Genomic DNA, 114,083 nt, shown 5'->3' with positions numbered 1-114,083 from the left:
ATGAAGAAAAAGCGGTACTGATGCTGCGCAGCACCGTCTCAGCGCTGGAAACACACCATCGGGTGCTGCTGTTAGATGAAGCGGTGGTCGCGGCGGTGAAGCTCTCCCATCGTTATATTCCGGCGCGCCAGTTGCCCGATAAAGCCGTGGCGCTGCTCGATACCGCCTGTGCGCGTGTCGCGGTGAGCCTCAGCGCGCCGCCGCCGCAACTGGAAGATTGCCTGCACCGCATTGCCGGGCTGGATGTGGAGATAGAGATCGCCGGGCGCGAGGCGCGAATGGCGGCCGGTGACGAAAGCCGCGTGGCAACGCTACAGGCCGAACGCGAGCGTCTTGGTGAGACGCGTGATGCCCTGACCCGGCGCTGGCAGCAGGAGCAGGGGCACGTGGATGAAATTATCCGCCTGCGTCGTGCGCTCAGCCAGGCGGCGGAGGAGGAACACCCGGCGCTGCGCAATGAACTGGAACAGCAGCAGCAGGCGCTGCGCGAGGTTCAGGGGGATGCGCCGCTGTTGTTTGCCGCTGTTGATGCCAATATCGTTGCGGCGGTGGTCTCCGACTGGACCGGCATCCCGCTGGGCCGGATGGTGAAAAATGAAATCGATGCGGTACTGAAACTGGCGGATACCCTCAATGAGCGGGTCATTGGTCAACGCCACGGTCTGGAGGCCATAGCCCGCCGGGTGCGCACCTCCCGCGCGCGGCTGGATGATCCGAATAAACCGGTTGGCGTGTTTATGTTGTGCGGTCCCTCTGGTGTCGGGAAAACCGAAACCGCTCTGGCGCTGGCGGAGTCGCTTTACGGTGGTGAACAGAATGTCATCACCATTAATATGAGTGAATTCCAGGAGGCGCATACCGTCTCCACCCTGAAAGGCGCGCCTCCGGGCTACGTGGGTTACGGTGAAGGGGGCGTGCTAACCGAAGCGGTGCGCCGTCGTCCGTATAGCGTGGTGCTGCTTGATGAAATCGAAAAAGCGCACCCGGATGTCCATGAAATCTTCTTCCAGGTATTTGATAAAGGCTGGATGGAAGATGGCGAAGGGCGACATATCGATTTTCGTAACACTATTATTATCCTGACGTCGAATGTGGGGACTGAACTGATCAGCGGTATGTGCGCCGACCCGGAACTGTTGCCGGATCCCGACGCGCTGCGTGATGCGCTGCGTCCTCCGTTACTTAAAGTTTTTCCCCCTGCGCTATTGGGCCGTCTGCTGGTGGTGCCGTATTACCCCTTAAGCGAAGCGATGCTCGCGTTGATCGTGCGTCTGCAAATCAAGCGCATTCAGCGTCGTCTTGAGGAGAACCATGGCATTGTCTCTGAGGTGGATGAAAGCGTCATCACGCAAATCGTCCAGCGCTGTACGGAGGTGGAATCGGGCGGCCGAATGGTCGATGCGATTCTGACCAATACGCTGTTGCCTCAAATGAGTCAGCTTTTGCTTGACGCCAGCGCGCGCGACGAGAAGTACCGACGTTTACACGTTACCTTTGCACAGGGCGAGTTTCACTGTCAGTTTGCGGCGTAATGCCATTATCAAGAGAGTTTTCCATTATGACGGATCACGAAAACAACCGGACTGTACCGAACGCACTGCCGACGGGATACCGCTTTAATGAGTTCGAAATCAAAGAGGTGATTGGCGGTGGCGGTTTCGGCATTGTCTACCGTGCCTGGGATCATCAGCTCGAACGCACTATAGCCATTAAAGAGTTCATGCCCTCAACGCTTGCGGTACGCAATGACGACATGACGCTGGTGTTGCGTAGCGAGCGCTTTGGTAAGGCCTTTTCCGCCGGACTGAACAGCTTTATTCAGGAAGCGCGTCTGCTGGCGCGTTTTAATCACCCGAACCTGCTACACGTGTTGCGTTTCTGGGTGCAAAACGACACCGCCTATATGGGGACGGTCTTTTACAGCGGCACTACGCTCTCCCGTTTGCGCGAAAAGAACCCGCAGATGATCAACGAAGCGTGGATCCGCCGCACGCTGCCGATGCTGCTTGGGGCAATTAAAACCATCCACGACGAAGGCTATCTGCACCGCGATATCTCGCTGGATAACATCCAGATACAGGATAACGGCCTGCCCGTCCTGCTGGATTTCGGCTCTGCCCGCCGCAGTATTGGCTCGGTCTCCGACGAGACCGAAACCATGCTGCGCCCAGGCTATGCGCCGATTGAGCAATACACTGACGATAATGAAAGCGAGCAGGGACCGTGGACAGATATCTACGCTCTGGGTGCCGTACTCCATACGCTGATCGTGGGCTCACCGCCGCCGGTGAGTGTGGTGCGCAGCATTCAGGATGGTTATCAGCCGCTGGCCCATCGCCATCTGCCCGGTTACTCCCCGTCCTTGTTACAGGCGGTGGACAAGGCGCTGGCGCTGAAAATGGAAGACCGTCCGCAAACTATCGATGAATTTGCGGCGCTGATCGAAATGCCGGTCGCCGGACTCGACGATGTGCTGAACGTGAAAAAGCCGGGCACCATGCTGGTTCCCATTGAAGAGGTTGAAACCAAACCTGGCGTCCTGGACTGGCGGCGTTACAAAGTGCCAGGCCTGGTGGCGGCTGGCGTGCTGGTTGGCCTGATCGCCGGCGGCGTGCTGTTCCATCAGGGCAATGCGCCGCAGGAGAATGCGAATCAGACGGCAAGCACCGGTCCTGCCGATACCCCCGTCGCGCCAGCCACACCGGCCGCTCCGCCTGCGCAAAACAGTGCGCCGGTTTCGACGCCGCCAGCAGCTACGTCCACCACCGCAGCGCCAGCACGTGATACGGCGTCGACTGCCCCGGCACAAACCGCACCTGTGGCGGCGGATAAACCCGCTGCAACCACGCCGCCTGCGGCGATTGCACAGGTCTATGTGCGCATGAATGAGGGAGAAAAACTGACCCTCAACGGGGAATCGCAGTCGATAACACCGGCCAGCAATGGTTTCGCGACCCTGAAACTGCAGCCGGGCCAGTATGCGCTGGTGTTGCAGGGTAACGGTCAGACCCGTCACCAGACGTTAAATATCACCAGTGCCGGTACCTGGCTGGTAAATCCGCAACCGTAATCTCTTCGCTGCCGGTGCGCAATATCGCTCCGGCAGTCTATCGGTTGCATAAAAATAAATGTGGCAATGCCCTATACAGCCAAAGACCGAACTATGAATGCATTTACACACACTGTTGATGGTGGCAATGAATTTACGTTTGTCGTGTCTCGCGCCAGTGCAAATGCCGACGATAAAGTACATGCTGTCGCCGCCAGAACGCTTCGCGAACTAAAAGATACGCTGACCGATTTTTACCTTGAGTCGACGCAAATGTTGACGGTTGATGGCTACCCGGCCGTTGAGCTTTTCTATCAGTTCAAAAATGATAATCGCGTTATCTTCCAGCGTCAGACCATTATTTTACTGGACGCAGCGCCAGCCGGAAAAAAACTGGTGAGCTATGTGGCGACCTGTCCGGGGGAATTTAACGAACGTCATCAGCAGCAATATCAGGAAATTATTCAGAGTATTAAGTTTCATCGTGGGAAGTAGATCATTCTGCACTTTACCGTGCTTTTTTGCGCCAAAGCAGGGGAACACGGGGTGTGGCTTAGCCAGAATATTTGAACGGCAAAGTAACCTGATAATGAAAATTACCGGCACGAGCGCTTATATTATTTTGGATATTGATGGCTGGAAAATTAAAGCACAAGGTGAGAGGGTTATCGGCGGTTTTTACGCTGTGATGAAAAGTATGCAGCAGTTTGAACCGCCGCATGAAAAAACACCGCTCACGGATGAAATAAAACAGAAGTATATCGATGAGGCGATGGCAAAAACAGCACGTTCACATATGGTGATCCATTTCGTTTAATTGCTGTTTCGCTAAACTGCACATTGCCAGGAATTTTCTGAAAAGAAATGGCTGGCACCCTTCCTCGATATCAATGAATAGATAAAACGGACGTTATTGCCCGTTTTTGTAATATCCTCACTGACTGCTGGTTGATTATATTTGTCGTTCGGGCACGATAATTTAATGATTGCACCTGGTTCTTCATGATTTTTGTAACGGAATTAACCTTATGCTCAATCGTATTACCGTACAGCTTCCCGTAGACGGGCTATTGTTCTGGAAACTGTCAGGGCGTGAAGCGCTGTCAGAACCTTATGCACTTGGCCTGACGTTGCTGGGCACCGATGCGCGCATAGACCGCAGCCAGTTGCTGGGCAAATCCGTCACTGTGACTGTCCCGACGCAGGATATGACATCACCGCGCTACTTTAACGGCAAAGTGACCCGTGTGGCGGTGAGCGCCGTGGAACTGTCCGGCACACGCTACGCGGTCTATCAGCTCAGCGTTGAATCCGACTTATGGCCAATGCAGCGTGACCGTAACCTGCGTATTTTCCAGGGGCAGACGGTACCGCAAATCGTCAAAACGCTGCTCTCTGAAAGCAAGGTTAACGTTGAAGACAAACTGAGCGAGAGTTACCGCGTCTGGGATTACTGCGTACAGTATCAGGAGAGCAGCTTCGACTTTATCAGCCGCCTGATGGAACTGGAGGGCATCAGCTATTTCTTCCGCCACGAATCCGGGCGCCACGTCATGGTGCTGACCGATGCCGCCAGCCAGCATCAGCCGTTTGCCGGTTATGAATCCATTCCTTATCACGTGACACCGTCCGGCGGCAGTACCGACGAAGAGGGGATCAGCCAGTGGGCGTTAACGGACAGCGTGACGCCGGGGATCTACAGCCTGGACGATTATGATTTCCGTAAGCCGAATGCCTGGCTGTTTCAGGCGCGCCAGAATCCAAACTCGCCAGAGCCCGGCAGCATTAACGTTTATGACTGGCCGGGGCGCTTTGTTGATCATGGACACGGTGAATTCTATGCCCGCATTCATCAGGAACGCTGGCAGGTTGAGCACCAGCAGATACAGGGCAGCGCCACCGCGCTGGGCATCACCCCTGGGCATACTTTTACCCTCTATAACGCCCCCTTTTTCAGTGATAACGCGGAATACCTGACCACCGAAGCTAACTACTGGCTGGAAGAGAATGCCTACGCCAGCGGCGGGAGCTCGCAAACGATGCACCGCATTGATTTCACCGTCATTCCTTCTTCGGTCACATACCGTCCGGCGCAAAAAACGGCCTGGCCGCGTACCTATGGGCCACAGACCGCGAAAGTCGTCGGTCCGCAGGGAGAGAGCATCTGGACCGATCGCTATGGCCGGGTGAAAGTGAAGTTTCACTGGGACAGGCAGGCAAAAGGCGACGATACCAGCTCTTGCTGGGTGCGTGTTTCCAGCGCCTGGGCAGGGCAAGGTTTTGGCGGTGTGCAGATCCCGCGTGTTGGTGATGAAGTGGTGGTCGACTTTATTAACGGTGACCCCGACAGGCCGATTATCACCGGGCGTGTTTATAACGAAGCCAGTATGCCGCCGTGGGACCTGCCTGGTGATGCCACCCGGATGGGCTTTATGACCCGTAGTAAAGATGGCAGCGTCGATAATGCCAGCTTCCTGTTTTTTGAAGACAGTCCGGGTAATGAATCGGTGCAGATGCATTCCGAGAAAGACATGATGGTGTCGGTCGAGAATGATCAGACGGTCAATATCGACGGTAACCGGACGACGACGATCAAAAAGACACTGACGGACACTGTTACAGGGGCTGTAAGCCTTACGTATCAGGATATCTGGAATACAACAGTGACCAACGCTGTGACCAGTACGTTTAATGGTGGTGAGACCACGACAATACAGAAAGGGCGCAAACTTGATATCACCAGCGGTGGTGATGCAGTAACGGTGAAAGGTGGACGTACCACTGAGATTACTGGTGATGAATTGCAGCATGTGACAGGGAAATTCATGCAGCGAATTGATAATGGCCTTGAAACGGTTATTCAGGGAGGGCAAACGGAGACCATTACCGGTGGGGTGATCATCAATGTGAACTCCGGTAATTGGGAGCAGAACGTTAATTCTGGTACGATTACCATTACTAGCCCACATGATATTACGTTAAAAAGTGCGACTAATATTAATCTTGATGCACCAAAGTCGTCTTATACGATAGCCGGCTTTAAAGAAACGCTAACAGGAAATAGTGCAAGCGTCACTGGTGCATCGGAAAGCTTGACTGGGTTTGCAATGGATATTAAAACCGCTTCTGTTGGTTGGACCCATACAGCAGTAAGTCGCAACGTTATTTCTTTTAGTCACAAAACATTTGAAAGTAAAAACTCTCCGATGGAGGTTACACAAATAAAAGCATTGGTTACATCAGGTGCGTTACACTGGAGTTCCAAATTATTAACCATGTTTGTTTAAAATCGGGAGATTGAAGTGGAATTTAGTTCAAAGTGGTTTTATGTTTTATTTGCCGCTTGCATATTTGTGATTATTGTCGTTGTTCGTGACTTGCGAGAGAGTTTTATACCACTCATAAAGAATGGGGCAATGCAAGACTCGGTAATGAAAAAAGGAATCGCAGTTAATGCGGATATTGTTGCGGCCCAACAAACTTCCATGTGGGATGGTGGGAAGCCTGTCTATCGGATAACGGTTAAATTCAAAACTCGGGAAGGGGATGAGTTTGAAGCCAGTATTTTGAGACCGCTTACTTTTGAAGAGATTGATCGTTTTAAGGCAGGAAATGGCACGACCATAAAATACGATCCAAAAAATCCGAAACGCATCGCCATCTATGACAGACCATTGATTTTGGGTGATAACTAGGGCGACAGTGATATTCTGAATTTCTGCTTTTAATTTTGCATATTTCTTTATGCATTTACATGGTCTATATATTCAATGAATAAAACAAATTGGCATAGATAGCTAATGCTTATCGAGTCCAGATGATGACGACTTTTTCAGAACATTCAAATTTAATAGCGCTGGGCGTTATACTGGTTTTTATTTTTATCTGCCTTAAGGGATTGAAGGGGCAAAAAGAAGATGTTACAGAAATAAGATACTGGTTATCGAGAGATAAATGGCAGGGCGAGGTGACGACGGCAACATTGCGCGAGTGGAAACAGACTTCCACTACGCATAATTTTGATTATTTCTTTATTGTTACCTTTGATGCAAATCTGGAGGGTGGGGTGAAACAATATAAAGCGGCTGCCGCTCTAAAAGTATCTGAAATCCCCCAGCTTAAAAAAGGGATGCCCATTGTGATTAAATATCAGGGTGTTCCGCCACAGAAAATAGCAGTACTGAGCATGCAAGCTGAGCATTGATGATAAATATGAGATATGTTACAGATGTCATTGTATTCGCCGTCCTGGCTTTTTTTGCCTATGTTATTGTGTCTTTGCTTATCAGGGATATCAGGAATGCAAAATTAAAATCGCATATCCGCAAGAATGGCGTGCTTGCACAGGCTGAAATTTTGAATGTTGAAGCCTACACTGGAAAAATTTCAGATTATACAAATATTAAACTACATTATAAATTTACCACTGATGAGGGTGTTGATATCGTTGGAACAGGAAGTGCGGTTATTTATACTTCTGATTTAAGACAATATCAAATAGGGAAGTTTTTTGATGTTACGTACAATAAAGATAATCCGTCTCAAGTTATTATGGAAATAGAGAATGCATCTTTAAAACGTCGGCGGCGATGATTTTAATAAAATTATTGGTTGCAAAGGCACTGAAAGGGTTCCTGGCGTACAGCCTGGCCCTTGAGATGAAAATAAAGAAAACATCTGGCTGCATGCGATTGTAAATCAATAAAATGGTAAATTGGTTGGCCATTAAAATAAAATTCATATGAACATTCTTATCAATGTTATGAGTGACCCTTTCTTTATTTCTGGATTGATTATCACCCTTGCGGGACTGTGGTCTGCCGTTGTTTTTTTTAAGCAGTATGGGGTACAAACGCGGTTATTGCGCGACTGGATATCACGCGAAGAATGGGCCGGGAAAACCATTCATGTTCCTCTGGAGTCCTGGCAGCGTACCGGTACGAAGCGTGGCGAGTATTATCTTTATTAATGCTATTTCTTTGCGGATTTCGCTAAAAAGAGAAAGAAATACCGTGCCAGGGCCGCTGTTAAACCCAATGATATTCATAAACTGAAAAAAGGGTTAACCCTGACGGTAAAATACAGTGATGACAAACTGCCACAGATTGCAGTAATGAACGTGTTTGACTAAGCTTTTCTGGCTGCGTTTTTTCTGGAAATAACTCTGCGTATACACGAAAGGTCCAAATTAATGGAATTTTTTGACACTTACTGGTATCTGCTGCCCATTGGGATATTTTCAGCCGTCTTTTATATTATCTACCTTAGCTTGCGCGATAACCTTATTGTTTATATTAAAGACTCCTTTAGGCAAGCATCAGTGCTTAAAACCGGTATTGGTGCCAATGCGGATATTATTGTCGCCAGGCAAACGGGGATGTGGGATGCAGAAAACCCTGTCTATTTACTGACGGTGAACTTTAAAACCCGTGAGGGCCAAGAAGTACAGGCAAGCTTCTATACATCTATGAACTTTGAAGAGAGAGAACGCTTTAAAGCCGGTAATGGCACCACCATCAAATATGACCCCAAAGACCCGAAAAGAATTGCGTTATACGATCGGCCACTCATATTAGGCGAATAAGGTATTACGGATGAAGATTATTAAACCTTTGCGCCTGAGCGTGCTCCATCGCCCTTTCCGCTGGCAGGGTAAAAACCATCTTGGCGTGTCGGTGATGGCGCTGACCGATATGGGGGAGGCCCCAACACTGCGTCCGGAGATGGAGCTCTGGCAGCTTGCCGCCAGTGAACTACAAACCAGCGGCGGCGTTATTGATATGGCGATGCCGAAAACCCGTGCAGAATTCCTGGCCACCGGCTATGCCTATACTCACCACCAGCAGGAAAAAACGGCGGTGATGGCGCGGGTGGATATCGACAATCTCAGTAAATCACTGGTGGTGTTTGGCGACCGTTTCTGGTCGGGCAGCAAAATGACCCCACCGCAGCCTTTTGGCGACATGCGTCTGGACTGGACGCGCGCCTGGGGTGGTGCAGGCTGTGAAGAAAACCCGCATGGGGTGGGGTTTTGCCCGGAAAATCATCAGGGACAAAGCCTCCACCGCCTGCCGAACATTGAGCCCCTCCTCGGGCGCATGACCTCGCCAAAACAGAGGCCGGAGCCTGCGAGCTTTGGGCCGCTTGATCTCTCCTGGCCGCGTCGCTTTCGCCGGATGGGCAAAAACTATGACGCCGGTTGGTTGCAGAACGATTTTCCCGGCTTTGCCCGCGACATCGACTGGACGGTGTTTAATGCCGCCAGCCCCGATCAGTGGTGGGACAGAGACACCCTGCCGGAACAGGCGTCGTGGCGTATCTGGAACATGCACCCGCAAAAACCTGTGCAGGAAGGCACCTTGCCACCCTGGCATGCGCGCTGCTTTATCAGCCGGTTGCGTCAGGAAGAGACCCTGTTTGAAGAGATAAGCCTGCGCGCAACCACCGTCTGGTTTTTCCCGCATCTGGAGCAGATGGTACTTATCTGGCAGGGGCATATCCGCATTAATGAAGACGACGCGGCGGATGTTTTGCACTTAATGCCCGCGCTCGAAAAAAACGGTGCCGGGCGTTCGCTCAACCACTATCGCAAAGTCCTCAGCCAGCGCCTGGATAAAGAAAAAGGGGCGTTGTTCGCGTTTCGCGAAAAGGATCTGCTGCCGGAATCGCTAATCGGCCCGTGGCTTGACAGTGAGGTGCAGCAGACGCCGAGCCCGATGCGCGACAACATAAAGAATCGCGAAAAGCTGCTGCGCGAACAGTACCGGGAAAGGCTGGAAGCAAACGGGCGCGACATCGGCGACCTGCTCGACAACATCGAAGAGCCTGAGATGCCTGCCCTCGATGAATTGCCTGAGTTTATGGAAAAAATGGAACGTCAGGCGCAGCAGATACAGGCCGATGCGGAGCAGCGCAAACGCGAAATGGAAGCGAAGTACCCGCACAGGGATGACCAAATGCCGCGCGGGCCGGAATCACTGCATCGGATGCAGGAAATGCTCCACAGCAACAGCGACCTGATGAGTGAGAAAAAGCGCGAGCAGGCGAGCGAGGCGCTGCATCAGATGTATCTGGCGGCTGTGGCCCAACAGCCTCCCGCCGTACGCCTGACGGGTGACCTTGCACAGATCATTCGCCAGCGTGCCGGGCGTACATTCGCGCAAGGGGGCGATTTTAGCGGTATGGATCTTACCGGCGCTGACTTTTCCGGTATGGATCTCAGTGGTGCGAATTTCACAAAGGCGCTGCTGGAATGTGCTGATTTCCGCAACAGTAAGCTGGATGGCGCCTGTTTTGCCGGGGCGATGCTTGCCCGTACGCAATTTGGGCGCGCCTCATTACAACGATGTGATTTTACCGGGGCAAGCCTGGCGCTTGCTCAGTGCCAGGAGAGCGATTTTAGCGGTGCACGCTTTAAAGAGACGCAGACACAAAATGCCTTATTCGAGGCGTGCATCTTCGATAACGCCAGCCTGGATGGATTGCTGTTACGCGAAACCGGGCTGAGCCGCTGTCGTTTCCACCACGCCTCGCTGGACGGCTGCATCTTTATGGAACTCACCCTGGCAGAACCCGATTTTCACGGTGCGCGGCTGCATAAATGCGCGTTTATGCAATCGGTGCTGGTGGCCGCAGTGTTTAGCGGCGCGCGGCTGGATAGCTGCTCCTTTGTCCAGACTCAGGCGGAACAGGCGAGTTTTGCCGGGGCCACTTTAATCGCTACCGCGATAGCGGCCGAAAGTACTTTAGCGGGCGCCGACTTCCGCCAGGCTTCGCTCATCCAGTGCAACCTGCGTCAGTCGCCGCTCGCCGGCGCGCAATTCACCCTGGCGAAGCTGGAGAATTGCGACCTCAGCGAAGCGGATTGCCGCGCCAGCCACTTTGGTCAGGCAAACCTGGTGGGGAGCCTGTTTGTGCGCACTGATTTTCGCGATACCGATTTCACCGATGCCAACCTGATGGGGGCGTTGCTGCAAAAAAGTCAGCTTGGCGGGGCCAATTTTAGCGGGGCGAATCTTTTTCGCGCCGATCTCTCGCAGGCGTTCATTAGCGATACCACCCGCCTTGATGGGGCATGGACGAAACGCATCAAAACGCTGCCGAAGCGCGATGGAGAAGTAATATGACGATGCTCACCGCAGCACAGTTGCAACAGCGGGTGAAAGGCGGCGAGCCGGTCAGCGAAGTCTCCCTCGACGGGCTGGATTTGCAGGGCTGCGATCTCTCCGGCGGTATTTTTCAGGAGGTCTCGCTGGAGGGCGTGAACCTGCAAGGGGCCAATTTGCAGGAAACGGCGTTCACCGAATGTGCGTTAAACGGAGTAAACCTGCGGGGAGCCCGGTTAACCCAGACGGTGTTTAATCAGTGCGAAATGGCGAACCTGCGGGTGGAGGAAACGCCACTTGATGGATGTATCTTCAACGACTGCACGCTGACGGGTAGCCATTTTACGGGCTGCTCGCTACAGACCGTGCAATTTATGCACTGCGCGCTGGCGGACAGTCACTTTGATCGGGCAATACCTGAACGCAGCGTCTTTTTTGAATCACCGCTGGCTCATGCCCGCTTTGCCGGGTGCCGTTTTCTGCTGACCACCTTTTATGGCATTGATTTGCGTACAACGGTGCTTGAGGGCAGTCAGTTTGAACGGGTGGTCTTTTTCGACTGCGATCAGCGCGGGAAAGATTACACCCGGCACGGCTTTACCGGCTGCCAGTTTACCGACAACCAGTTAGACGGCGCGGATTTTAGCGGCGCGCAGCTTACCCAGTGCAATTTTAAGGGGGCGTCGTTACAGACCGCGCAATTAAACCAGGTCAATGCAACCCAGGCGCTGTTTATGGAAGCGAATCTGCGCGGCGCGCAGTGTCGTGGCAGCCTCTTTGATCAGGCTATTTTTGTCGGCGCCACGCTTGAGCAGGCCGATTTCAGCGAGAGCCGCCTGTTTCAAAGTATCCTGCAGCAGGTGAATGCTGTCGGTGTGCGTTTTACCCTTTGTGACCTGACCTACAGCGATTTTACCGGTGCCGACCTGCGTCTGGCCGACCTGCGCGGCGCGACCTTTTCCCGCACCCGGATGCACCGGGCGAATCAGGAGAATGCCCAGTTCACCGGGCGTCAGGGCATTCTCGAATATGACGAAGAATTATTGGCTGCTGAGGCCTGGAGCCTGCAGCGCCAGAGCCGCCGTTGAGGAGAGATAATGAGTAAAGTCAACCATCTGATGGCCCAACCCATACTGCCGCCCGTACAGGCATCGGCGGTGGTGACCCACTGCTTTGCTGACGGCAGCCTGACGGTAGAAAGCGAAGGGCGTGGCTGGCATTGTCGCCGGGCTGCGAGTTGTGTTATCGCACCGCAGACCGGCGATACGGTGTTAATTGCCAGCGTAGAGCGCCAAATCTGGCTGCTGGCGGTACTGGAACGGGCCAACCCGCAGGTTGCGGAGCTCAGCGTGCCGGGCGATCTGCATATTCGTAGCGCGGGGGAGCTAAGCCTGAGTAGCGAGGCGCTCCGTGTCACCGCCGGGCGGGGTGACTGCCATATCGACGAGATGAAATACAGCGGCGAGAAACTCTCGGCGTGGGTCAGCCTGTCGCGCGTTGTCGGCAAGCGGGCAGAATCTGTCTGGCAGACCGTCACCCAAATCAGCCACAGCCTGTTTCGCACGACCAGACAGACCGAGCAGGTTCGCGCCGGGCAACTGGACATGAAGGCTGAGGATTATGCGCGCCTGCATGCCCACAACACGGTGATCACGTCCAAAGCGATCACCAAAGTCGATTCTGAACAGATTCATATGGGATAAGGAACCGCCATGTTTGCGAATTGCCAGCTTTTCGGGGTTGATTTGGCCTTTCCGGATGTCTGCCTGACGCCCATGCCCGCCCCCACGCCCATTCCCTATCCGGATATTGCGCTGGGGCCGACGGCAATCCCTAATGCGATGAATATCCTGTTTATGGGGATGCCAGCCCACAATATGGCGACCATCACGCCACTGACCAACGGCGATAACCCCGGCGTGGCAACAGGCGTGGCCTCTGGGACCGTGATGGGGCCATCCCGGCATTTAACCGGTGCGTTTACCGTGCTGTTAAAAGGCACTCCCGCCACGCGATTGACCAGCGTGAGCCTGCAAAACTCCACCAATGCGATTGGTATGCGTATCGTGCCGAGCCAGTTCAAAGTGCTGATGCTGGCGCCGTAATAACGGGACAGGATGGTATTAAGGGATGAATATCTCGACATTTGAAATTGTGAATGTTGTTGTAACGATAGTGCTGATATGTCTCTTTTTCGGGCTGGCAAAAAGAGTAGCGCGTAACCTTGAGTGCAAAGAGCAGGACATTCTGACTAATGGCAGCGATGTCAATATCACCATTTTATCCATGAAGCAAAGTGGGTTGTTTATTAATAACAACCCGGTGATTGAAATGTCATTACGGGTAGAACAACCGCAGTTTAATAAAAGCTGGCTGGTCGAAAAGCATAATGAAACGGCGTGGTTAATCGCCGTTGCAGCTTATCAGGTGGGGAATGTTTATCAGGGTAAGCTAGGGCAAAATGACAAGAGCCTGGTCTTTGTAAAAGACGGTAGCGGCAAACCGCTGCCTGCGATACAGCAGTAAAGAAAGACAGGAAAGGGACAATCGTGATCGATTTACATTCTGATATTCGGGAAATAGAGCGTTATGCAAAACAGTATGAGCACTATATTCCGTTTACTAACGCGCGGACGCAGCACCGCATGCTGTATGACTACATTGCACATCCACTGGTAGATGACCCGCAAGAAGCCGCGTCGACAAAATGGTATGACACGCCTGATCAGGTCAAGCCGCTGAATATCTGTCGCGACAGGGCCATAGGCGCGCTTGTCGGGCTCGCCGTGGGCGATGCCGTGGGCACCACGCTGGAATTTATGCCTCGTGACCATCGCGCCGTGACGGATATGGTGGGTGGTGGGCCATTTCGCCTGAAACCCGGCGAGTGGACCGACGACACCTCTATGGCCCTGTGTCTGGCTGAAACAATGCTGGAGTGCAAATATGCCAGCAGGCAATGTTTCAGGGACAAGCTGGTGAAGTGGTATCGCGAGGGCTATAACAGCGTTAACGGTGTCTGTTTTGATATTGGCAATGCGACCCGTTATGCCCTGGAACAATATGAGATTAACGGAGCGGACTGGTTTGGTAATACGGCCCCGGAAACAGCGGGAAATGCATCCATTATTCGATTAGCGCCTGTACCGATCTATTTTCGTCGCAATTTCGCTCAGACATTCTATAACGCGAAAATTCAAAGTCAGGCCACCCATTGTGCGACCGAGGCTGTAAGTTCCGCACATTATCTGAGTTGCTTACTGCTTCTGCTGATTAATGGGTACAACAAAGAACGTGTATTTTCCCCGCAAATGATGCCGTTAGAGCCGCGGGTGCTGATCATCAACGCCGGTGAATATAAAGAAAAAAGCCGCGACCAGATCCGCTCCAGTGGCTATGTTATCGATACGCTGGAAGCGGCCATGTGGGCGGTATGGCACACCGACAGTTTCCGTGATGCCATCTTGCTGGCGGCGAACCTTGCCGATGATGCCGACAGCGTGGCGGCGACGGCCGGACAACTTGCCGGTGCTTTATATGGCTGGTCGGGGATTCCGCAGGAATGGAAAGAGAAGCTGGTTCAGCATGACCGCATTGCCTCAATGGCCGCGGCGTTATTTGACCAGGCGCCGGATGAGGATACGCCGACGGAATAAAATAGTGGCATGACTGAGGTTGATAATAACCTCGGCAGACAGCCAGGAACACGGTCTTATATTGTGCCCGATACAGAGCGATAAATATAACGGCCAGTACAGAGTGGCAAATACAATTTACCTCACCAGACATCAAAATTTAGTAAAAATACCGCAATCTTAGCGGGTGGATTTTCTCTATCGAATGGCATTTGCGCTGACGATTTCAGCGCGTTGCTACTTTTAACGGAATGAACCTTATGCTCAACCGTATTACCGTGCAGCTTCCGGTCGAAGGGCTGCTGTTCTGGAAACTGTCAGGGCGTGAAGCGCTGTCAGAACCTTATGCACTTGGCCTGACGCTGCTGGGCACCGATGCGCGCATGGATCGCAGCCAGCTACTGGGAAAGGCCGTCACTGTGACTGTCCCGACGCAGGATATAACATCGCCGCGCTACTTTAACGGCAAAGTGACCCGCGTTGCGGTGAGCGCCGTGGAGCTGTCCGGCACCCGCTACGCGGTCTATCAACTCAGCGTTGAATCCGACTTATGGCCAATGCAACGTGACCGTAACCTGCGTATTTTCCAGGGGCAGACGGTACCGCAAATTGTCAAAACGCTGCTTTCTGAAAACCAGGTCAATGTCGAAGACAAGCTGACCGGCAGCTATCGCGTCTGGGACTACTGCGTACAGTATCAGGAGAGCAGCTTCGACTTTATCAGCCGCCTGATGGAACTGGAGGGCATCAGCTACTTCTTCCGCCACGAGGCGGAGCGGCATGTTCTGGTGCTAACCGATGCGGCGACCCAGCATCAGCCGTTTGCCGGTTACGAAACCATTCCTTATCACGTGACACCGTCCGGTGGCAGTACGGATGAAGAGGGGATCAGCCAGTGGGCGCTGACCGACAGCGTGACGCCGGGGATCTACAGCCTGGACGATTATGATTTCCGCAAGCCGAATGCCTGGCTGTTTCAGGCCCGGCAGAACCCGGTCTCACCACAACCGGGCAGTATTGATGTGTACGACTGGCCGGGGCGCTTTGTTGAACATGATCATGCGGATTTCTATGCCCGCATCCGCCAGGAGCGCTGGCAGGTGGAACATCAACAGATTCATGGTAGCGCCACGGCACTCGGCATCGCGCCGGGTAACACGTTTACCCTCTATAACGCCCCCTTTTTCAGCGATAACGCGGAATACCTGACCACCGAGGCCAACTACTGGCTGGAAGAGAACAATTACGCCAGCGGTAGTGGCTCGCAAACGATGCACCGCATTGATTTCACGGTGATCCCCTCCACCGTTACATACCGCCCGGCGCAAAAATCGGCCTGGCCGCGTACCTATGGGCCACAGACCGCAAGAGTCGTCGGCCCGCAGGGAGAGAGCATCTGGACCGATCGCTATGGCCGGGTGAAGGTGAAGTTCCACTGGGACAGACTGGCGAAGGGCGACGATACCAGCTCCTGCTGGGTGCGTGTCTCCAGCGCCTGGGCGGGGCAGGGTTTCGGTGGCGTACAGGTGCCACGCGTCGGTGATGAAGTGGTGGTCGATTTTATTAACGGTGACCCGGACAGGCCGATCATCACCGGGCGCGTCTATAACGAAGCCAGCATGCCGCCGTGGGCGCTCCCCGCCGCCGCCACCCAGATGGGGTTCCTCAGCCGTTCGAAAGATGGTTCTTCTGACACCGCCAACGCCCTGCGTTTTGAAGATAAAGCGGGGGAGGAGCAGGTGTGGATCCAGGCCGAACGGAATATGGACACCAACGTTAAGAATGACGAAACGCATACTATTGAGAAGAATCACACCCAGTTCGTTGGTGAGAATGAAACTTTGCGGGTAGTGAAGGATCAGAATACAGGCGTTAAGGGAAATCTCACGAGTCTGACGGGTAATAACCGCGATGATAAGGTCGTGAACACTTTTACGCTTGCCGCAGGTGAAATGTTGCGTATTGAATGCGGACAAAGCGCAATTGAACTGCTCAAGGACGGTACGGTCAGCATAATCGGCAATAACTTTAATTTCACGGCGGCAGAGAGTGCACAAATTAATACGCTTAGTGGCGACCTGCACCTGAATCCCGCCGATGGCAGTGCCGGAACCCTGGCGGTTGGCTCGAATCAACAAACTATCATACAGCAAGAAATAGATAGCTTTTTTACCGTAAAGGCAAATAAATAAAGGGATGCACGATGGCTGATTATATTCTCCAGGAGGCGACACTCGCTTTACCTGATGTATTCAAAGACCGTACGATGAATCTTTTTACCCTCAATGATACAGGTGCCAGTGAATTTACCTTTGTTGTATCTCGTGCGGGGGCGAAAAACGGGGAGACTGTACAGGCTGTTGCGGCGCGTATTGCCCGCGAGCTGGAAGTCACAGTGCCAGAATTTCACATGGAATCGACGCAGCAGAAGTTAATAGATGGCGAGCCAGCCGTTGAGCTTTTTTACCGATTTAAAAATGGCAACGTGTTAATTTTCCAGCGCCAGACCGTTATTATCCTGGATGAACCTTCGGGTGGGAAAAAAGTTGTTTGCTACATTGGCACCTGCCCTGGTGAATTTAGTGAGCTATATCAGAAACAATATCAGGATATTATTGCGAGTATCCGTTTTCACCATAATCAACATGAGGCGACGCTGGGGGAAATGATCCGCCCGGATAATCCGGATCTCTTTTTCGCGCTAGATACAGAAAGTTGTAATCTGGACGTTTTTTCCGGTGTGCAAGCGTTATATAGAAGCCTACCTTTGCAGCGTGCCCGTGAAGGCATCTATTTGCTCTACGCCCAGGACGGTTCGCCGCTGCGTATTGCCCCTGTCCCCGACACGCAGCCGATACGCTACGCCTTATGGTCTGTTGCCACAGTGCCCGGGCATCATCTGGAACAACAGCTCAGTATCTGTCGCACCGTTAACGGGCCGCAGGGACTCGCTTCCCCTGAACAGATATTGGCGTTTCTTACCCGGCAACGGACATCGTCGTAATGACTGCGCTACAGGCTGCAAGGGTCGATGATCCTATAGCCCATACGGCATCGAAATCCTGGATGGTTGTTGGGCTTATCGGTGGTGCCATACTGGGGGCTGCGACAGTCGCAACCGGCGGGCTGGCGCTGGTTGTGGCGTCAGCTGCTGTAGGTGCCTGCGCCGCAGGCGGGTTGGGAGAGGTGCTTGGAAGTATGTCCTGGGCGCCCCGGCATGTCACTGGCACGCTCACTGAGGGATCGCCAAATGTCTATGTGAATAGCCGTAAGGCGATACGCGCGCATCTGTCATTGGGCAAATGTGATGAGCATAGTGGTTCGCCAAAGCGGGTCGCCGAAGGTTCCATTAAGATCTATATCAATAATTATCCGGCAGCGCGGCTAGGAGACAAGCTTACCTGTAGTGCCGAGATTTTTGCCGGGTCGCCCAATGTTTTTTTTGGTGGCGCGAAAGTACAAACAGACGAGATAAGCCCTGAGATTCCGGGTTGGGTGAACTGGGTCATGTTAGGGGTAGGAACCGCGGCACTCGCTGTGGTCGCCACTCCAGCCATCGCTTTACTCAGTACCGCTGGTGCCTTATTGGGGGGGACTGCAGGAAACTGGGCAGGGGGATGGTTGTTTGGTGAGGGCAGTGATGGGCAAAAATGGAGCATGCTGTTCGGCAGCCTGATAGGTGGCGGTGCTGGCATGAAAGGTGGCGCGAAATTTGATGCTGTGCGTGCTGCGCGACTCAGCGCAGAGCCAGTGGCTCCGGACGCTGCTGTGACAGCAATAAACCCGGTAAAACCGGCCATGCCACTCGAAGAAGCGATGCCCGGTTGGGGAGAGACATGGATTGAGAATGGCAGAAAATATGCCGAATTACGCGATCCTTATTTGTCATCTAAACTCACGGATGATCAGGTTGGCGCGCTCTATGGCTATACAACTAACGAAGGCTATACCATGCTTAACCCTGCGTTACGTGGAACGGAGCCTATGACGCCGGGATTGGAGGCATATTCGCAGCATCTATCGGAGGCGATGGATGTGCTTCCGCCAACATCCGGTACGTTCTTACGCGGCGTACGGAGTTTGCCGCCTGAGGTCCTTGATCAGCATGTGCCGGGAAATATTGTCTCCGATCCGGGTTATTTCAGCACGGATATGGTAAAACCTTTTAAAGGCAAAATTCAAATGCAGGTGGAGGGGTATTCTGGTAAACAAATTGACTTTGTATCTGAGTTTAAAGATATTAATTTGGAGACTGAAGTGCTGTTTAAGCCTAACACCAAATTTGAAGTTATCGACAGGGTAGAAAGTCATGGGTTTATCCATATCAAGCTTAAGGAAGTTCAATGATCGATTTACATGCCGATGATTCAGAGATTAATAATTATGTCACCCGTTATATGGAATACCTTCCTTACTCTACGCGTGGACTAACACAAGAAGAGCTGGATAGTCTCGAACCAAAATATAAATATTGGGATCGTACACTTGAGCTTGACGTTAGCGAGAATGTGTCCCGTGATAAAGCGATAGGCGCTTTGGTCGGACTCGCTGTAGGCGATGCAGTGGGTGCAACGCTTGAGTTTAAGCCTCGTGACGTAAACCATGTTCACGATATGATCGGTGGAGGACCGTTTCGTTTGCGTCCTGGTGAATGGACTGATGATACCTCCATGGCATTATGCCTGGCGCAGACCTATCTGCAGGCTAATCGCTTAGATGCTGATCTGTTTTGCCACTTAATGCTTCGATGGTATAGATTTGGTGAAAATAGCAGCAATGGCCGATGTTTTGATATTGGTAATGCTACGCGTTATGCGCTGGAGCAATATTCCCTGCATGGTCTGAAATGGGACACAAAAGCAGCTAATAATTCGGCAGGCAATGCACCCATTATTCGTATTGCGCCTGTCTCAATATTCAGACGAAAGTCTCATCGGGCGATTTATTTTGATTCTAAAGCGCAATGCCATGCGACACATTTTGCACGTGATGCGTTAGACGCCAGTCAGTTTATGGCCCTTATGCTCCATTATCTCATTAGTGGTTACGATAAGGAGATGTCTTTTTCACCACATATATATCCATTACTTTCACGCGTGCTAATCATCAATGCCGGTGAATATAAAGAAAAAAGCCGCGATCAAATTCGCTCCAGTGGTTATGTCATCGATACGCTGGAAGCTGCCATGTGGGCGGTGTGGAACACCGATAATTTCCGTGATGCCATCTTGCTGGCGGCGAACTTGGCCGATGATGCCGACAGCGTGGCGGCGACGGCCGGGCAACTTGCCGGCGCTTTATATGGCTGGTCGGGTATTCCACAAGAATGGAAAGATAAGCTGGTACAGCATGACAGAATTGCATCACTGGCAGCTCAATTGTTTGATCGTGCACCGGATGACTATCCGGGATAATACGTTACTGGGTTATCACTTTTTACAGGCAACCTGATACGACTATGACGATATAGCGCAGCTAACAAGCTGCGCTGGTAATACAATAATTGTACAATTCTGAGCATTCTTTGCACGTTGGTGGCCTTGATGGCGGATCAACATGGCCCCGGCAGTCAGATGATTAAGCTCATCATTGCTCTCAAATGAAAAGGAAATGTTCGGATCCAGTCAATGAGTAAAGAGTACTACACCGCGATTGATTATATCAATGATGTGTTTGATGTTATTAATATTACGGCTTGTAAAGCGCCTGGGTTTTCTCTCTATGTAATAGAAGAAATCAGTTTTAATATAATTCATTTTTTTCTGGAACCGAAAAAGATAAATGCGCAATACATAATGATTTGGGGCCGTTAGCCTTAAAACAATTTGATACGGTTGATCCTGGGCTGTCAAAGAATTTATCCAACGCTAACCGTATCTCTTCGAAAATTGCTTGTAAATTAAAAACGATTTTTCCACACCAGGAGGGAGTTGGTTGTGTGAAAAGAAATGAATGCTAAAAATAAAATATGTCAGGTGAATAAAGCAATGATATCATTTTCTTGTATGTGAGAGAATTATTCAGGATAATGCTATGACTGATGTGTTTTTACTGTTAAGGGAGTCATGGGATTACGACATATATTCCCAAGGCTCAACGTTGGTGATTACTGTTGTTTTTTCAGAATACAATTTGCATTCGCAAATGGATGTGTTTCGTTCTTTTACTATATCGAAAGAGACACTTATCCAATATGAAGAGAGTGGTAATTTTAAAGCATTAGCCAATAAAATTAGAGAGACCTGTCATCGTCACATCTGGAATGAATTAAAACCTCATATTTTTATATCAGGGAAAGATACAGTGGCTAAGTATAAAGATTCAATGACATTGATTGCATCTGTTTGTTAGCCTGATATGCTATTACGTAGCATTATGAATGTGAATCCGCAGTATTTTTGAACAGGGACAATGACCGAACACATGGTAAAACACCTCCGGAAGCAAAAACTCAGCATATGTATTGCGGTTGTGTTACTGATAACAGCCCCTGCTGTGGCGAAAACACCCACAAACAATCTCTGGGATTTTATCGTTTACATTAAGGCTGCAACCCAACATCTGAGGGTGGATACCATTTCGCAGTATCCGTTGTCATTAACCCTGCATGATCAAAATGAGTATGTTAATTTCTATCAGTCGGATGCGGTGGTATTGGATGATGGTAGCCAAATTGACGATATCGACGTGCGCCTGAGGCGAATTCCGAAAGAGCAATCCGCCTTTATCAGCTTTTCACTCAAGGGACAATGCATCACGCTTGCACAGGTCCGTCAGCATTATTCACCGCTAAAGATTACCGATACACCGCGCGGGCATTCGGTTTATGAAGTCACCAGCTATACCGCTATGCTAAATGACGATCAGGACGTGTCGTTCAGTTTTGCTGAAATAAATCCTAAGTGTCTAAGTGGTGTCGTGATCGACCATCGCGAATAACACCTGCCCCAGGGCTATTATCCCTGGAGCGAGGCATCCGCGTTTAACCCTGAGTCTGTAATCTCTTCCCTGCGCTTTCACAAAATATACTTCTGCGAAGTACCGTCCCCCATTCACATATGGTCATTGACAAGCTTTTTCCCCTGTACAAGGTTGTTGCTCACGTGCGTATTTTACTCAGATGAAGGGACCGTCATGAAGACAGGCTTTGTATTTCGTCATGTGCTTTTTGAAGATTTTGATTCGCTTGGCGAATCCTTACTGGAGAAGGGATATCGCTGGCAACATATCGATACCCCGTTCATTGCCTCTCAATGTTTGGCCCATTGGCCGACGATTTACTTATCGTTCTGGACGGGCCGATGAGTATACATGAACAGTCTGTTTACCCTTTCTTCGAGACTGAGATGTCGATCATCCTTGAGCGTCTTACTCACGGTAAATCGGTTATGGGTATCTACTTGGGCGCTCAAGTGATGGTTGCTGCGCTGGGGGCGAAGGTTGCATCAACTACAGGTGCTGCACTGACACGGTGACCGCGTTCATATATCCCAGGTGGCAGGCAACTGGCTGAATAATCTCTCCGCCTGATAGTTTGCCTAGGCGAGTCGGGACAGTTGCGGATACATAAGTGCAATTCAGACTCTGCCGACGTTTTGTCATTTTTCCAGTCGCCGGTAAAGCGTATTGCGTGAAATCACCAGTTTTTTGCCGTCAGGCTGATATTGGCCTGGGCCTCACGGATGGCGATTTGCTCATAGGCAGGGGCAGACAACAGAACGAGCACCACGGGCTGGCGCGCATCGTCGATCCATTGGGGCAGAGTACATTGCTTAAGCGCGACGCTTTTGGCCAGGTGGTGGAAGAGATGGATGCTGTTCGGGGCGTATCACCCGCTATCACTATGATGCCGCAGGTCGCCCACTGCAACTGGAGCGGGCGGAGGGCTGGCAGGAGTCTATCGGCTGGAACTCACGTGGACTACCGGAATACCATATTACCCCGGACGGTAAGCGCCACGAGTTTAGCTGGGATGACGCAGGCCGGCTGGTGGCAACCCGTAACGCGCTAGGGGAAGAGGTGCGCCGTCGCTGGGACAGCCGCGACAGATTAACGGCATTGCAAAATGAAAACGGGGAAGCGTATCACTTTGAGTGGGGTGCGGATTCGCTGCTGCTTGCTGAAACAGGGCTGGACGGTGTCGCAACACAGTATGAATATGATGCCTGCCGACGCACTGTGCGTCGTACTTTCGCCGCCGGGCATTCACAGGCTTTAACGCATGCGTTTCGCTGGGGCAAGGCGGGTCAACTGCTTGCCCGCAGCACGCCGGAAGGGCAGACCCGTTATCACTACTCTGCGAATGGGCAGGTTACGCGAGTGGCGTTACATCCCCCACTGGGTGATGACGTATGGAGTCAGGAAGCTGAACAGGAGCTGATCTTTACCTATGACGCGTTGGGACGTGTTATCAGTGAAGAGGGTGAAAACGGCAGGCTGGGCTGGACTTATGATGCGCTGAACAACCGTACATCGGTGGAGTTACCCGACGGGCGTCATCTGAAATATTTCTATTACGGAAGCGGGCATCTGCTGAGCCTGGCTCTCGATAATCTGCCGATAAGTGACTTTACCCGCGATGAGTTACACCGGGAAGTTGGCCGTACGCAGGGCTTGCTGACAAGCCGCAATGAATACGATCGTCTCGGACGCATCCATCGCCGGGATGTGTTCACCGGCAATGCGCAGCGTCCGGCACCCGCACGCTGGTCACGCCGCTGGGATTACGACTACCGCAACAACCCGGTGCGCGAAGAGCGTGATGATGATCCGTTCAACTGGTGTAACTGGAAATATGACAGCGCCGGGCGTCTGCTGGAACAGGACGGCACGTCCCCCGGAAAAGAGCAGTGGTGCTGGGATGCGGCGGGCAACCCGCTGGATAACAGCCTGCAGCAGTCTGTTCGTCATAACCGTCTCACCCGTTTAAATGGCATTCAGTGGAGCTATGACATTCATGGGCGGACCACCGAAAAAGACAACGGTCAGACGCGCTGGCATTATCGTTACGACGGCGAGCACCGGTTAACCGATGTGGTGGCCGTCCCGAGGGATCGCAACAAACCACAAACGCAGGTCAGTTTCCGCTATGACCCGCTCGGCCGGCGTATCAGCAAAACACGCCAGCAGACGCTGGGGGGCAGGCCGGTAGGAAAGCAGGTGACGACACGTTTTCTGTGGGAAGGTTTTCGCCTGTTGCAGGAAATTCACGACGATGTGCCCCTGACTTATGTCTATAGCGACGCGGAAAGTTATGAACCGCTGGCGCGTATCGATGGCACAGAGGATCCGGATATCTTCTGGTTCCACTGTCAGCCAAACGGTACGCCGGAACGGATGACGGACCGCGAAGGACATATCCGCTGGGAAGGGCAGAACAGCGCGTGGGGGAAACTGCTGCACGAGTCGATACCGCAGGAGACGGGCTATGCGCAGAACCTGCGTATGCAGGGGCAATACCTGGATCGGGAGACCGGGTTGCACCACAATTTGTTCCGTTATTACGACCCGGATAGCGGCAGGTTTACCCGGCAGGACCCGATAGGGGGCTGGCGGGGGGGATAATCCTTTATGCGCATGCGCCGAATCCGTTGGGGGGGATCGATCCTCTTGGATTGAGAAAATGTTCATCATCACGTAAACCTGAAAAGGTAAAATCAAAAGCGACAGGCAGAACGAGGCCCAGGAACAAAAATGAAGAATTTGCTTTAGATCATGTAATAAAACATCCTGAAAACGGTACGGTGATTATTAAAGCGGATCAAATTGGAGAAACTTACTTTAAAGGTAAAGGATGGTCTAAAGTGGAGCAAAAAATGAATGGCGTAATTGTTCATTATATGGCGAAATTTGATAAGCATGGAAGAATGACTCATGTGACTGATTATAAGATTAAGGATTAAACATGAAATTCATCTATAAAGATAGTAATCAAAAAACTTATCACTGGAAGCAGTGCGAGAAATTGAATGCTCCTTTTATAGAGATTAGTCAAGTTGATCGGGAGTATACGAATATATTTTATGATGTTACAACCTCCCAGGTTAATTTGGAAAAACTATCCGAGGATATTAGAGGTATATATATAAGTTATGCCAAATTCTTTATGTGCGAACATCAAATTATTGATGATTTATATGAGCAATATTATTTTTTTAATTTGATAGTAAAGAGTGAGCATGCTGAATTTATTGCTGAAGCATTATATGATTATCTATTTGTAAAATTAAATCCTTAAGGAACATAGACAATTAGAAAACACTAACTCTAAATAACTGCGCGGAATAGGGTTACACTTTTTGCAAGCCCTTGCAGGACAAGGGATTAGAGCTTTTCTCTCCGCTAAGAGGAGCTACGCCGGGCTTGCTATGTTTTGCTCTTGCGTAGCTGCCACATGTTAATAAATGGCAAGTGTAACGGTATTAGACGCAGCTATTTAGTATTTTCATGGGGGGGATCTTGACTGTGAAATGGAGTAACATTATAACCTGTTCAGGTCCTACGACCCGGACAGCGGACGGTTTACGCAGCATGATCCAATAGGGTTGGCGGGGGGATAAACCCTTATCAGTTGCGCCTAACCTTCTTCGTTGGATAGATCCGCTGGGGTTAATGAATTGTGGTATCAAATATGGTGAACTGGATAGCTTAGTCGGCCAACAGGTGTGAAGGCTCGATTAAATGTAAGCCATATAAATACTGAAACGCACGCAAATACCAATATTCAACCTCCCGGATTTATTACCGGAGCTGGTTGTAATCGGGCAAGAGGGCACTTGCTTGGTCGTCAATTAGGTGGCTCTGGTGATGATGTTCGCAATCTAATTACTATTCAACAACGACCGGCCAATACACCAGTGATGAGTGGAATAGAAGGTCGAATAAGGAAGGCTTTGGAACAAGGGGAAGTTGTTGATCTAAACATAACTCCTATTTATCATGGCCCTTCCAGAATACCGGCTGGTATTACAATAAAAGCAGAAGGATCAGGAGGATTCTTCGAACACGTTACAGTACTTAATCCACCGGGAATGTAAATATGCCAATAAATAATCTAATTTCGATACTAACACCACCAGTTTCCCCTTCAGAATCGGGCAAGGTGATGAAATGGCCTTTGATTGAGGATAATTTATCTTTTCCGTCTGATTATGTTGATTTTATAAATACATATGGCTCGGGTCGTATTGCAGAATTTATTGTTATATTTAACCCATTTAGCCAAAATGAAGATGTGAATTTTTTCGAACAATATAAATTTATTTTAGAGGATCTTAATTATCTGATCGAGTCAGATAGCGATTATTATAAATATCAATTATATCCAAAAGATAATGGATTGATTCCAGTGGGAGTTACTGATAATGGTGATTATATTTTTTGGGTTGTAAATTCTAAAGGGAATAGTGATTTATGGGGGACCGCTATTATTCCATCAAGATCACCTGAAGTTGAGTATTCTGACAATGGGCTGACTACTTTTTTAGAAAGTTTATTAGCAAACAGGGTTAAATATAAATCATTTCCCGATAGCTTCCCTCCTGATGTTGTCAAGTTCGAAACTATTTAAAACGAAAGCCGGGAAAGAAATAAATTCTTCCCGGCTTTTTTTATTATCTAATACCCGTTTTGTACACTAAACAAGCACATCCTTAATTCCCTTAACCACCTGTTTATCCTGATAAAGCTGCTCGCGCAGTTCTTGTATTTTGAGAGCCGTGCACTATCATTGGATACACTGAATAAACTATATAAAGTCTATGAAGTTCTCGCTCCTATCCATGCTGATGCGAGGTCAGCAATACCCTGGGTTAACCAACCAGGTAAGTGAACACAGTTAGAGCTTTCTAAATCGATTAGTCAGCTTCTTGCCGAAGGTAAGTTAAGAGAGAAATAAGGTTGAAATGATGAGAGAGTTTTATAATTTTAAACCAAACAAAATTTTATATGATGGGACGGAGGAGAGATTTTATAAATTTAACATGGGAATAATCATTCCCAAAATTGGCAAGTATATAATATTTAATAATATAATGGCGAGGCCTATATGGGAATATGATTCAGTCTTCCAAAAACAAATTTCCGATGAAATCAGCGGTGTTAAAACAATTTCTTATGAAAATGATAATATGCCTTCATATAAATATATGAACTTAGATGTGTATGTATATAGTGATAACATTGATGGTTGTGCTGTAAATATTATTGTCGCTGCAGGTGAAAGCCAACCATCCAGGTTTAAAATAATCTTATTAGGCTATGCGATCGAAAAATAATTCTTTAAAGAAAAGTGTACATTTTCTGTATCTATAAAAATGATTGGGTAACTGTTAGAGGATCCGATATTTTCTGATTCCACTATCGGCCGAACGGTACGCCAGAACGGATGACGGAACGTGGAGGGCATATCCGCTGGGAAGGGCAGAACAGTGCGTGGGGTAAACTGCTGCACGAGTCGATACCGCAGGAGACGGGCTATGCGCAGAACCTGTGTATGCAAGGGCAATACCTGGATCGGGAGACCGGGTTGCACTACAATTTGTTCCGTTATTACGACCCGGATAGCGCCAGGCTTACCCAGCAGGACCCGATAGGGCTGGCGGGGGGATAAATCTTTATCAGTATGGCGTAAATGGGCTCTCTAGAAGAGACCCCCTCGGATTAAAACAAGAAGAAGTTATACGTTATATGAGTAAAGACGAAGCTATTGCATCAGCCTCGGAACGCGGTGGTAAAGGTGGATTAGTTCCTAATAATCGTGGTGATAAAGCCATATGGGTTAACCATGATAGTCGACCTGGATTTAACCCCGGAAATGTAAAATATCGAGCAGTTATAACGGTTAATGACTCTGGAGTAGAACTTCTTAATCAGCATAGTGATATATCTAAAGTTGATTATAAAGAAACAGGATTAAAAGACGGCGTTCTCTCGAAGAGAAATGAACCTGGAGCAAAGGGTATTGGTAAAAATATTCTGGCCAAATTTAATGATAAAATTACTTCATTCCAGATTGAAAGCAAAGATGCTAAAGGAAATTGGAAGAAATGCGGTAAGAGGATTATTTAATGAATTTTGAAATGTATTTGCATAAGATTGAACATTTTATCAATGCGAGAGCCGAGATGAAAAGCTTTGGCGAGTATGTTTATGTACAGGACGAGCCAAATTTGTTTCCTGTTTTTTTAAAAAAAGAAAATGGAAAACTCGCAGAATTGAGCCATTGGCAAACTTGTTTTCCCAAAGGAATGCCCCTGCGTGCGTTGAAGGGATTAGGTTTAAGTGAAGATGAAAGTTACGCGTTCGAAGTTTTCCTCTCGCGACTAGGTTATCTGTTTCAAATTGATAACCGACAGCGTATAGATAAAGATATTTTTATCTTGTTTTATATATACCAACTCGTTTCTTTAAAAAATAACAATGAAGATTACGCAATAAAAGCAAAAAATTTCTTTTTGAGATTTTTATGTTTTGAAATGGGGATGGATTATGATGCTTATGACAAACTATGCGTTACCAGTGACGGGTTCTGTATAAATACTACTCGCAATGATAATGTACCAGTATTGCCTTTGATAGAGCACTTTTATGAACTGGTTGCAAAAGAGAAAAACTACGGCGATATTAAATTAATAAAGAATTATCAAATATCGGTATTGAATTTCTTGTTCATTGAGGATGGTCGGGATAATTATCTACATTTCAATGATACAAATTGCTATCTTAGCGACCCTAATGGCTTTGTATATACTTATAAAAAATCTCAGAAAACCATATATAAAGCCCTGGGGCAGTGCTTTGATAAATATCAGTCTACAGGGAATTTATTAATATCAAATTTTATACTGATGAACTACTCATATTACATCATTAGGAATAATCCTGCCGATCTTAAGTTTTTAAGAAAAAACGTTCCTTCGGAAGTCTTCCAAAAAATTATTTCGGCCATAATATATAGAGGCTTTTTTGTTGATGAGGATGAAATATTTAAATTAATTGGTGAGGAATATAGGGTTATTCCTAAAAGAGATAAAGGGATGTTGTTTAATTTAATCTATTCGATTTAACATACTCGCTTTAATATATTAATATTCGACAGCAATAAGGGGTGACATCATTTCAACGTTGAAGCAGGTGAAGAGGCCTTGCTGTTCAAAGGGGAAGGCATGGTTAATAAAGAACTTTACGGTATTCAATATTGAAAAAAGTCATGGAAAACTCATGCAGAGCATGAATGGATGCCTGTATTAATCGTGCGGATCTTTCGCTTAACCAAAGTGCCATGTGACCTTTCGTTGATGCCCGGCGTCGGAGGTTATGCCAATAAACGCTTAGTGAACCGGAGCGGCATCCGCTGGCGTTACGACATTCACGACCGCACCGTGTAGAAGAATAATGGTCAGACGCGCTGGCACTATCGTTACGACGGCGAGCACCGGTTAACCGATGTGGTGGCAGGCCTGTAAGAAAGCAGGTGACGACACGTTTCTGTGGGAAGGTTTTCGCCTGTTGCAAGAAGTTCACGACGATGTGCCCCTGACTTATGTCTATAGCGACGCGGAAAGTTATGAACCGCTGGCGCGTATCGATGGCACGAAGGATCCGGATATCTTCTGGTTCCACTGTCAGCCAAACGGTACGCCGGAACGGATGACGGACCGTGAAGGAGATATCCGCTGGGAAGGGCAGAACAGCGCGTGGGGTAAACTGCTGCACGAGTCGATACCGCAGGAGACGGGCTATGCGCAGAACCTGCGTATGCAGGGGCAATACCTGGATCGTGAGACCGGGTTGCACTACAATTTGTTCCGTTATTACGACCCGGATAGCGGCAGGTTCACCCAGCAGGACCCGATAGGGCTGGCGGGGGGATTAAACCTCTACCAATATGCTCCGAATCCGTTAGGTTGGATCGATCCGTTAGGTCTCACGTGTATACCAAATAAAGTAAGTGGGGATGCCCGAGAAGCGAAGCTGTTAAAACGATTGCAAAATATGTTTGGCAAAGAAAATGTTATTAGTCAGCGACATTTACGTAATGCTGACGGGAAAATGGTTGGCCTTGTTGATGATATAGTTCAGGAAGGTAGAAAAGGTTCTCGTATTCTTGATTTTGTAGTTAAAACGAAAGATGGCTGGAAAGGGATAGAAGTAACAAGTAAAACAGCTCCCAAAATAGTTCAATCTGCAAAAGAAGAAATTATTCGGGCCTCTGGTGGTAATTTTGTTCGCCATCCTGTGGCTAAAGAGTTAATTGAACTTTCTGATGATATATCTCGAATAATACGCCTTGACTAGTGGAGATGAATATGAGTGTATTAAGGTTTAACTATTCAACCTTGTTGAAAAGAAATAAGAGCTTATCTTATCGTGAGCAAATCACTAAGATAACTAAAGTATTGATGACTTTTCTTAAGGAAAATAACTTGATTTATTTAGAACCATTTAAGGATGACGGGGAAGTAAAGGACGACCTAGTGTTATACAGTTCTGATCTAACTGATTTGGGTAATCTTTTATTTAAAGAATACTATCCTAAATGGTCTGCATATATAGATCGTGGTGGGGATGTAAGTAATACAAAAATATTAAATGATGGTTTGAATATACTGAAAAGCAAATAAAATATAAAGCCGGGTAAGAAATCAAATCTTCCCGGCTTTTTTATTACTTAAATGTCGTTCAATTCACTAAACAAGCGCTTCTTTAATTTCCTTAACCACCTGTTTAGCCTGATAAAGCTGCTCACGCAGTTCCTGCACTTCGTTATTGTCAGCGATGATGGTCAGGCACCCCTCCAAAATCTTCACCGTCACGCCGCGTCCGATCTCAAATCCCGCCTCTTTTAACCAGTCGCCTTTGAGGGTCCGGCTGGGGTGGGATGAATAGTAGGTTTTAGTAATATTCCGGCGGTTTTCGTGGCGGACTCTGACATAGCTGACTTTGTAGCGGCGCTGTGTTTTGGAAATGGTGACTTCTGGCTTAAAATAGCCTAATGCAGATAAGGGACTATCAGGGTGTGGTGGTAGCGTGTCTGTATGATGCAGGTGTTTTTAGCATGTTACGGTGAAAACTGGCGGTACGATTGGCGCAAGGGATAGAATTGTTCCGATGACCCGATAGGGCTAAATGGAGGTATCAACCTTTATGGTTACGCGCCTAACCCATTAAGCTGGATCGATCCACTTGGACTGTTTTGCGGTGTAGCCAAAAATGCTAAATGGAATAAGTCTAGGCAGGGAGTTGAAGGACATGGATTGAGAGATCATTATGCTAAGCATGGTGATCAAGTTGGAGCTGGTTCAGTTAGAGAATATGATTTCAGTGCCAGAACTACTATCCAAGATGGTAGGAAATTTACTTATAGAGATAGATATACTAATAAACCGAGAGTCGGTTATTACGACCCCAATACTGGTTTATTTACAGCAACAAGTCAAACAGGTAAAACACCTACTATACTTACTCACTTTCCTGAAAGCTGGGATAATCTGAGAAAATCACCTGGTTTTTCAGTGCCGAATTAGCGAGGTTGATCCATGCCAGATAAAATGAGCAATATTGTTCAGTTAATAAACAAAGGGTATCGGCTACCCCATGATATTGAAGTCGTGGCTGGGGAGATATACTCAGCATTACAGCACAAAGAATTAACGAGTGACGATGTGATTAATGAATTTATTAATAGCGTTGTGACGTCTAAATACAAGGATATTGTTGAAATTACATATAATTATATGAATAGGTTGATTTATTCTGGTAATAATTTACTGCATGAGGAATTTTTGAAAGTGTTACATTTATTTGACTCAATAAATACATTGCCTTTTTTAGGCCTGAATGTATCTGCTGAAATTACAGAGAAATCTGATGCCGATATGATTTTCTTTCTAAAAAAATATGATAAATGGGCCAGAAGAATTATTTCTAAATATATTTTAGGTAAGCAATGGTGGCAAAGGATTGTTTATTAAAAATAATGCAAATAAGTATAGGTAAGCAATTGGTTTATTAATGCTCCATAATCACATGCTGCGCATGATAAAGCTGTTTGTGCGACTCTTGTATTACCATTATTGTCTACTCATATATCCGTCGAAGATCCACTGCGTGGCGATAAGGTCTTCTTCCGGTCAGCATTTCTTAAGATACTACGTTGTTAGGGCGGCATGAATAGTACATGGTTATACGGTTTGCGTAACAGATTCTGATATAGCCAACTTTATAATTCTATTATGTTTTTGAATTTATTTTTACTTGCTAACACACTGATTAAAAATAAAATAATCTAAGTTATCTGAATATGTCGATTGCGGATGTACTATGACGTAGTAGTCCCAGAATGGTACGAACGAAACTGGTAGTATCAATTGACGGGAGGGTAGATTCGTCGCCTTGATCCGACCGGGCCGACGGGGGATAAACCTTTACCGGTATGCGCCGGATGCGCCTAATCCGCTTAGTTGGATCGAACCGCTGGGGTTAAGTTGTTCTTTTGATAGTAAATCAAATCGTTAGCGAAATTATGAGACTGGACGTTTTACTAAACGACCAAACGATCCTTCTGAATTAGTAAATAATGGTAGAATTAACAAAACCGATATTGATGCCTGGGCAAGTCAAGGCGGTATTCCTAATACATGGGGACATGATCCAGTAAAATTCCCTGGAGGTGGATTCAAATATGATGCAGGTAGTTATACCGTACATGGTCGTGGCGCTAATCCATTAGCGGCAGCCAAATTCCCTAACTCCAATGCTGCAAATGGCCCAACAGTAAGTATGAAAAATACTTCGACTGGAGAGGTCTTTAGAACTGATGGTACATTGGGAACGTTCAAATTAGATCCAATGGTGCCCATATCCCTCTTGATGGTTCATCTTATTAAGATATTAATATGAAATTACGAGAAATAAAGGATAAAGTCTCATCTCTTCCTACGGTAATGGATATGTCTGATGAGCTATTGATAATTAGTATTTTAATGACCGTTGAATCAGATGACTTAATCGAAAACAAAGATGTTTTTAAATGCATAATAAGGTCATTAGAGTTGTCATATACTGATTATGGTTTTATGGAGTTGACAGAGGAAAATGAGAGTATATTTATTGGGTTTTATTATTGGTTGAAAAAAATAGATAATAAATTTAATTTGGGATTAAATGAAAATACTATAGATAATTTTAGTTTGACTGTTGAAGATATTAAAAAACTGATGCCATAAGTAACCAAAGCAGTTATGCTGATGCTGTACTTCATGTTCATATTGAAACAGTCCCAACATCCAGTGTTTCTAATGGGAATTATCGCCCACGAGACGTGACTGGCAGACATACAGCCACTGGTGGGATTTCTGACCGAGGAACTAATCCGCATCATAACGCTGATGTTCACATTCCAATGGCTCCGGGACGCTTCCCGTATAATTAATGTGAGGTTTTATGGATATCCGACATCAATATAATGAAGCTTTAAATAAGTTAGAAGAACATGTTAATGATGGGTTGAGAGATTTAATAAACATATATTGTGTGGCTATTGATTCGTTTGAAAATGACATTGTTGATTCTATCGCTTTATACGTGATTGATATGGGTAATAAAGACACTTGTCGATATCTAGAAGAGATATTATCAGTAAAAGAAGATCCTTATTTAGTAAAAGAATTTAATGAGTGGATAAAAGAAATTAAGAAAAAAAATTAAAATAAAAAGCCGGGCAAGGAACTAAATCTTCCCGACTTTTTATATTATCGTTCAGTCCACTAAACAAGCACGTCCTTAATCCCCTTAACTACCTATTTAGCTTGATAAAGCTGCTCGCGCAGTTCTTGTATCTTGCTGTTATCCTCCAGGGGATAGTACCTTTCTCAGAAACTACTATGATGACGGTCCACCCGGTCTCAAGTCCTGCCGCTTTTGGCCAGTGTGTTAGAGAAGCTGGCTGTGGCTGAATGAATAACCGACGGGGACTCCGTTATTACGACCCGGATAGCGCCAGGTTTACCCAGCAGGACCCGATAGGGCTGGCGGGGGGGTTAATCTTTATCAGTATGCGCCTAATACGCTGGGGTGGATCGATCCTCTTGGTCTTAAATGTTCTCATTCAGCAAAGAATCCGAAGGAATTCCACGCAGCTATAAATGATAAGTGGGGTCATAAAATGACACCCGCTGATATGAGAGAAGTACAAAAGACAATTGACAATATTAAATTAAATAGACCTGCTTATTCTCGGGATGGCATACCATTTGAGAATAATTTTAAGATATCACCTGATAGTCAACGCCTTAATACTGGAAGTTGCCCCTATAGAGAATGGACTGTAAAAACCCCTGGTGTTGGAAACCGAGGGGCCTGGCGCATTGTTGTTGATACAAAAACAGGTCAAGCATACTATAGTCATGATCATTACAACTCGTTCATAGAGATAGATCTTGGAGGATGGAAGTAATGAAAATAATTACTTTATCTATTGATTTTAAAGAAATAAATAATGCTGCTGAATTTCATGATAAATTTAAGCAGCTGTTTGGTTTTCCTGATTTTTATGGTAACAATTTTCATGCGTTTATTGATTGCCTTACCAGCTTGAGAATCCCGGAAGAAGGAATGACATCTATAAATATAAAGCAGAATGAATATATATTACTTGAAGTTAATAATATCAATCAGTTGCCTGATAATCTTAAACACGATTTTCTCTTGTCAATACAAGAAGTAAATAGTAGAAGTATTTTATTTGGTGAGAAGGCCTCTATATTATTACTGCTTTGTAAGTCTTAAAAGTAACAACAAAAAAACCGGGTAGAAAATTAAATCTTCCCGGCTTTTTTATTATTTAATCCCTAGTCAATCCACTAAATAAGCACGTCTTTAATTCCCTTAACCACCTGTTCAGCCTGGTAAAGTAGTTCCCTCAACTCCTGCACCTCGTTACCCTTTGCCATCAGCACAATACATCCCTCCGAGATCCTGACCGTCACGCCCCGCCCGGTCTCAAATCCCGCCTCTTTTAACCAGTTGCCCTTGAGGGTCAGGCTGGGGTGGGATGAATAGTAGGTTTGGTAATGTTCCGTCGGTTTTCGTGGCGGACTCTGACATCGCTGGCTTTGTAGCGACGCTGTGTCTTGGAAAGGGTGACTTCTGGCTTAGAATAGCTCGGTGCAGATAAGGGAATATCAGGGTGTGGCGGTAGCGTGTCTGTAGGATGCAGGCCTTTTTAGCATGTTACGGTGAAAACTGACGGTACGATTGGCGCAGGGGAAAGAACTGTTCCGATGACCCGATAGGGCTGGCGGGGGGGATAAACCTTTATCAGTATGCGCCGAATCCTCTGTCATGGACCGACCCGCTTGGTCTTTAATGTGGTTTAGCCAAACAAGGCGAAGATTTATATGTTGGTACATATGGTCAGGTACGAGGAGGCAATCTTAGATATGGTCTTAATCCAACACATACTCCTCATCATGCAGTTCCAAATGCTGCCAGCCCCTACAACATATAGTAGAGGCATTACTATTAACTTACGGAAAGATCTTCATGAGTTAATTCGTCCGAATAAAAAGTTATGGAAAAGGCTGGAGACTTAAAGATGACTAAAGATGAAGCGTTACAATTTTTGCTAGAACATCAGCCAATGCCATCGGAACAACTCCTGACACAGGAGCTTATTAATAAATATGATGATGTTAGGAAATATTTTATTGAAAATCCTGCTAAAGAGGCTATACCGCTATTTATGCAATCATATGGAGATGGGGATGGTAGGGGAGTATATCAAGTAGTTGAGGATGTTTTTTATGAATGTGATATTAACGATGTTGTAATATCTATTTCAAATATACTTGAAAACCCTCTTACAGCTAAAGGCGTCAGATATTGGGTAACTCAACTTGCAGCTTCATATCCTGATAAAAGGCTAATTCACGGATTGAATATATCATTAGCATCAGATGATGGTGATATCTCTGAGGCAGCAATAATTGCTTTAGATATTATTAAATAAAAATAAGCCGGGGAAATATTGTACCTTTCCGACTTTTTATTATTTATTCCCGTTCAGCTCACTAAACCAGTACATACTTAATCTCCTTAACTACCTGTTTACCCAGTAGTACCCGATAGGGCTGGCGGGGAGATAAACCGTTATGCGTATGCGCCGAATGCGTTAAGTTGGGTGGGTCCATGGGGGCTATCTAATAGTGGTATATTAGATAAAGTTATGGCTGGTAAAGTCGGAGACCGACCATCTGCCCACCATGTCATATCCGTTGAGGTGTGGAAAGAGAACAAATCATTCTTCAATAATATTGGTATTGGAAAAAACATGAACTCTGCATTTAATGGTATTCATGTTCCAGGTAGCGCATCAGCGATAAAACAAGATGCAGGGAAAGGTATGGATGTTTTCCACAGCAGTTATCATCATAATTATAGTGACATTGTCCGTCAGCGCATTGCTCGTGTTGAACAACAATATAATTCCGGAAGATTGGATGCCAAAGGGGCGGGAATAGCTATAAGGTGGAGCCAGATTGACATGAAAAATAAAATTTGGATGGGACATGTTCCCACAACAAAATGCAGGAGAATGAATTAATGTGCTATTATGTGATAATGAATGATTTTAAATCAACACTTATACCAAGAAACTTACAAGGCATTGTTGATGAGAAATTAAAAATCGATGTAAATTGGGAAATAGAAGGCTCTGATTTTTCGTTTCCTTATAGAATCAAAGATGATGCATGCCCAGAACATATTTTTTTGTTATGCAATAAGGATGTTGGGGCTTTAAAATTTGATTTTTATAAAAAAGACTTTGGGCATTTGATTGACAAGTCTCTGTTTTCAATTTTTGAAAACTATAATCACAATGTTTTTTTGAGAGAGATATAACACCAGTATCGATTGGAAATGGCCAGATTCTTCGTGATGATTTCAAATATGTATATTTTCCGGGCGATAATGTTATAGATGAAGAAAAATCTATTCTTGAAGAAGATAAGTTCGGGGATATCATACCTTTTAAAATTGAATTTAAGGATGATGCACTGGCATATGATATCCTCTCGTTCAGCGACACACTACTAGGCGGCTTTATTATTATTAAGCAAGAGGTTAAGGAAGCAATTGAAAAAAAAAGTTCCGGGGTTTGAAATTTGTGCGACTGGAAAATGCTTTAGACGTGTTCTGTGAGGATTATTTCTACGAGATAGATTCCAATCGTAAGAGAAAGCGTAATAAATTACCTTAATTGCCGGGATGTCTTCACCAGTAACGCTCAGCCCACTTCGCCCTGACGCTGGTCACGCCGCTGGGATTACGACTACCGCAACAACCCGGTGCGCGAAGAGCGTGATGATGATCCGTTCAACTGGTGTAACTGGAAATATGACAGCGCCGGGCGTCTGCTGGAACAGGACGGCACGTCCCCCGGAAAAGAGCAATGGCGCTGGGATGCGGCAGGCAATCCGCTGGATAACAGCCTGCAGCAGTCTGTTCGTCATAACCGTCTCACCCGTTTAAATGGCATTCAGTGGAGCTATGACATTCATGGGCGGACCACCGAAAAAGACAACGGTCAGACGCGCTGGCACTATCGTTACGACGGCGAGCACCGGTTAACCGATGTGGTGGCCGTCCCGAGGGATCGTAACAAACCACAAACGCAGGTCAGTTTCCGCTATGACCCGCTCGGCCGGCGTATCAGCAAAACACGCCAGCAGACGCTGGGGGGCAGGCCGGTAGGAAAGCAGGTGACGACACGTTTCCTGTGGGAAGGTTTTCGCCTGTTGCAGGAAATTCACAACGATGTGCCGCTGACTTATGTCTATAGCGACGCGGAAAGTTATGAACCGCTGGCGCGTATCGATGGCACGAAGGATCCGGATATCTTCTGGTTCCACTGTCAGCCAAACGGTACGCCGGAACAGATGACGGACCGTGAAGGACATATCCGCTGGGAAGGGCAGAACAGCGCGTGGGGTAAACTGTTGCACGAGTCGATACCGCAGGAGACGGGCTATGCGCAGAACCTGCGTATGCAGGGGCAATACCTGGATCGTGAGACCGGGTTGCACTACAATTTGTTCCGTTATTACGACCCGGATAGCGCCAGGTTCACCCGGCAGGACCCGATAGGGCTGGCGGGGGGAATAAACCTTTATCAGTATGCGCCGAATGCGTTGAGTTGGGTGGATCCCAGGGGGTTAACGGCCTGTGGTGCCGGAAGCGCTAAACAGTCCGCGAGAAATATGTCTTTCGTGGACTGGATTAAAGCGAAAGCAAAAGGTGGGAATAATACCCATGTGTATATGGGGTATAAAGATGGTAAACCCGTGTATGTGGGTATAAGTAAGGATGTGGATATTCGTGCTGGACAACATGGTGATAGATTCGATAAATTAGTTCGAATTACCGAAGAACCACTGAATCGAGGGCATGCTCGGAGTATAGAACAGGCAATTATTCATAATAATCCACACTTTGAAAATTCCATCAATAGTATTAGCCCGACGAGGAAGTTATATTCAGATGCTGTTTCGTGGGGCGAAAATTGGCTTAATAACAACGGAGTTACTATAAAATGGCCGACAAGTTAACTGTAATGTCAGGAAATAAAAAGCAAAAAAAATGGCCAGAGGCAGGTGATGTTTTTTATTTTCAATTGAGCGATGGTCGGTTTGGTTATGGCATGGTCGCTTTAGGGAAAATAGATGTCGGCCCATTTAAGAATGCTATTGTCATATATATATATGATAATTTCACATCATCTCTCGGTGAAGATATTGTATTGAATAAAGAAAGATTGTTATTGCCGCCAATTATTACTGATGCTTCATGCTGGAAGAATGGATATTTTGTAACATTAAAAAATATAGATCCAAATAGTATGGATATCTATCCTGAACATTATTTCAAAAACCCGATAAGAAATAAGATTTATGATCATCATGGTACAGTAACTAACTTGTTAATTGATGGAATACCCGTAGGTGAAGAGTCAATTCAATTCCATAGAAGTATTATAAAGTCTATAGAGTATGTATTAAATTAACACGAAAAGCTGGGACAGATTTTGAATCTTCCCGGCTTTTTATTATTTAACCCTCAAGCAAAACACTAAACTCCTCGCTCAGTTCTTGTATCTTGCTGTTATCCTCCGGGGGATAGTACATTTCTCAGAAACTACTATGATGACGGTCCACCCGGTCTCAAGTCCTGCCGCTTCTGGCCAGTTTGTTTGAGAAGCTGGCTGTGGCTGAATGAATAACCGACGGGGGCTCCGTTATTACGACCCGTATAGTGTCAGGTTTACACAGCAGGACCCGGGCTGGCAGGGGGGATAAACCTATACCGGTATGCGCCGAATGCGTTGAGTTGGGTGGATCCCTGGGGGTTATTATGTAAGTCCGCATATAGCGGAAGACGAGGCGTAATTAAAGCTAAGGCAGATTTGAAAAAAATGGTTTTACTGTAATTACTGAAGAAGTCACAATGAAAGTGAATGGTAAGAGGATAAGAGCTGATATTGTGGCGAAAGATGCAAATGGTAATTATCATGTCTTTGAAGTAAAAAATGGTAAAGGTAGGTTGACGAGGGGGCAGAAAGGTTCAGGTGTATACGATAAAGGGGCTGCGAATACGAATGATGGTTTAGGTGGTGGTGGAATCAGTCCATCAAAAGGTACTAAAGAGCAATTTGAAGTCTCTACAAATGGGCCTAATGGTATACCTGTAGATGGAAAGGTAAATATTGTCGATGCAACGTTCTGGCTTCTCCGATATTAAAATAAAGGTAACCCATGTCATTGAAAGAGTTAAGATATGAATTTGAGAGTCGACTTGATTTTTATCTGAAAAGTATGTTTGATGGACAAGAAGGCGTTAAGCTTGGGAAAAATAAGGTCACAATAAAAAAGGGTAAATCTACTGCTCATATTGATTTTGTTTTTCTTAATAATTTACATGCTTATGGAGCTATAATTGTAGTTAAATCACCGACTTTAAAATCAGAACTCGATACATTTCATCCACCATACAAATCAAATTTACCGAATGATGAATATATTTACTGTATGTCTACAATGGGTGAAAAAGATGGTTGTCCATTATTGCCATCGACAGAAGATGGGATTGAAAAAAACCTGTAGATTATTACTTGACAGATTAAAAAACGCTCAGCTTCCGGCTGTTTTTAATTTATTGGATGTGAATGAAGATTTGGTGGGGGATATAATTAGCCATCCTAAATATTATTCATATCCATTCTTACTCATATTGCTAGCAATTAAGAGAAATAATATATCTAAAAATGATATAGATGGTGATGTATTATTCAGCGAAAAAACATTAGGGTTTAATAGTGATAAGGATATTAAATTGGAATTTAATAAAAAAATCTTTCAAGAATATTTATAATAAAAGCCGGATAAGAAATTAAAATTTTCAACTTGAATGTACGAACGAAATTCATAGCCTGATCTGCCAACAAGGGGGATTCATAGCCCTGACCCGATAGAGTCGGAAAGGAGGATAAACCATTCGCTGGCGTTACGACATTCACGGCCGCACCGTGTAGAAGAATAAGGGTCAGACGCGCTGGCACTATCGTTACGACGGCGAGCACCGGTTAACCGATGTGGTGGCCGTCCCGAGGGATCGCAACAAACCACAAACGCAGGTCAGTTTCCGCTATGACCCGCTCGGCCGGCGTATCAGCAAAACACGCCAGCAGACGCTGGGGGGCAGGCCGGTAGGAAAGCAGGTGACGACACGTTTCCTGTGGGAAGGTTTTCGCCTGTTGCAGGAAATTCACGACGATGTGCCCCTGACTTATGTCTATAGCGACGCGGAAAGTTATGAACCGCTGGCGCGTATCGATGGCACGAAGGATCCGGATATCTTCTGGTTCCACTGTCAGCCAAACGGTACGCCGGAACGGATGACGGACCGCGAAGGACATATCCGCTGGGAAGGGCAGAACAGCGCGTGGGGTAAACTGCTGCACGAGTCGATACCGCAGGAGACGGGCTATGCGCAGGACCTGCGTATGCAGGGGCAATACCTGGATCGTGAGACCGGGTTGCACTACAATTTGTTCCGTTATTACGACCCGGATAGCGCCAGGTTTACCCGGCAGGACCCGACAGGGCTGGCGGGGGGGATAAACTTATATCAGTATGCACCGAATCCGTTATCGTGGATCGATCCGCTAGGTCTTAGCAAAATTCATATTGGATATGTTTTTCGTGCGTTGACTAAAGGACAGAAAAAATGTGCGCAGGGAGGGGGGAAGATTCCGCCAAAAGATCCTCATGCCGACTATTCTGTACAGGAGCATATTGAAAATGGAAAGCTATCAACTCAACTGATATCTACTACGAAAAAAGAAAGCACCGCAGATTTTTATAATTAAAATGACAGTAAAGTAAAAATAGATTTATCAAAAATATCAGATAATGAAATTATTGATGTTAGTAATGGACAAGGATTATCTGGTAAGGCTTCTCGATATGCCAGGAAAGATAAAGAAGTAATCCTGACTAACGGTATCCCATCTGGTTCGTATGAGATTATTAAATGAACGAAGAATTATTTTCTCAATTAAAAAACTTATCAAAAAAACTGAATGATTTTTATAGTGAAGAATATCTATCTGAAGAGGATGAATATCTTGCAAATAAAGAGATAAAATCTGAACTTATTGAGTTTATTATAAAATCAAATGACTCAAGTGAGTTTTTACTTGTGCAGAATGCGTTGCTTCTCCTTTTTGATAACACAGGTTGTCAGGAAGATTTTGAAATATTGGATGAAATAATTTCACCATTATTTGAAAAAAATATTCTTGATGATAAGTTACTGGAGAAATACTGTAATAACTCTCCTCTATCAAGATGGAGGTAATAACATAATAAAAACCGGGTAGAAAATTAAATCTTCCCGGCTTTTTTATTATTCAATCCCCGTTCAGTACACTAAACATCCCGTACTTAATTCCATTAACCACCTGTTTAGCCAGGTAAAGCTACTCGCGCAGATCCTGCACCTCGTTACTCTCCGCCATCAGCACAATACACCCCTCCGAGATCCTGACCGTCACGCTCCGCCCGGTCTCAAATCCCGCCTCTTTTAACCAGTTGCCCTTGAGGGTCAGGCTGGGGTGGGATGAATAGTAGGTTTGGTAATGTTCCGTCGGTTTTCGTGGCGGACTCTGACATCGCTGGCTTTGTAGCGACGCTGTGTCTTGGAAAGGGTGACTTCTGGCTTAGAATAGCTCGGTGCAGATAAGGGAATATCAGGGTGTGGCGGTAGCGTGTCTGTAGGATGCAGGCCTTTTTAGCATGTTACGGTGAAAACTGACGGTACGATTGGCGCAGGGGAAAGAACTGTTCCGATGACCCGGTAGGGCTGGCGGGGGGATAAACCTTTATCATTATGCGCCGAATCCTCTGTCATGGACCGACCCGCTTGGTCTTTAATGTGGTTTAGCCAAACAAGGCGAAGATTTATATGTTGGTACATATGGTCAGGTACGAGGAGGCAACCTTAGATCTGGTCTTAATCCAACACATACTCCTCATCATGCAGTTCCAAATGCTGCCAGCCCCTACAACATATAGTAGAGGCATTACTATTAACTTACGGAAAGATCTTCATGAGTTAATTCGTCCGAATAAAAAGTTATGGAAAAGGCTGGAGACTTAAAGATGACTAAAGATGAAGCGTTACAATTTTTGCTAGAACATCAGCCAATGCCATCGGAACAACTCCTGACACAGGAGCTTATTAATAAATATGATGATGTTAGGAAATATTTTATTGAAAATCCTGCTAAAGAGGCTATACCGCTATTTATGCAATCATATGGAGATGGGGATGGTAGGGGAGTATATCAAGTAGTTGAGGATGTTTTTTATGAATGTGATATTAACGATGTTGTAATATCTATTTCAAATATACTTGAAAACCCTCTTACAGCTAAAGGCGTCAGATATTGGGTAACTCAACTTGCAGCTTCATATCCTGATAAAAGGCTAATTAATGGATTGAATATATCATTAGCATCAGATGATGGTGATATCTCTGAGGCAGCAATAATTGCTTTAGATATTATTAAATAAAAATAAGCCGGAGAAATATTGTACCTTTCCGACTTTTTATTATTTATTCCCGTTCAGCTCACTAAACCAGTACATACTTAATCTCCTTAACTACCTGTTTACCCAGTAGTACCCGATAGGGCTGGCGGGGGATAAACCTTTACCGGTATGCGCCGGATGCGTTGAGTTGGGTGGGTCCATGGGGGTTATCTAATAGTGGTATATTAGATAAAGCTATGGCTGGTAAAGTCGGAGACCGACTATCTGCCCACCATGTCATACCCGTTGAGGTGTGGAAAGAGAACAAATCATTCTTCAATAATATTGGCTTTGGAAAAGACATGAACTCTGCATTTAATGGTATTCATGTTCCAGGTAGCGCATCAGCGATGAAACAAGATGCAGGGAAAGGTATGGATGTTTTCCACAGCAGCAATCATCATAATTATAGTGACACTGTCCGTCAGCGCATTGCTCGTGTTGAACAACAATATAATTCCGGAAGATTGGATGCCAAAGGGGCGGGAATAGCTATAAGGCGGATCCAGATTGACATGAAAAATAAAGTTTGGATGGGACATATTCCCACAACAAAATGCAGGAGAATGAATTAATGTGCTATTATGTGATAATGAATGACTTTAAATCAACACTTATGCCAAGAAACTTACAAGGCATTGTTGATGAGAAATTAAAAATCGATGTAAATTGGGAAGTAGAAGGTTCTGATTTTTCGTTTCCTTATAGAATCAAAGATGATGCATGCCCAGAACATATTTTTTGTTATGCAATAAAGATGTTGGGGCTTTAAAATTTGATTATTATAAAAAAGACTTTGGGCATTTGATTGACAAGTCTCTGTTTTCAATTTTTGAAAACTATAATCACAATATTTTTTTTGATAGAGATATAACACCAGTATCGATTGGAAATGGCCAGATTCTTCGTGATGATTTCAAATATGTATATTTTCCGGGCGATAATGTTATAGATGAAGAAAAATCTATTCTTGAAGAAGATAAGTTCGGGGATATTATACCTTTTAAAATTGAATTTAAGAATGATGCACTGGCATATGATATCCTCTCGTTCAGCGACACACTACTAGGCGGCTTTATTATTATTAAGCAAGAGGTTAAAGAAGCAATTGAAAAAAAAAGGTTCCGGGGATTGAAATTTGTGCGACTGGAAAATGCTTTAGACGTGTTCTGTGAGGATTATTTCTACGAGATAGATTCCAATCGTAAGAGAAAGCGTAATAAATTACCTTAATTGCCGGGATGTCTTCACCAGTAACGCTCAGCCCACTTCGCCCTGACGCTGGTCACGCCGCTGGGATTACGACTACCGCAACAATCCGGTGCGCGAAGAGCGTGATGATGATCCGTTCAACTGGTGTAACTGGAAATATGACAGCGCCGGGCGTCTGCTGGAACAGGACGGCACGTCCCCCGGAAAAGAGCAGTGGCGCTGGGATGCGGCGGGTAACCCGCTGGATAACAGCCTGCAGCAGTCTGTTCGTCATAACCGTCTCACCCGTTTAAATGGCATTCAGTGGAGCTATGACATTCATGGGCGGACCACCGAAAAAGACAACGGTCAGACGCGCTGGCATTATCGTTACGACGGCGAGCACCGGTTAACCGATGTGGTGGCCGTCCCGAGGGATCGCAACAAACCACAAACGCAGGCCAGTTTCCGCTATGACCCGCTCGGCCGGCGTATCAGCAAAACACGCCAGCAGACGCTGGGGGGCAGGCCGGTAGGAAAGCAGGTGACGACGCGTTTCCTGTGGGAAGGCTTTCGCCTGTTGCAGGAAATTCACGACGATATGCCCCTGACTTATGTTTATAGCGACGCGGAAAGTTATGAACCGCTGGCGCGTATCGATGGCACGAAGGATCCGGATATCTTCTGGTTCCACTGTCAGCCAAACGGTACGCCGGAACGGATGACGGACCGTGAAGGACATATCCGCTGGGAAGGGCAGAACAGCGCGTGGGGGAAACTGCTGCACGAGTCGATACCGCAGGAGACGGGCTATGCGCAGAACCTGCGTATGCAGGGGCAATACCTGGATCGTGAGACCGGGTTGCACTACAATTTGTTCCGTTATTACGATCCGGATAGCGGCAGGTTTACCCGGCAGGACTCGATAGGGCTAAGAGGTGGATTAAACTTATATGCTTATGCACCGAATACATTAAGTTGGATCGATCCGCTTGGTTTAACCTGCAAGTTAACAAACCAGTAGTTTAAGAATAAACTTAGATCAATTTGAAATCAGAACACCGTAGGTGGTAATCGGGGAATTACTGGCGTTGTATCACAGAATGATGCTTTCAGATTAGGTGAAGTATTTGTAGGTCCTAATTATAGAGTTATGTCCAGCGGTCAAGGGCTTGTGTCAGAACATGGTTTGAGAATATTCAGATTCCCTGCTGATAAAAAGGGATTTGATCGTGTTAACGGTCATCCATGGTCGAAGACAGGAAAACAAGTGAATTTTAAAACCAAAAATATGGATGGTGATGTTATTGCTAATGTTCACTTAGAAGTGGAGGATTTTCGGCCGTGAAAAAGAATAAACCTCAACTTATCTTATACGATATGTCTTCAACAATGTTCGATCCGCTTAGTGAGTGGGAGCCTGCTTCTCTTGAAGATACATATGCAGCTGTTGATTTATGCATTGGGATGAATGATGGTGAAAAAGGAAGCAACTATTTCTATGTGAAAATTGCCACCCCAGAAGCCTTGAGAAAGCGTTCAAGGAATTTTCTTATAACAGATAATAGAGTTATTGTAATTGATTATTTTGATTATTATTTACTTAGAAAGGTAATCGAAAATATTTTAAAAAAATGTACAAGAGAAAATTGGGATGAATCTTGTCTTGTATTACAACGCTATTTTTCATGGGAATATGAAGATTATCAGTATGAAAAATAGATAGTTAATTTTGTGAAAGATAAGTAATAATAGAAAGCTGGGAAAGAAATTAACTCTTCCCGGCCCTTATAGCGAAGCTGTGCTTTGGAAACTCTGTCTTTGGGCTTTGAATGGTGCGAAGGAGTATCGGGAGCGGTAGCATGTCTGTATGATTCGGGCGTTTTAGCAGATTATGGTGCAGATTGACGGTACGATTAGTGTTGGAGATGAGATTGTTCCGATGACCTAACAGGGCTGGCGGGGGGATAAACCTTTACCGGTATGCGCCGAATGCGTTGAGTTGGGTGGATCCCTGGGGGTTACAACGGCTTTGTGCATTTGGAAATAAGAGCGGGCCAAAAGGTATTCGTGAGCGAAATTTGGCACCCAATAAGCATGGCTTGCTTCCTTCACAAGCAGGTAAGGCTAGACCTCAAGGTAAATCAGTGACCAGAACACCTGAAGAATCTGGTTTACAGGGACATTATCATACTTTACGTGAAGATGTGAAAATGCCTGGTGGGTTAGGTATTAAACACGATGGGCGTGATATGCCGGGAGGGTATATGTCTCCTGGACACTCAACAGTGTATCCTACTAGAGATATGACGCCAGATGAGTTCAATGATTTGTCTAATTCATTACCATGGGAGTGTGGTGGTAAAATATGAAAGATTTAATAAAAAAATTTATTGCTATTGAAGGTTTTTATAATGAAGAAACACGTAATTTTATTGAGTTAGTCCAGCATAATGGAATTACATGGTCGAAATATGAGTTACAGGAAACCGCTCTAAATCAATACTATTATCTTGTCCGTTCCTTAATTCTTGAATATGATCCTGATTTAATGTTTATGCTGTGTTCACCCGATAGTGAACATAGAAGAGTATCTTTGAAATTAATAAAAGATGGCCTGCTTGATTTTTCTTTGTCTGATTTGTTTATCGAGAAACTTATAAATACATCGATCAATGGCAATGATGAAGAAAAGAAATTGTCGAGAAATATTATAATTTCACGTGGATGGCTGTTAACTCGGAATGAGTTAGTCGGGAATATCATATCTGATTTTTATAAAAAAGATTTAGACTATTATTTATATAAAGATATTGGTGAACTTTTGTACGTTATAAAAAATAATGCATTATTAAATGCACATATAAAATTAGGAATGCGTAGTCAAGATAAAGACATAGTTGAGTTGGCTAATGAACTGCAAATGAATTTAGTTGGCGGATAATTCTGCATTTGCATTCTCAATGGAAGATTTTAGTTATGAGGCGAGACTGCATTATACATTCCGCAGATACTATGACCCGGAGTATGGAAAATTTACATAACCTGGTCCGATAGCGCTGGCGAGGGGACTGAATACATATGCTTATGCGCCTAACCCGTTAAACTGGGTCGACCCGCTTGGTCTTAAATGCTGGAGTTCAGCCAGACGAGATTACTGGAAAGCAGAAGCTGAAGCTGCGCCAAAGGGCATGTATTCATCAGTGAATATGTTAAGAATGCGTTTTGGGTTAGCTCCAAAAATAAGAGTTAGAGAATTTCACTTTAAAAATCGAAAAGAAAGGGTAAGAAATGTGTCATTGGAGTTGAACCATCGTCATTGGCCTCAATGCGATGGTTAGCATGTGGATATTCCATATAACCTCGAGAAAGTTACGCCCCGGGAGCATGCCGCTAAGGATCCCTATAGATATCCGGGTAGTGAGTTACTTGAAATATTACAAGGTATTGGAAACTATAAAGGATTTTAAAATGAAACTAACTGAATTTATGCAGTCAGATTTTTATTTGAATTATCTTGATAATTTAGATAAGGAAATGCCAGTTAAAATAGATCGAGTATCAATAGTACATGATGTTATTCTAAAAATAGAGCTAGATTCTTTAAATTATGCATCGTTGACTTTAAATGATATAAAATGGCTAATTGAAAATCACAGGTTTAAAACAATACGTTATATATTGAAAAAACAAGAAACATATACTGAACCAGATGGCGGTAAGGATAATATTATCAATTTGGCGCCTCAGGTAAATTTCCCTGTCGGTCATCTGATTGAATGTTATTTATTATCGAGAAGACCAGGCGATTTACTTGAGTATGTAACGAAAATTCAGATCCCTGGCCCTAAAAAATACGTAAAGGAAATTGAAAAAATATTTTCAGAAATAAAGCCCTCATGACTTGAATAGCCGGGCGGAAAATCAAATCTTCCCGGTTTTTTATTATTTAATTCCTCTTAAATTCACTAACCAAGCACGTCTTTAACCCACTCTTTAGCCTGGTAAAGCTGCTCGCACAGTTCTTGTATTTTGAGAGACGTACATTACCATTGGATACGCTGAATAAACCATATAAAGTCAATGAAGTTCTCGTTTCTATCCATGCTGATACTGGGCCAGCAATACCCTGGTTTAACCAACCAGGCTGGAGGTACAGGCAAACATTATGATCCTATAAATGGACAGGGTTGTATATGCAACAGGATGGAAAGAATATTATCTATGCAGGACGTGGTGATGCACCAAAGCGGAGGCTAAATAGTTACAACAAAGGATTATGAATCTTAATGGTAGAGCTAAATCAACGAATTCCTTAATAAATCTCTTCAATAAAATTAGATCATTTAGACCTAATAACCCAAACGCTAGTGCATATGACATTGCGGGTCATAGCAGTGATTGGGTGGGAAAGTATCTAAAGATGCGTTATCAATTCTGAAAGGTAATTGTTTATGACAGTAAAATATAAAGAGGGCGACATTTTTGTCATTCCTATGAGTAATGGCAAATATGCGCTTTGTCAGATTGTCTTTGCTCCAAAGCAAAAGTTCAAACAAGCGATAGGGTTCTGTATTTTATCAATACAGAATACCAAAAAAGTTAGAGATAGCGGTGCACTAACACCATTATCTTTTGAAAAGTTTGGCAAAGAGATGAAAGTTATTTTTACTGGTAATCAAAATATTACTAAAGGCCTTTGGAAAATTATCGCTAACGCTGATCTCACAGAAGACAAAAAACAATTAAAAATATTTAATTATGCAGGTGGTTTATATGATGGTGAGGAGGAAATCAGGAGGTTGTCTGTTGCTGAATATCCTAATTACACAACGATGGGGATTTCCGGCTTTGAGCTTGTCGACAATGTTCTGACGAATATGTGAATATCAGAGGAAGGTTGTTTCTCCTGTTAACTATCCCGTACGATGTGGGAATTTTTCGTATGTTATTGTAAATCTGTTATTGTTGGGGTGCTTTGATGGTTTTTTTAATGAATATCATTGCTATTGTATTAATTACTGTATTTGATACAGAAATAATACCGCTAACCAGGCAGATATAAATTACTACAGTTACATTGCCGTGACTGTTCGGCATTCCTATTCTTATCAGGTTACTATTAAGCCGTTGTACGACCAGGAAAACCAGACGTACGACTACATCTCCTTCCTGAAAAAGAATAATCTGACTTTCGGTTACGGTGATTACTGGAAATTATCTAACAACGTTAACTGGCTATCGTTTGGTGAAATCCATATTTCCCCGGTGATGTTTGATAAAGTTGATTTCCATATTCAGTTTGACAGCACTCGTTCCCAGACACTGAGATCGTGGTTAACCGATGCTTACGTACAAACCTCGCCGGAGCGCCAGTTTGTGGCGATCCCCGCAGTCGAAACGGAAACGGCGCCCCATCCGCGCCTGGAGGCGGTGAGGGCGCAGTTGGGCAAACCTGACGAGACGCTGCTCTACGCCGACATGACGATTTTCGTTTATCACCACCGGATACCGCTACGCTAAGCACAACGGTGAGCCCTGAGGTATCAATTCACATCAGGGCTCACCGATTCATCCTCTCTAATAACCCGACAGGCAGGGAGAGCCAATCTCTGTTCTGAGCAAGGGAAACAAAACACCCCTGTAAGCGCAATTCAGACGCTGCCGACGCTCTGGCGTTTTTCCAGTCGCCGGTAAAGCGTACTGCGTGAAATTCCCAGTTTTTTTGCCGCCAGGCTCATATTGCCCTGGGCCTCACGGATGGCGATTTGCTCATCGGCAGGGGCAGACAGCATAACGGGCGCCGGTGCGGGAGTGGGATCGCCGGGCAGATCCGCCAGCCGGACCACCGAATGGTCATCCGCCAGCGCCAGTAATACCCGCAACTGGCTTAACAACTGACGCACATTGCCCGGCCAGGGGCGGGCGGCAAGGGCGTGGATAGCCTCTTCGCTAAGGGTAATATCACGCGCGCTGGCGCCCAGCTCCTGCCACAATTTTTGGATAAACTGGCGAGTGTCGGGCCATTCGCGCAGCGGCGGGATGCGCAGATGAAACTCCTGAATGCGGTACAGCAGGTCTTCACGAAATGCCTCAGCGGCCACCTGCGCGGTAAGATCCTGATGGGTGGCGCAGATCAGCGCAAAATTGACGCTGTAGGCGGTATTTGAGCCGAGCGGCGTCACTTTTTTCTCCTGCAATACCCGAAGCAACCGGGTTTGCAGACCCGGTGGCATATCGCCGATTTCATCAAGAAACAGAACGCCGCCATGGGCTTCGCGGAATTTCCCGCTATAACCTTTCGGGTTGGCCCCGGTAAATGCGCCTGGGGCATAGCCAAACAGCTCCGATTCAATCAGATTCTCGGGCAGGGCCGCGCAGTTAATGGCGACAAAATTACCCTCCCGCCACTGGCTGCGGCTGTGTAACTCGCGGGCGCAATGCTCTTTACCGCTTCCTGTCTCGCCGGTGATACACAGGGCAATCCCGGCATTGATAATCCGCAGCGCTTTCTCTTTTTCCGGGTCAACCGTAACCGGCGTGCGGGCGACGCCACGACCCATATAGCGGCGCGTGGGTGTGGTCTGGCGGGCGTAATAACGCTGACGATTGCTGGCTTCCAGGGTGGTTTCACCCGCATTAAGAGTGATGCCTGGAAACAGTGTCTCGATCGCTGTCTCACCAAAGTGTCCCGGTGTGAGACAAAACTCGTCTATCGCCAGCTTGTTTGCTCCCAGCAACGTGTTCTGCTCAAAAATCAGCAGCAGCTCCTGAGCGCTTCCCAGCACGCTGGCGTCACTGTGCAGGCTCAGCAACCAGCGATCGGCACTGACGGTGCTGGCGGCCCACGCATGCTCAATCTGGCAGACTGCCCGGCGAATCAGGGCGGCCGCATCGTGTTTCGGCAGTTGCGCCGGAGTGGAGATGTCCAGTACGCCGGCCACGGTGCCGTCCGGGCGAAATACCGGTGAAGCGGAACAGAACAGCCCGGCATTGCGGTTAAGGTAGTGCTCACCGCCGGAGACCTCGCAGTGGCGCTGCATAGCCAGCGCGGTGCCAATGGCGTTGGTTCCCCGTGCATGTTCACCCCACAAATTGCCCGGCGCCAGCGCATAACGCTGCGCTTTATGCAGGAAATCGGCATTGCCGTGGGTTTCCAGTACCAGGCCGGTGGCATCCGACATCACCATAATAGACGGATGGCTGGACAATTCCGGTTGCAGCCTGGCAAGAAGCGGCGCAACTAACTGGCTTATCCAGGCATTTTCCGCCCGCGCGTCTTTCAGCATCGACCTGGCCACCCACGGCTGGGTGTCGTCGTCGCGGTGAAGCCCGTAATTGAGGCTACGCTGCCAGGAGTCTTCCAGTTGGCAGGGAAGCCCGGTGGTCTGCGGGGCGAGAGTAAAAGACGGTACGCGATGCGGCATGGCACACTCCGGAGAACTGAGATGTTACAATTGTGTAGCATAAAAGTGTCCCGCGTGTAGCGATGGACGACACAGTTCGCGAAGGGCGGTGCGATTTTTTTATCCTGTCAGACAGCAATGATAAAAATTTTAATTTCGTAACCTGCTGTTTTAGAAAAAGATAAAAGATTTTCTCTGTTCGGCGCAGGTTTTGGCATAAGAGCTGCTTATGAAGAGATGTCCGCACAGGGCGCGACGCCTCACCTGTACCCATAAAAATAGAGGAACATCTTATGAAATACATTCACCCTGGCCAGACTGGCGCTAAAGTCTCCTTTAAAAAACGTTATGGCAACTACATTGGCGGTGAATTTGTCGATCCTGTAGAAGGGCGCTGGTTTACCAACACCACGCCGGTAACCGGGGAAGTGATTGCTGAGTTCCCGCGTTCAGGTGCCGCAGACATTGAAAAGGCGCTCGACGCCGCCCATGCCGCCGCAGACGCGTGGGGCAAAACCAGCGCGCAGGATCGTTCCAACGTGCTGCTGGCGATCGCCGATCGCATTGAGCAGAATCTGGAGCTGCTGGCGCTGACGGAAACCTGGGATAACGGTAAACCGATCCGCGAAACCCTGAATGCCGACTTGCCGCTGGCGGTGGATCACTTCCGCTACTTTGCGGGCTGTATCCGCGCACAGGAAGGGACCGCAGCAGAAATTGACAGCAATACCGTCGCCTACCACATTTATGAACCGCTGGGGGTGGTCGGTCAGATTATCCCGTGGAACTTTCCACTATTGATGGCCGCCTGGAAACTGGCGCCGGCGCTGGCGGCAGGTAACTGTATCGTACTGAAACCGGCAGAACAGACCCCGCTCGGCATTTGCGTGCTGATGGAGTTAATTGGTGATTTGCTGCCGAAAGGGGTGCTGAACGTGGTGCACGGCTACGGTACCGAAGCGGGTGAACCGCTGGCGCGCAGCAAGCGTATTGAAAAAATCGCCTTTACCGGATCAACGCCGATTGGCCGCCACATCCTCTCTTGTGCTGCAGACAACATCATTCCGAGCACCGTCGAACTGGGCGGTAAATCGCCAAATATCTACTTTGAAGATGTGCTCAATGGCGACGAAGAGTATATCGATAAAGCCATCGAAGGGGTGGTGCTGGGCTTCTTTAACCAGGGCGAAGTCTGTACCTGTCCGTCACGCGTGCTGGTACAAGAATCTATCTACCCGCAGTTTGTTGAAAAAGTCGTGGCGCGTATGGAAAACATCCGCAAAGGCGACCCCTTTGACACCGACACCATGATCGGCGCGCAGGCCTCCCGCGAGCAGTACGACAAGATCCTCTCTTATATCAATATCGCCAGAGAAGAAGGGGGCGAAATCATCACCGGCGGCGCGCACGTTGCGCACGATAACCATCTGCAAAACGGTTTCTATATTCAGCCGACATTGATCAAAGGCGAGAACCATATGCGCTGCTTCCAGGAGGAGATCTTCGGGCCGGTTATCGGGATCACCACCTTTAAAGATGAAGCGGAAGCGCTGCGTATCGCGAACGACACGGAATATGGACTGGGGGCCGGGCTGTGGACGCTGGATATTAATCGTGCATGGCGCATGGGGCGCAACATTAAAGCTGGTCGCGTGTGGACCAACTGCTACCATCTCTATCCGGCCCATGCGGCATTTGGTGGCTATAAAAACTCCGGCGTAGGGCGTGAGACCCATAAACTCGCGCTGAGCCACTATCAACAGATTAAAAACTTGCTGGTGAGCTACAGCGGTAAGGCGATGGGCTTCTACTAATACCGCGTTTATTGCGTCAACATCGGGGAAAAGCGGGGCAGCCATGCTCCGCTTTTCTCTTTTTAACGGCGAGGTACCCTGCGTAATGTATGGCCGCCTTGCACATATGCCTCTTTTTTCTGCGCATTGCCCGCCTGTTTTCGCACTAGAATGGCGTTGTGGCGAATAAAACATCAATTAGCAGACTAAGCTGCACACAATATGCAACTTCTTACAATCTGGCACTAATTAATTCGTCATTGTTGCCGATGAATAGTGTTACCTAACGGAAATATTGCGCAATCAGGGTGAGAATAAGCGGCACTGCGTGCAAAGACCGACACAGCTAGTCGGGTGATTTTTATGCCAGTTGAATAAATAAAAGAGAAAGTAAAATTATGTCCAGACATATTCTCATCGTGGATGACAGCCGGTTGTCACGCATGATCTCAAAGCAGTATGTGCTCAGCCAGCACCCTGAGTGGCAGATTGAAGAGGCGATGACGGGCGAGCAGGCTATTGAGATGGCGGCCATCAAAAAACCGTATCTGATCCTGTTGGATGTCAATATGCCAGGAATGGGCGGTCTTGCGGCGGCGGCTATCCTGCGTGAGACGCACCCGGATATGCACATCGTACTGCTGACGGCTAACGTGCAGAACTCCGTGCAGGCGCAGGCCGACCAGCTTGGTCTGGGCTTTTTATCCAAACCGATTAAAGAACCGCAAATTCGCGCCATGCTGCAAAACCTGGAGTCGAACTGATGATCGATTTGACGGATATGAGCGAAATCGAAGCAGACAGCCTGATGGAGATCTTCAATATCGGTGTGGGTCACGCGGCTGCCGCGATGAGTGACATCGTTAATGAAGAAGTCCGCATGTCTGTCCCGTCGGTGCGCATTACCACCCGTTCGGAAGCGGCCGATGAGCTCGGGGCCGGTCTCTCATTGTGTGGCATCAGCCAGCAATACAAAGGGGCTTACGCCACCGAAGCTATTCTGATGTTTCCGGAGACCGCCAGCTTTGAAATCGTCCGCATGATGGTAGGGGATCTCATCCCTGCCCATGAACTGGGTGAGATGGAGCGCGAAGCGATGAGCGAAATCGGCAACATTGTGCTCAATGCCTGCGTGGGCACGCTGGCGAATATGTTTCAAAAAGAGTTACAGGGTTCATTGCCCGTGTTTCGTGTGGGGACCAGTGAGCAGATCCTGAACCCGTCGCACGACCCCAGCGACCCATCGGTGCTGATGTTGCGCATCGATTTTTCGCTGGAACGTCAGGAAATTGAAGGGTATCTGGCTTTTATCCTGGACATGTCGGCGTTGCGTGATTTGCGCGAACAAATCAGCCTCTATATTGAACGCGTTGAATCTGGTTTTGCTTCCGACGGGCTCTGATAACCATGAATGACAAGCTGCTACTGGATGCATTTTCCGCCCTGAGTCTGGGCGTGATTGTTGTTGATGCGAACTACAAGATTACGTTGTGGAACGCGTGGTTAGAAGCACATACAGGTCGTGCGGCAAGCGCAGCCAAAGGTCAGGATTTTTTCGCGGTTTTTCCGGATTTGCGTAACCACCGGGTTGGCGTAGCGATTAAACAAGCGATATGCCACAACTTACCGGCTCTGTTGTCGCAATCGCTGCATCGTTCGCCTTTCCCGCTGTTTGCGGAACCCGCACAGCCCGGTGAGCGTTTAAGCCAGGCAATCACTATCGTCCCGCTGGGCGATGTGGAGCGTTACTGCCTTATTCAAATTGTCGATGTCAGCATGGCCGTTCGCCGGGAGTCGCTGTTACGCGAACAGGCACATGTGCTGCTCTCACAATCGTTATCCGACGGACTGACGGCGGTAGGTAACCGTCGCTATTTCGATCTGTGCATTGAGAAAGAGTGGCGTGCCAGTAAGCGTAATAACAAACCACTGGCGCTGTTGTTGATTGATGTGGATTACTTCAAGCGCTACAACGATCGCTACGGTCATCAGCAGGGCGATCTGTGCCTGCAACAGATAGCGGCGGCTATGCGAGGTTCACTGTTGCGCCCCTATGACATGCTTTTCCGTTACGGCGGGGAAGAGTTTTGTGCGCTATTGCCGGAAACGCGCTCGGCTGATGCCGTCGTCGTGGCGGAAAGATTGCGTGCGAGTGTTCAGGCGCTGGGGCTGCCGCATTCTGGCTCGCCGGGCGATGTCGTGAGCGTCAGCGTAGGTGTTGCCAGCCTCAACCAACGCGTGCATACAGACTATGGCAGCTTAATTCAGGCGGCGGATGACGCACTCTACGAGGCTAAGCGTTCCGGGCGTAACATTGTTCGCGCCAGCACCGCAGCCAGGAGCCAGGCGTAATCCCCGCCAAACCGTCGAGCCGGGTTAAGCGGGGATTTGAGCACAGCAAAGCGTTTTACCACCGGGGCCTGCAATGCAGGCCCTGCTCACTGGCAGCGTGTTTTACTACGTAGCCCCACGCTGCGTAAAAGTGTCACCACGACACGCAGCAACGTAAACCGACAAAACAGCGGTTGCTGATACTGGAGCAGTGTCAGAAACATCGCCATCCTCCATGCTACCGCCCGTCAGTGAAATACGGGAAGCAGGCCAAAAACTTCCAGAATAACGGTTAAATAGACAATCCCGCCGCAGACGATAACGGTGTTGAGCACGGCATTATTGCAGGGCGCACGGTAAGCGGCTGTGGCGAAGCGCTGGCGGGCGCTTTTGACCAGGAAAGGTGGCAGGATCACGCTCCAGATGGTAAACGCCAGCCCGGCATAGCCGATGGCGTGGACAAAGCCGTTGGGGAAGAACAGGCACACCGCCGCCGGGGGCAGGTAGGTCACAATGGCCGTTTTGCAGCGCCCGATGCCGTTATTGGCAAAATGGAACAGGTCGGCGATGTAATCAAACAGACCGAGCGTGGCAGCCAGTAGCGAACTGGCAACGGCAAAGTTACCGAAGAAGGTCAAAATCAATTCCATATAGCGGCTGGTAAAAATCCCGCCAATCGCCTCAACAAACACATCAATATTGCCGCCTTTGGCGATGATCGGCGAGAAGTCGGCACGACTGATATTGCCCATGGTCACCGCCAGCCAGAAGATATAGAGAATCAGCGCAAATAACGTTCCGACGATGATGGAATTTTTAATGTGGTGAATATTCTCTTTACCGTAGAGCTTCACCAGGCTTGGCACATTGCCATGAAAACCGAAAGAGATAATACAAAACGGCAGTGTCATTAACACATAGGGCAAATAGCGGGTTTGCGGCAAGGCGACGCTGGCGGTATCGAACAGATTATCAACGTTAATCGTGCCGATCATGCCGGAAAAAGTGGCGAAAAAAGCGATAAATTTACCGAAGATCAGAACGGTGGTGATGCGGCCAACCAGCAGCGAGCTGTACCATGCAATCAGGCTGACAATCACACTAACCAGAATAATCGACACAGGGGAAGGTAAGTGCATCCCGCTGTATTTGGCGATGGTGTTCGATAATACCGCCGATGAACCAGAAATATAAGCGTAGGTCAAAATATATAAAACAAAGCCGAAGGCGAGGCCGACCACGAAATTCCAGCGTTTGCCGAGCAGTTCCATGGTAAATGTATTAAAGCTGGCACCGACATCAAAATGCAGATTTACCTCAACCAGCATTAATCCGGTCATCAGCATCATCAGTGAAATAGCGATAAGGATCAGGGTGGCACCCGGAAACCAGACGCCCGCCATCGCGATAGGCAGTGAAAACATACCGCCACCCACCACGGTGGCAATAACAAGCATGGCGCCGCTGGTCAGCCCGGCGTCACGAATCGGTTCAGATAAAGAGAGGGCCATAATAGATATTCCTGAATAAGTATCCTACCCGTCGTTATTCAGGTTGCACACGCGTTGGCAGCAACGCGAATAGTCAGGGTAGCGTTATATAAGTTTGAACATCATTTTTTATCGGCGAGAAACAAAACTGCCCCAACAGGTCATGGGGCAGGAAAACACATTAAATGTATTCAAAGCGTGCGGTAAAGAAACGCAACTGTTTAGGTTCGTAAGTGAACCGTAACCCGCGAATATCCTCTTTGTGTTTATATAACTGAATAATCCCATCGGCGACGACATCCATATGCGCATAGGTGTATACGCGGCGCGGAATGGTCAGGCGTACAGTTTCCAGTTTCGGTTTATGGTGCTCGCCAGTCTCTTTATTACGCCCGGCGGAGATAATACCGCGCTCCATGCTGCGCACCCCGGTTTCCACGTAAATACTGGCCGCCAGGCTCTGCGCCGGGAACTGTTCCTGGCTCAGATGCGGGCAGAAACGGCGGGCATCCAGGAATACCGCGTGGCCGCCAACGGGTTCAACAATCGGCACGCCCGCCGCTTTCAGTTTGTCACCGAGATAGCGTACCTGCTTAATACGGTGCTCGATGTATTCAAACTGCATGGCTTCACGCAGGCCAATCGCCATGGCTTCCATGTCGCGTCCGGCCAGGCCGCCGTAAGAGGGCATCCCTTCGTAAACCACCACCAGCTCACGCGCCTGAGAGAACAGGTCGTCATCGTTCATGCACAGGAAACCGCCGATATTCACCAGACAGTCTTTTTTACCGCTCATGGTGCAGCCATCGGCATAGCTGAACATCTCATGCACGATCTCTTTAATGCTCTTATTCTCAAAGCCTTTTTCCTGCTCTTTGATGTAATAAGCATTCTCCACGCAGCGCGTCGCATCGTAATAAACCTTGATGCCATGTGCGCTGGTGAGCTCACGTACCGCACGCATGTTTTCCATTGAAACCGGCTGCCCACCTGCCAGGTTAACGGTCACCGCCAGGCAGATATAGGCAATGTTTTTGGCCCCTTTTTCATCGATCAATTTTTGCAGTTTATTCAGGTCGATATTGCCTTTAAAGGGAACGTTCAGCGTGGCGTCATGCGCTTCATCACGCACGATATCAACAAAGGAGGCGCCATTTTTTTCCTGATGATAACGGGTAGTGGTGAAGTACATATTGCCCGCCACATACTGTCCCGGTTTTATCGCCAGTTGTGATAACAGGTTTTCCGCGCCACGTCCCTGGTGGGTAGGCACAATATGTTTAAAGCCGAACAACTCACGTACGGTGGCTTCAAGGTGATAGAAGTTGGCGCTGCCTGCGTAGGCTTCATCACCCATCATCATACCCGCCCACTGTTTGTCGCTCATGGCGTTGGTGCCGCTATCCGTCAGCAGATCGATATACACATCTTTGGAATTCAATAAGAAGGTATTCAGTCCTGCTTCTTCCATTTTTTTAAGACGCTCGTCACGGGGAATCATTGAGACGGTTTCAACACTTTTAATACGGAATGGTTCTGCCGGATAGATCATTTTATATCTCCAGTGAGTTCTGTAATTTAAAAAGTTATAGCGAATCGAATTCCTCCAGTTAATTCTGGAGGCGTCTTATTGTCCTTTCCCTTTCCCGGGAATCATTTGGCAAACGCATCATGCGATAAAGAGATGGCAAAGGGAATAGCGGGAGGGTAATTCGATTTCGGCGCTTTTTTAAATAATGTAAAACGGGTGATAAAGTTCACGGTAATAATAAAATATATTGTATTTTCAATTGATTGTACGAGTGATAAGTCATGATGACATAAAAAAGAGCACAATAAACCCGTTTATTCTGGAACATTCGGTGAACGACGTTTTTTTGTCGCTGTTTTGAAATGTGAACCAGCGAAGCGAAATTGAGAAATAAATCCCGTTTTCGCTTTCATTCATTTCATTAAGACCACTTATTATCGTCAATATTACTTTACGGGTAGAGTGTGTTGTGATGTAAAAGCATTGTTTTTCAGTTAATTAAATGAACCGTAAAGAGTGGGGCGCCTGGTTTTCCGTTCACAAAGTACACGGGTACTGGCAGCGGGAGTGAAGGGAAAAATGAGCCGGGCGCAGCCATGATGGCCGCGCAAAGAAAGGTATTAAGCCTGGCGGGACTTACGTTCACGCAGATATTTGTAGATGGCGTAGCGGGTGATGCCAAGACGGGCGGCGACAATCTTCACAGCGTCTTTTAGCTCAAAAATGCCATTATTATACAGTTGGTTAACCACCGCTTTGTTTTTGAATTTGCTGGTTATCATGACGTCTCTTTGTACGCTGGCGATAACGTTGTCTGCCGCTTCCATCACAACCTCATGCGGGCTGGCACCGAAATGTTCGGCAAAAGGCATGGGTTCCTCACCGTCCGGGATCAGGGTTTCGAGCATCTGGTGAAAGGGAACAGAGAGATTGATATTGACGCAAAATAACCCAATCGCTTTGCCTTCTTCGCCAAAGAGCACCGACGTCGCTGATTTAAACAACTCGCCTTTTTTATTTCGCGTAAAATAGCTCAGCGTATTATTGATGCCGGTCTTGTTAAACAATTGCAGCGTCTTAAGTCCCATATCGGTAATGGGCGAGCCGATCGTTCTGCCGGTATGGTGGCCATTAATAATTTTATTCACCGACGCGTTGTGATCTTCAAATGAATGCAGCACCACTTCGCAGTGTGGCCCTATCAGGCCTGCGATCATTTCTGCAAGGTGTGAAAATGATTTCATGCACTCGATATCTGCGTCGGTAAATAAGCCAATATCCTTGATTGATTCATCTTTATTCATTGCGATCTCCATTGGGTATATTTTTGCATCATATCGGGCATCGGAAACGGCTTAATAGAGAACGCTAAACAATATGAAGCGGATCACTTTAATAGAATAATGTATTTTGAATCAAGATGTTGCATTAAATCCGGTAAATAAATATTTACTCTGTGCAGAATTATTGGCAGCGGTAGCTTTGGGAAGTGAAATAGCAATGATGATCAGGGATATTAAGGTGGCGGGGCGCTGTTTGTCTGACAATTATTCGATTATGCGCGAGCAACAAATATAAACTGCTCGCACATTTTTATGTTGGCTAGTCGCTTTTCTTTTCCAGATGCCCGAGATCTTTTTCCGGGAAGCAGTAATCTCGCACGCGGCGTTTTAGCTCTGCGGCATCCGGAAAACCGCCATCCACTTTACGGTCCCAGATAACCTTTCCGTCGATATCAATGACAAAAATACCGCCCGTACCCGGTATCAGGGTGACGGAAGCTAAGTCGGCACTAAAGCTGTGAAGCAGTTCTTGCGCCATCCAACTGGCGCGCAGCATCCAGTTGCACTGGGAGCAGTACTGTAAGGTGATGGCGGGTTTGTTTTGCATAATCATGTTAACCAGCAAGTGTAAACGTTGGCTTAGTGTAGACAAAAGAATGCGCAAAGCGTGAAGAAATTGTGAAGTTGTTGCAACTGATAATAGTTATCATTATGATTCCGATCAAGATAAAGAGCGGTGCAGTGTGTCTTGTGCTGACAGCACCCGCTCAATAAAAAAACTGGAAGCAACGGTGGGCCTGATACTAATAAATTCTAAGGCTTGCAACATTATGGGTACATCGCAACTTTCCCGGACACCGTTTCGCAAGAGCGTTCTGGTGACTTCACTGCTCGCAGCACTGTATCAGACCTCCGCCGTGGCGGCTGATGCTCACGTAAAACAGACCACCGCAACCGATACCCGGCAGGACAATGCCGATGAGATGGTTGTTACCGCACCTGCGCCGGTACTGAAAGCGGGCAGCAGCCATACGGTAAGTGCCGAGGATCTGCAAAACAAAGGCGCCAACGACTTTGGCTCAATCATGCGCTACGAGCCGCTTATTAGCGCCACCGGCGCAAGCGGGGGTTCCGGCAATGGCAAAAGCGGCTTTGACCGTGGTGGCTATACCGGATACAACATTCGTGGCCTGGAAAGTAACCGTGTCGGTATCGACGTTGACGGTATTGCGCAACCCGATGCCACCGGGCGTAGTTATGTCAGCCGCTCCGGCCTGAATACCTTTGGTATTGGTCGCGATTATATCGACCCTTATATGTACGGTGGGATTGATATTCAGTCTGGCGCCACCTCCACCGAAACCGCCAATACCTCTATCGGCGGCAACGTCTCGTTCCAGCCGAAATCGGCAGACAATTACCTGCACGCGGGTAAGCAGACCTACTCTGGTTACCAGTCGGATTATGATTCAGCGGATCGTAGCTGGCACAACGGCCTGACGGCGGCGGGCGGCGATGAAACCCTGCGCGGTATCTTTGTTTACAGTCGTCGTGACGGTCAGCAGACCCGTAATAACAGCGGCACAATTGACGCCTACCCGGCCAACTGGCACTCCGATGCGATGCTGGCTTCCGGTATCTGGCAGCCGAATGAGGCGCATAAATTTACCGGTACGCTGGATTACTACCACAAGACCAACCACACCCATTACGATGCGTGGAACAGCGCAGGCAGTTCCATTATCGGCAACGCCAACCAGACCAGCCAGACGCGTCGCTGGGGTGTCAGCCTGAAAGATGACTGGACGCCAGTGGATGCCTGGCTGGACAGCATGTCCACCAAAGTTTACTACCAGCATACGGAAGCCCACGACTGGACATACATGCCGGACAGCACCACGCTGTCGATGGAGACGGTAAATTCAAACTACGATACCGATACCTGGGGCATCACCAACGCGCTGACGAAAACCCTCGGGCGCCACGATTTAAGCGCCGGTTTCAACGCCAGCACCAGCAAAACACAGCGTCCGTTCAGCCAGTCGCCAATACCGAGTGTGTTTAGCGAGATTATGCAGCCGGAAGCCGATAGCCGTGGCTACACGCTGGGGGCGTTCGCCCAGGATCAGATTAATTTCGACCTTGCCGATCGTAACTTTGCGATTATCCCCGGCGTGCGCGTTGTGCATCAGTCAATGAAGCCGGACAACCTCGCCAGTCTGACCAGCAACAGCACGGTGCTGGATGAGTCCGACGTGTCCACGCTGTATGGCAAAAACTCAGACACCCAGTGGCTGCCGTCGCTGACCTTCCAGTACGATCTGACGCCGCGCCTGATGACCTACTTGCAATACAAACGCGGGGCGGAATTCCCCAACGCCAGCCAGTTGTACGGCTCCTGGAATCTGGGCTCAAACTATGCAGGGCGCGGGCAGTATGCGCTGGTGGGTAATACCGACCTTAAAACCGAAACCAGCGATAATCTCGAATGGGGGATGAAAGGCGAGGTGACGGAAGGCATTACCCTGCGCACCGCGCTGTTCTACAACAGTTATAAGAACTTTATCGCCTATACGCGTTACACCCGTACCGGCAACCCGGACAAGTTCACCCGCGTGCCGTCCAACATTTACACCATTTATCAGGCGGAAAACCGCGATAAAGCCTTTATCTATGGCGGTGAAATCAGCACTAAATTTAACTTCGGCACCTGGTTTGAAGAGGTTAATGGCCTGAGCGCGACCCTGGCGTACGGCTATACGCAGGGCCAGTCGAAATCGAGCTATATGGGCGACAAATACATCGACCTTGATAGCGTCGCACCGATGAAAGCCATTGCAGGCGTGGCCTGGGATGACCCGGCAAAACGGTATGGCACCGCGCTGACCGCCACCTTCGTCAAAGGCAAGCAGGCCACCGCGACCACCCGTGAATCCTACAGCAATACCGGTTCGTCCCTTGGCGAATCCAGCGCCGAATACATGCGCGTGCCGGGCTACGGCCTGCTGGACTGGACCGCGTACTGGCAGGTGGCGAAGAACGTCAAACTGCACGGCGGCGTTTATAACATCACCGATCGCAAATACTGGGATTACCTGAACAGCCGTACCCAGGAGGAGACCACCAATCAGGATGCTTACGACAAAGCGCTGGCCGTCATGCCTGGCCGTACATGGCAACTGGGCGTGAACGTCGATTTCTGATTTTTGTTCCATTTAACCTGCCCTCCGGCCTGTGCGCCGGAGGTTTAATCTCATAAAGGAAGCACACCCATGACCCATTCATCGCAAGATTACGCCGCACTCTGGCAGCAGTATCAGGAGATCAAAACCGCGACGCCGGGCAAATACGCGCGCGACATAGCCAGCGAACTGGGGGTAAGCGAAGCGGAACTCACGCACGCCCGCACAGGACATGACGCCACCGCGCTGATCAATGACGCACGCGCGATCCTGAGCGCACTTGAGTTGGTAGGGGAAACGAAGTGCATTTGTCGCAATGACTATGCGGTTCATGAACATCTGGGCAGTTTTACCAACCTGCATATCAGTGAGCGTGCCGGTCTGGTACTGAACCCACGGGCGCTGGATTTGCGCCTGTTTATCAGCCAGTGGGCCAGCGCCTTTTTTGTGCGTGAAGCAAGTGCGCACGGTGAACGCCAGAGCATACAGTTCTTTGATCATCAGGGGGACGCGGTGCTCAAGGTGTACGCCACGGAACAGACCGATCGCGCTGCGTGGGGTGAGGTGGTTGCCCGCTTTAGCGCCCCGCAAGTACAGCCGTTAACGCTGCAACCTATCGACGCACCTGACTACGCGCAGGATGCCGACGGCGCGGCGCTGGATAAAGCCTGGCGCGCAATGACCGATGTGCATCAGTTCTTTGGCCTGTTGAAACAACACAATATTTCCCGCCAGCAGGCCTTTCGGCTGGTCAGGGATGATCTCGCTATGCGGGTGGGTAACGATGCGCTGTCGCAACTGCTCAATACCGTGCTGCGGGAGGGTAACGAAATCATGATTTTCGTGGGCAACCGTGGCTGCGTGCAGATCTTTACCGGCGCGCTGGAAAAGGTGACGCCGATGAAAGGCTGGCTCAACATCTTCAACCCGGCCTTCACCCTGCATCTGCGCGAGGAGACCATTGCCGAAAGTTGGATCACCCGCAAGCCGACCGCCGACGGGCATGTCACCAGTCTTGAGCTGTTTGCCGCCGATGGCACGCAGATCGCCCAGTTGTACGGCCAGCGCAGCGAAGGCCAGCCGGAACAGAGCCAGTGGCGCTCACAGATTGACGCGCTGGCAGAGAAAGGAAAAGCGGCATGAAAAAACTCGTCCTGCTGCTGGCGGCACTGCCGCTGATGGCCAGCGCCGCCGCCGAACGGATTATCACGCTTGGCGGTGATGTCAGCGAAATTGCCTGGGCGCTGGGGGCGGGGCCGCAGATGGTCGCGCGCGACAGCACCAGCACCTGGCCTGGCGAGGTGCAAAAGCTTCCCGACGTGGGCTATGTGCGCCAGTTGAATGCCGAGGGCATCCTCTCGCTGCGCCCGACCCTTGTACTGGCAAGCGCCCAGGCGCAGCCCTCGCTGGTGCTGAAAAAAGTGGAAGAAAACAATGTGAAGCTGGTCAACGTTCCGGGCGGTTATGATGTGGCGGCCATTGATAAGAAAGTGGACGCAGTCGCCGCCGCCATCGGGAAAACCGCACAAGGGGCCGAACTGCGCAAAAAACTGGATGCCGAAATCGCCGCGTTGCCGACGCAACCGCTTAACAAACGCGTGCTGTTTATCCTCAGCCACGGTGGGATGGGGTCGATGGTCGCAGGGCAGGAGACCGCTGCCGACGGGGCGATTCGCGCCGCGGGTTTAATCAATGCGATGCAGGGCTTTAGCCACTATCGCAACCTCTCGCAAGAAGGGGTGATTGCCAGCAAACCGGACCTGGTGGTGATTTCCGCCGACGGCGTCAAAAGCATGGGCGGGGAAGAGAACCTGTGGAAACTGCCCGGTCTTGCACAAACACCTGCCGGGCGCAGTAAGCAACTGCTGATCGTGGACGATATCGCGCTGCTCGGTTTTGGCGTTCGCACCCCACAGGCGCTGAAAGTGCTGCGTGACAAAGCGGAGCAACTGCCGTAATGCGCTCTGTGACCCGCTATCTCTGGGGGCTGACGGTGCTGCTGGCCGGGCTAACGCTGATGGCCAGCACGGTGGGGGCGATGCAGCTCCCGCTTGCCAGCCTCTGGCACAGCGGTGATGAAGCGTTGCGCCAGATTTGGCTGACCATACGTCTGCCGCGCGTGCTGCTGTCGCTGGTTGTAGGCGCATCGCTGGCGCTTTCCGGCTGCGTGATGCAGGGGCTGTTTCGTAATCCACTGGCGGACCCAGGCTTGCTGGGTGTCAGCAGTGGTGCGGCGCTGGCGGTAGCCTGCTGGCTGGTGCTGCCGTTGACGGTGCCTGCTCTGGTGGCCCTGTATGCCCCGATGCTGGCGGCGTTTCTCGGTAGCGTCGGGGTGATGATGGTGATTTTCATCCTCAGCAAAACCCGCGACAGTTCGCTCTCACGACTGTTACTGGTAGGGATTGCCATTAACGCCCTGTGCGGCGCGCTGGTGGGTGTGCTGTCGTGGATCAGTAATGATGCCCAGTTGCGCCAGCTCTCTTTGTGGGGGATGGGGGGGCTTGGGCAGGCGCAGTGGTCAACGCTTGCCGTCGCCGCTACGCTGATGGTGCCCTCTGCCGTCGTGGTCTGGCGCGTGGCCGGGCAGCTCAACCTGCTGCAACTGGGCGATGAAGAAGCACATTACCTCGGCGTGAACGTGCCCATGCTGCAGCGGTTGTTGCTGCTGTGCAGCGCACTGCTGGTGGCGGCCAGCGTTGCCATCAGCGGCATTATCAGCTTTATTGGCCTGGTGGTGCCGCACCTGATGCGCCTGTGGCTGGGGGCGGACCATCGGGCGCTGGTGCCGGGTTCGGTGCTGGCAGGGGCGATACTGTTGCTGATTGCCGATACGATTGCGCGCACCGTGGTGGCGCCTGCGGAAATGCCGGTGGGGCTGCTCACCAGTGTACTGGGCGCGCCCTGGTTCCTGTGGCTTATCTTCCGTCAGGGGAGGGCGACCCATGGTTAAGTCTTTAACGGCTGAGCACCTCAACCTCTGGGTGGGCGCGCGCCAGTTGATTAACGATGTCTCTGTCACCCTCGAAGCAGGGGAACTGGTGGCGTTGATTGGCCCTAATGGCGCGGGGAAATCGACACTGCTGCGCCTGCTGACCGGGTTTTTAAAGGCCAAAGAGGGGCTGTGTTGTCTGGATGGCCGCCCGCTACACGAATGGCCGCCCGAGGTGCTCTCCCGCCACCGGGCGGTGATGCTGCAACAAACCCGAATGCAATTTGACTGGCCGGTTGAGGGCATTATCGCCATGGGGCGCGCCCCCTGGGGACCGGGCAAAGAAAGTGAGATTGTGCGCAGCGTGATGGCGCTGACCGGTTGTTGCGAACTGGCGGGTCGCCGCTATAGCACGCTCTCCGGCGGCGAGCAGCAGCGCGTTCAACTGGCACGCAGTCTGGCGCAGCTCTGGCAGGTTGATGGCCCGCAGGGTTGGCTGTTTCTTGATGAGCCTACCTCAGCGTTAGATCTCTACCATCAGCAGCAGCTACTGCGCCTGATGAAAAGCCTGACCCGGCGCGGAAAACTGCACGTTTGTACGGTGCTTCACGACCTGAACCTGGCGGCGCTGTGGGCAGACCGGATTTTGCTCTTACATCAGGGAAAACTGGTGGCGCAGGGCACGCCGCAGACGGTTATTCAGAAATCGATCATCGAAAAATGGTATCAGGCGGATGTGTGGGTGGAGCAGCACCCACACAGTGAAAAACCGTATCTCTTTTTAAGCGAATAAACCCGGTCGCAGCAGGGAGGCGTCAGCGATGTTTTCTGGTTGTGCGGGCGATACGCCATCATGGGTATCAAACACGCGTAATCATTTTTTTAAATCTAAATAAAGGATGTCGGATATTTTATTCAGCGTTAAAACTAACGCTATTATCAGAATATCTTTCTGGCCGATCTACATGGCGTCTTAATGAGATTGAGTTTTTCATGGGGGAAAATATATAGATTAAATCAGTCATCGTATTTTTATGCCCACTATTATTTTGCTATACATCATCAAAAATCTGCTCTACTCTTTGATGTAATTTTTCGCGCACATGCTGCGCGATAATGTAGTTTTTAGTGGGGTTTATATAATTTTTATGCTCACCATGTGGAACACAGATCACTTTTTTGAAAAAATCGAAACAACCATCGGTGTTGACTACATGTTGCGCGCCAGGGAAGGCGTACCGGAAAAAGGGGTATACATTCGCCCACACATGCACCTTGAGCATGAGATTATGTGGTTTCATAAAGCTGAGGGAAGTTACAGTATTGGCAGTGAAAAATTCAATCTTAAAAATAATACCTTAATCTACGTGAACCCTCTGGTGTTGCATGATATGGAACTGGCCTTTACCGCCGACCATGAACGTTTTTTGTTGCAATATGATAATGCGGTACTAAGCAGGTTAAAATATCCTTTTCCGGCGATGAAACCTCATACTGGTATTGTTACGCAGCTCAATGAACAGGACGCAGAAAGACTGCAATTTTTGTTCAAGTGGTTTACAGAAATAGATGAAATGGCGAACTCTGTGCACGAGATTAATCCGCTGATGATTTTGCTGCTCAACACTGTATTTCACCACGCCGCGCAAGCAGAGCAAATCTCGCCTGAGGGGGAAGGCAATAGCGCGTTTGAAAATATCATCAATTTTATCATTGATATGGAGACGCGTACTTCTTTTAATATTACGTTGAATGAAGCAGCAGAGTTCGTCGGTTTGTCGGCAAGCCATTTTTCGCGGACCTTTAAAAAGATCATGCAGGTTAGCTTTAAAGAGTATCTGGTCAGGAAGAAAATTGCCCGTTCTGCCGACTTGCTGATCAATACTGAATTGAATGTAACCGATATTGCCTACCAGTGTGAGTTTACCGACAGTGCCTATTACTGCTTTCAGTTTAAAAAAATTGTTGGCGTGACGCCGAAGATATTCAGAAAAAATAGCCGCACAACAAAACAGCTATCTACGAAACATGATCTCTAAGCTGGGCGTGAGCGTTTATTGATCAGCAGTACGCAAAAACAGGCGACCGGGGGAGCCGATCGCTGTTCTACATTCAGGCCGCTGACTTTTTCTGCGCCAGGGTCGTCAGCGCTTTATCGTTCAGGCTGTATTTGCGCATTATCAGCACCAGCATCGCGACCAGAACGGCCGGGAACACGGTGAATAATAGTCGAATGGTTTCCAGTGCCGACGCAGTTTGCGTTGTTGCCCCCCCGACATAATCTCCCCAGGCGAGCATATACCCCACCAGTGCGCCACCGATGGCGATCCCTAACTTGATGGCGAATAAATTGGTGGAAAACACGATGCCGCTGAGTTTCTTCCCGCTCTTTTGTTCTTCAGCATCAATAATGTCTGACAGCATGCTCCACTGTAATGGGGTTGCGGCGAGTTGGATAATATTGATGATAATGACTAGCGAGAAAATGGCGATAACATTGCTGCCAGGAATAAAATACATGCCCAGCAGTAGCGTGGCTTCGAGCAGCATGGCCACTTTAAACCCTTTTACTTTATCGATGTTTTTAAACACGGTCGATGAAATCATCGCGCCCAACACGCCAGATGCCAGTGTAGCGGTCAATAACAGACTGCCCAAATCTGGGCGCTTCATAATGCTGTTCACAAAATAGAGTGTTGTGCCGCCCTTAAACAGCACTGCCACCAGATTTACCACATTGAGCGCAAACAGAATTCGCCAGTCTTTATTGGCGAGCAGCGTTTTAAGATCATCGAGGATACTGTTCTTTTTGGTTAATTCAACATCCGTCAAAAAACGCTCTTTTGTCAGACCAAAGCAGATAAAAAAGAGGATGATGCTTAGTGAACCCATCACCATCATGGTATAGAAATAGCCGTTTTGCAGATTACCTTTCCCGAGCCAGGCCACCAATGGTAGCGCCGTCAGGGAAACAATCAATCCTCCCAGGGTACTAAGAGCGAATCGCCAGGACTGTAATGAAACGCGCTCCCTGGAATCATTGGAGATATTATTGATCATCGCGCAGTAGGGCACATTAATAGCGGTATAAACCAACGACAATAAAGTATACGAGACATACGCGTAAGCCAGTTTTCCACCGTATGACAAGTCTGGAGTATAAAACGTCAAACAGCACAATACTCCAAAAGGTATGGCAAACCATAATAAGTAAGGACGGAATTGACCATATTTTGATTTTGTTCTGTCCGCCACTGCTCCCATTAATACATCGGTTATCGCATCCAGAAAACGGACCGCCAGAAACATAGTGCCCATGTGTGCTGGACTTAAGCCAAAAATATCAGTATAAAAATAAGCCATAAACAGCATTACGGTCTGCCACACTAAATTACAACCGGTGTCGCCCAGTCCATAACTTATTTTTTCTTTTACACTTATTAGCGTACTGTTCATACAGACTCCATCGGATAAAATGTAACGAACTTGCTTAAATAGACGTAAGTAAGTTATTGCTAAGCCCGTATCCGATATGTATAAACAATCCTGATAAATATAAGAAGAGTGTACTGCATGAGTGATGAATCTCCCGTTTTCGAGAAAATACCCGTTCGCACCGGGGATCTGTTCACCTTCCGGGTCGATGCCATCAGTGACTTTCAGGGTATAGAGGTGGTGCCGCATTATCATATGATGCATGAACTGATGTGGTTTCGACAATCGGCGGGCAGTTTTACCATCGGCAGTGAAAAATTAGCAATAGAAAACAATACATTAATTTTTGTTCCGGCATTGATGATCCATGAGATGAGCATTCCGGCACAGGCGAATCATGTTCGTTATCTCCTGCAATTCGAAAAAGAGTGGCTTGATGAATATGCGCTGGCATCCGACGCGCTGCACTGCGGGGCGATGGCCATTCTTGGCGCAGAAGACGCTGACCGACTGGAGATGTTATTTAACTGGTGTGGCGAGTTTAGCGATTTTACTGACACACTTTTCCGCTCACTCATCCGCAGTATCTTACTCCATGCATTTAAAAACCTAAGAGCGGCTGTGCATATCACAGAAAGAGAAAATAATGTGTATGTGGGCGAACTCATCAAATTACTTAAATCCATTGATGTTACTGAAAATTATGAGATAACCACAGAGGAGGCGGCGAAAACCTGTGGCTGGTCGAAATCATGGTTTTCCAAAACATTTAAGCTCACGTTTGGTATCAGCTTTAAAAAATTTATGTTACTGAGAAAGCTCAACATCGCCATTAATTTACTAGCTAATACCGAGCTGCGGATCAGTGATATTTCTCAACGTGCCGGTTTTACCGACAGTGCTTACTTTTGTCTTAAGTTCCGGGAAATGATGAACGATACCCCGTTGTCATTCAGAGATAAAGTCAGAACTACTACTGATGTTGGCAGTGGGCCTCGTTGATAACAGGATACGTCAAAGACAGCGCTATTTTTACTTAGTGTGATCGCTGTTTCCATGACTGCGCAAAAAAATCATATAAACTCCGCCAAAGAATACATTCTTTGCTCACCATTAAGCCTATTTTTCATAACGTGAAGACGGTGCTTGTTTCACCATGCTGAATATCCCTTGAAAAATAAAGGTATTGTTATGAATAAAGCAGGGTTTAAGGAAAAGATTGGCTATGGCCTGGGCGATGGTGCATCCAATATCATCTGGCAAACCATCATGCTGTTTATGGCTTATTTTTATACCGATGTGTACGGCCTCAGCGCATTTCATATGGGAACGATGTTTCTGGTTGTCCGCGTTTTTGATGCCTTTGCTGATGTTTACGCCGGTTATTTAGCTGACCATACGCAAACCAAATACGGGCAGTTTCGTCCCTATTTACTTTGGTTTTCCTTGCCGTTTGGTATTTTTGGCGCTTTAACGTTTAATACGCCTGATTTCGGAGAAACCGGTAAAATTATCTACGCCTATGTCTCCTATACTACGCTGTCGCTTTTTTACTCTCTGGTGAATGTTCCGTACTGCGCGATGATCAATAACCTCTCCAGGGATGCGAAAGAGAGGGTATCAATGCAATCGTACCGCTTTGCCTTTGCAGCCCTGGGCGGCATTATTGTGTCTGCCGTGGCGCTGCCTCTGACAAAAATTTTAGGCAATGGCGATCTGCAAAAGGGATACTTCTACGGCATGATCCTGATGGGCGCGCTGAGCACCATTATGTTCCTGATGTGTTTTGCGATGACCAAAGAGCGCTACGTTAAAGAGGTTGATAAAACCCAGAAATTTAGCGGCATCTACAAAGAGCTTATAATACTGCTGAAAGACCAGAACTGGCGCTGCATCTTTAGCCTCAACGTTGTCAACCTGGTTGCCGGAATATTAAAAACTGGCGGGGCTATGTACTTCGTGAATTATTATTTGCATCGCCCGGATCTGGTCAGCGTGGTGCTCTCTATTATCCTTGGCGCGAAATTTATCGGTTCGATGTTCACCTCCACATTGTATGGAAAACTTGACCGCTTACAGGCTTATAAAGTCGCGATGACGGTACAGGCGGCAGTGATGATTGCGTTGTTCTTTGTACCTGCCGACTACATCATTGTAACCTGCGCTGTGATTGGCGTTATTCACTTTATCAACTCTACGGCGACGCCTCTGCAATGGAGCCTGCTGAGCGACATTATTGATAGTGTGGAAAGGAAAACAGGCAAATCGCTTAGTGGTCTGGTTTTTTCTACCAATATTTTTGCCATTAAGATTGGGATTGCTATCGGCGGTGCCATTATTGGCTGGCTGTTGACCCTGGGCGGTTATATTGGCAACACGCCCGTACAGACCGAATCAGCGACTCTGGTTATCCGGCTCATTTTTACTGTCATTCCGGCAATGTTGATTCTGAGCTTGATTTTAATTCTGAAAAAATACCGCAGTAACGAAGAGCCCGATAACCAGGGAGTAATGATTGCTGCGCAAAAAGCGCCCGCCAGGCACTAACGATTTATTACGGACGATAACAAGGAGTCGCCATTATGGCCGCTATTACTAACCCTATTATTCCCGGCTTTAACCCGGACCCGTCAATTATCCGCGTTGGCGAGGTTTATTATATGGCCACATCAACATTCGAGTGGTTTCCAGGGGTGAGTCTGTATAAATCTTACGACCTGAAAAACTGGCAGCGGGTAGCCTATCCGTTAAACCGCAGAAGCCAGCTTGATATGATCGGGAATCCGGATTCAGGTGGCGTTTATGCGCCATGTCTGAGTTATCACGACGGGCGCTTTTACCTGATTTTTAGCGATGTTAAAAATGTTGCCGGGCGTTTCTGGGATGCGAACAATTATCTGGTGACGACTGACGATATAGAAGGTGAGTGGTCAGAGCCAACCTATCTTCACAGCCGTGGCATTGACCCGTCTTTATTTCACCACAGCGATGGGACGAAATGGCTGCTGAGCATGGAGATGAGCCACCTGGAGGGCGGAAAACCGGGTTTTCCCAAGTGGAACGGCATTATTATTCAGCAGTATGACGCGCGGGAAAACAGGCTGGTAGGGGAGTGCCGGAAAATCTACGCGGGTAGCGCGCTGGGGACCACGGAAGGGCCACATATCTACGAACACAACGGCTGGTTTTATCTACTGACGGCCGAAGGGGGCACCTTCTACAACCATGGCGTGACGATGGCCCGCTCACGTAGTCTCTTTGGTCCCTACGAAACGGACCCCATCGGCCAGATGATGACCTCGCGTTACGACTGCCGTCTACCGCTACAGCGCGTAGGGCATGCGGATCTGTTTGAAAATGCGCTCGGTGAGATGTTCATTGTTCATCTGTGTGGCAGGCCGTTGCCAACAAAAGGACGTAGCCCAATGGGGCGCGAAACCGCCATTCAACGAGTGTACTGGAATGAAGAGGGCTGGTTGCGGCTGCTAAATGAGAGGACGACGCCGGAAAGCGTGGTCCACACGCGTCTGGAAGAACGCCCCTGGCCCGCGCTGCCTGTAAAAGACGATTTTGATGCCCCGACGTTGCCGCTGCACTATCAGTCGTTGCGTATTCCCCTTGGTGAGGAGATGTGTTCGCTTCGGGAAAGGAAAGGTTGGCTGCGTCTGTACGGACGAGAGTCTCTCAGCTCTCGTCATTACCAAAGTTTGCTGGCACGGCGGCAAACGGATGCTGCTTATACTGCGCAAACCTGCGTGGATTTTTCCCCGCGCGCGTTTCAGCAAATGGCCGGATTGGTCTGCTTTTACGATACGACAAACTACCTGTACCTGAATATTTCTTGTGACGAAGAGGGGTACAGGACCATCAACCTGATGGTTAATGATCTGAATAAATTCACGATGGTTACCGGCGATGGCATTCGTATCGCCCAGGAGGGGCTCGTCTATCTCAAAGCCTGTGTGCGAGGCGATGCGGCGTGGTTTTATTATTCGCTGAATAAGTCCGAGTGGTTCCCTGTCGGGGACTATGTGGAATACAGTAAATTGTCCGATGAATATTTTAAAGAACGCGGTATCGAGCGTTTTACCGGCACTTTTGTGGGCATGTGTTGCCAGGATTTGACCGGTGAACGAGCCTATGCGGATTTCGACTATTTCTCTTATTCGGCAGATCCCTACTGACCGTTGATAGCACGGCCCGTATTTTCCCTGACAGCGCCATTGAGATAATGGCGCTTTTTTATTTCTGTGCTTTTTATTTTCTGTACTTTTATTTCTGTGAAAAAGATCACCTGCCGGGGAGACACTTCTTATATTTACGAGGTCGTTTCATATACCTCAGTAAAAATGCGGGCGGTAAAATCAGGAATAACAGAATATGTTAATAACGGACAAAAGTGGTTATTTATGATTGAGAATCCGATATTCAAAGGCTTTAATCCCGATCCGTGTATTTGTCGCCGGGGTGATGATTATTATGTCGCCGTCTCTTCATTTGAATGGTTTCCGGGGATCCCGGTTTATCATTCGCGAGATTTAAAAAACTGGCAATTGCTGACGCATGTTTTGCAGGATGATAATGCCCCCGACCTGCGTAAATTGCCCTCCGCCAAAGGTATCTGGGCACCTTGCCTGACCTGGTGCGAAGAAGAGCAACTGTTCTATGTCATCTATGGCGTCATGAACTCTATGAATGCACGCTATTTTGATGTCGACAATTATTTGATTACCGCAAAAGAGATAACGGGTCCCTGGAGTGAGCCCGTCTATCTGCACTCTGCCGGTTTTGATGCGTCACTGCTGCATGACACCGACGGGCGGAAATGGATTGTCTCGCTGGAGTGGGAAACTCGCCCCGATTATGAAAAACCCGGCGCTATTTGCCTGGTTGAGTATTCTCCGGCGCAAAAAGCCATTATTGGTTTCCCTCAGCGCGTCTGGTCCGGCGGTACCGACCGGGGCTGCATCGAAGCACCACACCTGACGAAACGTGGCGATTACTACTACATCATGACGGCGGAAGGCGGCACCGGATACGGGCACTCGGTGACGATGGGGCGGTCAAAAAATATCTGGGGGCCGTATGAAAGCGACCCACAAAACCCGATTGTCACGTCGTACAGTGAAAATTTTAATGAACGCCACGATGCGAACCACCTCAAACCACAGTACTTTAACCCACACACTTATCTGCAAAAAGCCGGGCACGGCAGCTATGTTGAGACCCCTGAGGGTGAGGTCTGGCTGGTACATCTGTGCAGTCGACCGTTTCGTGATGAACGACGCTGCACTCTTGGTCGGGAAACCGCGATCCAGGCGATGTACTGGACGCCGGATAACTGGTTAAGGTTAAAAGAGGGCGGTAATATTGCCAGGCATAAGGTCAGCCCGTCGGCCTTACCGGCCAGCCCGTTTGCGCCTTCCATGCCAACAGATCATTTTGATAAAGCGGATCTGGACAACCGTTATTATGCGCCGCGCATCGATTTTCGCCGCTTCGCCTCACTGCACAAACGTGAAAGTCATGTCACGTTGCGGGGACAGGAGTCGCTAAGTTCAACCAACAAAGTGAGCCTGCTGGCAAAGAAGCTGACCTCGGTCTATTGCACCATCACCACCCGTCTCGTCTTTTCCCCGCAGGTCTATCAGCACAGCGCAGGTCTGGTACTCTATTACGACAACATGAACTATCTCTATCTGTTGCAGACCTGGGATGCATCGATCGGGGGATCCGTGCTGTCGGTGATTCATGTGGATAATGGTCAGCGGCATGATATTGCCCGGCCTGTCAGGGCTGGCAGCAGCCCGGTATTTCTCCAGATGCGCATAGAAGGGCGGGATATAACCTGTTACTGGTCGTTGTGTGACGGTGATTTTCAGCCGATCGGTGAGCGCTACGATACAACGGCATTTTCTGATGAATATAGCCAGTATGGGGAATTTACCGGCGCATTTTTCGGGCTGGCCTGTGTGGATGGCATGCTTCATCAACACGAAGCCCATTTTGATTTTTTACGCTATGAGGCCGATGAGACGCGCCTTATTGATTAAGGTTAAGGCGGAGATCGCGAGTCGCCATCTCGCCGGTGAAAACAATAAACCCGGCGAGAGATCTCGCCGGGTTGTCGGTTATTGCAGATCGAAACGGTCGAGATTCATCACCTTCGTCCATGCGGCAACGAAGTCAGCGACAAACTTCTCTTTGGCATCGTCGCTGGCGTACACCTCGGCAAGCGCACGCAGAATCGAGTTAGAACCAAAGATCAGATCGGCACGGGTAGCGGTATATTTCACTTCGCCGCTGGCCCGGTCGCGGCCTTCAAACAGCTCCGCTTTCTCATCAACCGGTTTCCACGCGGTGCGCATATCCAGCAGATTCACGAAGAAATCGGTGCTGAGCACGCCAACGCGGTCGGTGAAGACGCCATGCCGGCTGCCGTCATAGTTGGCACCCAGCGCACGCAGGCCACCGACCAGAACGGTCATCTCCGGCGCGGTCAGCGTCAACTGTTGGGCTTTATCAATCAGCAGTGTTTCGGTCGGCATCTCATCTGCCACGCGGCGATAGTTGCGGAACCCATCGGCCAGCGGCTCCATCCATTTGAACGACTCAACGTCGGTCTGATCCTGACGGGCATCAACGCGGCCCGGTGTGAACGGCACGCTGATTTTCACGCCAGCATCGGCAGCCGCAAGCTCAATACCCACGCCGCCTGCCAGCACGATGATGTCGGCCAGCGACGCTTTACCGGACGCCTGCTGAATCTCTTGCAGTACTGGCAGTACTTTGACCGCCGTCGCATTCACTTCCCAGTTTTTTTGTGGCGCTAACGCCAGACGCGCGCCGTTGGCGCCACCGCGTTTATCACCGCCACGGAAGGTGGACGCAGACGCCCAGGCTACGGAGACCAGCTCGCTCACCGACAGACCCGATTCGGCAATCGCCGTTTTCAGGCTGGCAATGTCCAGATCGCTCGGTTGGTGGATGGCGGCAGGCAGCGGATCCTGCCAAATCAGATCTTCGCTCGGTACTTCCGGGCCAATGTAGCGGGATTTTGGCCCCATATCGCGGTGGGTCAGTTTGAACCAGGCGCGGGCGAAGGCCTCATTAAAGGCCTGCGGATCGTTCAGGAAGCGGCGGGAAATTTTCTCGAAATCCGGGTCGAAACGCAGCGTCAGGTCCGTCACCAGCATGGTCGGTTTGCGTTTTTTCTCTGGGTGGAACGGGTCAGGAATGATGTCCGGCGCATCTTTCGCTTCAAACTGAATCGCCCCGGCCGGGCTGCGGGTCTGTACCCACTCGTATTTGAAGAGATTCTCGAAGAAGTAGTTGCTCCACTGGGTCGGGGTTTGTGTCCAGACCACTTCAAGGCCCGAGGTAATAGCGTCGGCACCCGCACCGCTGCCATAGCTGCTTTGCCAGCCTAAGCCCTGAGCTTCAATAGACGCCGCTTCTGGCTCGGCGCCCACATGGTCGGCTGAGGCCGCACCGTGGGTTTTCCCCAGCGTATGCCCACCGGCAATCAGGGCGACAATCTCTTCATCGTTCATACCCATGTTGCCAAAGGTCGCACGGATGGCCGCTCCGGCGGAAGTGGGTTCACCGCTGGCGTTCGGACCTTCCGGGTTGACGTAAATTAACCCCATTTCGGTGGCGCCGATGGCCTGTTGGGCAAGGCTTTCTGGATGACGGTGCTCAAGCCAGTTTTTTTCATTACCCCAGTTTACGTCGAGGTCCGGCTCCCAGACATCTTCGCGACCAGCGCCGAAACCGAAGGTGCGAAAGCCTGAGTTTTCCAGCGCCACGTTACCGGCGAGGATGATCAAATCACCCCAGGAGATCTTCTGCCCATATTTTTGTTTCACTGGCCACAGCAGGCGGCGTGCTTTGTCGAGACTCACGTTATCCGGCCAGGAGTTGAGCGGAGCGAAACGCTGCTGCCCGCGGCCTGAACCGCCGCGTCCGTCGATAGTGCGATAGGTCCCGGCACTGTGCCAGGCCATACGAATGAACAGCCCGATATAACTACCCCAGTCAGCAGGCCACCACTCCTGAGAGTCGGTCAGCACTTTTCTGATATCGGCTTTTAGCGCGGAGTAATCGAGTTTTTTAAACTCTTCACGATAATTGAAGCTTTCGCCTAAAGGATTGGAACGGTTGGAATGTTGATTAAGCAGGTCCACGCGCAATTGCTCTGGCCACCAGTCACGGTTGGTGGTGACACTGCTTTTCTTCGCGGGTTTTGCGCCGCCTTCATGAAAAGGGCATTTGCCTGCGGAGGATTCCGGGGACGTATCTTCTGACATGCTCATATCTGGCTCCATTTGCACTAGTGAGTCTCGTTACGATATACACTGCTTCCAGTTAGAGGTATTTGAATGAATCTACAGATTTGATAGCCAATTCCTTTCTTATAAGCAACACCGTTTGTGGGGAATTAAAATAAAAACGGCTCTTATTGACTCATCATTGATCAAGACCGGTACAAAGCGGTATTGCCTCGATCACAAGCGTGTGCCTGTTTTTGTAAAATCGCCATTTTTCAATGCATAAAAAATGCGCCGCTCAACATCGTGATGTCATATATTTTTGTCAGTCTGTGCGTCCAAAACGGATAAAAAGGAAGACACAATGTCGCAACCGCTTTACGTATTCGATCTGGACAACACGCTGATAGATGGCGACAGCAGCACCATCTTTAGCCGTTTTCTGGTCCGCGAAGGGTATGTCAGCGACCCGGAATATTTGCTGCATGAAGAACGCCTGATGCTCGATTACGCACGAGGGGAGATGGATCTGCAGGAATACGTTGCGCTGATCCTCTCTCCGCTCATCGGACTCAGCCGTGATGACGTTGACCAACTGGTGGCGCGCTGTGTGCAAACCGACATCCGTCCGCGTATTTACCCGCAGGCGCTCGCGTTTATCCAGTTATTACAGGCGCAACATCAGCCGATGCTGATTATCTCGGCTTCGGTCAGCCTGCTGGTGAAGGCAATCGCGCCTGTGCTGGGTATCCGGCACGCCATTGGTATTGAGGTTAAAATGGATAACGACCGCTATACCGACATCATTGACGGCACCCCGAGCTATCAGGAGGGCAAAATCACCTGCCTTCACCACTGGCTCGACGCGCATCCGCAAGCCAATGGTCCGCTGACGTTTTATACCGATTCAATTAATGATCTGCCCCTGTGTCGGCGTGCCGACGAGGTTTTTCTGGTCAATCCCTGTTCACAGCTCGCCGCCCAGGGAGAACAGCACCGTTGGCCGGTGCTGAACTGGCGTCTGGACTAAACCGCTACGGCGCTTTATAAAGCGGAACCGGCTTTCCAGTGATATAGCGGCGTCGCAGCCAGGCGGACGCCGCATCCATCGCCATCACGATCGCCACCAGAATCAGGGTGATAAACATCACCACATCCCAGTTCCACAGGCGCATGTTTTCGGCGTAAATCAGGCCGATCCCGCCCGCGCCGACAAAGCCCAGCACCGCCGCTGAGCGGGTATTCGATTCAATCTGGTAGAGGCTGAGCGACAGAAACGTGGGGAAAGACTGGGTAAAGGTACTAAAGCGGTGTTTTTGCAGACCGCTGGCACCGACAGCCGTCAGCCCGCGTGCGGGTGAGCGGTCCACCGCCTCGTGGTTTTCCGCATACAGACGCCCCAGCAATCCGGTGTCCTGCATGATGATCGCCAGCACCCCGGCCAGTGGCCCAAGCCCCACGGCCCTGACAAAGATAAGCCCCCAAATAGCCATATCAACACCGCGCAACATATCGAACAGGCGACGCATCAAAAACGCCACCACTCCGGCGATACCGCCTTTCATAATATTACGTGCCGCAAAGAAGGAGAGCAGCAGCGCGATAAAGGTGGCGGTCAGGGTCCCGGCAAAGACGATGGCGAGCGTCATGGCAATTTGGGTGAAGTAGTAGCGAAACGGCCAGTGCATAAAGTCATGCCAGACAAACATACGCAGGATGTAACGGCCAATTTGCGTGATGCCGTTGAGTGCCTGATCGGCGGGAATGCCGAACCGGGCAAAAAACCAGACGTAATAGAGCAACCCCGCCAGGGCAATCAGACCAAGACGGCGCAAATAACGCCCCTGCGCCTGAAATAACGTCTTATGTTGCTGACGACTTAATGCCACATCGGGTGCGGCCTGCCAGTGACTCATTTTCCACCCTCCAGCACCCACTGGCGCAGACGGCCAGACAGGGTATCCAGTGCCGCAACGACGATAATAATCAGCAGTAGCGTGATACTGACCTGATCGTAGCGGTCAAGTTTGATATTGGTCATCAGCTCCTGGCCGATGCCGCCAGCACCCACCAGCCCCAGAATGGTGGAGGAGCGGAAGTTGATCTCAAGGCGCATAAACCCATAGGAGAGAAAAAGGGGCTTCACCTGTGGCCACAGGGCGAAGCGGACGCGCTGAAAATGGCTCGCGCCACAGGCGGCCAGACCGCGCACGGGGCGGTCATTCGCGCTTTCAATCGCTTCGTAGAAGAGCTTGGTCAGACTACCAACGGTATGCAGCATGAGCGCCAGAAAACCGGGGATCGCGCCAATGCCAAAGGCCATCACAAAGATAACCGCCCACGCCAGTTCCGGCATGGTACGTAAAAATGCCACCAGCGCGCGGATACCAAAACGGACCAGTGGCGGCGACCAGGTATTACCTGCCGCCAAAAAAGCGAATACCGTTGCCATGACAAACGATATTAGCGAGGCTGCCAGCGCCAGTTGCAGGGTTTCCCAGATAAGCGGCAACTGGATAGGCAGGCGATAGCCCCAGTAGGCCAGCGACCCCTTTGTATGGCTGTCGGCAAAGAGCGTGGATACATGCAGTGTCGGCATGGTCTCCCGCATGTAGTCGAAGAAATTCGGCAGTGAATGCCAGATGGTGTTCAGGTTAAATTCCGCTGCGTTTCCGGCAGTAAAATAGAGTACGAGTAAGACAAGCGACCAGGCGACCGTGTCACGTTTCTGGCGCATTCGGATGTTCTGGTAATACTGCTCAAACGACGTATTCGTGTTCATGGCTAACCGGTCTCAGGCGGAGACAACACTCGAACAAAAGCCCCGGGCGTTCAGCCAGGGGCTATTTTTTTAACGCACGCGAGTGCGAATTAACGTGCGGCCACCAGCTCACGTTTCATATCGATAATCTGTTTGTAATCTTCCACGCTGCCAGGACCGATATGCTGGGTACCGCCCATCGCCTTGACGAAACAGGCATGGTCGTCGGTATCCAGTTTTTTGATGGCGGTGACCACTTTGGCTTTAAAATCAGCCGGCAGGCTATTGCTCACCAGAATAGGGCCGTTCGGGATCAGCGGTGATTTCCAGATAATGCGGATCTGTTTCATCAGATCCGGATGATCCATACGAATCAGGCGGTTAAACGCGCCCACGCTGTAGCCGGAGTTATAGTCGCCTACCATGGAAGTCCAGGTTACTGCACCCGCGAACTGATTGTTCAGTACACCCAGAATGTCCTGCTCGTGGCCGCCGGAGAAGGTGACGCTGGAGAAGAAGTTGTTGTATTTGTTGTCGGCAGTGCCGCCGAACTGCTGTTTGAACGTCTGGTTCGGGATCAGGAAGCCAGAGGTGGAATCCGGATCAGCGAAGCCGAACGGTTTGCCTTTCAGATCTTCCAGTTTCTTATACGGGCTGTCTGCTTTGACGATAACCACAGAATAATAGCCGCGCGACTGGTCTTTATCGTCCACGGCGAGGCCCACAATATCCACCGCTTTCGGGTTGTTGATATAGACGGAGGCATACGATGCAGGCGACATGCTCAGCACTACGTCGACTTTGCCGCCCAATAAGCCCTGAATAACACCAGAGTAGTCAGACGAGTTACGCAATTTGGTGTCGACGCTCAGTTCCTTGTCCAGAAAGTCTTTTACGCACTGGTTATCGCCAATTTGCTGGGTGGCGTTCTGCCCGCCGAGGATACCCAGATTTAATTCCTTCGGTTGTTCAGCCGCGTTCACCTGCCACGCCAGCAGAAGACCTGTCATCAATGCCGATAAACGTAATGCGCCTGAAATATGCTTTTTCATTGTCATTGCCTGTGTCGTCTCAATTGAAGGAAGAATTAATGCAGTTGACTTATTTCATCACCATAAAGCGTGTGCAAAACATCCTGTGTCAGCGCAGAAGGGGAGGCGTCAAAAACAATCCGTCCCTGTGCAACACCGATAACGCGCGTGCAGTATTCCTTTACCAGTTCCACGGAATGCAGGTTTACCATCACGCTGATGCCTTGCTCACTCACTTCTCGTAACACGCGCATAATGCGCTGCGTATTTTTGGGATCCAGCGAGGCGACGGGTTCATCCGCCAGTAAAATCGAGGGGTTTTGGATTAACGCCCGACAAATTGCCACGCGCTGCATCTGACCGCCGGAGAGGGTTTCCGCACGTTGCAGCGCGTGCGGCAGCATGTTGAGCCACTCCAGCAGCGCAATAGCTTTTGCGCGATCTTCGGCTGTAAAGACTTTGAACAACGACTTAAAGCTTGAGGTCTGGCTGAGCCTGCCCAGCAGTACGTTGGTCAGCACGTCGAGACGCGGCACCAGGCAAAAGTCCTGAAAAATCATCCCGCACTGGCTGCGCCACTGGCTCAGCTCACGGCCTTTAAGGCGAGAAACATCGCGCGGTAGACCGACATCGGGGAAACTCAGGATCTCACCGGATGTCGCGCTGTGCGTTCCGTTGAGCACATGCAGCAGGGTGGATTTACCGGCGCCGGAGCGGCCAATCACTCCGACCATCTCACCGCTGTGCAGGTCAAAGCTGATGTCCTGCAACACAGTCTGATGGCTGTTGTAGGATTTGCTTACGTTTTTGACGCTCAGCACCTTATGCAGCGGGGCGCTGTACAAGTGGTGCGACGAGGGCTCCAGGGTTTCCGGGTGTTCTGCCAGTGCGCTGTTCATGTGTCATCCAGATTTTTCACGAGAATGCCCAACATTACGGGGATTGCGTGTGATCGTTTTATGATGAAACAGAGAACAAATAATGAACGGGGCGAAAAAACGTCCTGGGCGTAAAGCTATTGAAAAAGCATAAAAACGATAAGGTCGTTATGGGCGAGGGGCGGACGCTGCCATCAACTTCAGCTATTTTGATTTACGAAGTTGTGCTTACGGTTTACTCCCGGTAGAAGCAGGCAAGAAACATCAGTTGTTTTTCTTATCGCATCATGCATGAGTGGACAGCAATTTCGATTAAAGGAGGAATCAATGTCACATTCGTCATCAAGAAGAAAAGTTTTAGACATAGAAGGCCTTCTTGTGCACAGAGCGTCACACGCACGGAGTTGCGCTAACCACGTAGCGAACAGATTGGGAATCACCCGCAGCGAACTATTGATGAAGGTTGAGAAAGAGACAGGCGCAAGTCTGATTTCGCCGCTTACGGAAGATGAGTTAATGAAAGCGTTTAACTTTGGTAAGCTAAGCTATGTGCAGCAAATTGAATTATTCAAACGTTCTTATTTAGAGAAAAAGAATTACGCCAAACCTTTTTATGAAAAAACAGCAGCAAAAAAAACGCACGCATCCTCATGGGATCAACTCGACCAGAAAATAAAAGATGTCGTTGTCGATATTTTTTACCAGGGCATAAGACATCCAGCAAGCTTAATCGAGGCTGCAATTGTTGGCAGAACAGCGCTTATTAACTTTATCCGGGAAGATTCATCACTCATGCGTTATGAGCCTACAAGACACAGAATCAGGTATTTACAATGAAGAAAATAATGTTAGCGATTATTTCGTTGGCTTTAGCTCCGTCAGCCTTCAGTGCTGAAAAAGCAGATATTATCGCCGGGCCAGAAACTGATACTTGTTGGCATAATAATGCTGACCGTGGAAAAGCTTCTGAATGCTTACATGCTCTTAGTGACAAAAGCAATAAAAGCATGGATGAGTTAATTGCCAAAACAGTCGGGCAAATAAAGGAGAACAATACTGGGCCCGTATATAAAAGTCAGGATCCTCAACTGACCATTGGTGATGTCTTCAGTAAGCTTTTCCTGGAGTCGCAAAATTCATGGAAAGAGTATCGCAAGAACTTCTGCTTAGGCGTTGGGTCGCAAATCGGTGAGGATACCTATGATTACTGGCCCTATATTTATCAGTGCCAAATCAACCTTAATAAGCGGCATACTGAAGAGATAAAAATGCTTCATGCCGATGAAGAGTGAGTGAGATTAGTAAGTGAGCGTAGTTGCCTGCTGACTGACTTTTTGTAGTTCAGCAGGCTTAATCCTGTTAATGGATTGATTTGATAACATGATGTTTTCGTGCTGGTGGCCGTAGTGATGAGCATTGCGTTCTTTGCCAAAGGCTTCGGCAAAATCGGGTGGTGCATCCTCCGCGATCGTCACCGAAAGAGATCCTGGGCGTCTCCGGCTGAGTTTTCAGCTTCTCTGGCAATACTGCCTGTATCGTCACGCCGCTGTGCATCGGCTACATCCCGGCCGTTAACCTCGCCATTCTTGACCCTGGTGCGATGGGTACCCTTAGCCGGGTCTCATTTCTGCCTATCATTGTGTCCCTGAAACGTCTGCAAATCGACCCGCCGGACCGCCGAAAACGGCGCAACAGTATCCGGCTATAAGCGCAGCGGCGCGAAACGCACCATTCAGAATGTATAGATTTGTGCTCTTTTGCTGACACCACGTTGACAAACATTTGCCTGGTCAGTAATTTCATTTGTAATTATTGACCAGGCAAATAACATGAAAGACGTTACAGATACCCCTAATCCTAAGCTCCATCTCGGCTTACTGATTCATCTGGCGAACCAGTTTAAAGACCAGCTTATCAGCCACTTTTTTGCCGACACGGATATCACCGCTGCGCAATTTAAAGTCCTGATCAGCATTTACAAAGGTTTCAACAGCCCGCTTGAAGTCAGCAAAAATTTGTTGATGGATGCCGGGGCCATGAGCCGGATGCTCGAGCGGATGGTGAAGCGCGAACTGATCCTGCGCACCCCCAATCCGGAAGACAAACGTCAGGTTATCCTGGCGCTGACTGAGAAAGGGCAGAAAATTTGCGATCGCTTTCAGAACGAAGCGCTGTCTTCCATTCTTGGCTCGCTGACTGCCCGTCTGACCCCAGAAGAATCCCGCCTGCTGGTACAGCTATTGATAAAAATGCTGCCAGACGAGGCCACCAAACCCCATCGTTAAGTTGTCCTGAATAAGGTTACGATAAAGATGCAAAATTCATCTGCACAGTCATCTGCACAACCAGAACGCGCACCCAGCAAACGTAAGCGCAACTTCGCCATACTGCTGGTAATCCTGGTGCTTATTGCCGCCGGTTGCCTGGCATGGTACTTCCTGTATGCCCGTTATTACGAAACCACTGACGATGCCTACGTTAATGCCAACCTCGTGACACTGACCCCGCAAATTGCCGGAACGGTCACCCAGGTCGCCGTTGATGAAGGGGATTACGTCACCAAAGGCCAGCCGCTGGTGTTGCTCGACCCCAGCGACACGCAAATTGCCCTGCAACAGGCGGAAGCCAACCTGGCCAGCACCGTGCGTCAGGTCCGCGGTCTGTACAGCACCGCAGACAACTACCGCGCTCAGGTAGCGGCGAAAAAAGTGGCCCTGCAAACCGCGCAGAACGACTTCGCGCGTCGACAGAAGATTTTTGCCAGCGGGGCGATTGCGGCAGAAGATATGTCGCACTATCGCGATGCCGTGGCCACGGCGCAGAGTGATTTAGCGGCGGCGCAACAGGCGTTGAGTACCAACCTGGCGATGGTGGATGACACGGTCATCGACAGCCACCCGGAAATCAAAAGCGCGGTGGCAACCCTGCGCCAGCGCTATCTGGATAACGCCCGTAGCACCATTGTGGCGCCGGTCAGCGGTTTTGTGGCGAAACGCGCGGTCCAGTTGGGGATGCGCGTTGACTCCGGCACGACACTGATGTCGATCGTCCCGCTGGATCAGGTCTGGGTGGATGCCAACTTCAAAGAGAGCCAGATGAACACCATGCGTCTGGGACAAAAGGTGGTCCTGACCGCCGATCTGTACGGCGATAAAGTGGAATACCAGGGCACCATTGAGAGCTTAGGTATTGGTACTGGTAGCGCATTCTCGTTGCTGCCGGCCCAGAACGCCAGCGGCAACTGGATCAAAATCGTTCAGCGTCTGCCGGTGCGTATTACCCTCGACCCGCACGATATGGAGAAACATCCGCTGCGTGTCGGGCTGTCGATGTTTGCCAAAGTGGATATCCGCGACACCGAAGGCCATCTGCTGCCGCAAAAAACGGTCGCAGCACCGCGCTTTACCACCGATGTGTACCAGAACGCGCTGGATAAAGCCGATCAGATGGTGGCGAAAATCCTTCATGACAACAGTCAGTCCGTAGCGGCAAACAGCCGCTAAGAGGGGCGTTATGCAAGATAAGGCGGCCTTTACGCCACCCAGCCTGCTGCTCGCCACCATTGCGCTGTCGCTGGCGACCTTCATGCAGGTGCTGGATACCACCATCGCCAACGTGGCGTTGCCGACCATCGCCGGCAACCTTGGCGTGAGTTCGGACCAGGGGACCTGGGTTATCACCTCGTTTGCAGTCTGCAATGCCATCGCACTGCCGTTGACCGGGTGGTTTACCCGGCGCTTTGGACAACTGAAGCTGTTTGTCGGATCGGTCACACTCTTTACTCTGACCTCGTTCCTGTGCGGCTTTGCCCATAGCATGACCGAGTTGATTATCTTCCGTGCGCTGCAGGGGTTTTTCGCCGGGCCCATGTTCCCGATGTGCCAGACGCTGCTGCTGGTTATCTTCCCGACCACCAAACGCAGCATGGCGCTGGCGCTGCTGTCGATGGTGACCGTGGTGGCGCCCATCGTCGGGCCGATTACCGGGGGCTGGATCACCGATAACTACTCCTGGCCGTGGATTTTTTATATCAACGTGCCGATCGGTATTTTTGCGGCCATCGTCGTGTGGACGCAGTTGCGCGAACGTGAGGAGACCACCACGCACGCCCCCATTGATTACATCGGCATTATGCTGTTGGTGCTGGGGGTGGGTCTGTTGCAGGTGGTGCTGGATAAAGGCAACGATCTCGACTGGTTCTCGTCGACCGAGATCATTGTTATGTCGGTGATCTCAGCTATTGCGCTGGTCTCCTTTGTGATTTGGGAGCTTGGCGAGCGCCATCCGATTGTGAACCTGCGGCTCTTTGCCGACCGTAACTTCGCCATCGGCACCACCACACTGATGCTCGGTTACGCGGCGTTTTTTGCCATCAACATTATTCTGCCGCAGTGGCTGCAAACCCAGATGGGCTACACCGCGATCTGGGCGGGGCTGGCGGCGGCACCGATGGGCTTCCTGCCGCTGCTGCTCACGCCTATCGTGGGGCGTTATGCCAACCGGGTCGATCTGCGGATTCTGGCGTCGCTGTCGTTCCTGACCATGGGGGTGTCGTGTCTGCTGCGTGCGCAGTTCAACACCAGCGTGGATTTTCGCACTATCGCCGAAGTGCAGATGTTTATGGGTATCGGTGTAGCGCTGTTCTTTATGCCGATCACCACGATTGTGCTGTCGAACCTGCACGGCAATGAAGTGGCGGAAGGCTCCGGTCTGGCGACGTTCTTCCGCGTGCTGGGAGGTTCTTTTGCCTCGTCACTGACGACCTGGCTGTGGTCGCGGCGTGAGGTATTTCACCATGCGAATCTGACCGAGAGTGTCTCGGTGTATCACCCGCCTGCCATGGATTACCTCAATAAGATGGGTGGCGTCACGCAGCAGCACCTTGCCGCAGTGGATAAAACCATCGAACAGCAGGCCTATATGATGTCGACCATCGACTATTTCTGGCTGTTGGGGTGGGGGTTTATGGTGCTGGTGGTGATTATCTGGTTTGCGAAACCGCCGTTTATTCGCGCCGGTGCGCCGGGGGCAGCGCCAGCGGCGGGGCATTAATAAGAGTGGGAAGGGACGTTATATTAGCGAGAAGGAAAGGTTCCGTTCACGACACAGCCATTTTGGAGGCAATGAAACCCGTGGCGAACAGCGATGGGGCCGCGGGGATGGTGCAGGGGGCCGCGGTGGCCCCCTTTACCCGTTCACGAGGGTGAGCGTGACGGAGTTCGCATGAGTCTTCGTGAACGGAACCTGGTCCACTTAACTGACATGTACTGAATAATGCTATGCGTATCCCAGGTGCTACAGCATTCACTAAACGGGAACCAGGAATCACCGCCGGGCAAACATCATGCCCTGGCTTACCACTTTTATAGGATTTTCTATGGCACCACTGTTGTCCGGCAACGATGGCCGTTTACTGCAACATCGCTCATTCGTCTCGTTCTGGCTGGCGCGCACCAGCTCAAGCTTCGGCTTTCAGATGTTGTCTATCATCGTTGGCTGGCAAATCTATTCGCAAACCCACAGTGCCTTTTGGCTGGGCATGATAGGCCTGGTGCAATTTTTCCCTTCTGTTATTCTCGCACTGCCCGCCGGGCACATTGCCGACCAGTTTGATCGCCGTCGGGTCGTGATGTTTGGCCAGATACTGGAATGGGCGGCCATTGCGCTCCTCGCCTGGCTGACCTGGAAAGGGGATGCCAGCGTTGGGGTGATCTTGTCGCTGATTTTTATTATCTCTTCGGCGAAAACCCTTGAATCACCGGCGATGATCTCAATGCTACCTGCGCTGGTGCCCACCTCGATTTTGCCGCGTGCTACGGCCGCCAACGCGGTATCCGGCCAGGCGGCGCAGATTGTCGGGCCTGCGCTGGGCGGTTTCCTGTATGCGGCTGGTGCGGAGGTGGTTTATGCGGTGACGGCGGGGCTGTATCTGCTCTCGTTAATGCTGGTGCTGACGTTGCGCTATGAGCAGGCGCTGCCGCCGCGTACCCCGCCGACGCTTTCCTCACTGTTTGCCGGTGTCGATTTTATCCGTAAGCGCCCGGATGTCTTAGGGGTTATCTCCCTCGATCTCTTTGCCGTCCTGCTGGGCGGGGCAACGGCGCTACTGCCGATTTTCGCTCACGATGTGCTGCACACCGGCCCCATTGGCCTGGGTGTGCTGCGTAGCGCCCCTGCCGTAGGGGCGTTGCTGATGGGCTTCTGGTTAAGCCATCGTGCGCTTAAGCGCAATGTCGGGATGATCATGTTTATGAGTGTGGCGGGGTTTGGTGTTGCCACGCTGGTTTTTGCGCTGTCGAGCTGGATGTGGCTGTCGCTGCTGGCGCTTTTTGCGCTCGGCGGCTGTGATATGGTCAGCATGGTCATTCGTGGCTCGCTGGTACAACTCGACACGCCGGATGAGATGCGCGGGCGCGTCAACGCGGTGAACTCCATTTTTATCAATACTTCAAATCAATTGGGTGAGTTCGAGTCCGGGATGCTTGCCGCCTGGCTTGGTGCCGTGCCTGCGGCTGCCATTGGTGGTATCGGTACGCTGGTGGTGGTGGCGCTATGGATGAAGTGGTTCCCTAATCTTCGTAAGCGCCAGCGGCTGGAAAGTGGGGCGTAGCAATAAGGCGCGGGCAATTCAATTGCAGATTGCCCGCGCATGACGAACGGCCTGTTGCTATCTTTTCCTGACGGGAGAACCGATCACACCGCGTTGCGCACAGGAGAAGCTCATGTCAGATGAAACGTTACCCACCCTGCGTTTTGCCATCAATTTAGGTAATGCTGTGTTGGCCTCATTGACGCCTGATGGTCAGCCAGCAGGTATCACCGTCGAACTGGCAAAAGATATCGCCCGTCATCTGCATTGCCGCCCGGAATTCATCACTTATCCTGCCGCCGGGAAGGTGGTTGAGGACGCCGGTCAGGACGTCTGGGATATTGCCTTTTTGGCAATCGATCCCAAACGCGAGGATCGCCTGCGCTTTACGTCCCCCTATATCACCATTAAAGGGACCTTGCTGGTGCGCGAACAGAGTGACTGGCGAAGCGTTAGCGACATGGATAAGCCGGGTGTCGTCATTAATGTGGGTAAGAATGCGGCCTATGACCTCTGGCTATCACGCGAGTTACATCATGCAACGCTAAACCGCCTTTCATCCTCCCAGGCGGCGATTGATGCTTTTTTAGCGGGGGAAGGTGAGATGGCCGCCGGTATTCGCCAGCCGCTTGAGGCCGCAGCCCAAAACAATCCAGGCTTTCGCGTGTTGCCGGATGATTTCACCGAAATTCAACAGGCCATCTGCGTGGCAAAAGCCGATGATCGGTATTTCGATACCATAACAGAACGGCTCGCCCGGTTGGGGGAAGAAAACACCTTGTCAGAAATGATTGCCGGACATATGCGCCAGTAGTCTTTAACCGGTGCAAACCCTCATAACTCCGGCTGTGACTGGGCGGCCTCGCGAAGGGCGCCCGGCGGGTGGCCGACAATGCGCTTAAAGGCCCGGCTGAATGCCGCGAGCGAACCATAGCCCAGTCGCAGCGCTACGGTTTCGATAGCCTGGTTTTCATGGCTAATGTACTGGATCGCCAGCCGCATACGTAGCTCGCTGAGATATTTTGCCGGGGTGCTACCGGTGGCAGAGAGGAAACGTTCAGCAAAGACAGAGCGGGATGTTCCTGCCTCTTTTGCCAGGTCCGCCACGCTCCAGTTAATGCCCGGCTGCTGATGCATGGCGTAAATCGCCCGGCTTAGCCGTGGGTCGCGCAGCACCTGCACCCAGCCGGTGGCTTTGCCGCAACCGGCTTCCACCCAACCACGTACAATCAGCGCTGCCACCACATCCGCCAGCCGCGCCAGGATACCCGCAAACCCGACCTGACGGGTCATTGATTCGCGCTCCATGGCGGCAAGCAAGGGGTGAATTTCCGGCCAGGTTGACATCAGCTTACTGACCATCATCACTTCCGGCATCGCTTTAATCAGCGGCTGCATCCCGCCCAGTTCGAAATCCATACATCCGCTGAATATCACCACGTTTTCACTGCCTTTGCAGGGTTCGCAGGTGATTTGGCAGACCGAGCCGCAAATGGCTTCGCCGTGAAATGCGGAGACCGGCGTCGCCGTCGCGTTGTCATCCGAGAGCAGCGCATGAGCGTTGCCGTTGGGAATAAACAGCGCATCGCCGCTGTTGAGCGCAAAACGGGTACCGCTCTCCATCCGTAGTACCGCCGGGCCACGGCTGACGAAATGAAACTGGGCTTTACCGGGCGCGGCGTCGAAGGCGAAACCGAACGGCGCGCTAGCCTCAAAGCGGCGGTATTTCACGCCAGAAAGGCGCATACCGCGCAGTAACTCGCTGATGAGATCGGGTGTCTGAACCGCCATCGCTACAACTCCGGACGAATTATCAATAATTGGAGATTATATGTCATAGATCGTCCGTGGGGAACTTCCTATGCTTTGCGACACAGGTCACATTTTATGACGGGAGAGAACAAATGAATGCAGATGTTGCGGCGAGAGAGGGGATTGCGCCCGTAAAGCCCGCCTGGCGAGCCGTCTATTCCCTGGGGCTTGGGGTGTTTGGTTTGATTACCGCCGAGTTTTTACCCGCCAGTTTATTGACGCCCATGGCGGCGAGTCTGGGGGTAAGCGAAGGGATGGCCGGGCAGGCGGTGACCGCCACGGCACTGGTGGCACTGCTGAGTGGGCTGTTGATTGCCGCCGCCACGAAAAATATTGACCGTCGCTGGGTGCTGATTTTCTTTTCGGTATTGCAAATCATCTCCAGTCTGCTGGTGGCTTTTGCCCCCTCGCTGCATGTATTGCTGCTTGGGCGTCTGCTGTTAGGCGTGGCGATTGGCGGCTTCTGGGCGATGTCGACCGCCACAGCGCTAAGGCTGGTACCCATCGCCCAGGTGCCAAAAGCGCTGGCGATTATCTTTTCCAGCGTGTCGGTTGCAACAGTCGTCGCCGCACCGCTCGGCAGCTATCTGGGCAGCATTATAGGCTGGCGTAATGTCTTTCTTCTTTCAACCGCACCGAGCGCGCTGGCGCTGCTGTGGCAATTATGGGTGCTGCCATCCATGAAACCGGAACACAGTAGCAGCCTGAGCGCACTGTTTCGCGTACTGCGTCGACCGGGCATGGTGGGCGGGATGCTGGCGAGTATTCTGATTTTCAGCGGCCATTTTGCCTTCTTCACCTATCTGCGACCTTTTCTGGAGACTGTCGGGCAGGTGAGTGTGGAGAGCATTTCGTTGATCCTGTTGGGATTTGGGCTGGCAAACTTTGTCGGCACCTCCCTCGCCGGGCATCTGCTATCGCGCAATTTACATCTGACCCTGGCGCTGGTGCCGTTTGGAATGGGGCTGATGGCGGTTGCGATGGTGCTGTTTGGGCATCTGGCGTTGCTGGATGGCTTGCTGGTTACCCTGTGGGGCTTTGCCTTTGGCATGGTGCCGGTAGGCTGGAGCACCTGGCTTGCGACGACCGTGCCGGATGAGGCGGAAAGCGCGGGCGGGCTGCTGGTGGCATCGGTGCAGCTTGCCATTGGCGCGGGCGCGGCAGGCGGTGGGGCAATATTCGACGTCAGCGGGGCAAGCGGTGTCTTCACCGGCAGCGGGTTACTGCTGCTGACGGCGATGTTCATTGTATTTATCGGCGTGCGGACAAAACCGGTCGCCGTATAAATACCCGGCAAAAGAGCGCGCTTTGTGCCGGATGAACAGCCCAAAGCGCTGAGTGAGACAGTGGCGACCTTTTCCGTTAAGGATAAAGGGACGCTATTCAGGACGCCGTTTCTTCTGGCACGTTGGTGCCCATGCCTTCGGGCAGAAACGGCGCGATTTCAGCCAGTTCGTCCTCGCTCAGTTTGAACCCGGCAGCCCCCAGCAGACCGTCGACCTGTGCCGGGCGGCGCGCGCCGACAATCGCACCGGATATAGCAGGCTGTCTCAGCACCCAGGCAATCGCCACCGCCGCGGGAGTCAGCCCGTGGCGATCGCCAATCCGACGGAAGGTCTCCACCAACGCAAGGTTTTGGGTCAGCCGTGGCTCCCGAAAGTCCGGACTGCGGGTTTTGCGCCAGTCGTCATCGGGGAGGCGGGCGATGCGTTCACGCGTCATCGCGCCGCTTAGCAGACCTGATTGCAGGGTGGAATAGGCGATGACGCCGACTCCCGCTTGCTCACAGAAGGGCAGGATGTCGGATTCGACCTCGCGCATGAGTGCTGAATAAGGCGGCTGGAGTGAGGCAATCTCCGTAACGGCCTGGGCGCGCTTGAGTTGTGTGACGTCAAAATTGGAGACGCCGATGGCGCGGATTTTTCCTTGCTGACGAGCCTTGGCCAGCACCGAGAGCGCCGCCTCAATGCCGTCATCCGGGCCATCTGCCGGGAAGGCAGGCCAGTGGATCTGATACAGATCGATAGTTTCTGTCCGAAGGCGGCGCAGGCTTGCGTCAATCTCCCGAATCAACGAATCCGGTGCCAGGGAGTGCGAAATCTGCCGACTTATCGGATCCCAGACCAGGCTGCCTTTGGTGAAGACTAACGGACGGCGCGAAGCTGGCACCCGGCGCAGCAGTCTTCCGACAATTTCCTCGGCATGACCCAGACCGTAAACGGCGGCGGTGTCGATCCAGTTCACGCCGCGTTCCACGGCGTATTCCAGCGCGGACAGGCTTTCTTCGTCATCCTGCGCTCCCCAGCCAAATTCCCAGCCCGCCCCCGCGATGGCCCAGGTTCCCAGCCCGATAGGTGAGATAGTGAAATCGGCATTCCCCAGTTTTCTGTGCTGCATGGTTTAACTCCTCAATCAAGTAGACGGCGCCAGTGTGTCACGGTAGATAGCAGGCGATAAGCCGTGTTATGTTTGATGAACTACTGAATAATTCTCATCAATATGACAATCGATCTGCATGAACTTGACGCCTTTGAAGCCGTGGCACGGCATCGCAGCTTCCGTAAAGCGGCCGCTGAGCGGGGTGTCTCTGCCTCGGCCCTGAGCCATGCCATGCGTGGACTTGAAGAGCGACTGGGCGTGCGTCTGCTCCACCGCACCACCCGCAGCGTTACGCCCACCGAGGCAGGCCATCGCCTGCTGGCCCGGCTCGCTCCTGCTTTGCGTGATGTCGCCGATGCGCTCGCCGACGTGACGGCATTACAGGCGGTACCCGCAGGCACGCTGCGTCTGAATGTACCGCGTCCTGCGGCCTGGCTGGTGCTGGCCCCGATACTGGCGGGATTTGTGGCGAAGTATCCATGCGTAAAAGTTGACGTTGTGACTGATGACGGCCTGGCTGATATCGTGGACAGTGGCTTTGACGCGGGTATCCGTTTTGGCGAAAGCCTGGCCGGAGATATGGTGGCTGTTCCTGTCGGTCCGCCGCAGCGCTTTGTCTGTGTTGCGGCGCCGTCTTACCTGAAATTGCGTGACGCGCCGAAAACGCCGGACGAACTGCTGGATCACGCCTGTGTTTGCCGTCGTTTTCCAAGTGGCCGCCATTATCACTGGGAATTTCTGGTCTCAGGAAAATCGCTGACCGTTGCTGTTGCTGGCCCATTGGTGTTCGACGACGATATGTTAATGATTCAGGCTGCACGCGACGGTGCAGGCATTGCTTACGTTTACGAGGCGATGGTGAGAGAAGAGGTAGCCGCGGGTCGGTTGGTGTCTCTACTGGATAGCTTCAGCGCGCCGCCGGGGCGATTTTTCCTCTACTACTCCGGGCGGCGGAATCTGCCGACCGCGTTGCGGGCCTTTGTCGATTTTATTCGCGCATAAATGCCATCGCTTTAAACACCGGAGTACCAGAAAAATACCCACTGAGGGAGTGAGCTATGTCAGTTGAAAATCTATCCCGGATGGGGGTAGCCAGAGTGGCGCTTCTTGTGGATGAAGCGGGTCATCAGTTCATCGAGAAATGTCCTGTTGGTGAAGTGGAGTACCATTTTTATCAACAGGCGGCCAATGCACTCACCCACGCAGGCGTTGCCGTGCCGAAACTGTTATCTGCCGATCCTGAGTTACGCAGGCTAAGACTGGAATATATCCCCCGTGAGGTTGACCAGGATGAAGTCTGCGCAGATGAAATACTCGCTACGCTGGGAAACTTACATCGATACGCCGCCAGTCCGCAATGGCTTTACCACAACCATGCATGGTCAGACTCCGCGCTTGAGCACGCTCTTCTGCTCCTGGCATTACCCGACAAAAGTGCACGACAATTTCGGCACTTCCGGCAGTGTAGTGATGTTTTGTTTGGTTATCAGAGCCTGATTTCTGGCGATAGCAATGCCGGTAATTGGGGAAGAAGAGCGAACGGTGATGTTGTGCTTTTCGACTGGGAAAGATTTGGAAGAGGAAGCCCGGCCATCGATCTGGCTCCCCTTATAAAAGGAATGGGAGCGAAACACGCCTTTACTGATCTTGCCGAACGCTATTGCCAGTTATCGGGTCAGCGTAATTCCACAGCGCTGGCGAGAGAAATGGCTATTGCTAAAGCATGGATCGTCACCGAAGTGATTACGCTGCTTTATGAGCGGAAAAAATCAACCTTTCCTTTGTATCTTAACTGGTACAAAGAACATCTTCCCGACTGGTTAGATAACATAGAGAAAATGCTTTGAATAAATACGGGCATTAAAAAGCCGTCTGCTGACGGCTCAGGTTCACTATTTAGCTGTATTCAATAATAGTGAACCCTTCATCTGCACTCGGTGCTGTGAAATAACGCGTTATCATTTCAAACTCTTCATCTGTCGCTGCAAAATCGTGCGCGCCTTCGGCGTTACGGGCGCGTAAACGGGCTTTGCATATATCGTCAGAGACGTTGAGATAATGCAGGCAATTATTAGCACCCGACGCCGTAATGATATCCATCATCCATTCACGATTCGTCCGTGTATTTGCCGGAAAATCCAGAACGACCGATACACCAGCGTTCAGTAAGGATATCAGATGTGGCTTCATGGCATTTTTGAGCTTTGCTGCGCACTGCACATACGCCGCGACGGACTGTATTTCATCTTTATAGAGCGCAGCCAGCCACGTGTCCTCACTGATAATAATCGTGCCCGGCGATACCCCCAATCTTGCAGTTAACGTGGATTTACCCGAAGCGATTTTTCCACATAAAAGGTGAAGGGTTGGTTTTACTGCTTTGACAGGTGTATCCGTATTCATGCTTTGCCTCACTGGATGATTACCGGTAAGGCCCGCCTTACCGGCGGGAAAATGACGAGCGTTATCCCACCTGACAGGTGCAGGTGATAATAATTAACGCATAAGAAGATACTGAACAGATTTTTATCATCAGATGAAGCTAGCAGGGGAGGGTGAAAAGTCATCTGTTTTGAGAAAGGCTTACTGAGGTCTTCTTTGGTCCGGGCCTTTCCGGGAATCATTTTTATATATAATGAGCAGGTCTGAATCCCCGATATTAAGAGAATATCCTCATACGCAAGGCAACGAAGATGAAATCCGAAAGTGCGTTAGTTTTAGAAGAGCTCAGGTCCAAATTGCGCCCCGCATCGGTGGCTCAGGTCGGTGGTTTTCGCCCCAGTGCAGATCCTCTTACCTCCTGGTTTTTAAAAGGAGTATCGCTTGCAGGCGAAGGGCTGCCTGTCTGGAGAGGGAAACCGATGTTTCCGCTTCTTCAGATTCGTATCGATGAGCTTCCTGTTATTCCTGAACAACTCGAGAATGTCGCTCTTCTGGTTCTCTTTCATAATATGGAAAGCCATCCTTTTGACCAACCCCATGGTGAAGGCTGGCTAATTCGTGAATATGCCACGCTTGATGGGCTTGAGTTATTACCTGAACTGGCCACGCCGTATCGCGCGTTTCCTGTGCGATGGTTAAGTGTCAATGATGATGCGCCGGGCTGGGAGGATGCCTGGGATATTCTTGATCTTTCTGCCGTAAACGATGATGAACCAGCCAGTGACAGTTTCTTTGAGGACTTTAGACGCTACGGGGGAACCAAAGTTGGCGGGTACCCTGCGGAAATACAACATGGCGTCGGGCTTGAGGATTTCGTCTTTCAGGTGGGATCTGAAGAAAAAGTTAACTGGATGTGGGCGGACAACGGCATTGGCTATTTTCACAAATCACCAGACGGCGTCTGGCGATTTTCATGTCAGTTCTACTGATAAATTGACCTGTTTCCTCTGGTTATGACTGATGCGCAGGAATGCGGGCAATTACCTTAATTTCAAAATCGAATCCTGCAAGCCAGTTGACGCCAACAGCAGTCCAGTTTGGATAAGGGGGATGCGGAAAAACAGACTGCTTAACCTGCATAATGGCGGGAAATTGATTCTCGGGATCGGTATGAAAGGTCGTGACATCAATCAAATCATCAAAGGTACATCCAGCAGCATCAAGAACCGCTTTCAGGTTATCGAAGGCAAGTCGCACCTGAGCGGCAAAATCGGGTTCCGGCGTGCCATCTGGCCGGCTTCCGACCTGACCAGAAACAAACAGCAAGTCGCCAGAACGGATCGCGGCGGAATAACCGTGTTCATTATAGAGAGCATGGCGATGAGCAGGAAAAACAGGTTCACGTTGAATCATAGGGTTTCCTCTTTTCAAATAAATAGCGCAGATGAAGCAATACAGGATGGAATGATTTAACATACGTGATGTATGTGTAATAATTATCACATACATCACGTATGTCAAGTGAGATACGCGATGTATGTCAAAAAGGAGAGGGTATGGCTGTTAACCGCCGAATCGAGGCGATGGAAGAAAATCGCGCAAAAATGATTTCAGCCGCGCGTAAGGCCTTTGCAGAAAAAGGCTTTGCTAATGCATCAATGGATGAATTAACCGCAAGTGTGGGTCTGACGCGCGGTGCGCTTTATCACACCTTTGGCGATAAAAAGGGGTTACTTGCCGCGGTCGTCACCCAGATAGATAGCGAAATGGCTCAGCGCGCAAAAGCCGCTGCCGCAACAGCCAGCGATGACTGGGAGAGATTGCTGGCCGAAGGCATTGCCTACATTCAGATGGCGCTGGACCCCGAAGTGAGGCGTATTGTCCTGCTTGACGGCCCGGCTTTCCTGGGCGATCCCGCTCAATGGCCCAGCCAGAATAGCTGCCTTGAATCCACCCGACAAACCCTGACAAGCATGATTGAACGCAAGGTCGTCAAAGAGATGGATGCAACGGCCGCTGCGCATCTGTTGAACGGAGCGGCGCTCAATGCTGCACTGTTGATAGCCGCGAGCGACGCTCCGCAAAAGAGACTGCCAGACGTTATTAAGGTGTTTACACTGCTTGCCAGCGGGTTACGTCATCATTCAGGCGAATCGCACTAAGATCGCTGCGGGATGCGGCTGGCCGGATCTGAGGGGAGACCAGAGGCGCGCCGGATAAGCCGGATACTTAGCCCGGCGCCTGCGGCGAGACATACCGCCATCGCCAGAAGCGCCACGATAAAGGCATGCGTGATATTGGCTCCGCTTTTATCGGTATCCAGCATGCTGTAAAAAATGCCGCCAATGACGGCGACGCTCAGCGCAGTGCTGATTTGTAATGTCGAGCTGGTCACTCCGGCAATCATTCCTGAAAATGCCGGGGCAACACGGCCAGTGTTGCCGCAATACTGGTTAAGCAGCCTGCAGAACCCCTGAAATATCTGGCCTCATTGCGATTTACGATCCTGCAAATCTGGCATCAAAAAAGATCCTGACGAGAAGAGCTTTATTACACGTGAGTTCAGAGGTTTTGACGGCCTGCCCGGTGAAATTCGGCAACGGGCAGTGTAAAAACAGGTCTGCATATAACGCGAGATGTTCGCTCATAGCGGGCCTTTTGTTCAGTCGGTTTGTCCGCTTTGTGCCAGGAACGGACATTATCGAATCTGAGAATTAATCGGTGATTATCTCACCGAACATACCAGTGTGGCATGACCCCACCACGCGTTGCTATTAACTCTAGTTGCCAGTACTTTAAAATGCTCTTTGTGTATCTCATCAGTCAAAGCTTGGAACGGTTTGCAGGGACGTTTACAACGGGAACTCTATGAAGCTCAAAATTGCAAAAACTTCCGCTTTACTCTGCTAAGACAAATGGTTTATCTTTTTATTTTTCGAGCAAAAAAGAAAGATATAGAAGCCTATGAATACCTGGGATGTTAAAAACGTATAATAAAAATGCAAAGCCAATAACCGTTTATCGGTCTTTAGAATACTTACGCAACATAAATATAATTACAAAAATAGATAGCAAAAGTAAATTCATTGCGATAAAAAACAGGATACAAAAATCAATTATCTATGCTGTCTGTTCAGAATATGGTTAAATCGATGAGGTCGTTGACAGCGATGTAAAATTAATTTTAGAAAAAATTTCGAATACAAATGGGAGTGCAATCAACAGCAGCCATATTGAAGTGAGTATAATTTGTCACAATTGCAAAAATATTAATAATCTTGAGGCTATTATCAGCATGAGCATTAATTAACATTAGTTAATTTATTATTGCAATTTTATAATGTTTAATAAAAACAACACATACACCTAAAAAATAACATTGAAACAATCATCATTAATTGATTATCAATACCTTTAAAATAATAACCTGCAGTTACAATACCAACAATAAATTATATAAACCTTAGACAAATAGCTGGCTTCCAATAATAATCGATATTTCAAAAGCCTATGAAGGCTAACTAAAGATGATCAAGTTTATGAATTGGATATTGCAATATCACAAGTTATATATTATCAATGTGTCAGATATAAGCGATCTATTAACACAACCAAAAACCAACCAATTGATTTTAAAAGGATAATTAAATGACTACTAAAAAAGTGATTTTTGTTGCATTTGCTATCGAAGATGAAAGATCTAGAGACTTCCTTAAAGGTCAATCACTTTTAACAAAATCAACTTTTGAATATGTAGATATGTCCGTTAAAGAGGCATACGATTCGGAATGGAAAGTTAAAGTCAGAACACGTATCAGACGTTCTGATGGTGTCATCGTATTAGTAAGTAAAAACTCCCTCGATTCCTCAGGGCAGAAATGGGAGATAGAGTGTGCTAAAGAAGAAGGGAAACCTATTCTTGCCATTTGGGCTAGTAAAGAAGACAAGACCCAGCTTAACTCAGTTTCAACAGTTGCATGGACATGGGATAACATAACGAAATTTATTGATTCGCTTTGAGTTAAGGAGTGGAATCATGCGAAAAGCTCTAGTTATAGGTATTGATAGTTATGAGCACATTTCATCACTTCACGGGTGTGTTAATGATGCGTTTGATGTAAAAACAATGCTTGCACGCAATGCTGACTCTTCCGTAAATTTTCAAGTTCGTCTCATAACAAGTAACAACGGCCCAGTAGTAAAAAGAGAGCTTCGTCAAGAAATTCAAGCGCTCTTTTCTGGGGATGGTGAAATCGCGCTACTCTTTTTTGCTGGGCATGGATACATCGAATCTACTGGCGGTTATCTTTGCGCTAGCGATACTGAAACCGGCGACGACGGATTATCGTTGTCTGATATAATGACTTTTGCTAATCAATCTGGTTTCAGAAACAAAATCATCATACTGGATAGTTGCCACAGTGGCGTTGTTGCGCAGCGGGTAGGACAAGCACAGATATCTGAACTCACTGAAGGAATGACAATTCTAACAGCATCAACAGCTGATCAGTATGCTTCAGAAGAAAATGGATCAGGGGTATTTACGAGCCTTTTGATAGATGCATTAGGAGGGGCTGCGGCAAATTTAATTGGCCAAATTACACCGGGTGGAGTATATGCACATATTGATCAATCACTTGGAGCATGGTCTCAGAGACCTCTCTTTAAAACTAATGTAAAATCTTTCGTTTCGCTAAGAACAATTCAGCCTCCTCTAGCTTTGCAGGCTCTGCGTCGCATAACTGAATTCTTCACCTACCCAGGAGAGGAGTATCAACTTGCCCCCGAATATGAACCTGAAAGTAAAAATCCTGATCCTGACAAAACTGCATTGTTTGCTATTTTGCAGAGCTATAACCGGGTAAATCTTCTAGTCCCTGTTGGTGCACCACATATGTATCACGCAGCTATGGAAAGTAAAACCGTTAAGCTAACAGGGCTCGGTGAACATTATAGAAAGCTAGTTGAAAAAGGATTGATCTAATGATAAAGGTATTTATATCTCATCAGCATAGTGATTCAGCTCTAGCCAGAGACATAGAGCAAAGGTTGAAAAACACACATCGAATTGATTGTTATCTTGACTTAATTGATACAAATATCTCTGATGGTGAGGATTTAGCTCGATATATTAAGGACAGATTGTCAAGTTGTACTCAATTACTTGCTGTAATATCTGAGAGAACAAGGGAGTCATGGTGGGTACCTTGGGAAATAGGTGTTGCCTCAGAAAAAGACTATCCCCTTGCAACTTATGCAGGTGGTTCTATAATACCACCAGAGTTTTTGAAAAAATGGCCATACTTAAGAAACCAACAAGAACTTGATTACTATGCGGAAGTTTCTAAAAACACGGCTCAAGTTCTTCAAGAGAGAAGAAAAGTAAGTCAGGAAAGCTATTCTCGTAAAAATTCCACACATGACTTTTATAATCAACTGAGAAGGAAGTTAGGGCAGTAACTCAATCCTTAGTTTGCAATAAAAGCCAGCAATAATAATTTGCTGGCTTAATTTATTTATATAAATGCATTAATCAACAGAGTTTAAAATATTCATATAAAAACATTGGTAATTTTCTGTAAAGATCACGCACTAAATATTTAAAAATAAAAAAATCCTAATATAATTACATAGCTATCATATGAAGCGATCAGGAAGTTGAGGCTATTCCATGCGCGATTTCAAGGCGAGAGATGTTAACGGGGATGTAAATATCATCGATCATTCGAACAACAATCCATACAAACTACTAATTCATTGTGATAATGATGAGCTAGTGTTGGAAGAAGTACATCGTATAAAATTACTTAAAGCCGAAAGAAAGTCGAAATTCCATTCTACGTTAAAAAGACTAGTAATCTGCACTTTTATTTTTTTATTTGCTGCTGTTTGGTATTACATAAACGACAAAATGGATGCGGTGAGTGCTGTAACTGGTATTGGAAGTCTTTTTATAGGAATTGCTTCACTTTCGAAAGCGGATCAACCGACTGAGTTTGAACAAAGGCAACTTAATGCATTAAATGAGATAAATACGTTGCTCAGGGAAAGAAATGTCCGGTAACACCAGTTATACTTCTTCCGTCGAGATTATTAGAAAACTCAAATAGTGATACTCGCTGTTTGCATGTTTAACTGACACAATGGAACAAACCTCAGTTGATGCTCTAAACCGATTGGGATCTTCATATTATAAGATTATCCCCATGTCATTATGGGATTTCGTTTCAGACTTAAACATGCAAACGCTTTATCATGCACTTAAGAATCAATGCTATTCAAATTTTAAGTGATCTCCCGACATTTAGATTTAACTTTGACCCAAATCAATTAAATTGTAAACATGCTTAATGAAATATCAACATATAGATGTTAAAATCAAACCAAACACTATAGATAGTTGTTACCAGCATTCCATCTATAAGAGACTCTGTAAAAGTTACCATATATTAACTATACCGCCGAAGGAGAAATAAAGATGTCTATTGATTTTATTTGCTCTAATCCTCAGACCTTGTTGAATAAATTTAACAAAGCTATTGAACAAGATGAACCAAAAGGGAAAATTACGACCTGGGTGAGAAGTAAGGATAAAAAATACTATACTCACAAAGCAGATGAATGGAACTCAAAAGCATGGTTTGAGCCACTAGTGAGAAATGGCGTTTTGACATTCTGTATCATTAAGCCGAAGAACGCCGCAATTAGTAGAGTGGCCTATGCGTACTATCATGGGCACTTGACTGAAACTTTTTTAAGCCATTTTGATGAAGACTTCACTTCCTCCTCATCCACTGCAATGCCAACATCTGATGATAATGTCGGTTAGATAAAGATATAAATTGACCAGTTTAGTTATGTTCCAGGAGGAGTTGAGAATATATATTTAGCTCTCCATGTTAACACTCTACTCTCAAAAAAGTGGGCATGTCCACACAGATAATAGACCAAGACCAATGGCCCCTGCCTCAATATCTTTTCTCCAACCGTCAAGATCACCATGTTAGGAAATCGCGTAAAAATAGGCCCCGAGGGTGGGGTCACTTTGCACCCGCGATCATTTACCCCTCCGCGAACAGCATTCGGAGACTCAGAAAAGCACGTAATATTATTAAATTGTTTTCGGGGTTTGTTTTTACCATCGTCCGAAAAATAAACAACTTGCTGCCCATCCACAATCGTAACACCAGGTATATTTCTAGTGTTCGACTGCTCGATTTTTCCACCCAGAATTTTTTCTAACGTTTCTCGATCATTACTCATGTCACACCTCACTTTGTGGCCGGGGTAATTACAAACTTAAAGTTTGTGACGCCCACACCGGTAAATACCTTCGAATAATAACTAGCTAATTCTGGGCTGTTCGTATGATAGATAGCTCCGCCATCGAAACCAGAGGAGTATTTTTCCGCCTTCAGCTACTGACCATGGTTTCGAGCCAGCCGGGCTTTCTGGGTTTCGAATAGAACTAGCCCAATCATCGACAAATTTGGCTTCAATAGCTGAGGATTTCCCGCTGATCATTGCCACTTCATTTGACTTGCCCCCTGTTGATTATCACATGCCAGTGTTAATCCTGCATCTGATATATACTGGCTTAAAGGACCTCTCCTCGCGCTTAACAGACCTCCCACCCCCATACAGGCCTGTCTACTTAGTACGGGTCCTGATATGCCGATGAATAAACAGGGAGCAGGGCGTCGGAGGTTAGAAAAAGTTAGTTCAACGGTTTGACTGAAAAATTTCGCTTATACATTCGTTACCTGAGCGACATCAGGGAGCTTTCAGTAAGAACCGTGCAGCGGGTGACGGATCTGAGCGCACCTTAAGCGAAGGGGCGGTAGAATAAAAATGGACATGCTGATTTCGCCTGCCGGAGATAGCTGTTTCGTGCCAGAAAAGAGCATATGTAAAAAACGGGTTCTGGCCCCATCAATTTTAAAAGTGCATTCATATTGATACAATGCCAATAATGCTCTTCATGCAAATAGAGTAATGCGATATTTACTTTGGCTGCTAATGGTTTTATGAGGTAATAAATGGATTTGTTATTGGAAAAGTTTGCTGAAATACATTTTGCGGATTATTTAAAACTTGTCAGTAATATCGATGTTATGGCGATGATCACAGAACGTGCCATTCCCTGTGATGAGGCCTCTCGTGACTTTAAACTCATACTCGACGAGAATGCCCGCCATTCAGATTTGGGCTATTACCGAATCACGGATGATAAGCAGGGTAATTTTATCGGCCTCGCCAAACTGGCATCTGTGGCTGACCAACCGAAGACCGCCGAACTGGGCTATATGCTGCTACCGGAATATTGGGGGCTTGGTATTGCGAGCAAAGTTGCCACAATACTGGTCGAGCAGGCCTGCAGAAACCCTGAAATCTCTATACTCATTGCGATTGTCGATCCTGCGAACCTGGCATCAAAAAAGATCCTGACGAACAAGAATTTTATCACGCGTGAATTCAGAGATTTTGACGGTCTGCCCGGCGAAATTCTGCAACGGGCCGTGTAATAAACAGGTCTGTGTATCATGCAATATCTCCGCTTCGAACCCGAAGCGAAATGGCTATTCAGACTGCGTTGGCTTATTACGTTGAACAGCCGCCCACGCCAGTCTGCACGCATGTAAACTTAACGAATTAGCCCCACCCGCAAAATCAGGATCTGCGGACTGCACTGGATCATCTTCCCATCCGCAGACGGCGCAAATTTCATAATTCCCTCTCTCTTCGAGCGTTCTCTTACCGCAGCATAAACAGGGAGAGTGTTTATTTTCTTTCATTTTTCCACTGTCCCTGGTTGTTCAGATTTTCCCATCTGCTCTCCTTATTGCCAACTCCATACAAAAATGTCGGGTGCATCAGCTATTGCGTGACTCTGAATAGTGCGACAAGTCATCACTCATCTCTTGTAACTCGTTGATCAATCGTGCCACATGGAAACCATCGCAGACGGCATGATGTACCTGGACGGCGAGGGGTAACAAGACTTTGTCACCCTGTGTGTAGTATTTACCAAGGGTAAACATGGGGGCAAAAAAGTTCTGCATATGGGCAACATTGATATTAAAACCGGTAAAACTTACCCAAGGATTAGCCGATACAAAAAATATATTTTCCCGCGACTCTTCTTTAGGCAGATAGGAAAGGTTATTGCGATAGCGCGCCACGTCTTCTGAAAAAATGTTCTGGAAGTGGTGAATATTACCGTCGTAGTGACTCCATAATGACGAAAAGGTCTCCGTTTCATCATGGAAAATCGTATAGGCTGGATGGCTGTCATTCCATACGACAAGCTCGTTGTTCTTGATGGCCATACGAAATTCCGCATGCCTGTTCACTATTTTTGCAAGGAGGAAAATCATCGTGGGGTAAAATTTCCAGCCGACCTCCTTAATATGTTTTAGCAGCGCGGTAATATCGATTTGCACAGTTTGGCTAAATGTACACTGCGCGAAGCTCTGGAATGCGTCGAAATGTTCTTTCCTTGCCCAGCGCGATAAGTCGACAACGGTATATTCCGGAGTTATATTTTTCATTTTTAGCCTTTGATTATCCATTATATTTTAGGGGGTAGCCTAAGATTTTTTCATAAACTAATCAAGCTTGCGGGGCCATGGCCATTTCGCACGGGCAGGGCGTTTTTATACTCGTGTTACTCTGCACCCAACGGTAAAAACGCAATCACCCTAAAGAATCTTCACGGTTAGCCGTTAACTCATCCTGGAATGAAGCAAGTTCGTTAAGAGCGAACACACTAAAAAGGATGAATAATGACGGAGACCCCTTTCAAATGGACCTGCTTAACCTGTGATAAGGAGATCGCGCAACACCTTGAATATTGTGCTGAATGTGAGGAAAAACGGTACAGAAAAATCGGTGGACTGTTGTTCCTGCCACTCCTCAATATTTTGCTCATGGCCTACGATTATTTCACGTCTCTGATAGTGACATTAAAACTGGGTACGAACATGCTCGGTCGTATTCCTGTTTACCAGACATCCTATCTTTTTACTGCCGCAGGGATTAACCTGATTTTACTGCTCCTGGTTATCTATGTTACGTCTCTTTTTGTGCGTAAAAAGAGAGCGTTACCTCTGGCGTTTAGCGTGCTACTGGTTGCCAGTATCACGATCATGATGATTGACCGGGCCATCACTTCATACTTATTCGCGCATCTTGCGCTGAATTTCGACATGATTATGCCTATTGTCAGATACATAATTTTCGCCTGCATATGGATACCGTACTTCCGTTTTTCGGTTCGGGTTAAAAAGACGTTCATTTGGTAATATCATATATGCCCCCGTTCCTGGCGCGTATTGGTTGCATGAAGTGATCGTTTCCATTTGCAAATAAATCAGGTCAGGCATGAAAAGGCTCTGGCCTGTATCGATCACGCTTGAGAATTTTTTTGATTCTTACCAGATAATGTCGTCATCTGGCATTGAATGACATCTCTGTCATACGTGGAAACTCTTTTTTACGGGCCAGGTCACGCGTTGATTGCTTCAAAAAAAAGACTGTATTTGTTATATTATTGCTCATTGGTTATTCACCTCTGCGGTGCCAAAAAGAACAAGATTCACCGCGACCCAGGACAATAAAATGTTAGATTACCGCTTCCCGACAGCTTTGCAGATGGTTCTCAGCGTAGCGATGGCGGAGCAATTGGGTGAACGTTCGACGAGTGCGATTCTGGCCTACGGCCTGGAAGCAAACCCGAGCTTTATCCGTAAATTAATGGTGCCTCTCACGCGTGATGGGATTATCGTCTCTACGCTTGGCCGCAACGGCTCTATTCATCTTGGTCGTCCGCCTGAAGAGATCACCCTGCGCGATATCTACCTTTCGGTCATCGAAGATAAAAAGCTGTGGGCGTCGCGCCCCGACATACCGGCCCGCTGCGTGGTCAGTGCCAACGCGTGCTGGTATTTCAAATCGATTGCCGATGAAGCGGAGCGGGCGTCGTTAGATGTACTCGCTCGCCATACCGTGGCAAGCGCGCTGGAAAAGGTCAAAAAAGCCGATACCAGCGGGTGCGATCTGCTGCCTGAACTGAATGATCGGTTTAAAAAAGCGCTTTAATACTTTTCATATTGCGAAAAAAAACCGCCTTCACTGTGAAGGCGGTTTTTTGTTATCTGCAACAGTGACTCAGGCTGGCAAAACCTCTCTTTCCTCTTTACCGCGCGTGACGAATTTACGCAGTGTCACGTAAAACACCGGGGTCAGGAACAGACCGAACAGCGTCACGCCCAGCATGCCAGAGAACACCGTGATCCCGGTGACGCCGCGCACTTCCGCCCCCGCGCCGTGGCCGAAAATCAGCGGGATCGTCCCGGCAATAAAGGCGATAGAGGTCATCACAATCGGGCGTAAACGCAGGCGACAAGCTTCAAGCGCCGCTTCCATGATTCCTTTGCCCTGGATTTCCAGCTCACGGGCAAACTCCACGATCAGAATGGCGTTTTTACAGGCAAGCCCCATGAGTACCACCAGACCGACCTGCACAAACACGTTGTTATCGCCACCGGTCAGCCAGACGCCGAACAGTGCGGACAGCATGGTCATCGGCACGATAAGGATCACCGCCAGCGGCAGCGTCCAGCTTTCATACAGCGCCGCCAGAACCAGGAACGCAAGCAGAACCGCGACCGGGAAGACGATCAGCGCCGTATTACCCTGAGTGGCCTGCTGGTAGCTCAGGTCCGTCCATTCAATATTCATCCCATTGGGCAGGATCTGCTTAGACATTCCGTCCAGTTGTGTCATCGCCTGTGAGGAGGAGAGTACGCGAGGATCGGCATCGCCAATGAGATCCGCCGCCGGATAGCCATTGTAACGAATCACCGGGTCCGGCCCGTAAGTCGTACTGATATTGACCATACTGCCAATCGGCACCATTTCGCCCTGATTATTGCGGGTACGCAAATTGGCAATATCTTCCACGCTTTCGCGGTATGGCCCGTCGGCCTGCGCCATCACGCGCCAGGTACGACCGAACTGGTTGAAATCGTTGACATACGACGACCCCAGATAGGTTTGCAGCGTACCGAAAAGATCGGTCAGCGACACGCCCTGTGCTTTCGCCTTATCACGATCAACCTGCACATCCAGTTGCGGCACGTTAGCCTGGTAGGTGGAGATTGGGAAGTGCATTCCTGGCGTCTGCATAATCGCACCGGACATCGTGTTCACCGCGGTTTGCAGCGCGCCATAGCCAAGCCCGGCGCGGTCCTGAATATAAAGCGAATAGCCAGAACCCTGACCCAGCCCTAATATCGGCGGCGGCAAAATGGAGAAACCGAAGCCCTGCTGGATTTGCGCGATTTTCGCGTTGATCTCCGCGTTAATTTCCGCAGCAGAATGTTTACGCTGATCGAACGGTTTCAGGCCAAAAAAGACCGTCCCGGTATTTGGCGTATTGGTGAACTGCAACGCATTCAGCCCTGGAAAGGCGACCGCATAATCCACGCCTTCGGTATTCATCCCGATTTCGCTCATCTTGCGGATCACCGCATCGGTGCGTTCCAGCGAAGAGCCTTCCGGCATTTTCACACCGCCAATTAAATAGAGCTTATCCTGTGTCGGAATAAACCCGCCGGGGACGGCTTTAAACATCACGCCCGCGGCGCAGAGCAGCAGCACATAGACAACAAACACCGCGCCACGGCGTCCGAGCGTTTTGCCAACCAGCCCCTGATAGCCGTCCGAGCTACGGTGGAAAAAGCGGTTAAACGGACGGAAAATCCAGCCGAACAGACGATCGATCAGGCGGGTAGGGTAGTCTTTCGGCGCACCGTGCGGTTTTAACAGCAGGGCAGCCAGCGCTGGTGAAAGCGTCAGCGAGTTGATGGCCGAGATCACCGTCGAAATCGCGATCGTCACCGCAAACTGTTTATAGAACTGACCGGTCACCCCGGAGAGGAACGCCATCGGCACAAACACCGCGCACAGCACCAGTGCAATCGCGATAATCGGCCCGGAGACTTCACGCATCGCCTGATGGGCCGCCGCAAGTGGAGCCAGCCCCTCTTCGATATTTCGCTCAACGTTTTCCACCACCACGATGGCGTCATCCACGACGATACCGATAGCCAGCACCAGCCCGAACAGACTCAGGGTATTCAGCGAGAAGCCAAGCAGGTAGAGAATACTGAACGTGCCTACCACCGATACCGGCACCGCGATCAGCGGAATAATCGACGCGCGCCAGGTCTGCAGGAACAGAATCACCACCAGCACAACCAGCACCACCGCTTCCAGCAGCGTTTGCACAACTGCGCGAATGGAATCGCGAACAAACACCGTCGGATCGTAAGGGGCCGCCCACTTCATATCATCCGGGAAACGCTTCGACAGTTCGTCCATCTTGGCGCGCACCGCGTTAGACAGATCGATGGCGTTGGCCCCCGGCGACTGGAAGATACCAATCCCGACCGCGTCTTTGTTGTTAAGCTGGGAGCGCAGCGCATAGCTGCCGGAGCCCATTTCAATTCGCGCCACGTCACGCAGGCGGACCAGCGAGCCGTCTTGCGCCGTTTTCAGAATAATATTGCCAAACTCTTCTTCCGTGTGCAGGCGACCCTGGGCGTTAATGGAGATCAGGAAATCGCTCTCTTTCGGCAGCGGCTCGGCGCCAAGCTGCCCGGCGGAAACCTGGACGTTTTGCTCCTGCATTGCCGTTACCACATCGGAGGCGGTCAACCCACGTGCCGCGACTTTATTGGGATCCAGCCAGATGCGCATGGCGTATTCACCGGAGCCAAAAATCTGGATTTGACCAACGCCCGGCAGACGGGCCAGCTCATCCTTCACTTTTAGCGTGGCGTAGTTACGCATATACAGGGAGTCGTACTTACCGTTGGGTGAAAACAGATGCACCACCAGCGTCAGCGTCGGCGACTGTTTCTGGGTGGTGATACCCAGACGCCGCACATCTTCCGGCAGACGCGCTTCGGCCTGTGATACGCGGTTTTGCACCTGAACCTGCGCCTGATCGGGGTCAGTACCCGGACGGAAGGTGACAGTGGTGACCAGTACGCCATCAGAGCCGGCAACGGATTTCATGTACATCATGTTTTCAACGCCGTTGATCGCTTCTTCCAGCGGCGTCGCCACGGTCTCTGCAATCACTTTCGGGTTTGCGCCGGGATACTCCGCGCGTACCTGAACGCTGGGCGGTACGACATCAGGATATTCGCTGACCGGCAGCAGCGGGATAGCGATCAATCCTGTAATGAAAATCAGAATCGACAGCACCGCGGCGAAAATCGGCCTGTCGATAAAAAAGCGGGAAAAGTCCATGTGTCGGATTCTCAGGTAAGGGATCAGTTGAGGGCGGTGCTGGTGGTCATGGCAACGGTTTTCGCGTTAACCGGCATACCCGGCATAAACACTTTTTGTAAACCATCGACGATGACTTTATCGCCAGGGTTCAGCCCCTTCTGCACGATACGTAAACCGGCAGCCAGACGCCCCGGCGTAATATCGCGACGCTGCGCTTTACCTTCTTTATCAACGATATAAACATATTTGCGATCCTGGTCGGTCAGCACTGCTTTGTCGTCGATAAGCGTGGCTTTGAACTCAGCGCTGCCCGGCAGACGCACGCGGGCAAAGAGCCCTGGCGTGAACTGACGCTGTGCGTTATCCAGGATTGCGCGCATACGGATAGTGCCGGTGCTCGGCGTTAACTGATTATCCAGAAAATCCACTTTGCCCTGATGGGGATAGCCATCCTCGCCAACCAGGCCAATCTCAACCGGTAACGCCAGGTGGTTACTGGATGCGCCTTGCCCGCTGCGGGCGAGGTTCTGGTAGTGGAGGTAGGTCGACTCATCCACGTCAAAGTAGACGTAAACCGTCTTTTGCGATACCAGCGTGGTGAGTACGCTGGCGCTGTCGCCCGCCGTGACCAGGTTACCGCTGGTGATCAGCGCACGACTGGCGCGGCCATCAATGGGGGCGGTCACTTTGGTGAAGTCCAGGTTAAGCTGTGCGGCATCAACTGCCGCCTGCGCTGCACGAATGTCGGCCTGCGCCTGGGCGGCGGCGGAACGACGCTGTTCCCACTCTTCACGGGAGACCAGATTGGTGTTGATTAATTTATCGGTACGGCTGGCCTCACTTTGCGCCAGGCTGGCCTGCGTTTTGGCTCTCGCCAGCGTTGCCTGCGCCTGTTCCAGAGCGGCGCGATAGGTTCTGTCATCGATGGTGAACAGCACCTCGCCTTTTTTCACTTCCTGGCCGTCGGTGTAATTCACTTTATCAATGTATCCAGAGACGCGGGGACGTAGCTGAACGCTTTCCACCGCTTCAATCCGACCGTTAAAGCTATCCCACTGGCTAATCGATTTCACGACCACGTCAGCGGCGCTCACGGCAGGCGCTTGTGGCACGGCATTTTGCGCGACACCCTCATCGCATCCGACGAGCATGACGGAGAGTAATACTGCTCCCAGCGCATTCAGACGAAAATTAACCCAATGTTTTTGCAGGCTCATTATTTTTATTCCGGTAATTGTAGCCGCCGGGCAAGACGCAGCAGGGGACGCCGCGCCACTTCCTTTGTCCGGGCTGGCTTAAGGCCATTTGTGTCGTTCATCGCCACAAAACTGTAACAGTTGCGAATACACTATCGCGGCGATTGTAGGGAGGTGCTAAATTAAGTGCAAGAATAATTGTTGCACTTTATGTGCTGTTTGCGTCAGGAGCAGAAGTCAGATTTCAGGCAGGGATTTAAATGCAATAATAAAACTTGCATTTACTGCAAAAGCAGGCCACCTTTAAATGCAACAGACAAAGATGCTTTTTTGGTAAGCCGCGCGGGAGGAAACAAAATGAACAATGGCGCATTTATTCACGATTTACTCGACTGGATCGACAACAACATTGAAAGCCGTCTCGATATCAATACCGTTTCCAGACGCGCCGGTTATTCGAAGTGGCACCTCCAGCGGATCTTCAAAGAGCATACGGGCTATCGTCTCGCCGAGTATATTCGTGCGCAAAAGCTGCAAAAATCGGTCGAGCGGTTAGCCCGCAGCGACGAACCGATTTTGAATGTGGCCATCGCGTTGGGCTTTGACTCTCAGCAGTCTTTCAACCGCAGCTTTAAGCGTCACTACGGGCAGGCCCCTGGCGCATGGCGACGCAGTATTGGCCGCGCTGAAATGCAGCGATTAGGCTAGCAATCCACATAGCTCGCATCCGTTCAGGATGATATTGGCGGCCTGCCAGCGGCAGGCACATTGAGTGAGGCGGGTGTCGGGCTGACACGCCAAAGCCTCAGAGAAGACGAAAAAGGGCGGCGATTTTTTCTACCGCGTCTTCTATTTCCTTCTCCGTGTAAGCCGCAAAACCCATCAAAAAACCGGTTGATGCCGGTTCATTTGCATATAATTCGGCAAGCCCAAGCATATCAATACCTGCACGTCGGGCGGCTGCGGCGACGGCTGCTTCGGAAATGCCCTTCCTGAGATGGCAGGGCATCTGCATTCCGCCCGTTGGCGTTATGCCAACGACAAAATCAGAAAGACGCTCTTCAATCAGGCTTGCCAGTTTGTCACGGCGAGCAACATAAACTTCCCGCATCATCCGGACATAGGAACCAAAATGGCCACCCTCCAGAAATTTGGCGACGGTCAGTTGCGTGATGGAGGCGGTATGACCGTCCATTAACGTCCTTGCCATCGTCAGCGGTTCAACAAGTTCTGCGGGCACAATCATCCAGGCAATGCGTAGCCCCGGAAAAAGAGACTTGGTGAACGTCCCGATATAGATTGTCCGGTTAAAGGCATCCAGCCCCTGCACGCAGGCCATCGGCTTGCCTTCATAGTGAAACTCGCTGTCATAGTCATCTTCAATAATCCAGGCCTGGTGACGGTTTGCCCAGTCGATGACCGCCAGCCGTCGGTCAAGAGACAGGGTGACGCCGGTAGGATACTGATGGGAAGGGGTAAGATAGATAGCTTTCGCCGGCGCTGTCAGAGCATTAAGTGACTCGATACACAGCCCTTTCTCATCAAGCGGAACCGGAAGGCTGTTCAGTCCGGCAGCCTTAAACGCTTTTTGCGCCCCCTGATAGGTCGGATCTTCAATCACGATGGCATCGCCGCTGTCCATCAGGACATGAGAACAGAGGGCGAGCGCCTGCTGGGAACTTGTCAGAATGATGATACGTTCAGGCGTGGCATGCGCGCCGCGTTCCAGATTGACATACTCTGCGATGGCCCGCCGTAACCGCTCTGTCCCCTGAGGCGGGCTTTGCTCCAGCGCACGGTGGCGATACTCTTTTAGTACCTGCCGCTCAAGTCGCTCCCAGGTTTGCACCGGAAACAGACGAGTTTCGGGGATCCCCGGCGCCAGTGGGCGAGGCGATGAAAATTCACGTATCCCCCCACTTTTGTACATCACATTTCCCCGCGCACTGAGCGTGGGTTCACGTACCTCAGCGGCGGACTGGCGTTGCCGGGAATGTGATTTCAGAAATCGGGCGCTGGCAGAAACAAAGCTGCCTTTACCCGTGTGCCTTTCAATAAACCCCTCCGCATGCAGACGCGTATAGGCGGCTTCAATGGTGTCGCGGGAAACATTGAGTGAGATGGCTAATGCACGCGAGGCGGGGAGGGCTTTGCCGTGAGATAAAATGCCTTCCAGGATAAGTGCGCGTATTGCTCTCTGGATCCGTTCATGAAGAGGCAGTGAGCCGTTTGCCGGATCCATCATCCAGGCCTTTACCGTTTCAAGCTGGGCATGCTTAAACATCCGTTTCTCCGTTATTACTTCCGTCATCATCCAGTCTATAACAGGATGGTCTGCTGCCAGAAGATAAATTGGTCTGCTGCATTGTGAAAAATTGGTGGGGCTAAACCTGCCATTTTAACCTTATCATTATTGCCGAAGCGTCAATGACAGGCAGGGTGGAGCGGCAGCGATAAGGCGCGTCATATATCGGCACGTTGCCTGTGCTTTTCGTGTTTGAATAAAGCCAACACCTACGCTGCCTGCGTTTTTTAATTAATGATTCACTCCAATACAGAACAAGCCAGAAAATAAAGAGGTTATTATTATGAATACAGTGGTTATCACAATTGAAGCAGCCAGCGAAATGGATTATGAAAGCTGGTTGCCGCTGTGGAAAAATTATCAAATATTTTATAATGTTGATATTCCTGACGCGGTCACAACGCGCACCTGGGAGCGCTTTGCCAATCCAATCGAGCCGATATTCTGTGCTGTCGCGAAAAGTAATGGCGAGGTGGTGGGTTTCGCCCATTATCTTTTTCACCGTTCAACCTGGGCGGAAAGTGATTACTGTTATCTTGAAGATTTATATGTCAGCGAAAATACACGCGGCAAACAGATTGGCAAACAGTTAATTGAATATGTCCAGAAAGAAGCCAGAAAACGCCATGCCAGCCATCTTTACTGGCACACCCACGAAGCGAATT

The 114,083-nt window shown here is 49.2% G+C and carries 115 protein-coding genes and 16 pseudogenes (2 of these 131 only partly in view); 105 read left to right on the top strand and 26 right to left on the bottom strand.

The window, feature by feature from the left end:
- The 35 genes and pseudogenes from tssH to C5523_RS16010 all read left to right on the top strand — a co-directional run.
- A protein-coding gene (gene tssH, locus C5523_RS16170) for a type VI secretion system ATPase TssH (protein ID WP_108701531.1) crosses the window boundary here: on the top strand, nt 1–1,532 show its 3' portion. The gene continues 1,081 nt to the left of window position 1, outside the view; only the last 1,532 of its 2,613 coding nucleotides appear in the window; its start codon lies beyond the left edge, outside the window; its stop codon occupies nt 1,530–1,532.
- Nucleotides 1,533–1,558: 26 nt separating this feature from the next.
- Complete coding sequence (locus C5523_RS16165; RefSeq protein WP_039079472.1) at nt 1,559–3,070, top strand: serine/threonine-protein kinase; 1,512 nt, start codon at nt 1,559–1,561, stop codon at nt 3,068–3,070.
- 93 nt (nt 3,071–3,163) lie between these two features.
- On the top strand, nt 3,164–3,544 hold the full coding sequence (locus C5523_RS16160; RefSeq protein ID WP_039079471.1) for a DcrB-related protein: 381 nt from the start codon (nt 3,164–3,166) through the stop codon (nt 3,542–3,544).
- Between the two features lie 94 nt (nt 3,545–3,638).
- Nucleotides 3,639–3,866, top strand: a complete 228-nt coding sequence (locus C5523_RS16155) for an Imm74 family immunity protein (RefSeq protein WP_071195235.1) — start codon at nt 3,639–3,641, stop codon at nt 3,864–3,866.
- A gap of 211 nt (nt 3,867–4,077) precedes the next feature.
- The gene (locus tag C5523_RS16150) at nt 4,078–6,336 is read left to right on the top strand and encodes a type VI secretion system Vgr family protein (protein ID WP_108701530.1); all 2,259 of its coding nucleotides are present in this window, start codon (nt 4,078–4,080) and stop codon (nt 6,334–6,336) included.
- A 15-nt stretch (nt 6,337–6,351) separates the two neighbouring features.
- Nucleotides 6,352–6,744 carry a DUF3592 domain-containing protein gene (locus C5523_RS16145; RefSeq protein ID WP_107223414.1) on the top strand — a complete coding sequence of 131 codons (393 nt, stop codon included), beginning with the start codon at nt 6,352–6,354 and terminating at the stop codon, nt 6,742–6,744.
- A gap of 122 nt (nt 6,745–6,866) precedes the next feature.
- Complete coding sequence (locus C5523_RS16140) at nt 6,867–7,253, top strand: hypothetical protein (RefSeq protein WP_223878715.1); 387 nt, start codon at nt 6,867–6,869, stop codon at nt 7,251–7,253.
- 8 nt (nt 7,254–7,261) lie between these two features.
- Complete coding sequence (locus C5523_RS16135; RefSeq protein ID WP_172600670.1) at nt 7,262–7,642, top strand: DUF3592 domain-containing protein; 381 nt, start codon at nt 7,262–7,264, stop codon at nt 7,640–7,642.
- A gap of 148 nt (nt 7,643–7,790) precedes the next feature.
- Nucleotides 7,791–8,018 (top strand): hypothetical protein, encoded by a 228-nt coding sequence (locus C5523_RS16130; protein ID WP_108701529.1) that lies wholly within the window; start codon nt 7,791–7,793, stop codon nt 8,016–8,018.
- 222 nt (nt 8,019–8,240) lie between these two features.
- On the top strand, nt 8,241–8,633 hold the full coding sequence (locus tag C5523_RS16125) for a DUF3592 domain-containing protein (RefSeq protein ID WP_071195239.1): 393 nt from the start codon (nt 8,241–8,243) through the stop codon (nt 8,631–8,633).
- 10 nt (nt 8,634–8,643) lie between these two features.
- Nucleotides 8,644–11,175 carry a DUF2169 domain-containing protein gene (locus C5523_RS16120; RefSeq protein ID WP_108701528.1) on the top strand — a complete coding sequence of 844 codons (2,532 nt, stop codon included), beginning with the start codon at nt 8,644–8,646 and terminating at the stop codon, nt 11,173–11,175.
- Entirely contained in the window at nt 11,172–12,242 is a 1,071-nt protein-coding gene (locus tag C5523_RS16115) for a pentapeptide repeat-containing protein (protein ID WP_108701527.1), read from the top strand. The genes C5523_RS16120 and C5523_RS16115 overlap by 4 nt, the downstream gene beginning before the upstream one ends.
- A 9-nt stretch (nt 12,243–12,251) precedes the next feature.
- The gene (locus C5523_RS16110; RefSeq protein ID WP_108701526.1) at nt 12,252–12,857 is read left to right on the top strand and encodes a DUF3540 domain-containing protein; all 606 of its coding nucleotides are present in this window, start codon (nt 12,252–12,254) and stop codon (nt 12,855–12,857) included.
- Nucleotides 12,858–12,866: 9 nt separating this feature from the next.
- Nucleotides 12,867–13,259 carry a DUF4150 domain-containing protein gene (locus C5523_RS16105; protein WP_039079463.1) on the top strand — a complete coding sequence of 131 codons (393 nt, stop codon included), beginning with the start codon at nt 12,867–12,869 and terminating at the stop codon, nt 13,257–13,259.
- A 25-nt stretch (nt 13,260–13,284) separates the two neighbouring features.
- The gene (locus tag C5523_RS16100; RefSeq protein ID WP_223878714.1) at nt 13,285–13,680 is read left to right on the top strand and encodes a hypothetical protein; all 396 of its coding nucleotides are present in this window, start codon (nt 13,285–13,287) and stop codon (nt 13,678–13,680) included.
- Between the two features lie 23 nt (nt 13,681–13,703).
- Nucleotides 13,704–14,810, top strand: a complete 1,107-nt coding sequence (gene tri1, locus C5523_RS16095) for an ADP-ribosylarginine hydrolase Tri1 (RefSeq protein ID WP_108701525.1) — start codon at nt 13,704–13,706, stop codon at nt 14,808–14,810.
- A 239-nt stretch (nt 14,811–15,049) separates the two neighbouring features.
- A complete protein-coding gene (locus tag C5523_RS16090) occupies nt 15,050–16,981 on the top strand; it encodes a type VI secretion system Vgr family protein (protein WP_071195244.1) in 1,932 nt (643 codons plus the stop codon).
- Between the two features lie 11 nt (nt 16,982–16,992).
- Nucleotides 16,993–17,793 carry a DcrB-related protein gene (locus tag C5523_RS16085; RefSeq protein WP_108701524.1) on the top strand — a complete coding sequence of 267 codons (801 nt, stop codon included), beginning with the start codon at nt 16,993–16,995 and terminating at the stop codon, nt 17,791–17,793.
- The gene (locus C5523_RS16080; protein WP_071195246.1) at nt 17,793–19,136 is read left to right on the top strand and encodes a PAAR domain-containing protein; all 1,344 of its coding nucleotides are present in this window, start codon (nt 17,793–17,795) and stop codon (nt 19,134–19,136) included. Before C5523_RS16085 ends, C5523_RS16080 begins: the two co-directional genes overlap by 1 nt.
- Nucleotides 19,133–20,203, top strand: a complete 1,071-nt coding sequence (gene tri1 / locus C5523_RS16075) for an ADP-ribosylarginine hydrolase Tri1 (RefSeq protein ID WP_071195247.1) — start codon at nt 19,133–19,135, stop codon at nt 20,201–20,203. Before C5523_RS16080 ends, tri1 (C5523_RS16075) begins: the two co-directional genes overlap by 4 nt.
- 619 nt (nt 20,204–20,822) lie before the next feature.
- Entirely contained in the window at nt 20,823–21,140 is a 318-nt protein-coding gene (locus tag C5523_RS16065; protein WP_071195249.1) for a hypothetical protein, read from the top strand.
- A 60-nt stretch (nt 21,141–21,200) separates the two neighbouring features.
- Entirely contained in the window at nt 21,201–21,728 is a 528-nt protein-coding gene (locus tag C5523_RS16060; protein WP_083381247.1) for a hypothetical protein, read from the top strand.
- 195 nt (nt 21,729–21,923) lie between these two features.
- Nucleotides 21,924–22,094: a hypothetical protein gene (locus C5523_RS27470; RefSeq protein WP_158276525.1), complete on the top strand. Its 171-nt coding sequence runs from the start codon at nt 21,924–21,926 to the stop codon at nt 22,092–22,094.
- The gene (locus C5523_RS27465) at nt 22,091–22,264 is read left to right on the top strand and encodes a hypothetical protein (protein WP_158276524.1); all 174 of its coding nucleotides are present in this window, start codon (nt 22,091–22,093) and stop codon (nt 22,262–22,264) included. The genes C5523_RS27470 and C5523_RS27465 overlap by 4 nt, the downstream gene beginning before the upstream one ends.
- Before the next feature lie 242 nt (nt 22,265–22,506).
- Nucleotides 22,507–24,691, top strand: a pseudogene (locus C5523_RS16055) (RHS repeat-associated core domain-containing protein); the annotation flags it as partial.
- A gap of 2 nt (nt 24,692–24,693) precedes the next feature.
- Nucleotides 24,694–25,026: a hypothetical protein gene (locus C5523_RS16050; RefSeq protein WP_108701523.1), complete on the top strand. Its 333-nt coding sequence runs from the start codon at nt 24,694–24,696 to the stop codon at nt 25,024–25,026.
- A 241-nt stretch (nt 25,027–25,267) separates the two neighbouring features.
- Nucleotides 25,268–25,825, top strand: a pseudogene (locus C5523_RS16045) (DNA/RNA non-specific endonuclease); the annotation flags it as partial.
- Between the two features lie 2 nt (nt 25,826–25,827).
- Nucleotides 25,828–26,358, top strand: coding sequence for an SMI1/KNR4 family protein (locus C5523_RS16040; protein WP_108701522.1), 531 nt, complete (start codon nt 25,828–25,830; stop codon nt 26,356–26,358).
- A gap of 132 nt (nt 26,359–26,490) precedes the next feature.
- Nucleotides 26,491–26,619, top strand: a complete 129-nt coding sequence (locus C5523_RS28020; RefSeq protein ID WP_223878712.1) for a glycohydrolase toxin TNT-related protein — start codon at nt 26,491–26,493, stop codon at nt 26,617–26,619.
- Nucleotides 26,620–26,692: 73 nt separating this feature from the next.
- Nucleotides 26,693–27,064 carry a hypothetical protein gene (locus C5523_RS16030; RefSeq protein ID WP_125124877.1) on the top strand — a complete coding sequence of 124 codons (372 nt, stop codon included), beginning with the start codon at nt 26,693–26,695 and terminating at the stop codon, nt 27,062–27,064.
- 77 nt (nt 27,065–27,141) lie between these two features.
- Nucleotides 27,142–27,453: pseudogene (locus tag C5523_RS27755) on the top strand (RHS repeat-associated core domain-containing protein); the annotation flags it as partial.
- Between the two features lie 23 nt (nt 27,454–27,476).
- A complete protein-coding gene (locus C5523_RS27750; protein ID WP_223878815.1) occupies nt 27,477–27,857 on the top strand; it encodes a hypothetical protein in 381 nt (126 codons plus the stop codon).
- Nucleotides 27,857–28,855: a hypothetical protein gene (locus C5523_RS16020; RefSeq protein WP_108701519.1), complete on the top strand. Its 999-nt coding sequence runs from the start codon at nt 27,857–27,859 to the stop codon at nt 28,853–28,855. Before C5523_RS27750 ends, C5523_RS16020 begins: the two co-directional genes overlap by 1 nt.
- Nucleotides 28,856–29,110: 255 nt before the next feature.
- Nucleotides 29,111–29,720: pseudogene (locus C5523_RS27940) on the top strand (RHS repeat-associated core domain-containing protein); the annotation flags it as partial.
- 377 nt (nt 29,721–30,097) lie between these two features.
- Complete coding sequence (locus C5523_RS16010; protein WP_108701518.1) at nt 30,098–30,412, top strand: hypothetical protein; 315 nt, start codon at nt 30,098–30,100, stop codon at nt 30,410–30,412.
- Nucleotides 30,413–30,478: 66 nt separating this feature from the next.
- On the opposite strand, the gene C5523_RS16005 is transcribed toward C5523_RS16010, so the two are convergent.
- Nucleotides 30,479–30,757 (bottom strand): SymE family type I addiction module toxin, encoded by a 279-nt coding sequence (locus C5523_RS16005; protein ID WP_223878804.1) that lies wholly within the window; start codon nt 30,755–30,757, stop codon nt 30,479–30,481.
- 144 nt (nt 30,758–30,901) lie between these two features.
- Here C5523_RS16005 and C5523_RS27740 point away from each other — a divergent pair.
- The 8 genes and pseudogenes from C5523_RS27740 to C5523_RS15970 form a co-directional block, all read left to right on the top strand.
- Nucleotides 30,902–30,982: pseudogene (locus C5523_RS27740) on the top strand (RHS repeat-associated core domain-containing protein); the annotation flags it as partial.
- A 63-nt stretch (nt 30,983–31,045) separates the two neighbouring features.
- Nucleotides 31,046–31,315, top strand: coding sequence for a hypothetical protein (locus C5523_RS15995; RefSeq protein ID WP_155525405.1), 270 nt, complete (start codon nt 31,046–31,048; stop codon nt 31,313–31,315).
- 12 nt (nt 31,316–31,327) lie between these two features.
- The gene (locus C5523_RS15990; RefSeq protein WP_108701515.1) at nt 31,328–31,762 is read left to right on the top strand and encodes a hypothetical protein; all 435 of its coding nucleotides are present in this window, start codon (nt 31,328–31,330) and stop codon (nt 31,760–31,762) included.
- A 924-nt stretch (nt 31,763–32,686) separates the two neighbouring features.
- Nucleotides 32,687–33,016, top strand: coding sequence for a hypothetical protein (locus C5523_RS15985; protein WP_155525404.1), 330 nt, complete (start codon nt 32,687–32,689; stop codon nt 33,014–33,016).
- Between the two features lie 217 nt (nt 33,017–33,233).
- On the top strand, nt 33,234–33,497 hold the full coding sequence (locus tag C5523_RS15980; protein WP_108701513.1) for a hypothetical protein: 264 nt from the start codon (nt 33,234–33,236) through the stop codon (nt 33,495–33,497).
- 269 nt (nt 33,498–33,766) lie between these two features.
- Nucleotides 33,767–33,888, top strand: a pseudogene (locus C5523_RS28015) (RHS repeat-associated core domain-containing protein); the annotation flags it as partial.
- A 66-nt stretch (nt 33,889–33,954) separates the two neighbouring features.
- The gene (locus C5523_RS27735; protein WP_223878711.1) at nt 33,955–34,245 is read left to right on the top strand and encodes a ribonuclease domain-containing protein; all 291 of its coding nucleotides are present in this window, start codon (nt 33,955–33,957) and stop codon (nt 34,243–34,245) included.
- Nucleotides 34,245–34,577, top strand: coding sequence for a barstar family protein (locus C5523_RS15970; RefSeq protein ID WP_108701512.1), 333 nt, complete (start codon nt 34,245–34,247; stop codon nt 34,575–34,577). The genes C5523_RS27735 and C5523_RS15970 overlap by 1 nt, the downstream gene beginning before the upstream one ends.
- A 74-nt stretch (nt 34,578–34,651) precedes the next feature.
- Here C5523_RS15970 and C5523_RS27545 read toward each other — a convergent pair.
- Nucleotides 34,652–34,971, bottom strand: a pseudogene (locus C5523_RS27545) (SymE family type I addiction module toxin).
- A 99-nt stretch (nt 34,972–35,070) separates the two neighbouring features.
- On the opposite strand from C5523_RS27545, the pseudogene C5523_RS27900 reads away from it, so the two are divergent.
- The 13 genes and pseudogenes from C5523_RS27900 to C5523_RS15905 form a co-directional block, all read left to right on the top strand.
- Nucleotides 35,071–35,154, top strand: a pseudogene (locus C5523_RS27900) (RHS repeat-associated core domain-containing protein); the annotation flags it as partial.
- Nucleotides 35,155–35,385: 231 nt separating this feature from the next.
- On the top strand, nt 35,386–35,799 hold the full coding sequence (locus C5523_RS15950; RefSeq protein WP_108701510.1) for a hypothetical protein: 414 nt from the start codon (nt 35,386–35,388) through the stop codon (nt 35,797–35,799).
- 216 nt (nt 35,800–36,015) lie between these two features.
- Nucleotides 36,016–36,393, top strand: a complete 378-nt coding sequence (locus tag C5523_RS15945; RefSeq protein WP_223878710.1) for an AHH domain-containing protein — start codon at nt 36,016–36,018, stop codon at nt 36,391–36,393.
- A gap of 17 nt (nt 36,394–36,410) precedes the next feature.
- Nucleotides 36,411–36,692 carry an Imm43 family immunity protein gene (locus C5523_RS27895; protein ID WP_255423462.1) on the top strand — a complete coding sequence of 94 codons (282 nt, stop codon included), beginning with the start codon at nt 36,411–36,413 and terminating at the stop codon, nt 36,690–36,692.
- Complete coding sequence (locus C5523_RS27890; RefSeq protein ID WP_369944951.1) at nt 36,689–36,952, top strand: Imm43 family immunity protein; 264 nt, start codon at nt 36,689–36,691, stop codon at nt 36,950–36,952. Before C5523_RS27895 ends, C5523_RS27890 begins: the two co-directional genes overlap by 4 nt.
- Before the next feature lie 93 nt (nt 36,953–37,045).
- Nucleotides 37,046–38,017, top strand: a pseudogene (locus C5523_RS15935) (RHS repeat domain-containing protein); the annotation flags it as partial.
- 365 nt (nt 38,018–38,382) lie between these two features.
- Complete coding sequence (locus C5523_RS15930) at nt 38,383–38,853, top strand: Imm26 family immunity protein (protein WP_107224767.1); 471 nt, start codon at nt 38,383–38,385, stop codon at nt 38,851–38,853.
- A gap of 229 nt (nt 38,854–39,082) precedes the next feature.
- Nucleotides 39,083–39,198, top strand: a pseudogene (locus C5523_RS28010) (RHS repeat-associated core domain-containing protein); the annotation flags it as partial.
- A 95-nt stretch (nt 39,199–39,293) separates the two neighbouring features.
- Nucleotides 39,294–39,587, top strand: a complete 294-nt coding sequence (locus tag C5523_RS15920) for a hypothetical protein (RefSeq protein ID WP_108701509.1) — start codon at nt 39,294–39,296, stop codon at nt 39,585–39,587.
- A 14-nt stretch (nt 39,588–39,601) separates the two neighbouring features.
- Nucleotides 39,602–39,949: a hypothetical protein gene (locus C5523_RS27280; protein ID WP_155525403.1), complete on the top strand. Its 348-nt coding sequence runs from the start codon at nt 39,602–39,604 to the stop codon at nt 39,947–39,949.
- Entirely contained in the window at nt 39,933–40,217 is a 285-nt protein-coding gene (locus C5523_RS15915) for a hypothetical protein (RefSeq protein WP_155525402.1), read from the top strand. The genes C5523_RS27280 and C5523_RS15915 overlap by 17 nt, the downstream gene beginning before the upstream one ends.
- Nucleotides 40,218–40,338: 121 nt before the next feature.
- Nucleotides 40,339–41,025 (top strand): annotated as a pseudogene (locus C5523_RS27730) (RHS repeat-associated core domain-containing protein); the annotation flags it as partial.
- Between the two features lie 353 nt (nt 41,026–41,378).
- Nucleotides 41,379–41,705, top strand: a complete 327-nt coding sequence (locus C5523_RS15905; protein ID WP_223878709.1) for a hypothetical protein — start codon at nt 41,379–41,381, stop codon at nt 41,703–41,705.
- A 52-nt stretch (nt 41,706–41,757) separates the two neighbouring features.
- On the opposite strand, the pseudogene C5523_RS27275 reads toward C5523_RS15905, so the two are convergent.
- A pseudogene (locus C5523_RS27275) lies at nt 41,758–42,095 on the bottom strand (SymE family type I addiction module toxin).
- A gap of 93 nt (nt 42,096–42,188) precedes the next feature.
- Between C5523_RS27275 and C5523_RS28005 the strand changes: the two are divergent.
- The 12 genes and pseudogenes from C5523_RS28005 to C5523_RS15840 all read left to right on the top strand — a co-directional run.
- Nucleotides 42,189–42,277 (top strand): annotated as a pseudogene (locus C5523_RS28005) (RHS repeat-associated core domain-containing protein); the annotation flags it as partial.
- 231 nt (nt 42,278–42,508) lie between these two features.
- On the top strand, nt 42,509–42,922 hold the full coding sequence (locus C5523_RS15890; RefSeq protein ID WP_108701506.1) for a hypothetical protein: 414 nt from the start codon (nt 42,509–42,511) through the stop codon (nt 42,920–42,922).
- 112 nt (nt 42,923–43,034) lie between these two features.
- Nucleotides 43,035–43,515: pseudogene (locus tag C5523_RS15885) on the top strand (AHH domain-containing protein); the annotation flags it as partial.
- 148 nt (nt 43,516–43,663) lie between these two features.
- Nucleotides 43,664–44,173: an Imm43 family immunity protein gene (locus C5523_RS15880; protein ID WP_223878708.1), complete on the top strand. Its 510-nt coding sequence runs from the start codon at nt 43,664–43,666 to the stop codon at nt 44,171–44,173.
- Nucleotides 44,169–45,134 (top strand): annotated as a pseudogene (locus C5523_RS15875) (RHS repeat domain-containing protein); the annotation flags it as partial. The gene C5523_RS15880 and the pseudogene C5523_RS15875, both read left to right, overlap by 5 nt.
- A 341-nt stretch (nt 45,135–45,475) precedes the next feature.
- Nucleotides 45,476–45,853: an Imm8 family immunity protein gene (locus C5523_RS15870; RefSeq protein WP_223878707.1), complete on the top strand. Its 378-nt coding sequence runs from the start codon at nt 45,476–45,478 to the stop codon at nt 45,851–45,853.
- Nucleotides 45,854–46,278: 425 nt separating this feature from the next.
- Nucleotides 46,279–46,503: a hypothetical protein gene (locus C5523_RS27270; RefSeq protein WP_155525401.1), complete on the top strand. Its 225-nt coding sequence runs from the start codon at nt 46,279–46,281 to the stop codon at nt 46,501–46,503.
- Nucleotides 46,500–47,075 (top strand): hypothetical protein, encoded by a 576-nt coding sequence (locus C5523_RS15865; RefSeq protein ID WP_108701504.1) that lies wholly within the window; start codon nt 46,500–46,502, stop codon nt 47,073–47,075. Before C5523_RS27270 ends, C5523_RS15865 begins: the two co-directional genes overlap by 4 nt.
- 527 nt (nt 47,076–47,602) lie before the next feature.
- Nucleotides 47,603–48,034 carry a hypothetical protein gene (locus tag C5523_RS27450; RefSeq protein WP_172960900.1) on the top strand — a complete coding sequence of 144 codons (432 nt, stop codon included), beginning with the start codon at nt 47,603–47,605 and terminating at the stop codon, nt 48,032–48,034.
- Nucleotides 48,035–48,156: 122 nt separating this feature from the next.
- Nucleotides 48,157–48,303 (top strand): glycohydrolase toxin TNT-related protein, encoded by a 147-nt coding sequence (locus C5523_RS28000; RefSeq protein WP_223878706.1) that lies wholly within the window; start codon nt 48,157–48,159, stop codon nt 48,301–48,303.
- A 282-nt stretch (nt 48,304–48,585) separates the two neighbouring features.
- Nucleotides 48,586–49,017, top strand: coding sequence for an immunity 26/phosphotriesterase HocA family protein (locus C5523_RS15845; RefSeq protein ID WP_108701503.1), 432 nt, complete (start codon nt 48,586–48,588; stop codon nt 49,015–49,017).
- Nucleotides 49,018–49,216: 199 nt separating this feature from the next.
- Entirely contained in the window at nt 49,217–49,654 is a 438-nt protein-coding gene (locus C5523_RS15840) for a hypothetical protein (RefSeq protein WP_155525400.1), read from the top strand.
- 131 nt (nt 49,655–49,785) lie between these two features.
- On the opposite strand, the gene C5523_RS15835 is transcribed toward C5523_RS15840, so the two are convergent.
- Nucleotides 49,786–51,558: a sigma-54-dependent Fis family transcriptional regulator gene (locus C5523_RS15835; RefSeq protein WP_108701501.1), complete on the bottom strand. Its 1,773-nt coding sequence runs from the start codon at nt 51,556–51,558 to the stop codon at nt 49,786–49,788.
- 272 nt (nt 51,559–51,830) lie between these two features.
- Between C5523_RS15835 and C5523_RS15830 the strand changes: the two genes are divergently transcribed.
- From C5523_RS15830 to C5523_RS15815, 4 genes are all read left to right on the top strand, one after another.
- Nucleotides 51,831–53,351 (top strand): aldehyde dehydrogenase family protein, encoded by a 1,521-nt coding sequence (locus C5523_RS15830; protein ID WP_039079421.1) that lies wholly within the window; start codon nt 51,831–51,833, stop codon nt 53,349–53,351.
- Between the two features lie 377 nt (nt 53,352–53,728).
- Nucleotides 53,729–54,094 (top strand): response regulator, encoded by a 366-nt coding sequence (locus C5523_RS15825; protein ID WP_223878705.1) that lies wholly within the window; start codon nt 53,729–53,731, stop codon nt 54,092–54,094.
- On the top strand, nt 54,094–54,732 hold the full coding sequence (locus C5523_RS15820; protein WP_039079419.1) for a chemotaxis protein CheC: 639 nt from the start codon (nt 54,094–54,096) through the stop codon (nt 54,730–54,732). Before C5523_RS15825 ends, C5523_RS15820 begins: the two co-directional genes overlap by 1 nt.
- Nucleotides 54,733–54,737: 5 nt before the next feature.
- Complete coding sequence (locus C5523_RS15815) at nt 54,738–55,682, top strand: diguanylate cyclase (RefSeq protein ID WP_108701500.1); 945 nt, start codon at nt 54,738–54,740, stop codon at nt 55,680–55,682.
- Nucleotides 55,683–55,909: 227 nt separating this feature from the next.
- Here the strand turns inward: C5523_RS15815 and C5523_RS15810 are convergent, their stop codons facing one another.
- The 4 genes from C5523_RS15810 to C5523_RS15795 form a co-directional block, all read right to left on the bottom strand.
- On the bottom strand, nt 55,910–57,172 hold the full coding sequence (locus tag C5523_RS15810) for an aromatic amino acid transporter (RefSeq protein ID WP_108701499.1): 1,263 nt from the start codon (nt 57,170–57,172) through the stop codon (nt 55,910–55,912).
- A gap of 160 nt (nt 57,173–57,332) precedes the next feature.
- Nucleotides 57,333–58,703, bottom strand: a complete 1,371-nt coding sequence (locus tag C5523_RS15805) for a tyrosine phenol-lyase (protein WP_039079416.1) — start codon at nt 58,701–58,703, stop codon at nt 57,333–57,335.
- 599 nt (nt 58,704–59,302) lie between these two features.
- Nucleotides 59,303–59,986 (bottom strand): transcriptional regulator, encoded by a 684-nt coding sequence (locus C5523_RS15800; RefSeq protein WP_108701498.1) that lies wholly within the window; start codon nt 59,984–59,986, stop codon nt 59,303–59,305.
- Nucleotides 59,987–60,284: 298 nt separating this feature from the next.
- A complete protein-coding gene (locus C5523_RS15795; RefSeq protein ID WP_108702334.1) occupies nt 60,285–60,572 on the bottom strand; it encodes a SelT/SelW/SelH family protein in 288 nt (95 codons plus the stop codon).
- Nucleotides 60,573–60,795: 223 nt separating this feature from the next.
- Between C5523_RS15795 and C5523_RS15790 the strand changes: the two genes are divergently transcribed.
- The 6 genes from C5523_RS15790 (at nt 60,796) to C5523_RS15765 (ending at nt 68,115) form a co-directional block, all read left to right on the top strand.
- A complete protein-coding gene (locus C5523_RS15790) occupies nt 60,796–63,168 on the top strand; it encodes a TonB-dependent receptor domain-containing protein (protein WP_108701497.1) in 2,373 nt (790 codons plus the stop codon).
- Between the two features lie 69 nt (nt 63,169–63,237).
- Complete coding sequence (locus tag C5523_RS15785) at nt 63,238–64,290, top strand: hemin-degrading factor (protein WP_108701496.1); 1,053 nt, start codon at nt 63,238–63,240, stop codon at nt 64,288–64,290.
- Nucleotides 64,287–65,105: a hemin ABC transporter substrate-binding protein gene (locus tag C5523_RS15780; RefSeq protein WP_108701495.1), complete on the top strand. Its 819-nt coding sequence runs from the start codon at nt 64,287–64,289 to the stop codon at nt 65,103–65,105. Before C5523_RS15785 ends, C5523_RS15780 begins: the two co-directional genes overlap by 4 nt.
- Nucleotides 65,105–66,097, top strand: coding sequence for an iron ABC transporter permease (locus C5523_RS15775; RefSeq protein ID WP_108701494.1), 993 nt, complete (start codon nt 65,105–65,107; stop codon nt 66,095–66,097). The genes C5523_RS15780 and C5523_RS15775 overlap by 1 nt, the downstream gene beginning before the upstream one ends.
- On the top strand, nt 66,090–66,869 hold the full coding sequence (locus C5523_RS15770; RefSeq protein ID WP_108701493.1) for a heme ABC transporter ATP-binding protein: 780 nt from the start codon (nt 66,090–66,092) through the stop codon (nt 66,867–66,869). Before C5523_RS15775 ends, C5523_RS15770 begins: the two co-directional genes overlap by 8 nt.
- Nucleotides 66,870–67,224: 355 nt before the next feature.
- Nucleotides 67,225–68,115, top strand: a complete 891-nt coding sequence (locus C5523_RS15765) for an AraC family transcriptional regulator (protein WP_223878704.1) — start codon at nt 67,225–67,227, stop codon at nt 68,113–68,115.
- A 73-nt stretch (nt 68,116–68,188) separates the two neighbouring features.
- Here the strand turns inward: C5523_RS15765 and C5523_RS15760 are convergent, their stop codons facing one another.
- A complete protein-coding gene (locus tag C5523_RS15760) occupies nt 68,189–69,532 on the bottom strand; it encodes a glycoside-pentoside-hexuronide (GPH):cation symporter (protein WP_108701492.1) in 1,344 nt (447 codons plus the stop codon).
- Between the two features lie 117 nt (nt 69,533–69,649).
- Between C5523_RS15760 and C5523_RS15755 the strand changes: the two genes are divergently transcribed.
- The 4 genes from C5523_RS15755 to C5523_RS15740 all read left to right on the top strand — a co-directional run bounded on the left by C5523_RS15755 (nt 69,650) and on the right by C5523_RS15740 (nt 75,564).
- On the top strand, nt 69,650–70,513 hold the full coding sequence (locus C5523_RS15755; RefSeq protein ID WP_108701491.1) for an AraC family transcriptional regulator: 864 nt from the start codon (nt 69,650–69,652) through the stop codon (nt 70,511–70,513).
- Nucleotides 70,514–70,702: 189 nt separating this feature from the next.
- On the top strand, nt 70,703–72,058 hold the full coding sequence (locus tag C5523_RS15750) for a glycoside-pentoside-hexuronide (GPH):cation symporter (RefSeq protein WP_108701490.1): 1,356 nt from the start codon (nt 70,703–70,705) through the stop codon (nt 72,056–72,058).
- A gap of 35 nt (nt 72,059–72,093) precedes the next feature.
- A complete protein-coding gene (locus C5523_RS15745; protein ID WP_108701489.1) occupies nt 72,094–73,695 on the top strand; it encodes a glycoside hydrolase family 43 protein in 1,602 nt (533 codons plus the stop codon).
- Nucleotides 73,696–73,920: 225 nt separating this feature from the next.
- Complete coding sequence (locus C5523_RS15740; protein ID WP_108701488.1) at nt 73,921–75,564, top strand: glycoside hydrolase family 43 protein; 1,644 nt, start codon at nt 73,921–73,923, stop codon at nt 75,562–75,564.
- A 78-nt stretch (nt 75,565–75,642) separates the two neighbouring features.
- On the opposite strand, the gene katG is transcribed toward C5523_RS15740, so the two are convergent.
- Nucleotides 75,643–77,826: a catalase/peroxidase HPI gene (gene katG, locus C5523_RS15735; protein WP_108701487.1), complete on the bottom strand. Its 2,184-nt coding sequence runs from the start codon at nt 77,824–77,826 to the stop codon at nt 75,643–75,645.
- Between the two features lie 319 nt (nt 77,827–78,145).
- Between katG and C5523_RS15730 the strand changes: the two genes are divergently transcribed.
- Complete coding sequence (locus C5523_RS15730) at nt 78,146–78,811, top strand: HAD family phosphatase (RefSeq protein ID WP_108701486.1); 666 nt, start codon at nt 78,146–78,148, stop codon at nt 78,809–78,811.
- A 4-nt stretch (nt 78,812–78,815) separates the two neighbouring features.
- Here C5523_RS15730 and phnE (C5523_RS15725) read toward each other — a convergent pair whose 3' ends face one another.
- The 4 genes from phnE (C5523_RS15725) to phnC form a co-directional block, all read right to left on the bottom strand.
- Nucleotides 78,816–79,697, bottom strand: coding sequence for a phosphonate ABC transporter, permease protein PhnE (gene phnE, locus C5523_RS15725; RefSeq protein WP_071196118.1), 882 nt, complete (start codon nt 79,695–79,697; stop codon nt 78,816–78,818).
- The gene (phnE, locus tag C5523_RS15720) at nt 79,694–80,563 is read right to left on the bottom strand and encodes a phosphonate ABC transporter, permease protein PhnE (RefSeq protein WP_108701485.1); all 870 of its coding nucleotides are present in this window, start codon (nt 80,561–80,563) and stop codon (nt 79,694–79,696) included. Before phnE (C5523_RS15720) ends, phnE (C5523_RS15725) begins: the two co-directional genes overlap by 4 nt.
- Nucleotides 80,564–80,652: 89 nt before the next feature.
- Nucleotides 80,653–81,594 (bottom strand): phosphonate ABC transporter substrate-binding protein, encoded by a 942-nt coding sequence (phnD, locus tag C5523_RS15715; RefSeq protein WP_071196116.1) that lies wholly within the window; start codon nt 81,592–81,594, stop codon nt 80,653–80,655.
- 35 nt (nt 81,595–81,629) lie between these two features.
- Nucleotides 81,630–82,472 (bottom strand): phosphonate ABC transporter ATP-binding protein, encoded by an 843-nt coding sequence (gene phnC, locus C5523_RS15710; RefSeq protein ID WP_108701484.1) that lies wholly within the window; start codon nt 82,470–82,472, stop codon nt 81,630–81,632.
- A 306-nt stretch (nt 82,473–82,778) separates the two neighbouring features.
- Between phnC and C5523_RS27725 the strand changes: the two genes are divergently transcribed.
- Nucleotides 82,779–83,288 (top strand): hypothetical protein, encoded by a 510-nt coding sequence (locus tag C5523_RS27725; RefSeq protein WP_223878703.1) that lies wholly within the window; start codon nt 82,779–82,781, stop codon nt 83,286–83,288.
- Nucleotides 83,285–83,743: a lysozyme inhibitor LprI family protein gene (locus C5523_RS15695; protein WP_075203671.1), complete on the top strand. Its 459-nt coding sequence runs from the start codon at nt 83,285–83,287 to the stop codon at nt 83,741–83,743. Before C5523_RS27725 ends, C5523_RS15695 begins: the two co-directional genes overlap by 4 nt.
- Before the next feature lie 6 nt (nt 83,744–83,749).
- Here the strand turns inward: C5523_RS15695 and C5523_RS27445 are convergent, their stop codons facing one another.
- Nucleotides 83,750–83,926 carry a hypothetical protein gene (locus C5523_RS27445; protein WP_172960899.1) on the bottom strand — a complete coding sequence of 59 codons (177 nt, stop codon included), beginning with the start codon at nt 83,924–83,926 and terminating at the stop codon, nt 83,750–83,752.
- A gap of 354 nt (nt 83,927–84,280) precedes the next feature.
- Here C5523_RS27445 and C5523_RS15690 point away from each other — a divergent pair, with 354 nt between their 5' ends.
- From C5523_RS15690 to C5523_RS15670, 5 genes are all read left to right on the top strand, one after another.
- Complete coding sequence (locus C5523_RS15690; protein ID WP_071196112.1) at nt 84,281–84,736, top strand: MarR family transcriptional regulator; 456 nt, start codon at nt 84,281–84,283, stop codon at nt 84,734–84,736.
- Nucleotides 84,737–84,763: 27 nt separating this feature from the next.
- Nucleotides 84,764–85,954 (top strand): efflux RND transporter periplasmic adaptor subunit, encoded by a 1,191-nt coding sequence (locus C5523_RS15685; RefSeq protein ID WP_039079400.1) that lies wholly within the window; start codon nt 84,764–84,766, stop codon nt 85,952–85,954.
- Nucleotides 85,955–85,964: 10 nt separating this feature from the next.
- Nucleotides 85,965–87,503, top strand: coding sequence for a DHA2 family efflux MFS transporter permease subunit (locus tag C5523_RS15680; RefSeq protein ID WP_039079399.1), 1,539 nt, complete (start codon nt 85,965–85,967; stop codon nt 87,501–87,503).
- A 325-nt stretch (nt 87,504–87,828) separates the two neighbouring features.
- The gene (locus tag C5523_RS15675) at nt 87,829–89,061 is read left to right on the top strand and encodes an MFS transporter (protein WP_079496658.1); all 1,233 of its coding nucleotides are present in this window, start codon (nt 87,829–87,831) and stop codon (nt 89,059–89,061) included.
- Nucleotides 89,062–89,173: 112 nt separating this feature from the next.
- Complete coding sequence (locus tag C5523_RS15670) at nt 89,174–89,854, top strand: ABC transporter substrate-binding protein (RefSeq protein ID WP_108701483.1); 681 nt, start codon at nt 89,174–89,176, stop codon at nt 89,852–89,854.
- A gap of 20 nt (nt 89,855–89,874) precedes the next feature.
- Here C5523_RS15670 and C5523_RS15665 read toward each other — a convergent pair whose 3' ends face one another.
- Complete coding sequence (locus C5523_RS15665; RefSeq protein ID WP_108701482.1) at nt 89,875–90,831, bottom strand: AraC family transcriptional regulator; 957 nt, start codon at nt 90,829–90,831, stop codon at nt 89,875–89,877.
- 113 nt (nt 90,832–90,944) lie between these two features.
- Here C5523_RS15665 and C5523_RS15660 point away from each other — a divergent pair, with 113 nt between their 5' ends.
- Nucleotides 90,945–92,138: an MFS transporter gene (locus C5523_RS15660; protein WP_108701481.1), complete on the top strand. Its 1,194-nt coding sequence runs from the start codon at nt 90,945–90,947 to the stop codon at nt 92,136–92,138.
- A gap of 97 nt (nt 92,139–92,235) precedes the next feature.
- Here the strand turns inward: C5523_RS15660 and C5523_RS15655 are convergent, their stop codons facing one another.
- The gene (locus tag C5523_RS15655; protein WP_108701480.1) at nt 92,236–93,249 is read right to left on the bottom strand and encodes an aldo/keto reductase; all 1,014 of its coding nucleotides are present in this window, start codon (nt 93,247–93,249) and stop codon (nt 92,236–92,238) included.
- 102 nt (nt 93,250–93,351) lie between these two features.
- Between C5523_RS15655 and C5523_RS15650 the strand changes: the two genes are divergently transcribed.
- Entirely contained in the window at nt 93,352–94,233 is an 882-nt protein-coding gene (locus C5523_RS15650) for a LysR family transcriptional regulator (protein WP_223878702.1), read from the top strand.
- 56 nt (nt 94,234–94,289) lie between these two features.
- Nucleotides 94,290–95,078 carry a phosphotransferase gene (locus C5523_RS15645; RefSeq protein WP_108701479.1) on the top strand — a complete coding sequence of 263 codons (789 nt, stop codon included), beginning with the start codon at nt 94,290–94,292 and terminating at the stop codon, nt 95,076–95,078.
- Nucleotides 95,079–95,127: 49 nt separating this feature from the next.
- On the opposite strand, the gene C5523_RS15640 is transcribed toward C5523_RS15645, so the two are convergent.
- A complete protein-coding gene (locus C5523_RS15640; protein ID WP_108701478.1) occupies nt 95,128–95,634 on the bottom strand; it encodes an ATP-binding protein in 507 nt (168 codons plus the stop codon).
- A 290-nt stretch (nt 95,635–95,924) separates the two neighbouring features.
- Here C5523_RS15640 and C5523_RS15635 point away from each other — a divergent pair, with 290 nt between their 5' ends.
- Complete coding sequence (locus C5523_RS15635) at nt 95,925–96,602, top strand: DUF1963 domain-containing protein (protein ID WP_108701477.1); 678 nt, start codon at nt 95,925–95,927, stop codon at nt 96,600–96,602.
- A gap of 22 nt (nt 96,603–96,624) precedes the next feature.
- Here the strand turns inward: C5523_RS15635 and C5523_RS15630 are convergent, their stop codons facing one another.
- A complete protein-coding gene (locus C5523_RS15630) occupies nt 96,625–97,026 on the bottom strand; it encodes a RidA family protein (RefSeq protein ID WP_079496650.1) in 402 nt (133 codons plus the stop codon).
- 143 nt (nt 97,027–97,169) lie between these two features.
- Between C5523_RS15630 and C5523_RS15625 the strand changes: the two genes are divergently transcribed.
- The gene (locus tag C5523_RS15625; protein WP_039079390.1) at nt 97,170–97,775 is read left to right on the top strand and encodes a TetR/AcrR family transcriptional regulator; all 606 of its coding nucleotides are present in this window, start codon (nt 97,170–97,172) and stop codon (nt 97,773–97,775) included.
- Here C5523_RS15625 and C5523_RS15620 read toward each other — a convergent pair.
- A pseudogene (locus C5523_RS15620) lies at nt 97,772–98,050 on the bottom strand (MFS transporter); the annotation flags it as partial. The gene C5523_RS15625 and the pseudogene C5523_RS15620 sit on opposite strands and share 4 nt — an antisense overlap.
- Nucleotides 98,051–99,261: 1,211 nt before the next feature.
- Here C5523_RS15620 and C5523_RS15615 point away from each other — a divergent pair.
- From C5523_RS15615 to C5523_RS15595, 5 genes are all read left to right on the top strand, one after another.
- Nucleotides 99,262–99,633, top strand: coding sequence for a TIR domain-containing protein (locus C5523_RS15615; RefSeq protein ID WP_108701476.1), 372 nt, complete (start codon nt 99,262–99,264; stop codon nt 99,631–99,633).
- Nucleotides 99,634–99,649: 16 nt separating this feature from the next.
- Nucleotides 99,650–100,597: a caspase family protein gene (locus C5523_RS15610; protein ID WP_108701475.1), complete on the top strand. Its 948-nt coding sequence runs from the start codon at nt 99,650–99,652 to the stop codon at nt 100,595–100,597.
- Nucleotides 100,597–101,073, top strand: a complete 477-nt coding sequence (locus C5523_RS15605) for a toll/interleukin-1 receptor domain-containing protein (RefSeq protein ID WP_108701474.1) — start codon at nt 100,597–100,599, stop codon at nt 101,071–101,073. Before C5523_RS15610 ends, C5523_RS15605 begins: the two co-directional genes overlap by 1 nt.
- 211 nt (nt 101,074–101,284) lie before the next feature.
- Entirely contained in the window at nt 101,285–101,677 is a 393-nt protein-coding gene (locus C5523_RS15600) for a hypothetical protein (RefSeq protein WP_108701473.1), read from the top strand.
- A 414-nt stretch (nt 101,678–102,091) separates the two neighbouring features.
- Nucleotides 102,092–102,442, top strand: coding sequence for a hypothetical protein (locus C5523_RS15595; RefSeq protein ID WP_108701472.1), 351 nt, complete (start codon nt 102,092–102,094; stop codon nt 102,440–102,442).
- Nucleotides 102,443–102,468: 26 nt separating this feature from the next.
- Here C5523_RS15595 and C5523_RS15590 read toward each other — a convergent pair whose 3' ends face one another.
- Complete coding sequence (locus C5523_RS15590) at nt 102,469–102,876, bottom strand: hypothetical protein (RefSeq protein ID WP_223878701.1); 408 nt, start codon at nt 102,874–102,876, stop codon at nt 102,469–102,471.
- A 776-nt stretch (nt 102,877–103,652) separates the two neighbouring features.
- Between C5523_RS15590 and C5523_RS15585 the strand changes: the two genes are divergently transcribed.
- The gene (locus tag C5523_RS15585; protein WP_108701471.1) at nt 103,653–104,138 is read left to right on the top strand and encodes a GNAT family N-acetyltransferase; all 486 of its coding nucleotides are present in this window, start codon (nt 103,653–103,655) and stop codon (nt 104,136–104,138) included.
- 54 nt (nt 104,139–104,192) lie between these two features.
- Here C5523_RS15585 and C5523_RS15580 read toward each other — a convergent pair whose 3' ends face one another.
- Together C5523_RS15580 and catA are read right to left on the bottom strand one after the other, a co-directional pair.
- Nucleotides 104,193–104,408, bottom strand: a complete 216-nt coding sequence (locus tag C5523_RS15580) for a CPCC family cysteine-rich protein (RefSeq protein ID WP_108701470.1) — start codon at nt 104,406–104,408, stop codon at nt 104,193–104,195.
- Between the two features lie 78 nt (nt 104,409–104,486).
- Nucleotides 104,487–105,164: a type A chloramphenicol O-acetyltransferase gene (gene catA / locus C5523_RS15575; protein ID WP_071194828.1), complete on the bottom strand. Its 678-nt coding sequence runs from the start codon at nt 105,162–105,164 to the stop codon at nt 104,487–104,489.
- Between the two features lie 234 nt (nt 105,165–105,398).
- Between catA and C5523_RS15570 the strand changes: the two genes are divergently transcribed.
- Nucleotides 105,399–105,917, top strand: a complete 519-nt coding sequence (locus C5523_RS15570; protein ID WP_108701469.1) for a DUF2569 family protein — start codon at nt 105,399–105,401, stop codon at nt 105,915–105,917.
- A gap of 316 nt (nt 105,918–106,233) precedes the next feature.
- On the top strand, nt 106,234–106,713 hold the full coding sequence (locus tag C5523_RS15565) for an Rrf2 family transcriptional regulator (protein ID WP_108701468.1): 480 nt from the start codon (nt 106,234–106,236) through the stop codon (nt 106,711–106,713).
- Nucleotides 106,714–106,782: 69 nt separating this feature from the next.
- Here the strand turns inward: C5523_RS15565 and oqxB are convergent, their stop codons facing one another.
- Both oqxB and C5523_RS15555 read right to left on the bottom strand, forming a co-directional pair.
- Entirely contained in the window at nt 106,783–109,935 is a 3,153-nt protein-coding gene (oqxB, locus tag C5523_RS15560; RefSeq protein WP_108701467.1) for a multidrug efflux RND transporter permease subunit OqxB, read from the bottom strand.
- Nucleotides 109,936–109,958: 23 nt separating this feature from the next.
- On the bottom strand, nt 109,959–111,134 hold the full coding sequence (locus tag C5523_RS15555; protein WP_071194830.1) for an efflux RND transporter periplasmic adaptor subunit: 1,176 nt from the start codon (nt 111,132–111,134) through the stop codon (nt 109,959–109,961).
- A gap of 336 nt (nt 111,135–111,470) precedes the next feature.
- On the opposite strand from C5523_RS15555, the gene C5523_RS15550 reads away from it, so the two are divergent.
- Nucleotides 111,471–111,821, top strand: a complete 351-nt coding sequence (locus C5523_RS15550) for a helix-turn-helix domain-containing protein (protein ID WP_039079365.1) — start codon at nt 111,471–111,473, stop codon at nt 111,819–111,821.
- A 97-nt stretch (nt 111,822–111,918) separates the two neighbouring features.
- On the opposite strand, the gene C5523_RS15545 is transcribed toward C5523_RS15550, so the two are convergent.
- The gene (locus tag C5523_RS15545) at nt 111,919–113,397 is read right to left on the bottom strand and encodes a PLP-dependent aminotransferase family protein (protein ID WP_071194831.1); all 1,479 of its coding nucleotides are present in this window, start codon (nt 113,395–113,397) and stop codon (nt 111,919–111,921) included.
- Nucleotides 113,398–113,701: 304 nt separating this feature from the next.
- On the opposite strand from C5523_RS15545, the gene C5523_RS15540 reads away from it, so the two are divergent.
- Nucleotides 113,702–114,083, top strand: the 5' portion of a protein-coding gene (locus C5523_RS15540) for a GNAT family N-acetyltransferase (protein ID WP_172600664.1). 74 nt of this gene lie beyond the right edge of the window; only the first 382 of its 456 coding nucleotides appear in the window; its start codon is at nt 113,702–113,704; its stop codon lies beyond the right edge, outside the window.

The organism is Phytobacter sp. SCO41 (genome assembly GCF_003073275.1).
GTDB classification, from domain to species: Bacteria; Pseudomonadota; Gammaproteobacteria; order Enterobacterales; family Enterobacteriaceae; genus Phytobacter; species Phytobacter diazotrophicus.
The sequence above is the reverse complement of the archived record's forward strand: the minus strand, read 5'-3'. Positions and strand labels throughout refer to the sequence as shown.

Bases quoted from the DNA above. Each gene is read 5' to 3' on its own strand.
- C5523_RS15765 (WP_223878704.1), top strand. From the start codon at position 67,225: ATGCTCACCATGTGGAACACAGATCACTTTTTTGAAAAAATCGAAACA.
- C5523_RS15730 (WP_108701486.1), top strand. From the start codon at position 78,146: ATGTCGCAACCGCTTTACGTATTCGATCTGGACAACACGCTGATAGAT.
- C5523_RS16050 (WP_108701523.1), top strand. From the start codon at position 24,694: ATGAAATTCATCTATAAAGATAGTAATCAAAAAACTTATCACTGGAAG.
- C5523_RS15825 (WP_223878705.1), top strand. From the start codon at position 53,729: ATGTCCAGACATATTCTCATCGTGGATGACAGCCGGTTGTCACGCATG.
- phnD (WP_071196116.1), bottom strand. From the start codon at position 81,594: ATGAAAAAGCATATTTCAGGCGCATTACGTTTATCGGCATTGATGACA.
- C5523_RS16085 (WP_108701524.1), top strand. From the start codon at position 16,993: ATGGCTGATTATATTCTCCAGGAGGCGACACTCGCTTTACCTGATGTA.
- C5523_RS15685 (WP_039079400.1), top strand. From the start codon at position 84,764: ATGCAAAATTCATCTGCACAGTCATCTGCACAACCAGAACGCGCACCC.
- C5523_RS16110 (WP_108701526.1), top strand. From the start codon at position 12,252: ATGAGTAAAGTCAACCATCTGATGGCCCAACCCATACTGCCGCCCGTA.
- C5523_RS16135 (WP_172600670.1), top strand. From the start codon at position 7,262: ATGAGATATGTTACAGATGTCATTGTATTCGCCGTCCTGGCTTTTTTT.
- C5523_RS15630 (WP_079496650.1), bottom strand. From the start codon at position 97,026: ATGATTCAACGTGAACCTGTTTTTCCTGCTCATCGCCATGCTCTCTAT.
- C5523_RS15990 (WP_108701515.1), top strand. From the start codon at position 31,328: ATGCCAGATAAAATGAGCAATATTGTTCAGTTAATAAACAAAGGGTAT.
- C5523_RS16020 (WP_108701519.1), top strand. From the start codon at position 27,857: ATGAATTTTGAAATGTATTTGCATAAGATTGAACATTTTATCAATGCG.
- C5523_RS16140 (WP_223878715.1), top strand. From the start codon at position 6,867: ATGATGACGACTTTTTCAGAACATTCAAATTTAATAGCGCTGGGCGTT.
- C5523_RS16040 (WP_108701522.1), top strand. From the start codon at position 25,828: ATGCCAATAAATAATCTAATTTCGATACTAACACCACCAGTTTCCCCT.
- C5523_RS15555 (WP_071194830.1), bottom strand. From the start codon at position 111,134: ATGAGCCTGCAAAAACATTGGGTTAATTTTCGTCTGAATGCGCTGGGA.
- C5523_RS15980 (WP_108701513.1), top strand. From the start codon at position 33,234: ATGGATATCCGACATCAATATAATGAAGCTTTAAATAAGTTAGAAGAA.
- C5523_RS15795 (WP_108702334.1), bottom strand. From the start codon at position 60,572: ATGCAAAACAAACCCGCCATCACCTTACAGTACTGCTCCCAGTGCAAC.
- C5523_RS15985 (WP_155525404.1), top strand. From the start codon at position 32,687: ATGAAATTACGAGAAATAAAGGATAAAGTCTCATCTCTTCCTACGGTA.
- C5523_RS15810 (WP_108701499.1), bottom strand. From the start codon at position 57,172: ATGGCCCTCTCTTTATCTGAACCGATTCGTGACGCCGGGCTGACCAGC.
- C5523_RS16010 (WP_108701518.1), top strand. From the start codon at position 30,098: ATGAGTGTATTAAGGTTTAACTATTCAACCTTGTTGAAAAGAAATAAG.
- C5523_RS15615 (WP_108701476.1), top strand. From the start codon at position 99,262: ATGACTACTAAAAAAGTGATTTTTGTTGCATTTGCTATCGAAGATGAA.
- C5523_RS15740 (WP_108701488.1), top strand. From the start codon at position 73,921: ATGATTGAGAATCCGATATTCAAAGGCTTTAATCCCGATCCGTGTATT.
- C5523_RS15570 (WP_108701469.1), top strand. From the start codon at position 105,399: ATGACGGAGACCCCTTTCAAATGGACCTGCTTAACCTGTGATAAGGAG.
- catA (WP_071194828.1), bottom strand. From the start codon at position 105,164: ATGAAAAATATAACTCCGGAATATACCGTTGTCGACTTATCGCGCTGG.
- C5523_RS15545 (WP_071194831.1), bottom strand. From the start codon at position 113,397: ATGTTTAAGCATGCCCAGCTTGAAACGGTAAAGGCCTGGATGATGGAT.
- C5523_RS27725 (WP_223878703.1), top strand. From the start codon at position 82,779: ATGTCACATTCGTCATCAAGAAGAAAAGTTTTAGACATAGAAGGCCTT.
- C5523_RS15905 (WP_223878709.1), top strand. From the start codon at position 41,379: ATGAACGAAGAATTATTTTCTCAATTAAAAAACTTATCAAAAAAACTG.
- C5523_RS15695 (WP_075203671.1), top strand. From the start codon at position 83,285: ATGAAGAAAATAATGTTAGCGATTATTTCGTTGGCTTTAGCTCCGTCA.
- C5523_RS15970 (WP_108701512.1), top strand. From the start codon at position 34,245: ATGAAAATAATTACTTTATCTATTGATTTTAAAGAAATAAATAATGCT.
- C5523_RS15845 (WP_108701503.1), top strand. From the start codon at position 48,586: ATGACAGTAAAATATAAAGAGGGCGACATTTTTGTCATTCCTATGAGT.
- C5523_RS15920 (WP_108701509.1), top strand. From the start codon at position 39,294: ATGAAAGTGAATGGTAAGAGGATAAGAGCTGATATTGTGGCGAAAGAT.
- C5523_RS16130 (WP_108701529.1), top strand. From the start codon at position 7,791: ATGAACATTCTTATCAATGTTATGAGTGACCCTTTCTTTATTTCTGGA.
- C5523_RS15625 (WP_039079390.1), top strand. From the start codon at position 97,170: ATGGCTGTTAACCGCCGAATCGAGGCGATGGAAGAAAATCGCGCAAAA.
- C5523_RS15760 (WP_108701492.1), bottom strand. From the start codon at position 69,532: ATGAACAGTACGCTAATAAGTGTAAAAGAAAAAATAAGTTATGGACTG.
- C5523_RS16105 (WP_039079463.1), top strand. From the start codon at position 12,867: ATGTTTGCGAATTGCCAGCTTTTCGGGGTTGATTTGGCCTTTCCGGAT.
- C5523_RS15815 (WP_108701500.1), top strand. From the start codon at position 54,738: ATGAATGACAAGCTGCTACTGGATGCATTTTCCGCCCTGAGTCTGGGC.
- C5523_RS15835 (WP_108701501.1), bottom strand. From the start codon at position 51,558: ATGCCGCATCGCGTACCGTCTTTTACTCTCGCCCCGCAGACCACCGGG.
- C5523_RS15775 (WP_108701494.1), top strand. From the start codon at position 65,105: ATGCGCTCTGTGACCCGCTATCTCTGGGGGCTGACGGTGCTGCTGGCC.
- C5523_RS15590 (WP_223878701.1), bottom strand. From the start codon at position 102,876: ATGAGTAATGATCGAGAAACGTTAGAAAAAATTCTGGGTGGAAAAATC.
- C5523_RS16080 (WP_071195246.1), top strand. From the start codon at position 17,793: ATGACTGCGCTACAGGCTGCAAGGGTCGATGATCCTATAGCCCATACG.
- C5523_RS15755 (WP_108701491.1), top strand. From the start codon at position 69,650: ATGAGTGATGAATCTCCCGTTTTCGAGAAAATACCCGTTCGCACCGGG.
- C5523_RS15880 (WP_223878708.1), top strand. From the start codon at position 43,664: ATGCCCAGAACATATTTTTTGTTATGCAATAAAGATGTTGGGGCTTTA.
- C5523_RS16115 (WP_108701527.1), top strand. From the start codon at position 11,172: ATGACGATGCTCACCGCAGCACAGTTGCAACAGCGGGTGAAAGGCGGC.
- C5523_RS16100 (WP_223878714.1), top strand. From the start codon at position 13,285: ATGAATATCTCGACATTTGAAATTGTGAATGTTGTTGTAACGATAGTG.
- C5523_RS15640 (WP_108701478.1), bottom strand. From the start codon at position 95,634: ATGAATACGGATACACCTGTCAAAGCAGTAAAACCAACCCTTCACCTT.
- katG (WP_108701487.1), bottom strand. From the start codon at position 77,826: ATGAGCATGTCAGAAGATACGTCCCCGGAATCCTCCGCAGGCAAATGC.
- phnE (WP_108701485.1), bottom strand. From the start codon at position 80,563: ATGAACACGAATACGTCGTTTGAGCAGTATTACCAGAACATCCGAATG.
- C5523_RS15690 (WP_071196112.1), top strand. From the start codon at position 84,281: ATGAAAGACGTTACAGATACCCCTAATCCTAAGCTCCATCTCGGCTTA.
- C5523_RS15780 (WP_108701495.1), top strand. From the start codon at position 64,287: ATGAAAAAACTCGTCCTGCTGCTGGCGGCACTGCCGCTGATGGCCAGC.
- C5523_RS16165 (WP_039079472.1), top strand. From the start codon at position 1,559: ATGACGGATCACGAAAACAACCGGACTGTACCGAACGCACTGCCGACG.
- C5523_RS15595 (WP_108701472.1), top strand. From the start codon at position 102,092: ATGTCTATTGATTTTATTTGCTCTAATCCTCAGACCTTGTTGAATAAA.
- C5523_RS16120 (WP_108701528.1), top strand. From the start codon at position 8,644: ATGAAGATTATTAAACCTTTGCGCCTGAGCGTGCTCCATCGCCCTTTC.
- C5523_RS15565 (WP_108701468.1), top strand. From the start codon at position 106,234: ATGTTAGATTACCGCTTCCCGACAGCTTTGCAGATGGTTCTCAGCGTA.
- C5523_RS15770 (WP_108701493.1), top strand. From the start codon at position 66,090: ATGGTTAAGTCTTTAACGGCTGAGCACCTCAACCTCTGGGTGGGCGCG.
- C5523_RS15600 (WP_108701473.1), top strand. From the start codon at position 101,285: ATGCGCGATTTCAAGGCGAGAGATGTTAACGGGGATGTAAATATCATC.
- C5523_RS16030 (WP_125124877.1), top strand. From the start codon at position 26,693: ATGATGAGAGAGTTTTATAATTTTAAACCAAACAAAATTTTATATGAT.
- C5523_RS15930 (WP_107224767.1), top strand. From the start codon at position 38,383: ATGGCCGACAAGTTAACTGTAATGTCAGGAAATAAAAAGCAAAAAAAA.
- C5523_RS15580 (WP_108701470.1), bottom strand. From the start codon at position 104,408: ATGAAAGAAAATAAACACTCTCCCTGTTTATGCTGCGGTAAGAGAACG.
- C5523_RS15745 (WP_108701489.1), top strand. From the start codon at position 72,094: ATGGCCGCTATTACTAACCCTATTATTCCCGGCTTTAACCCGGACCCG.
- C5523_RS15830 (WP_039079421.1), top strand. From the start codon at position 51,831: ATGAAATACATTCACCCTGGCCAGACTGGCGCTAAAGTCTCCTTTAAA.
- C5523_RS27895 (WP_255423462.1), top strand. From the start codon at position 36,411: ATGAATGATTTTAAATCAACACTTATACCAAGAAACTTACAAGGCATT.
- C5523_RS16090 (WP_071195244.1), top strand. From the start codon at position 15,050: ATGCTCAACCGTATTACCGTGCAGCTTCCGGTCGAAGGGCTGCTGTTC.
- C5523_RS15805 (WP_039079416.1), bottom strand. From the start codon at position 58,703: ATGATCTATCCGGCAGAACCATTCCGTATTAAAAGTGTTGAAACCGTC.
- C5523_RS15865 (WP_108701504.1), top strand. From the start codon at position 46,500: ATGAAAGATTTAATAAAAAAATTTATTGCTATTGAAGGTTTTTATAAT.
- C5523_RS15675 (WP_079496658.1), top strand. From the start codon at position 87,829: ATGGCACCACTGTTGTCCGGCAACGATGGCCGTTTACTGCAACATCGC.
- C5523_RS27750 (WP_223878815.1), top strand. From the start codon at position 27,477: ATGAGTAAAGACGAAGCTATTGCATCAGCCTCGGAACGCGGTGGTAAA.
- C5523_RS15890 (WP_108701506.1), top strand. From the start codon at position 42,509: ATGACTAAAGATGAAGCGTTACAATTTTTGCTAGAACATCAGCCAATG.
- C5523_RS15585 (WP_108701471.1), top strand. From the start codon at position 103,653: ATGGATTTGTTATTGGAAAAGTTTGCTGAAATACATTTTGCGGATTAT.
- C5523_RS15655 (WP_108701480.1), bottom strand. From the start codon at position 93,249: ATGCAGCACAGAAAACTGGGGAATGCCGATTTCACTATCTCACCTATC.
- C5523_RS16155 (WP_071195235.1), top strand. From the start codon at position 3,639: ATGAAAATTACCGGCACGAGCGCTTATATTATTTTGGATATTGATGGC.
- oqxB (WP_108701467.1), bottom strand. From the start codon at position 109,935: ATGGACTTTTCCCGCTTTTTTATCGACAGGCCGATTTTCGCCGCGGTG.
- C5523_RS15550 (WP_039079365.1), top strand. From the start codon at position 111,471: ATGAACAATGGCGCATTTATTCACGATTTACTCGACTGGATCGACAAC.
- C5523_RS15790 (WP_108701497.1), top strand. From the start codon at position 60,796: ATGGGTACATCGCAACTTTCCCGGACACCGTTTCGCAAGAGCGTTCTG.
- C5523_RS15610 (WP_108701475.1), top strand. From the start codon at position 99,650: ATGCGAAAAGCTCTAGTTATAGGTATTGATAGTTATGAGCACATTTCA.
- C5523_RS15950 (WP_108701510.1), top strand. From the start codon at position 35,386: ATGACTAAAGATGAAGCGTTACAATTTTTGCTAGAACATCAGCCAATG.
- C5523_RS27280 (WP_155525403.1), top strand. From the start codon at position 39,602: ATGTCATTGAAAGAGTTAAGATATGAATTTGAGAGTCGACTTGATTTT.
- C5523_RS15645 (WP_108701479.1), top strand. From the start codon at position 94,290: ATGTCAGTTGAAAATCTATCCCGGATGGGGGTAGCCAGAGTGGCGCTT.
- C5523_RS15635 (WP_108701477.1), top strand. From the start codon at position 95,925: ATGAAATCCGAAAGTGCGTTAGTTTTAGAAGAGCTCAGGTCCAAATTG.
- C5523_RS27450 (WP_172960900.1), top strand. From the start codon at position 47,603: ATGAAACTAACTGAATTTATGCAGTCAGATTTTTATTTGAATTATCTT.
- C5523_RS15665 (WP_108701482.1), bottom strand. From the start codon at position 90,831: ATGGCGGTTCAGACACCCGATCTCATCAGCGAGTTACTGCGCGGTATG.
- C5523_RS15605 (WP_108701474.1), top strand. From the start codon at position 100,597: ATGATAAAGGTATTTATATCTCATCAGCATAGTGATTCAGCTCTAGCC.
- C5523_RS15750 (WP_108701490.1), top strand. From the start codon at position 70,703: ATGAATAAAGCAGGGTTTAAGGAAAAGATTGGCTATGGCCTGGGCGAT.
- C5523_RS16150 (WP_108701530.1), top strand. From the start codon at position 4,078: ATGCTCAATCGTATTACCGTACAGCTTCCCGTAGACGGGCTATTGTTC.
- C5523_RS16160 (WP_039079471.1), top strand. From the start codon at position 3,164: ATGAATGCATTTACACACACTGTTGATGGTGGCAATGAATTTACGTTT.
- C5523_RS15820 (WP_039079419.1), top strand. From the start codon at position 54,094: ATGATCGATTTGACGGATATGAGCGAAATCGAAGCAGACAGCCTGATG.
- C5523_RS16060 (WP_083381247.1), top strand. From the start codon at position 21,201: ATGACCGAACACATGGTAAAACACCTCCGGAAGCAAAAACTCAGCATA.
- tri1 (WP_071195247.1), top strand. From the start codon at position 19,133: ATGATCGATTTACATGCCGATGATTCAGAGATTAATAATTATGTCACC.
- C5523_RS27470 (WP_158276525.1), top strand. From the start codon at position 21,924: ATGAAGACAGGCTTTGTATTTCGTCATGTGCTTTTTGAAGATTTTGAT.
- C5523_RS27735 (WP_223878711.1), top strand. From the start codon at position 33,955: ATGACACCCGCTGATATGAGAGAAGTACAAAAGACAATTGACAATATT.
- C5523_RS15670 (WP_108701483.1), top strand. From the start codon at position 89,174: ATGTCAGATGAAACGTTACCCACCCTGCGTTTTGCCATCAATTTAGGT.
- C5523_RS15660 (WP_108701481.1), top strand. From the start codon at position 90,945: ATGAATGCAGATGTTGCGGCGAGAGAGGGGATTGCGCCCGTAAAGCCC.
- C5523_RS16125 (WP_071195239.1), top strand. From the start codon at position 8,241: ATGGAATTTTTTGACACTTACTGGTATCTGCTGCCCATTGGGATATTT.
- phnC (WP_108701484.1), bottom strand. From the start codon at position 82,472: ATGAACAGCGCACTGGCAGAACACCCGGAAACCCTGGAGCCCTCGTCG.
- C5523_RS15650 (WP_223878702.1), top strand. From the start codon at position 93,352: ATGACAATCGATCTGCATGAACTTGACGCCTTTGAAGCCGTGGCACGG.
- C5523_RS15680 (WP_039079399.1), top strand. From the start codon at position 85,965: ATGCAAGATAAGGCGGCCTTTACGCCACCCAGCCTGCTGCTCGCCACC.
- C5523_RS16065 (WP_071195249.1), top strand. From the start codon at position 20,823: ATGACTGATGTGTTTTTACTGTTAAGGGAGTCATGGGATTACGACATA.
- C5523_RS15785 (WP_108701496.1), top strand. From the start codon at position 63,238: ATGACCCATTCATCGCAAGATTACGCCGCACTCTGGCAGCAGTATCAG.
- C5523_RS15945 (WP_223878710.1), top strand. From the start codon at position 36,016: ATGGCTGGTAAAGTCGGAGACCGACCATCTGCCCACCATGTCATATCC.
- phnE (WP_071196118.1), bottom strand. From the start codon at position 79,697: ATGAGTCACTGGCAGGCCGCACCCGATGTGGCATTAAGTCGTCAGCAA.
- C5523_RS27465 (WP_158276524.1), top strand. From the start codon at position 22,091: ATGAGTATACATGAACAGTCTGTTTACCCTTTCTTCGAGACTGAGATG.
- C5523_RS15800 (WP_108701498.1), bottom strand. From the start codon at position 59,986: ATGAATAAAGATGAATCAATCAAGGATATTGGCTTATTTACCGACGCA.